This window comes from Tabrizicola sp. (assembly GCF_036781545.1).
Taxonomy (GTDB): domain Bacteria; phylum Pseudomonadota; class Alphaproteobacteria; order Rhodobacterales; family Rhodobacteraceae; genus Tabrizicola.
Genome location: NZ_DAIQAT010000003.1, coordinates 1 through 90,537, shown reverse-complemented (window position 1 = coordinate 90,537; position 90,537 = coordinate 1). Strand labels below are relative to the sequence as shown.

Below are 90,537 nucleotides of genomic sequence, written 5' to 3'. Positions count from 1 at the left end.
TCAGGTCGGGGTCGCTGCGGACCTTGTGCATGTAGCCGGCCCAGAGCACCACGGCACCGGCGTCCAGCACCGGCGGGCGCAGCGAGGCGGCGATGAAGGCGGCGAGGCGTTCCTCGGGCGCGGCGCCGACGCCCTCGATGGCGTCCGATCCCTTGGCGGTCATCCCGTCCATCAGCGCGCGGTAGGCGGCACGCGACAGTTCGTCCTTGGACTGGAAGTAGTGGCGGATGAGACCCGGCGTGACACCTGCCCGTTCGGCGATGGCACGCACCGTCGCGGCCTCGGGCCCGCCTTCGGCCACCAGGTCCTGCGTCGCGGCGATCAGCGCAGAGCGGCGGGTCTCTTCGCTCTCACGGCGGTAGAGGCGGCGGGCGGGTTGCATGGCGACCTACTGTTATACGCGCGTATAATCATTCGGAGATCCCGGGAAGTCAACCGCTACGTCTCGCGGTGGACATCCTTGTGGATGATCACGTCGGCCTGGGGATAGGCGGCAAGGATCGCCCGCCGCAGGCTGGCGCCGATGTCATGCGCCTGACGCAGGCTCTGGTCTCCGTCCAGCTCGATGTGGAGGTTGACGAAGACGCGGCTGCCCGCGGTGCGGGTCTTCAGGTCGTGGTAGCCGCGCACGCCGGGCCAGTCGGCGGCGATCCGGGCGATGCCGTCGATGATCGTCGGGTCGGCTGCCCGGTCCATCAGCGCGTCCCAGGCCGTCTTGCCGATGCGCAGTGCGCCGATGACCATGACGGCCGCGGCAGCGAGGGCGACCACGGCGTCGATCATCCCAATCCCGAAACGGCGCGAGGCCCAGAGCGCGACAAGCGCGCCGAAGCTGGGCAACAGGTCGCCAAGGTAGTGCAGGCGGTCGGCGGCGACGACCTTGCTGCCGGTGCGCTGCGCGACGCGGCCCTGCCACCAGACCAGCGCCAAGGTGATCAGGATCGATGCGAGCATCACCACCAGCCCGCGCCCCTCGGATGCCAGCTGATGCGGGGTATCGGCCATCAGGCGGCGGGCCGCGGCCCAGCCAATGACGCAGGACGAAACCAGGATGAAGGCGGATTGGGCGAGCGCGGCAAGGTCCTCGGCCGAACTGTGGCCGAAGGCGTGATCCTCGTCCGCCGGGCGGGCGGCATAGACGATGGCGACGGCGGCGCCGAGCGACATCATCAGGTCCAGCGCGGAATCGGCCAGCGAGGCGGCGATGGAAAGCGCGCCGGTCTCGGCTAGGGCCCAGAGCTTCAGCGCGACCAGGAGTCCAGCGACGAGGACCGAGGCGATGCCCGCCGAGATCGCCAGCCGGACATCGGGTCTTGCGGGATCATTCGACAATCTCGCCCTCCTTCACGCCCCAGACCGCGCGGGTGTTGATCCAGCCGCGGGTCCCGTCGAGCGAGACGCGGCACCAGTCGGGGATGCATTCCAGGATGCGCCCCACGACGCCCATCTCGGCCTGGGCGACCACGGTGGCGTTGTCGGCCGGGCTATCGCGCAGCTCGGCCATGTCGAGCGTGACGAGCACGGTGCGAACCCCGGAGAGGAGCGAGTAGTGCACCCAGCCGCCCGCGCCTTCGGAATCCTCGACGCGGCGCCAGTTCTCGTATTCGGCGGTGATCTTCAGCGGCATCCCGGCGCGGGTGAAGACCCAGTCGATCCGGTGGGTCAGGCCGGGCCCGCGCCGGGCGTTGCCCTCAGACCCTTTCAGCGAGACGAAGCGGGGCAGGGGCAGGTTGGTTACACAGCCGACGTCGGGCTGGCATTGCTTCTCGGGCGGCTTGTCGGTCTTGACCGGCGCATCGGTTTCCTGCGCTGCATCGGTTTCCTGCGCTGAAAGGCCGCCGCACCCAAGCGCGCCCAGAACCGCCAGCATCGCCAGAAACCGTCTCATGCCTTGCCTCACCGGATGCCGTTCCCGACGACACCGCCCGCCGTTACCGCTCACCGGGTCTTGTGCATCGCCCCGCTTGGCGGCACCTTGCCCGAAGGACGCCGGATTTGGAAGTGTCGGGGAGATCACGTATGCCTGCCAGCCACCTGACTGTGGTCGTGACGCGACGGCTGCCCGAGGCCGTGGAGACGCGGATGAAGGAGCTGTTCGACGTCGAGTTGCGCGACCCGGACGTGGCGATGACCCGCGAGGAGCTGGCCGAGGCGATGCGGCGGGCGGATGTTCTGGTGCCGACGATCACCGATGTGATCGACGCAGGGTTGCTGGCGCAGGCGGGCGAGAAGCTGAAGCTGATCGCGAATTATGGCGCCGGGGTGGACCATATCGACGTGGCGACGGCGCGGCAGCGGGGCATCCTGGTATCGAACACGCCGGGCGTCACCACCGAGGACACGGCGGATATGGTGATGGCGCTGATGCTGGCGGTGACGCGGCGGATTCCGGAAGGGCTGCAGGTGATGCAGTCGGGCAGCTGGACCGGCTGGTCGCCGATGGCAAATCTGGGCGGCCGGCTGGGCGGGCGGCGGCTGGGCATCCTGGGGATGGGGCGAATCGGTTCGGCGGTGGCGCGGCGGGCGAAGGCCTTCGGGCTGCAGGTCCATTACCACAACCGCAAGCGCCTGCGCCCGGAAGTCGAGGCCGAGCTGGAGGCGACGTACTGGGAAAGCCTGGACCAGATGCTGGCGCGGATGGACATCGTCTCGGTCAACTGCCCGCATACGCCCTCGACCTTCCATCTCCTGAACGCGCGGCGGCTGAAGCTGATGAAGCCTTCGGCCGTGGTGGTGAACACGTCGCGTGGCGAGGTGATCGACCAGAATGCGCTGACCCGCGCCTTGCGGGCCGGCGAGTTGGCGGGGGCGGGGCTGGACGTCTACGAGCAGGGCGCCGACATCAACCCGCGGCTTCTGGAACTGCCGAACGTGGTGATGCTGCCACATATGGGATCGGCGACCGTCGAGGGGCGCATCGAGATGGGCGAGAAGGTCATCATCAACATCAAGACCTTCGCGGATGGCCATCGCCCCCCCGATCAGGTGGTGCCGGGGATGTTCTGACCCCCCGGCTGTCCGGGGCCGATGACCACCACATCTAGGCGTTTCGCGTACCCGAACACGCAACCTGAAGGTGAAATTCGGAAGAATCCTGTGGAGAAACCGGCTTTGACCGCTTGGATCGGTTGCCGTGTGCAGTATCTGTCCCTATGCAAAAATGGTGGGCCTGCGGCAATCGATCCGCGGGTTCAACCTGTTAGAGGAGACGGAGAATGATGGATTTCCTGAAGCCGGTCGTGGTGGCCGCAACTGTTCTGTCGGCATCGGTCGCGCAGGCCGGTGGCCCGGTGATCATCGAGGAAGGCCAGGGCGAAGAGATCGCTGCGCGGCCCGCAAGCTCGGTCGGTATCCTGCCGATCCTCGGCGCGCTGGTGCTGATCTGCCTGGTAGCCTGTGGTGGCGGTGACGACGATCCGGCTCCTACTCCGACACCGCCGGTCGACCCAAAGTGACATTCGTGACGGGGGATCGGTCGGTGATCCGGCCGATCCCCCTTGTCGCGTTACAGGATCGGGTAGAGCCGGGACGTTTTCGGGCGCTGTTGCAAGAAAGCCCATGGAACCGATTCATTCTACCGGGGCCAAACGAATCCTTTCTGCCTTTCCCACCATGGGCATAGCCTTTGATCACAAGCTCCGGGCGTTCCGGATTGGAGAGAGGAATCTGCCATGAAAAAGATTGCTGCGCCGCTGCTGGCGCTTGCGATGACCGCATCGGCTGCCTTCGCGGGCGGCCCCGTCATTGTTGAGGAAGAGCCGGTCGTCGAGGCCGCTTCGCCCCGTTCGGGCTGGATCGTTCCGGTCATCATCGGCCTGATCGTCGTCTGTGCCATCGCCTGTGGCAATGACGACGACGAGCCTGTGACCACGGCACCTCCGGCCTGATCCGCAAAAGGGCCTTGGCTGGGTCTGGAATTCTCACGGCAGCGCAGAAATGCGCTGCCGTGTTGCTTTCGGAAGCTCGTGGCTGTGTGGCCAAAGAGAAATTCCATTCATCAGACCGACAGGTCCAGGATCTTGAGTTGGGCCGTCGGGGATGATGCATGTTTGGCACATGCAAAAACTTCCTTTCGATCCGCTGCCTGCGCGCGCTTGTCTGTCCGGCACACTATTGTCTATTGGCCCCGAGGCCCATTCGGCCCCTCATGAGACAAAGGAACCCAACCATGAAAAAAATCGCATCGACTGTCCTGGCGCTCTCGCTGGCGCTGAGCTCGACCACTGCCTTCGCTGGCGGCCCGGTCGTTGTTGTTGAAGAAGCCGCGCCGGCCGTCGAGGCTGCCTCGCCCCGTTCGGGCTGGATCGTTCCGGTCATCATCGGCCTGGTCGTGATCTGCGCGATCGCCTGCGGCAACGACGACGACGAGCCCGCCCCGGCTGTTGCCGGCTGATCCAGCGGCCAACCGTTCGTATCGGACAGCATTCAAGGTCTTGGCCATCTGGATGGATGGCCAAGACCTCTTTATTTCTGAGCCCTTGCTTCTTCAGATCCCGTTGATCGGCACCTTGAGGAAGCGTTTGCCGCTTTCGTCTGCCGGGGGCAGGTCCCCGCCGCGCATGTTCACCTGCAGCGAGGGGATGATCAGCTTCGGCATGGCCAGCGTGGCATCTCGCGCCGTACGGAGCGCGACGAACTCCTCCCGCGACTTGCCGACGATGTGGATGTTGTGGGCCTTCTCCTCGCCCACCGTGGTCTCCCAGCGGATATCGCGGCCGTTCGGGCCGTAGTCGTGGCACATGAAGAGCCGCGTGGCGTCAGGCAGGGACAGGACCTTCTGGATGCTGTCGTAAAGCTGGCCGGCATCGCCGCCGGGGAAATCGGCGCGGGCCGAGCCTCCGTCCGGCATGAAGAGCGTGTCCCCGACGAAGGCCGCATCGCCCATCACATGCGTCATGCAGGCGGGCGTATGGCCGGGGGTGTGCAGAGCAATGCAGGTCATCCCGCCCAGTTGGTAGGTATCGCCGTCATCGAACAGCCGGTCGAACTGCGACCCGTCGCGCTGGAACTCGGTCCCCTCGTTGAAGATCTTGCCGAACGTGTCCTGCACCATGGTGATGTTGCGCCCTATGCCGATCTTCCCGCCCAGCTGGCGCTGGATATAGGGCGCGGCGGACAGGTGGTCGGCGTGGACATGCGTCTCGATCAGCCAGTCCAGCCGAAGCCCGTGGGCGCGGACATGGGCGATGATCTCGTCGGCATGGGTATAGGTGATCCGTCCGGCGGCATAGTCGATGTCCATCACGGAATCGACGATGGCGCAGGCGGTGGACGCGGGATCCTTCACCACATAGCTGATGGTGTTGGTGGCGGGGTCGAAAAAGCCCGTCACCTCGGGCTTCACGGTCAGGTCGATGGCTGGGGTCATGGGAACCTCCGGATCACGCGGGCTTGCGGGTGGGAGCACGGAACTGCGGCGCCCGCGCGATGAAGAGGCCGCCGAACAGGGCGGCGCGGGGCAGGAAGGCCAAGGGATAGCCCGTGCCGATGGCCGGAAGCGCCCCGCCGGGGTAGAATCCGGCGATGCCTCGGCCCATGCCAAAGCTGGCCGTGCAGGGCGTCAGCAGAAGGGCGGCGAGGCCGGTCAGCGCGCCACCCCCCGGCGAGATCCATGGGGTGAAAACTGTCTCCAATGGCTCCTCGGATCCTGCAGGTGTCGATCCCCGCCACAAGACAGAGCGGGCAGAATGCCCCAGGCGGCGGTGCGTGGCATGATGACACCAACCAGCGCTGCTGCCCAGACCATCCAGCCGGGGGACCGGTCGGGGCGCGGCTGGAGGCAGCGGAGAATTTCAACCGGAAGGAGAGCTTGCACCACCTATGCCCGAAGTTGACCCAACTGCAGCCATATTCGGTGACGAGGAGGAGGCGCAGGGCATGAGGCCCTACCGACAGAATCGCAAGGGCGGGCCAGAAGACAGGGGATCGGCATGAGACAGGTTTGCACAAGGGGTTTCACTGTGGCCCGGGTCGGGTCGCGGGCGGCGGGGATGGCACTTGCCGTTTCGGCCGGGCTGGGCGTGGCGGCCTTTGGACAGACGGTCCGGATCGAGACCCGGTCGATGCTGGTGCAGGTCGAGGCGCAGGCATCGAGCCAGGAAACCGTGCGGCTTCTGGTCGGGCTGGGACGTATCCGGGCCGACCTGCAACTGGGGATGCTTGTCTTGGGCGAGCCGTCGGCGGCGGCGCATTTCGGCCATCCGCGGGCGGAGATATTGCCGGGGATCGCAGAGGGTCTTCAGGCAGCGGGCGTGGGGGATCTGGCGCCGGTGCTGCAAAAGCTGGAGGACGGTGGCGCCGAGGATGCGGTTCGGAAGGCCTATCTCGAGGCAGAGAAGGCGCTGCTGAAGGCGCGCAGCACGCTTGCCCCCTCGGGCGAGGATGCGGCGCTGGCGGTGCTGGAACTGGCCAGGTTGTCGGCGGGCGGGATCGCTGCCTCTGGTCCGACGGAGATGCGCGCCTATCAGGTCGCCTGGGCGCAGCTGATGGTGGCGCGGGGCGAGCTGGACCTGCTGGCGCGCAGCGCCGACCCGGGCCTGGCGCAGCTTGCGCTGTCCGAGGCGATGGCTCTGGACGAGATCATCCTGTCGATGCCCGATCCGGCGGGGTCCGGTCCTGTGGCCTTCGACCCGGCGCCGATCCTGGAACTGGTCAAGCGGCTGGAGAGACGGGACGAGGCAGCCTGACCGGGCTCCCGCCCGCATCAGGCCCTGAACCTGTCTCCTTTCGGGTCGTATAACAGTTCGAGGGCCAGGTAGGCGGGGGTTTCGTCCCCGGCGATGATCAGGCTGTAACGGCCCCTGGTCAGCCAGTCCTCCGTCACGCCGCCGGGGTTGCGGATATAGCCGTAGCCACCCGAGGTGAGGTAGCCCACCGGCTGTCCGTCGCGCAGGATCGTCTCGCGCCCGAGCAGGACGGCCGACAGGAAAGCTTGTGCCAGTGGCAGGCAGGTGGTCGGCGATCCAGCCGAAGTCATGGGTGCGAAAGCCGGTGCCGGTGACGATGTAGAACCGGTCTTCGGCCAGCCTTGCGACGGTAAGGTCGGCCTCGATCCCCCCGCGCGAGTTGAGAAGCTGGGTATAGGTCAGGCGGCCCGCGTCCCGCGCGACACGATTGGCGCAGATCGCCTCCAGCGCCTCGGCCGCCTTGGGGCCGGAGAGCTCGTATTTGGCGAAGGAGGACTGGTCGAACAGCCCGGCACAGGCGCGCACCTGACGGTGCTCCTCGCCCACCGCGTCGAACCAGTTCTGACGGCCCATGCCCTCTGTCTGTCCCGGCCTGCGGTTGCAGGCAGGTGACTGCCGCCGCTTCCGGAACAGACGCACGCTCTCCCGATCCTCTCCGCCGCCGCGCCGCCTTCCCTGTAAAGCGGCCGATCGGGGCCCGTCACCTTTCCCCTTGCTCCCGCCGTTTCGCCCCGATAAACGGGCAGGCGGAGATGTGGCCGAGTGGTCGAAGGCACGCCCCTGCTAAGGGCGCAGACCTCTAAAGGGTCTCGAGGGTTCGAATCCCTTCGTCTCCGCCATAATCCATTGGTATCACGTTATTTCTCGGCTCTTCTGGGAAAGACTCGGTGTTTCCGGGCGTTAAGTCGGTTTTGAATTTGCAGAGACGTTTCCGTGGGCCGGTTGAACCCGCATTTTTTGGGTGACCGCAGTCCTGGTGGCGCGAGGGATCGGGTTTACCTTCGTCTGACAGCACCGAGCGGCGGCCCCAGCATCGCCCCCAGCATCAAAGCTGCAGGCTGCGGGCCAGCAGCAGCGAATCCTCGGCCAGGACCTTGACGTGGTCGCGCATCGCGGCGCTGGCACGGGCGCCGTCTTCGGCGAACAGGGCCTCGGCAAGGATCTCATGCTCGCGCTCGGCGCTTTCGCGGCGGCCGGGCAGGAAGGTGATGAAGCGGCGGTAGGGGCCGAGGCGGCGGTTGATCTGGCCGATCTCGGACTTCAGCGCCCGGTTGTCGGCAGCGTCGTGGATCGCACAGTGGAAGGCATCGTTGGCAGACAGGTAGGCCTCGGCGGCGTCACTGGTCGCCTGCCGGCGGCAGGCCTGATAGGCGGCCTCGATCCGGGCGCGGTGGAATTCGGTCATCCGTTCGCAGGCCAGCCGGATCGCCACGCCCTCAAGTTCGCCGACCAGTTCGAACAGCTCCACCACGTTGCTGACCGTCGGGCGGGCGACGATGGCGCCGACCCGCGGCTCGTGGGTGACGAGGCCGCTGACCGCCAGCGCCCGCAGTGCTTCGCGCACCGGGGTGCGCGATGCGTTGTAGCGCTGCGCGATGGCTACCTCGTCCAGCTTCTGGCCCGGGGCGAGGTCGCCGCGAACGATCTCGGCCTCCATCTCGGCGGTGATTCGCTCGGCCTGGGTCCGGCTGCGGCCCGTCTCCTTGGCGGAAGGCTCGGGTGAACTGATCTGCGACATCGGTTCCTTTCTCCAGATTTGCCTATATAATAGGCAAATCCAGCCGGCTTTCGGTAAATAATGCACAAATATTATGCATACAGATACCGAGATGAAGTTTAATGTATACACGCGTTATGCGTCATGCTCACATTTGATAGCAGAATCAGAAAACGGTCGGAACGCTAATCCGGCGGCGGAAAAGGGAGCGAGACATGGACCTTGGTCTTCGGGGCCGGCGCGTATTGATCACCGGCGCATCGCAGGGCATCGGCGAGGGTATCGCCGAGGTCTTCGCCGAGGAAGGCGCCATCCTGCATCTGACCGCACGGTCGGCCGACAAGCTGGAAGCCATCGCCGACCGGTTGCGCAAGGCCCATGGTGCAACGGTCTCGGTCTGGCCGATGGACCTGAACGAGAAGGGCGCGCCCGAGCGGCTGGCCGGGGCGGTCGGCGACGTCGACGTGCTGATCAACAACGCCGGCGTGATCCCGGGCGGCAACCTGTTCTCTACCACCAGCGAGACCTGGCGTGCCAACTGGGAGCTGAAGGTCTATGGCTACATCAACATGTGCCGGATCTATTACAGCCGGATGAAGGCGGCTGGCGGCGGCGTCATCATCAACGACATCGGGAATGCCGGCGAACGCTACGACGCTGACTACATCGCCGGCACCACCGGCAACGCCAGCCTGATGGCCTTCACCCGAGCCCTGGGCGGCCGCAGCCTTGACGACAACATCCGCGTGGTCGGCGTCAACCCCGGCCCAGTGGACACCAGCCGGATCTACAAGTTGCTGAAACGCCGGGCCGTGGATTGGTACAGTGACGAATCCCGCTGGGAGGAACTGCTGGCGACCTATCCGCTGAGGCGCCCCGCCAAGGTGCGCGAGATCGCAGACCTGATGGCCTTCCTGGCTTCGGACCGCTCGGGCTATACTACCGGGGCGATCTTCACCGTCGATGGCGGCATCGCCTCGCGCTCCTCGATCATCTGAGGCGAGGCGATGGCGTTCTCTCCCGTCACCGACCCTGCGGTCCGCCAGGACTTCCCGCACCACATCGCGGGCGCATGGTCTGCCCCGGAAGGGGTGGAGCGGCGCGAGGTATTCGACCCGGCCACGGGTGCTGCGCGCTGGAGCGTGCCGGAAGGTTCTGCCGCGGATGTGGACCGGGCGGTGCGGGTGGCATCGGCGGCGGCGCCGGGATGGGCGGCGACCGACCCTGACGAGAGGGCGCGTCTGCTGCGGGCGCTGGCGGCGCTGCTGCGGGAGCGGATGGGGGAACTGGCGGCGCTGGAATCCGCGATCACCGGCCGGCCGATCCGGGAGATGCGGGCGCAGATGTCGCGCATTCCCGAATGGCTGGAGTATTTCGCGGGCATCGTCCTGGGGCTGGAGGGTGGCTCGAACCAGGTGAAGGGTGGCTTCCTGACCTGGACGCGCTATCGCCCGCATGGCGTCTGCGCCCTGCTGACACCCTGGAACCATCCGATCCTGATCCTGGTGAAGAAGCTGTCGGCGGCGCTGGCGGCCGGCAATACCGTGGTGGTGAAGCCGTCGGAGCTGGCCCCGGTGACGCCGCTGCTGCTGAGCGCATGGGCCGCCGAGGCAGGGATTCCCGCCGGCGTGATCAACGTTGTCACCGGCGGGGCCGAGGCGGGCGCGGCGCTGGTCGCCCACCCCGAGGTCGCCCATATCGATCTGACCGGCGGCACGGCCACCGGGCGGCGGGTCGCCGCGGCGGCGGCCGAGCGGCTGGTGCCCTGCACGCTGGAATTGGGTGGCAAGACCCCGCTGATCGTCTACGACAGCGCCGATCTGGACGAGGCCGTCGCCGGAACCCTGTTTGCCGGCTTCGTCGCCGCCGGGCAGACCTGCGTCTCCGGCAGCCGCATCCTGGTGCAGCGCGACATCTACGACGCCTTCTGCCGCAAGCTGGCAGAGCGGGTCGAACGCCTGACCCAGGGTGATCCCGCCGATCCGGCCACCGACATCGGCCCGGTGATCTCGGCCGCGTCGCGCGACCGCTGCCTGGGCCATATCGGCAAGGCCAAGGCCGAAGGCGCAAGGCTGATCGCCGGCGGCACCCCGCGCGCCCTGCCGCCGGAGCTGGCGAGCGGCTTCTTCGTGCCGCCGACTGTCTTTGCCGACGTGGCGCCGGAGATGGCATTGTTCCGCCAGGAAGTCTTCGGCCCGGTCATCAGCCTGACCCCCTTTGACACCGAAGACGAGGCGGTGACGCTGGCCAACGATGGGCCCTTCGCACTGGGCGCCTCGGTCTGGACCCGCGACATCCTGCTGGCGCACCGGACGGTGGCGCGGCTGAAGGCTGGTGTGGTCTGGATCAACGACCATCACAAGAACGACCCGCGCTCGATCTGGGGCGGCTCGGGCGACAGCGGCTACGGCCACGAGAACGGCTGGGACGCGCTGAAAAGCTATCTGATCAAGGGATCGGTCACCCTGCGCACCGCGCAGGACTTCGGCGACTGGTTCGCGGGGGGCAAGCGTTATGGGTGACAGGACGGCGGCCATGGTCGAGGTCTCGAACCTCTCGCTGGTCTATGGCAGGGGCGAGCGCCAGGTGCAGGCGCTGGATGCCATCGACCTGACCATCCCCGGCGGCAGCCTCGTCTCGCTGATCGGCCCTTCCGGCTGCGGCAAGAGCACGCTGCTGCGGGTGCTGGGCGATCTGCTGGAACCGACCTCCGGTAAGGTGGAGATCAACGGCCGCACCCCCCGTGCCGTGCGGCTGGAACGCAAGACCGGCTTCGTATTCCAGGAGCCTGCGCTGCTGGAGTGGCGCAACATCCTGCACAACATCGCCCTGCCGCTGGAACTGCGCGGGGTGGGCCGGGCGGAACGCGAGGCGAAGGCGCAGGACCTGATCCGCCTGGTCGGGTTAGAGGGGTTCGAAACTGCCCACCCCCGCCAGCTGTCGGGCGGGATGCGGCAGCGCGCCGCCATTGCGCGCGCGCTGTCGACCAGCCCCGACATCCTTCTGCTGGACGAGCCCTTCGGCGCGCTGGACCAGATCACCCGCGACCGGCTGAACATGGAGCTGGCCCGCATTCACGAGGTGACCGGGCTGACCGTGGTGCTGGTCACCCATTCGATCCGCGAGGCGGTGCTGCTGTCGGACCGGATCGTGGTGATGACCCCGCGCCCGGGGCGCATCTCCCGGGTGGTCGACAACGACCTGCCCCGCCCGCGCAGTCTGGACAGCCGCACCCATCCGGCGTTCGAGGCGCTGGTGCGGCTGGGCAACAGCGAGCTTGAGAAAGGCTATGCCAATGGCTGACTTGGCGGCGAACACCTTGTCGAAACGCGCCTTCGACCAGGCCTGGCCCCCGACCGCGCTGCTGATCGGGCTGCTGGTGGTCTGGGAATTGGCCTGCCGGGCGCTGGACATCGCACCCTACATCCTGCCCGCGCCCTCGGCGATCTGGCTGGCGGTGACCACCAATTCCGCCGCGCTGGCTTTCCACACCGGCATCACCATGTTCGAGGCGGTGACCGGCTTCGTCATCGGCTCGGCGCTTGGCGCGCTCCTCGGCACCGGCTTCGCCTATTCGCGCTTTCTGGAACGCGGCTTCCTTCCCTTCATCATTGCCGCCAACACGATCCCGGTGGTGGCCATCGCCCCAATCATCATCATCTGGTTCGGCCATGGCATGGCCTCGAAAGTGGCGGTGACGGCCTTCCTGTCGTTCTTTCCGCTGGCGCTGAACATGATGAAGGGACTGCAAAGCTATGACCGGGTGGTGATGGATGTGTTCCACATCGCTGCCGCCACGCCCTGGCAGAGGTTCTGGAAGATGCGGCTGCCGGGCGCGCTGCCCTACGTCTTCGTCGGGCTGAAGCTGAACGTCACCTTCTCGGTGATCGGAGCCATCGTCGCCGAATTCGTGCAGGCCGACCGGGGCCTCGGCTTCGTGGTGATGACCGCCTATCGCTCGATGGCGATGCCGCGGCTCTGGGCGGCGATGCTGATCTCGGCGCTGATGGGCATCCTGTTCTTCCTGGTGATCGCCGCGCTGGAACGGCTGTTCGTACGCTGGCACGCCTCGGTCGACGAGACGCGCTGAAAAGACCCCTAAAACGATCCGGGGCGAAAACCCGGGCCTCAACCCCAACAAGGAGTGAAAGATGACCAGGACTTTTCTGAAATCCGGTTTGGCAGCCTTGCTCTTGATGACCGCATCCGGCGCCGCCATGGCCGAATCCATGCGGCTGGAATGGGTGCTGCAGGGCCAGTTCGCCGGCCCCATCGTGGCACTGGAGAAGGGCTACTACAAGGAAGCGGGGGTCGAGGACTTCCTGCTGCAACCCGCCGGTCCCGACCTGAAGCCAACCGTCATGGTGGCGACCGGCGTCGACACCTTCGGCATCGGCCATCCCAACCAGGTGATCGCTGCCCGCGCCAACGGCGTGCCGCTGGTGATGGTCAGCCAGTGGGGCCAGAAATCCGCCACCACCTACATCGCCCGCAAGGACAGCGGCATCACCTCGGTCGCCGACATGGCCGGCCATTCGGTTGGCCTGTGGTTCGGCGGCGACGAGCATGAGTTCATGGCCATGCTGAAGAAGGCCGGCGTCGATCCGGCCGAGGTGACGACGATCAGCCAGGGCTACGACATCATCGCTTGGCTGAATGGCGAATACGAGGTGATGGAGGTCACCCGCTACAACGAGCTGCTTCTCGTCTACCAGAACGGCTTCAAGCCCGAGGATCTGGTCTATCTCGACCCGGCCGAAGCGGGGGCCGAGTTGATCTCGGGCGGGCTCTTCACCACCGAGGCGCAGATCGCCGAGCATCCCGAAACCGTTCAGGCGGTGGTGAACGCCAGCCTGCGCGGCTGGAAGGAAGCCTTCGCCGATCCCGAGGCCGCTGCCGAGATCGTGGTGAAATACAACTCCGAGCTCGACAAGGACTTCCAGGTCCAACAGATCAAGCAGATGCGCGACATCGCATGTGCCGGTCCGACCCTTGAGGGGAAATTCGGCGAGACCCGGCTGGCAAGCTGGGAACTGGCACAGGAGATCCTGCTGGGCGCCGGGCTTATCGACCAGCCCATCGACCTGACGGCAGGCTACACCAACAGCTTCGTCGATGCGGCCCCGGCCGACTATCGCACCATCCTCTGCGAGTGACGCAAAGAGCGCCGCGCGCCTGCTTCGGCGCGCGGCTTTCCAATCCCGGAGGCAGACATGACCCCCATCCGCATCCGACTCCTGTGGCACAAGCAGGCGCAGTTCGCCGGCTATCTTCTGGCCGAAGAGCTGGGGCTGGCCCGTAGCAAGGGGGTGGAAATCCGTTGCGAGGGGCTGGATTTCTCTTGCAAGCACGTCGCTTCGATCCTGACTGGCGTGTCCGAGATGGCGGTGGCAAGCCCGGCGCATATCCTGGAAAGCGCGGCGCCCGAACGGTTGCGCTGGCTGATGACGGTGCAGCAGGTCAGCCCGCTGGTCTATCCGGCGCGACGGTCCTCGGGCGTGAACGTACTGGCTGATCTGGCGGGGAAAAGCGTCGGCGTCTGGCCGGGCGGCGAGGACCTGGAGTTCCGTTGGCTGCTGGCCGGCGCGGGTGTCGCGCCGGGCGCGGTGGCGCGGGTGCAGATGCCCGACACCGTGGGGCCTTTCCTGCGGGGCGAGATCGCCTCGGGCCAGATGACCTCCTACCACGAATTGCATCAGGTCGAGGCGGAGGTGCCGCCCGACGATCTGGTGGTGTTCTCGGGGCGCGATACCGGGCGATCGGTGCTGAAGGACGGGCTGGTCGCGGATGCGGCGCTGGTGGCCGAAAAGCCTGAGGCGGTGCAGGCCGTGGTCGATGCCGTGCTGGAAGGCTGGACCATCGCCTTCGACGATCCCGACCGCGCCATCGCCGCCTGCCTGCGCGCCCGCCCCGACGTGTCGCGCGAGGAACATGCCCGGCAGCTGGCCGACATCCGCGCGCTGTCGCTGACTGGCGCGACGCTAGCCGAAGGGCTCGGCTGTCCCGATCTGGCGCATGTGGCCGCCGCCGCCCGCGCCATCCGCGAGGTGGAGGGGCATGACCCCGCCACCGAAAGCGTGCTGGACGACCGCTTCTGGAAGGCCGCCCCCGCCGCCTTCCGCCGCAGGGGCTGGGCTGTCTGATGACGGACCTGCCGCACAGCGCCGATGCTGTTGTGGTCGGCGGGGGTATCCTCGGCGCGGCGACGGCGCGGGCATTGGCGCTGGCGGGGATGAAGCCGCTGCTGCTGGAGGCCCGGGCTTTCGGCGGTGCGGTCACCGGGGCCAGCCTTGCGGCCATCGGCACCCATATGCACGGGATCGAGGAATATCCACTGCTGCGCCATGCCGGGCAGCTGTGGTCCGATCTGGCCGATGCGACCGGCAACCCCTTTGAATACAATCGGCAGGGCAAGCTTTGCTACATCCTGCACCCTGAGGACAGCGCGGTCGGTGCCGACTGGGTGGCGCGGGAACGCGCGCTCGGCGCCGAGGTGGCGCTGCTCACGCCGGAAGAGGCGCGCGAGCGCGAGCCGCTGATGACCGGCCCGCTCATCGGCGCCACCTGGGCGCCCGACACCGCCACGGTGAACCCCTTCCTCGGCCTGCGCACCGTGTTGCGCCTTGCGCGTGAGGCGGGGACGATCGCTTTGGCGAATACCCCGGTGACCGGCCTTCGTATCGACGGCGGTCGCATCGCCGGGGTGGAGACATCGCGCGGCCCGGTCTCCAGCCGCCATGTTGTGCTGACCGGCGGCCCCTGGACGGCGCGGCTGGCGGCGATGGCGGGGATCGCCCTGCCGATCCGGCCGCGGCAGGCGCAATGCCTGGCCTCGATGCGCCAGCCCGCGGGCACCATCCGCCGGGTGATCTCGGCCTGCGAGCGGGCGGGCGGCGTCGACAGCGGCTATACCCAGATCCAGCAGGCCGCCTCGGGCCAGGTGCTGTTCAACACTGTCACCGCCCCCTTCGACCCGCCCGAAGGCGCGCAGGACCATATCCACGAGGTCCCGCCCGGCTTCGTGCTGGAAAGCATCGAGACGCTGCTGATGCTGTTCCCCTCGCTGGCGGCACAGCCGCTGCTGCGGTCTTGGGTGCGGTTCGAGGGGGTGACACCGGATTCCCGCTTCCTGGCCGGAAGCTTGCCGCTGCCCGGCCTGCATGTCGCCGCTGGGGACAACGGCTCCGGCTATTGCCGGGCGCTGATGCTGGCCGAACATCTGGCCGCCGCCGTCACCGGCACCGGCGGATTGCCCGCCGATCTTGCCATCCGGGCCTCTCGCCTCTACGCGCCGATGCGCTTCGCGGAGAGGGAGGCGGCATGAGCGCGGAGACCGTCCTGATCCGGGTGAATGGCCGCGAGGTCAGCGTGCCCCTTGGCCAACCGCTGGCGCAGGTGCTGAGCGCGGCGGACCCCGCCATGCGGCTCAGCCCGAGGGACCGGGCGCCGCGGGGGATGTTCTGCGGCATGGGCCTGTGTTTCGAGTGCATGGTCGAGGTGGACGGCCTCCGCCGCCGCTCGTGCCTGACGCCAGTCAGCGCCGGGATGGTGGTGCGGACGAGGGAGGGTGCGGCATGACCATGGCGGCGCACCTGCTGTCCTGCGATGTCGCGGTGATCGGCTCGGGGCCCGCGGGCCTTGCGGCGGCGAAGGAGGCCGCGGCGGCTGGGGCAGACGTGCTGTGCCTCGACCTCTACGACCGGCCCGGCGGGCAATATGCCATGCAGCCCGGCGATCCTTCCGGCCCGCTGGCCGCCAGCGAGGCGGCGCGGCTGGGGCGCGACCTTGCCGATGCGGCAAAGGCTGCGGGTGTGCGCCTTGTCCCCCGTGCCGAGCTGTTCTGGGCTGCGCCGGAGGGCGAGGGTTTCCTGCTCTACGCCGCACTGGACGGCGGTACCGGGGCGCTGGCGATCCGGGCGCGGACCGTGGTGGTGGCCGCGGGGGCGATGGAACGGCCGCTGCCCTTCCCGGGCTGGACGCTGCCGGGGGTGATCGGTGCGGGCGCGGCGCAACGCCTGGTGAAAAGCGGCGGCGCGCTGCCCTTCGGCGGCAAGGTGGTGCTGGCGGGGACCGGAGCTTTCCTGATGGCTGTGGCCTCGACCTTCGCCAAGGCGGGCCGGCGCATCGACCATTTCGTTGAACGGCAGCCCCTGCGCCCGCTGTCCTCGCTGGCGGTGCTGGCCCCCTGGCCCTCACGCTGGAGTGCCACGGCGGGGCTGCTGGCTGACCTGCGCCGGACCGGCGCGCAACGGCACCACGGCCATGTCGTCACCCGCGCCCTTGGCCGCGAAAGGCTGGAGGCGGTGGAGATCGCCCCGGTCGATGCCCTCGGCCGGCCCGACCTGTCGCGCGCCAAGCGGATCGACGGCGTGGGCGCGTTGTGCATCGGCTACGGCTTCCAGCCGGTGATCGACGCGACCACCGCGCTTGGCGCCGACCATGCCCATGACCCGGCACTCGGCGGCTGGCATTGCCTCGCCCGGCCGGACAGCGGCGAGACCTCGCGCCCCGGGCTTTACGCGGCGGGCGAGACCTGCGGCCTCGGCGGGATGCGCCCGGCGTTGGTCTCCGGCCGCATCGCCGGGCTGTCGGCGGCGGCGCGGGTCGGTGGGTGGACACCGGACCCCGGCCTGATGCGCCGCCTTGCTACCGAACTGGCGAAGGCGCGGCGCTTCGCGGCGGCGCTGGCTGCGCATTGGCCCGCACCCGAGGCCCCGCCGGTGGCGCTGCCCGAAACGGAAGTGATCTGCCGCTGCGAGGATGTGCGGTTGTCCGACATCCGCGCAGCGGTTCAGGCAGGCGCAGCCGAGACTTTCGCGGTGAAGATGTGGACCCGTGCCGGCATGGGCCCCTGCCAGGGCCGGGTCTGCGGCGCGGCGCTGGTTGCGGCGTTGGCTGAGGCGGGCGTCCCGCCGGGGCAGGCAGGATACAACCGCGCCCACATGCCGCTGCGGCCGGTACCAATGAACGCCGTCCATGCGGCGCTGGCCCTGACCGCCCGTCCCGATATGCCCGGCACCGGCCCGGCCTGACCTTGCGAGGAGAACCCGATGTCGCAGCAAACCCTTTCCGGCCCCAACCTCCGCAACCGCTACTTCGACAGCCTCTGCGCCGAGAAGGGGCTGATCTGGATGGGCCAGAACACCAACCACATCCCCGCCCATCCAGCGGTGGAGGAGGCGATGGTCGCCTCGATCCGGGCGGGCGAGTTCAACGCCTATGCCCCGCCCCTGGGCTTCGAGAGCCTGCGCGCGGCCATCGTCGCCGACCTGGCTGTGCCGGGCGAGGCCATGGTGACCGAAGGCGGCGTCAACGCGCTGGCCATGGCGGTGCGCGCGCGCTGCAAGCCGGGTACCACCTTCGTCACCACCGATCCCACCTGGAAATGGCCGGGCCTGATGGCGGCGCAGATGGGGGCCGAGGTCATCGAAGTGCCGATCTGGGACCCCGCCACCCATTACCGGCTGACGCCCGACCAGCTGGCGGCCTCGGTCGATGATCGCACCGCGCTGATCTACATCGTCGACCCGAACAACCCGCTGGGCATCTCCTATACCCGCGACGAGATCGCCGCCTTCTGCGAGATCGCCCGCGGCGTGGGCGCGCTGCTGATCCACGACTGCACCTATCGCGACTTCGCCGAGGACCATACGCCTGCGCTGCGGATCGACCCGGAGAACGCGGTCTGCTCCACCAGCTTCTCGAAATGGCTGGGGCTTGCCGGGATGCGGATCGGCGCCTTGGTGGTGCCGCCGAAGCTGGTCGAGGAATTCGCTCCCTTCTCGGCCTCGATCCTCGGCGCCAGCGTGGTGGCGCAACGTGGGGCCGAGGCGGGGCTGCGGGTCAAGCCGGAATGGATGGCCGAGGTGCGCCGCATCAATCGCGCCAACCAGGAGATGATACGCCAGGCGGTCGAAGCCACGCCGGGCCTGTCGATGGTGGTCTGGCCGAGCCAGGCCAACTTCCTCTGCATCGACACCAGCGCCTCGGACATCCGCCCCGAGGCGCTGGTCGAGGCCTATCGCCTGCGCGGGGTGATGATCCGCCAAGGCACCTATCATACCAAACGCTTCGGCGACCGTTTCATCAAGGTCTCCACCACCGTGCCAGAGGACTGGGTCCGCCGCTTCGTCGCGCAGCTGCCCGAGGCGATGGAGGCCGCGCGCGGGCTGAACGACGTGGCGGCGCAGTTCTGAAAGGGGGCAGGGATGGCCGAGGGATATGTCACCGCGCAGGACGGAACGCGGCTCTGGTATGAGGAGGCGGGCGAGGGGCTGCCGATCCTGTTCCTCCACGAATTCGGCGGCAACCATGCTGCCTGGGAGCCGCAGATGCGCCGCTTCGCCCGGCGCTACCGCTGCATCACCTATGCCGCGCGAGGCTATGCGCCCTCGGACATCCCGGACGATGTGTCCGCCTATTCGCAGCGCAACGCGGTCGCGGATGCGCTGGCGGTGCTGGATGGGCTGGGGATCGGCAAGGCCCACATCGTCGGCCTGTCGATGGGCGGGTTCGCCGCCGCGCATTTCGGCCTGATCGCGCCGGAGCGGGCGCTGTCGCTGTGCATCGCCGGGGCGGGCTATGGCGCTGAAAAGGAATACGAGGACTATTTCCGCGGCGTCTCGCTGTCGGTGGCCGAGAATTTTGAGACGAAGGGGGCGAAGGAGTTCTCGAAGATCTACGCGCTCGGGGCCAGCCGGGTGCAGTTCCAGAACAAGGACCCCCGCGGTTGGGCGGAATTCGCCGCCCGGCTGGCCACCCATTCCGACCGCGGCGCGGCGCTGACCATGCGCGGGGTGCAGGCGATGCGCCCCTCGCTCTACGACCTGCGCGAGGACTTCGCGGCGATGCAGGTGCCGACGCTGGTGATGGTGGGCGACGAGGACGACCATTGCCTGCAACCCGGCATCTTCTTGAAGAAGACCATCCCGGCCTGCGGCCTGGCGGTGCTGCCGAAGACCGGCCACACGCTGAACCTGGAGGAGCCGGAGCTCTTCAACCAGCTCTTGGCCGAGTTCTTGGCCCAGGTCGAGGCCGGGGCCTGGCGCCCGCGCGACCCCCGCGCCAACCCGGGCCAGATCATGCGCACGGAATGAGCGGGACGGTCGGCATAGATGCAGGGCGGCTGTGGTCCCGGCTGATGGAGTTGGGAGAGGTCGGCGCGATCCCGGGCGGCGGGGTGGACCGTCAGGCGCTGAGTGAGGGCGAACATCTGGCCTGGGCCAAGATGATCGGCTGGGCTGAGGCCGCCGGGATGGAGGCCGCGACCGATGCCGCCGCCAACCTGTTCCTGACCCTGCCGGGCCGCGACCGCGGCCTTGCCCCAGTGCTGGCGGGCAGCCATCTGGACAGCCAGCCCACCGGCGGCCGCTTCGATGGCGCCTTCGGGGTGATGGCGGCTCTGGAGGTGGCGGCCAGCCTTGCCGCCAGCCCGCTGCCTCGGGCAAGGGACTTCACTGTCGTCGCCTGGATGAACGAGGAGGGCAGCCGGTTCGCGCCGGGCATGATGGGTTCCGCCGTGTTCGCCGGACAGCGCGACCTTGCCGAGGTCCGGGCCGCGCGGGATGCTGACGGGCGAACCGCCGGGGCCGAAATCGACCGCCTGCACCGTGCCTTTCCCGGGCTTCCCCTACGCCCGGCTTTCCGCCCTTGGGCCTGTTTAGAGCCGCATATCGAACAGGGGCCGCGGCTGGAGCGTGAGGGCGCTGTGATCGGTGTGGTCTCCGGTATCGACGGCAAGGTGACCTGCGAGGTCACGCTGACCGGCCAGCGCGACCATGCCGGGACCCAGCCGATGGCTGACCGCCGCGATGCGGTGATGGCCTTCGCCCGGGTGGCGCTGCACCTGCAGCAGGAGGTCGGACTGGCCGAGCCGGAGACCCGCTTCACCATCGGCCGGGTCGAGGTCAGCCCCAACGCGCCCTCGGTGATTGCCGGCGAGGTGCGCTTCCGCATCGACCTGAGGCATCCCGATGGAGCGGTGCTGCAAAGGCTGGCGGCGCAGATCGCCCCGCTGGCCGCCGAGGCCGCGCTGCCCTGCGCTGCCTCGGTGCAAGTGCTGGTCGATGCGCCGCCCAACGGTTTCGATCCGGCGCTGCGGCGGGCCATCGCGGCTTCTGCGGCGCGGCGTGGGTTGCTGGCGCTGGGGATGGCCTCGGCCGCCGGACATGACGCGCGGCATCTGGCACCGCTTTGCCCCACGGCGATGATCTTCATCCCCTGCCGCGGCGGCATCAGCCATGATCCGGCGGAATGGGCCGAGCCCGCCCATGTCGCCGCCGGAGCGCAGGTTCTGGCCGATGTGGTGGCACTGCTGCTGGCGGAGGAGGGGGCATGACTCGCGTTGCCCTGGTTTCGCATTGCCTGCTGAACCAGAACGCCAAGGTAGCCGAATATGCGATCTGCCCCGGCGCGGTACCCTGGGTGCTGGAGGAACTGAAGGCCGCGCACTACTTGCCCCAGCAGATGCCCTGCCCCGAGATGACCTTCCTCGGCGCCGGGCGCTGGTGGCAGGTGCGCGAGCAATACGATACCCCGGGCTATCGCCGCCATTGTCGCCATGTCGCCGCCAGCGTCGCGGCGGTTCTGAAGCACAACCTTCGGCAGGGCTGCGAGGATCTGGTGCTGCTCGGCGTCGACGGCAGCCCCTCCAGCGGCATCGGCATCACCGATTCAGGCCCGGCCTGGGGCGGCCGACCCGAGGCGCGCGAGATGGCGCTGGTCCATGGCAAGGGTGTCTGGATCGGCGTGCTGGAAGAGGTGCTGGCCGAGGAGGGCCTGCCCGCTCCGCGCAGCATCGGCATCGGCACCGAATTGCCCGACTACGACGAGGCCGCCGCGCGTGCTGCCTTCCGGCGCTTTCTGGCAGGGGGGCGGTGATGGAGCCCGGGGATTGCCGCAGCCGCCGCATCCTGGTGGTGGAGGATCTGGACGATCCCCGGCTGGTAGCCCTATCCGGGCCGGTGGGATATGGCCTGATCCAGACCCCGCCCGGCGACATGGCCCCGGATGCGGCAGTTGCGGCCCTGATCCTGGTCGCCGACCAGATCGAGGATTTCCACCACCACGGCTATATCGTCCAGTTGTTCGACAGCGCAGCCTGCTGGTCCGGTGCGCTCGCACAATTTCTTGCCAGGCGAGGCATCAAGCTTCCCGAAATTTTTCCTGAAACAGGGGATGTCAGAGGCCCCCTTTAAGCGGAAATGGCCACCGCAGCGGCTCGGATGCGGTCAGTCGGCCCCGAAGAGCGGCTGCTGCTCGGTCCAGCCCATAGGAAGATCGTTGCGGACGATCTGGGCCACTGAGAGGGTGGCAGGTCGACAGCCCTCGAGGATCGCGGCCTGGAGATCTGGGCAAGGAAGGCGAGCCCGATCTGGGTCCGGATATAGGGTTCCAACCGCCCCGTGCCGCGGGCGATGCTGGTGAGAGATGTCCCCGTTCGCAAGGCCTGCGCCCAGATATGCGCCTCGGCGAGGGGTGATCCGATCCGCCAGCGCCATCGCGACGATGAAGGCCTGCCGCCCCGCTCGCATCTCCGGTTCAGCCAAGATGGCATCCCCGGAAAGCCGTTCTGACGGCACTAAAATACGGCAGTCGCGGCAGGGCCGTATAGCTGCAGCGGTCAGCCGGAGCGATGCGAGGCCCTTGATCAGGATACTTCGCTGCTTCTGCCAAACCTTGGCCTGAGCACGCCCGATGCGATGTGCCAATGCGCGTGCTCACCTGGGCGCTTTCTGCAGCAAAAGATCAACAAGCGCCGCATTTCGCCGGACCAAAGCCTTTCCGCTCTGGGTGAAAATCTCGACGTTGGCAATCTGGTGTTCGATGCGGGATATGAGCGCGTCATCCACTTTGACCCGTTCGACCGTGTCCAGAATATCGTCTCGATAGCGGTGGTAACTCCGCAGCGCCGAGGCCAGTCCGCGGGTCCCGGCGCTGAACGCGGCCAGCGCGAAGGGGCCATAAATCGCCCATCGGAGGCCGAGTCCGTTCACCACGGCGGCGTCGACCTCCTCCACCGTTGCCACGCCGTTCTGGACGAGGCTCAGCGCCTCTTGCAGCACCAAGGCTTGGATCCGGTTGCAGATGAACCCCGGCACATCCCGGCGCAGCACGATGACCGTCTTGCCGAGCGCTTCATAAAACGCGGCCGCGGCGGCAACCGTTTCCGGCCGGGTCTGCGCGCCGGCCACGATCTCCACCAGCGGGATCAGATGCGCGGGCGCGAAAGGATGGCCAACCAGACAGCGGCCGGGATGTTGGCAGCCCGCCTGCAGATCGCTCATCCCCAGACCGGAGGTGCTGGAGGAGATGATCGCCGCTGCGGGCGCCATCGCATCAATCCGAAGGATCAGGGCCTGCTTCTCCTCAAAGGCCTCCGGCCCGTTTTCCTGAATGAAATCAGCATCCCGAACCGCAGCGGCCAGATCGGGCGACAGGTGCAGCCGCGCCCGCCAGTCGCCCGGATCATGGCCAAGCCGTGCCAGCTCGGCCAATTCCTCCTCGATGCCGGACAAGGCTTGTGAAAGAACGGCCGGATTGATGTCCGTCGCGTGGACTTCATGACCATGCGCCAGAAAGAGTGACGCCCAGTTCACCCCGATCTGGCCCAACCCGACACAGGCGATCTTTTTTCGGGTCACCTAAGCACCTTCTGGTCGTAAAGATCGAAGGTGCCGGTGAGGGTCAGGATGCTGGCGCCCAGCATCTCGACCATGGGCAGGTCCGCCAACCCGTTCACCACGCGGAACTGGGTCGGCATGTCTTCCCAGTGCGGACGGTGGAAGGCGAAGCCGCCCCGCGCCGTCGCTGCGGACTTCACACGAGCATCGGCAGCGGGCGGAGTCAGGGTGACGCAGGCCACATCCGCCTCGCCCCATTGGCCGGTGCGGGGAAAGTATTTGTAATGCAGCAGATTGCCACCTGTATCCGGCCCAGGGTCTGCCGGTTTCGTTGCAGGATCAACCTCCGTCACGTCCTCGAAGACCGCTTCAAGAAACCGGAAGCCGCCCCAGCTTGCCTCGCAATGCACCTTGCCGCCCGAGCGCCGGGGGGCGGCGATGTCGCAGAATATCTTCGACACCCCCAGTTCCTCGCGCCCTGTCAGGATCGGGTCGGCCATGTTTTCCCACAGTACCAGCGACAGCGAACCGACTGCGGTGTCTTTTGCCCCTCGGAACCGCACCGGAATCCGGGCGCCCAGAATGTTATAGCCCCGTCCCGCCAGCCAGGGCAGGTTGTGCAGATAGCCGAAGCTGAGCGTCACGACCGGATCGTCCAGCAGCGCGAAACCCGGCGGGACGATCTTGTCCAGCGCCGCCGCATCGGAACGGAAGAACAGATTGAAGGCCTCGAACTCATGGCTGGACCAGTCGAAGCGTTGGCCGTCAGGTCCCTGACGCGGGCTTTGCGACGGGCCGAAGTGGGTGGGCATCCGGTAGATGGCACCGGGCTGGAAGGTATAGGGCAAAGGCAGGCTCCTTTTAGTGTTTGCGCGACGTCAGGACACAAGCCGCGCGAGGGAGATGCGGCTGCGGCGCATCATCAGCAGGGCGGCGAAGGCCATGCCGACGGTCAGCAGGCTGAGCGAGGTGCTGAGCGCCGCGATTGTCGGCTTCAGCTCGTATTTCAGTTCCCCCATGATGGTCAGCGGCACCGTCCGCACTCCGCTGCCGACGAACAGGGCCAGCACCAGTTCGTCGAAACTGCTGACGAAGCAGAGCAGCGCCGAGGCGGTCATGCTGGGGAAGATGTTCGGGAACAGGATGGTGCGGAACACCGTTGCCCGGCTTGCGCCAAGGGAAAAGGCGGCGGCCTCGATCCTCGGATCGACCGAGGCGATGCCCAGCCCGCAGATCACGAAGACGAAGGGCATGACATAGATCACATGGGCGATGACCACGGCGGCCATGGTGCCGCTGAGATGCAGACGCGCCAGCAGCAGATACTGCGCCGCCGCCAGCGCCACGACCGGCAGCACCATAGGGCTGATGGCCAGTGCGCCGATGATGTTGCGACCGGGGAATTCCATCCGCTGCACGGCATAGGCGGCAGGCACACCCAGCGCCAAAGCTGCCATCGTGGAGATCAGCGCAATCGTCACCGAATTGCCGACCGCCGTGCGCCATTGGGGATCGCGCAGGATCTCGGCATACCAGCGCAGGGAAAGCCCACCGATCGGCATGCCAAAGCTCTCGCCCGCCGAGAGGGAGACGGCAAGCACCACGAACACGGGCGCCAGCACGAAGACCAGCATCACGAGGCCGATGGCCGTCAGTCCGGTATCGGCAAGCCAATCCTTCCTCATGCTGATTTCCTTCCGAAACGGGTTGACGAGAGGCTGCGCGCAAGCAGGATCGAAGCCATGAACACCACGAGCAGAATGACCGTCAGCGCAGCGCCGGTTCCCCATTCCCCGCGGCGGTGGATCAGTAGCTCGATCAGGTTCGGCGCCAGCAGCACCCGGCCGCCGCCAAGGATCGACGGGGTGATGTAGAACCCGGTCGCCACCGCGAAGATCATGACGGCGGTGGACAGCGTTGCCGGCATGACCAGCGGCAGGAAGACCTGCCGGAAGGCAGTGAAGCTCGTCGCCCCCAGACTGTGTGCCGCCTGGATCAACCTCTGGTCCACTTTGTGAAAGGCGGCCAGCAAAGGCAGGCAGGCCATCGGGAAAAGCGCGTTCGAGGTGCCGAGCACCACCGCAAAGGGGTTGTAGATCAGCGACAGCGGCGCCTCGGTCAGTCCCGCCGCCATGAGAAGGTTGTTCAGCAGGCCGTTGAATCCCAGAACCGGAATCCAGCTCAGCGCGCGCAGCAGGTAGGAGATGAAGAACGGCATCACGATGGCGGCCACCACGATGACCTTCACCTTCGCCGAAAGCCGCAGCACCCAGAGCGAGAAGAGAAAAGCCAGCAGTGTCGTCACGATGGCCACGATCAGCCCCAGAAGAAGCGTCCGGGCGATCACCATCAGAAAGACCGGCGTGGTCAGAACCGCGCCATAATTGGCCGTGGGCGTTTCGCCCCCGATAAAGCTGAAGGCAAGGATGCCGAGCATCGGCAGGACAAGCGCTATGAACAGGAACAGTGCAAGCGGGGCGGCAAGTGCGACGCCCACGCTGCTGTTCGCCATTGCGTCGCCCGCAGGAGACAGGCGTTGTGCCATGAAAGCGTCCCGATCAGAGGGCTGCGCGGAACGCGGTCCAGCGCGCGTCGATTTCGGCGCGATGCGCGGCCCACCATTGCGAATCGATCAGGACCTGCTTTTTCAGATTCTGCGCCGAGGAGGGCAGAAGCCGCCGCTGGTCATCGGTCAGGAGCGCATCCAGACCAAGGCTCGGTCCCGAATAGGCGACGGTCTCGATTGCCACCAGCTCGTTTTGCGGAACCGTCATCTCATGCAGGAAAGCCATGACGGCCGCCTTGGTTTCCGCGTCTATGCCTTTGGTGACGGCGAAGTAGTTCAGCACGGTCAGACCCTGATTGTAGGTCATGCCTACATCGGGAAGATAGGCGACGCGGCCGGAATAGATCAGCGCATACTCGACCTCGCCCGTGGTCAGAAGCTGCGCGGCCTGCGAACCGCTGTCCCACCAGATCTGCACCTTGCCCTTGTTCTTTTCGAGGAAGGCGAAGGCGCGGTCCACATCCAGAGGATAGAGCTGATCTTGCGGCACCCCATCGGCAAGCAGCGCGACTTCCAGTTGCGAATAGGCGTCATAGGCCATCATCGCTCGGCGGCCGGGGTACTTGTCGGTGTCGAAGAAGTCGGCCCAGGTCTCGATCGGTGTTGCGTCCTTGGCCCAGGCCATCACGAAGGAGAAGTAGTGGCGTCCGATGGCCTGCGGATGCCGGGCCGCGTCGGTGATCGGCTCGGGATTGATCGCGTCCCAGTCCAGTTCCTCGAAGAGTTCCGGGCTGGACAGCACATCGGCAAGTTCGACATCCCAGATATGCCGATCGATCTGCCCCGATTGCAGCATGGCACGCAGTTCCCCGGTCGAGGATTCCACACCCACCAGACGCACCGGCACGCCGGTCTTTTCGGTGAAGGGCCGCACATAGGCTTTTTCCAGGGCCTCGCCCGTCAGGCCGCCCGATTGGGCGATCACGATTTCGGCCACTCCGGCCAGTGCGGGCCGCACCAGCAGCGGGGAAACCGCTCCCGCCAGCGCGGTCGCCCCCACGGTCGTCAACAGTCGTCTGCGAGTGAGCATCATGGCAATCTCCTTGGTTGACTTATGATTGTGTAATTGTATACATTCACACAATACGGATCTGTCAAGCGGGTCCGTTGGCGGGCGGAGAAGAAAAAAACGGGAGGAAGAATGGCGGTGATCAGGGTTGAATCCTTGCGAGACCGGCCCGCATGGGTGCCGGTTCTGGCCCTGTGGGCCTATTACGAATGGTCGATCCCCATGCGGCGCGGATGGGAAGCGACGGTTGATCGCTATCGCCCAACTGATGACCTCCTGCCCGTGACTTTCGTGGCCAGCCTTGACGGCGCCCCGGCGGGCATGGCCTCGCTCCGCACCACCGACAGCCATGATTTCCTTCCGGGTGTCAGCCCGTGGATCTGCAATGTCTATGTGGCCCCCGGCGCGCGCGGACAGGGTGTGGCGGCACGCCTCTGTGAAAGCCTGATCGACGCGGCGCACCGCATGGGCTTTGCCGATCTGCATCTGGCCGCCGGCATGAAGAGCGGCTCGCTCTACCATCGCCTCGGCTTCACCAATGTGGCCGAGGTCGAATATTTCGGGCCCCGCCATGTGCTGCGTCTTGATCTGACGGCCCCGCAGGAAAGAAGCAAATGACCGGACACCTGCCCCATCTCATCGGCGGGCAGCCGGTCTTTCCCTCCGGCCTCGCCAGCAGACGCATCACCAACCCCGCCACCGAGGCACCGCTCGGGAGCTTCTACATCGCTACGCCCGCCGTGGTTGACGCCGCCGTCTCCGCCGCGCGGATGGCATTGCCATGCTGGATGGCCCTGTCGCCGGGCGATCGCGCCGGGATGCTGCGCGCCTGCGCCGAAAGCCTTGCCGCCAATGCCGAGGATCACGCCCACCGGATCACGCAAGAAAACGGCAAGCCACTGACCGAAGCGCGCGGCGAAGTGCAGGGCGCTCTGGAGGAAATCCATGGTCTCATCGGGCTTTCCCTGCATCTGCGAAGCGGCAAGCAGATGAGCCGCGCCGGCGATCTGTCCTTCCAGCAGGTCAGTCCGCGCGGCGTCGTCGCCTGTATCACGCCGTGGAACTATCCCTTCCTGACCCCGCTCGTTTCGGTTTTCGCAGCCCTTGTGACCGGCAATACGGTCGTGCTGAAACCATCCGAGAAATCGCCGAACAGTGTCTTGGCCCCGATCCTTTCCGTCGCGGGGCATCTCCCTGCGGGGGTGCTGAACGTGGTGCTCGGCGACGGAGGCATGACAGGCGCGGCCCTGGTCGAGGATGCGCGCGTCGATTTCGTCCTCTTCGTCGGCAGCACCCGTGCGGGCGCGCAGATCGCCCTTGCCAATGCCCGCAACCTGCGTCCCGCCGCGATGGAGCTTGGCGGTAAGGACTGTTTCATCGTCGACGCCGGTGCAGATCTGGATCAGGCCGTCGCGGCCGCCTGCCACAGCGCCTTCTACAACGCAGGACAGATCTGCACCTCGGCCGAAAGGTTCCTCGTCCATAGCGATATCCATGCGGAGTTCAGCCGCCGTCTGGCGGTGGCCGCCGCACAGATCGCGCTGGGGGACGGCATGGCCCTCGGCACCCGGATGGGACCGCTGATCGACCGGGGCCAGCGCGATCTTGTCGCCGCGCATGTCGAGGATGCGCTGCAGTCCGGCGCCCGCCTTCTGACCGGCGGGCAGATCCCGGACGGGCCGGGTTTCTTCTATCCGCCCACCGTTCTCACCGATGTTTCCGCGACAAGCCGTCTCTGGCGCGAGGAAACCTTCGGCCCCGTCGCCCCGATCCTCGAAGTCCCGGATTTCGAGACTGCGCTGCGGGTTGCCGATGACAGCGATTACGGGCTGGGCGCGGTTCTCTTCACCCAGAACGCCGCCCATGCCCTGCGCGCCATCGAAGTGCTCGATGTGGGCATCCTCAAGATCAACACGCCCATCGGCGTCGGCAGCGGCACCACATGGGAGCCCCGCCGCAAAAGCGGCTTTGGTCCCGGCAACGGGCAGGAATTGCTGCAAGCCCTGCTGCGCCAGAAGTCCGTCACCTGGAGAGCTCTGAATGACCACTAAACTGCTGATCGACTCGGTTTCCAAACTTTACGGCGCCCAATACGCGGTCCGCGATTTCTCGCTCTCCGTCGCGGAAGGGGAATTCGTCTCGCTCCTCGGACCCAGCGGTTCGGGCAAGTCCACGGTGCTGAGCATGATCGCCGGGCTGAACCGGCCGAGCGCGGGCCGCATCCTGATCGACGGAACCGATGTCACCAACCTGCCGGCCAACAGGCGCAACATCGGGCTGGTCTTCCAGAACTATGCCCTCTTTCCGCATCAGACCGTGGCGCGCAACGTGGCCTTCCCGCTGAAGGTCCGCAGCCTGCCGGAAGTCGAGATTGCGGAGCGGGTGGCCGAAGCCCTCCGCAAGGTGCGGCTCGAACCATTCGCCGAGCGCTATCCGGATGAGTTGTCCGGCGGCCAGCAACAGCGTGCCGCCCTTGCGCGGGCCATCGTCTTCGAACCCGATCTTCTGCTGCTGGACGAGCCTCTCGGCGCTCTGGACCGCCGCCTGCGCGAATCCCTGCGCCATGAGCTGCGGTCCCTGCAACGGCAGACCGGGATCACCACGATCATGGTGACGCATGATCAGGAAGAGGCGCTGAGCATGTCCGACACCATCGTCGTGATGTCCGGCGGGCGCGCCGAACAATGCGCCGCACCGGAAGAGCTTTACATGCGGCCGCAAAGCCGCTTCGTTGCCGAATTCATCGGATCTGCCAATGTCGTTCCGGGTGATGCCCTTGCGCCCGGCGATCCCGCGGCGCTCTTTGCCATCCGGCCCGAAGCCGTCCGCTTTCATTCGGCACCGGCGTCCGAAGGCGCCCTGACTGGCACCGTCAATGCCACCGAGTATTGCGGGAACTACTACCGTCTCTATCTCTCAGTCGATAAGGTCGGCGAGATGACAAGCCACTTGCAACTGGCACATCCGCCGTCGCTGGGGTCGCAAGGATATGTTTCCTGGTCACAGGCCGACATGCATCCCCTGCGCCATCCCGCCTGACGGCTGACGGGCTGCTGTTGATGGAAGAGAAGGTAGTTCGAACCTATGGCGAAGAAGCCAGCAGCCACCGCCAGAGTCGAGATGGCCGACCTGAAGGACGTGGCACCCTCCATCGACCAGAGCGTCGGCAGCGGCACCCTGTCCTCGCAACTGGTCGAAAGGATCAAGGATCTGATCTACGTCGGCAAGCTGCCGCCCGGCACTCAGGTCACCGAACAGGGCCTGAGCAGCCTTTTCGGCGTTTCACGCACCCCCATGCGCGAGGCTCTGCGCGCGCTCGAATCTGGGGGGTTCGTCGAGCTCATTCCCAATAAGGGCGCCCGCATCGGCTTCATAGACGAGGATGAATATCAGGCAGCTCTGCGCATCGTCTCCACCGTGGACGAGATCCTTGCCGAGCGGATTTGCAGCCGCGTCACCGACGACGATATCGCCGACCTCGAGTACCTCGAATCCATGCTGACCCATACCTACGAGAAGGGCGACAAGGAGCGTTACTTGAAAGCCAATTACCAGATCCATGACCGTCTTGAAGAGATCGCGGACAGTCAGTTTCTCCGCTCCATCCGTGCCTTCATCGCCGCTCGCATGGCCTCGCGGACCCGCATTCTGATCGGCGATCCCGCAATCTGGAAGCGGTTTTATCAGGACCACCTTGCGATGACGGTTGCCATCCGCGACCGGAACCCGGAAGCACTTCTCGCGGCGTTCCGGTCCCACAACCAGCCCATCTCCCATATTCCGGTGACAGGCGAATAGGGCTGTCTGTGTGGCCCGCCGTTCCCCGACATCGCCCATGCACGGCCAACGGCTGAAACTTGCTCTGCCATGAGTTCTTCCGAACGCTGCATGGAGTGATCAGTTACATGTCAAGAAGCCGAGCGGCTCTCCTCAGCCGCCGCTCAACAGCCCGAATCTGTTCACCATCTGGTCGAGGACGGCTGCCCGTGTGCCGATGCTATCCTTGAGCCGCTGTGCGACCGCATCCAGCAAGAGGTTCATCAGGCTGAGAAAGGCGGCCTGGCTGTCCCATAGCAGCCGGCTTTCGGTGCTGACCATCAGCGACACATCCGAGACCTCATGCGACCAGTCGCAATGCGGGTCCGAGACGATCACCACGAAATGGCCCAGCTCACGCGCCAGTTGCGCGATCTTTCGGCTCAGGGCGCTGTAGCGGCGCATCTCGAACAGGATGAGCATGCTGCCCGGCGGCGCATCGTGGATCTCGGCAAGGGTGCCGTTCCTCGTGTCGATCCGGCGGACGCCGCGGCGAAACAGCTGCAGCCGGATTTCGAAGATTGATGCGATCCCATCCATCATCTGGAAACCGGTGACCAAGATCTCGGGCACGCGGCTGATGGCCTCGACCACGCGCTCCCATTCCGGGGTTGAAACGGTTTCGTAGACCTTCACCAAGGCTTCGATTTCCAGCGTCAGCGCCTCGGAGAGCTTTTCGTTCTGCCCGCCGCCCTGCAGAAATCGCTCGACCCGGCTGCTGACCTGCAGGTCGCCGATGGTGAACTTGCGGCGCAGCTCCTGCCTTACCTCGGCCAGCCCTTGATAGCCGTTCTTGCGCAGGAAGCGGCTGACGGTCATTTTGCTGACCCCCACCGTGTCGGCAATGCTGGCGGCGGTGTCGAAGGGCAGGCGCTCGATATTCGACAGCATGTAATTGGCAAGCGCGCGCTCGCTTCGGGTGAAGCCGGGCGCGTTGCGGTGCAGGCGCAGCTCCAGCCCGCCTGCAGGGCCGGTCGAGGTTGGGGATGGGGGTTTCATATGCACCTGCTGCGAAAAGGACCCGGCTAACAAAATGGGATCACTATAACATAGACAGGAAAACGTCGCCTGCTGCACCATTTTCGTGACCAGTGCAGAGAGGATGACCGATGACAGGCACAACCGGCGACCCACGGCATGAAGATGCTGTTGCCCGCGAAGGGGCAGAGCCGGTGATCCGAACGGTTCTTGTGGGCTCTGCGCCGCGCATCGCGGTCGATTTGGCCGGGCAGGGCGAACCTGTGCTGTTTCTTCATGGCATTGGCGGCAATCGGACCAACTGGAGCGACAATCTGCGCGATCTGGCGGCGGATTTCCGGGTGATGGCCTGGGACGCGCGCGGCTATGGCGGGTCCGACGATTATGAGGGGCCGCTGCATTTCGACGACTTCGCGGCCGACATGCTGGGCATCCTTGACCATTTCGGCATCGGGCGGCTGCATGTCGTCGGCCTGTCGATGGGGGCAGCCATCGCCGCCTATTTCCACAAGCAGCATCCCGAGCGCGTCGCGACCCTGACCCTGTGCGACACCGACATGGGCTTCAACCGCTATTCGCAGGAGGAGCGCGCGCTGTTCGCACGGCTGCGCCGCGAGCCCCTGTCAAAGGGCGTGCCCCCCTCCGAGATCGCGGCGGATGTGGCCGACGCACTGATCGGCGATCCGACGCATGCCGAGGTCCTTGCGCGCCTGCGCGAGTCGATGAGCCTCGTGCGCCCGGCCTCTTACATCAAGGCCTTCGATGCACTGATCGCGCGGGAGGATGACACCGATCTCTACACCGATATCCGGGTGCCGCTGCTGCTGGTGGTCGGAGCGCTGGACAGGGTGACGCCGCCCGCCCTCGTGCGCGAAATCCATAACCATGCGCCACATGCCGATTTCCGCATGATCGAGGCGGCCGGTCACCTACCCAACATCGAGAACCCGCAGGCCTTCAATGCTGTGATCCGGGAGTTTCTTTTGAAGGCGGGCGCGGGGCGCCCGGAAGAGAAGAGCTAGAAGCTTCGGCAAAGCGGACAGGGTTGAGTCCGAAAAGAGAAGAAACGTTTTCCATCGTCCTGACAGGGAGGGGACATCAATGAGCCGGCAAGGAGCCAAGGGAGAAGAGGGCACTCTGAGCGGGGGGCTTGGAGTGACGACGGTGATTGTCATGGTCATCGCGGCGGCGGCACCGCTGACCACCGTGGGCGCGGTGGCGCCCAATGCCTTCATTGCCGGCAACGGTGCTGCCTACCCCATCATGTATGTGGTTGCCGCCCTGCTGCTGTTCCTCTTTGCGGTCGGGTTCAATGCGATGAACCGCTATGTGGCCGAGGCAGGGGCCTTCTATTCATATGTAACCCTTGGCCTTGGCCGGGGCGCCGGGATCAGCTCTGCCTATCTGGCGCTCCTGACCTATACCTGTGTCCAGATGGCGGTCTACGCCTTCATGGCCGGGATCCTCGCGGATTACGTGACCGGCCTGGGTGGGCCCGAACTGCCCTGGTGGGTCTGGATGGTCGGCATCGTGCTGGCCGTCACCTTCTTCGGATATCGCAACATCGACTTCTCGGGCAAGCTTCTGCTGGTTCTTGTCGCGCTGGAGATCTTGATCTGTCTCGTGCTGGTTGTCGCCATCGTCATCGAGGGCGGTGGCCCAGAGGGCCTTTCCACCGCCACCTTCACACCCTCCGCCTGGTTCCAGGGCGCACCGGCCCTGGGCCTCATGTTCGCGGTCTCCGGCTTTCTTGGTGTCGAGGGGGCGGCGATCTACCGTGACGAGGTCCGCGACCCCGACCGCACCATCCGCCGCGCCACCTATGGCGCCCTTGCGGTGATCGGCCTCTTCTATGCGGTCGTGGCCTGGGGTTTGGTCAGCGCGTGGGGCGACCAGAGCATCGTTGAGAAAGCGTCGCAGGACCCGGGCGGGCTGCTGGCCGAGACCTTCGGCATCTATCTCGGCCCGGTCAGTCAGGAAATCGTCCAGATCCTGTTGCTGACCAGCTTCTTTGCCTGTGTGCTTTCGTTCCACAACGTGATCAACCGCTATGTCTTCACGCTCGGCCTCGCCGGTCTGATGCCGCGGGCTCTGGGCAAGGCGCATCCGACCTACCATTCGCCGCATGTCGCCGCGCTGTTGCAATCCGGCTCGGTGCTCGTCCTCATGGCGGTTTTCGTGGCGATGGGGTTGGGGCCGTTCTCGCAGATATTTTCCTGGATGATCGGCACCTCGACGCTTGGCTTCCTTCTCTTGATGCTGTTGACCTGCATCGCGGTCATAGCCTTCTTCGGTCGGAACCCGCGTGGGCTGAGCCCATGGCGCACCCGCTGGATTCCGCTTCTGGGCGCTCTTGGTCTTTTCATCGCAGCAGGGACGACGATGGCCAATCTGCCGATTCTTGTCGGGACCTGGGGAATGGCGGCGGCGGTGATCGTGCCGATCCTGCTTATCCTGGTCGGTGGCCCAGCCTTCGCCATGCTCAACTCGAAGGCAAATGCGGAACATGCGGACGCCTTGCAGCGCGGTGCGAAATGAGCCGGGGATTGCCAACAGGGGCGGCGCAACGCGCCGCCCTCGCCGGTAGGAGGATGTGACGATGGTGAAGCGCACGAAGATGCTGATCGTGGGTTCCGGAGGGAACGGGATCTCCCTCGCGGTCCTGCTCGACAGGGCTGGCCATTCCGATTTCAGCATCATCACCAAGCACAGGGATTTCGGCGGCGCCTGGTTCCAGAACACCTATCCGGGATGCGAGGTGGATTGTGCCTCGTCCGTCTACCAGTTCGGCTTCCGGCCCAACCCGGACTGGTCTGCACTGTTCGTCCGCCAGCCCGAACTGATGGACTACATGCAAAGGGTCGCTGCCGAAAACCGCCTTTACGAGCGTACCTTGTTCGGTTGCGAAATGACCGGTGCGCGCTGGAACGAGGCGACGGCCTGCTGGCAGGTCGAGACCACGGCCGGACGGATCGAAGCGGAACATCTGATGCTTGCGACCGGCTTTCTGGAAGAAGCGGTGATCCCGAAGCTGCCTGGTCTCGACACATTCGCGGGGCCGGCGTTTCATTCCTCGGAATGGCCGGAGGATTTCAGCGGCGAAGGGCAACGTGTCGCGGTGATCGGCAGCGGTTCCTCCGCCATCCAGATCGTCCCGGCGCTGCAAGAACGCGCGGCACATGTCTGGCAGTTCCAGCGCACCCCGACTTGGCTGCTGCCCAAGAACAACCGCCTTCTCACCGAGGCGGAGCGGCAAGCGCTTGCGGCCTCCCCCGAGGAGATGGAACGACGGCGCGCCGAGGTCTTCGAGCAGGAGGAAACGCTCTGGCAAGACACGTTCGTCTCGATGAATGGCGCGGAATATGAACATCTTGCACGTATCCATCTGGAGAACCAGATTGCTGATCCGGAACTGCGCCGCCTGCTGACGCCAGGGCACGCCATGGGCTGCAAACGCCCCCTCGTCAGTGATAATTATTACACCTCCCTGACACAGGACAACGTAACCCTGGTGCCGGAGAGAGTCGCGGGCATCCGGGATGGCAGCCTCGTAACCGGGGGAGGCAAGTCTTTCGAGGTCGATGCAATCGTCTTCGCCACCGGTTTCTATTTTGGCGGCCATATCCTTAATCTTGTCGAACGCCGGGATGGCCAGACCGTCGGTGTCTGGCAGGCGGGGCATCCGCGCGCCTATAAATCGGTCTCCGTGGCAGGATGCCCGAACCTCTATCTCGTCGGTGGACCGGCTCCGAACGGGCAGATCTGGAACGGTCTCTATCCCGGCGAGGCGGTTGCGACCTATGTCCTGCGGATACTCGAGCATCTGCGCGACAAGGGGCTGCGCGCCATTGAGGTCCGCGAAGAGGCCGAACTGGAATGGAAGCGTGCGGCCGATGCCTTGCTTGACAAGGCTCCGGTCGTGGCCGGCGGATGCGCGAACTACTCCCTGGACGATACGGGCCATAACAAGGCCGCATGGCCGGGCACGCTGCGCTCGATGACGGCCGCCCTGTCCGAATTCGACGCCTCTAAATACGATCCCGTCTGAAGTGGGCCGGATCATCCAACGGGGCATGGCCGCCGGTTACAAGATCGCCCATGCCGCCGCTCTCGCAGGGAGGTGCGGTCTTGTAGAGATCAGCTCGAATTCGTCTGACAGCACTTCTGGCAGAGGCCGGCTTTCGTCAGCGTCACGAACGAGTTAAGCATAGTCACGGCGCACCGCATTTCGCTCTTTTGGGATTGAGCGCGTCGGAACAATTTTCCGCGACTCGCGGTTTCGTGGAAGATGCGCCTAACTTATGATCCAAACTTGGCTGGCCCGGCGTTGAATGTCTTGTCTGAAGAGCCCCTGCAGAGTTGATTGGCCCAACGCGCATAGACGACTGAAATGACCAGCCATTCGATCATCATACTGACGAAGGACCGTCCCGGGCTTCTGCCCCGAGCAGTCGCCTCGGCGATGCGGGCACTGGGTGATGATGGCGAAGTGCTTGTGGTTGACGACGCCAGCAAACGACCGGCGGAAGACGTGTTGCATGGGCCCGGCGACCAGAGGCTCCGGATTATGCGGCGTGAGTTCTCCGCAGGCATTTCTGCAGCGCGGAATGCGGGCATTGCGGCCAGTAGGGGTGCGGTGATCTTCTTTCTCGACGATGATGACGAGCTCTGGCCCGACTATATCGGGGATATCCTCCACGGCCCTGCGCCGCGCTTCGACTATGGTTTTTCGGCTTGTGTCGTGACCAGAGATGGGCGGCGAGAGCCACCCCGGCGACCGCGGTTTGCTACGGGTCCCGTCCCCAGGAATGCTCCACTCCGCAAGCAGCTTTGCGGAACAGGTATGGGGTTCTGGATTCACCGCCAGGTTGCTGACGCCGTTGGCCCTTTCACAACGGAAATCCCGATCAACGAGGATACGGACTACGTTTGTCGCCTGATCGAGCAAGGACGCCGGGCCTGGTATTCAGCGCGTCCCGGCGTCACGGTCCACAGTCACGCCAGCGCAAATGAAGCTGGCAACATTACCACACGCCTGGACGCGCTTCAGCGCGCGCAGGCGATGCTGCATGTTTGCGACCGGTTCCCCGCGATGGCGGGCCATCTGGGCCGGAGCTACCTGCGCCATTGCGCGCGGGCCGGTCTTTTCGAGGAAAGCGCACGCTACCTGAGCAGGCAGACCGACCGCAGGCTGCGCATCCAGCTTACGATGTATTTCCATCTGAAGTGTCTGGGTTATCGCGCGCGCGGCCTGGCGAGACGAAAGGCCTGACACGTTGCGCATCGTCCATATCGTGCCCGAGCGCCCCAGTGCCACGGGATCGGGTGCACAGTTGCGTGCCCATGCCCTTTCGCGTGCCTTGTCCCAAATCGGCGATGTTGAGACGCAGGTTGTCGCCGAACTGTTCGCGGCGGCAAATACCCGTCAGGTTCGCGCACCATCCTTCATCGAGGCAGAGATGCCGGCTGCCATACTGGACGCCATCGAGAAGCGCGCCCGCTTGGCTCCCGGCGATATTGCGATAGTCGAGGGGATTTATCTTTCGGCCGTGGCATACCGCCTGGTTGAACGGGGCGTGCGCGTGATCCTTGACGCCCACAACGTTGAAAGCGACTTGTTGCGCCAGACCGATCTGGCGCGCCACCCGATTCTTGCAAGATTGCAGCGACGTGGTCGCTGGCGCCGTGCGGCCGAGGCAGAACGCAGGCTCCTGCGGGCGGTGGCATCAGTCTGGGCCTGCTCGCAGGCTGATGCCGATCTGCTCCGGCACTTTGCTTCGGGTGCGTCTCCGGTTTGCGTTATACCCAACCCTGTGCCGGACTGGTGCATGTTGGTCCAGCCCATCAAACGCCCGGACGGGATCGATGCCGTCTTCGTGGGGCATCTCGGCTACCGACCCAACATTGCTGCAGCCATGCGCCTGGCCCGGGGCATCTTTCCCGCATTGCGTGCCGCTGACGCTTCCGCGCGCCTGACCTTGGCCGGACGCGCGCCGGCCGAGAGGCTGCGCCGGGACATGGCGCGTTATCCTGAGGTCGCACTTGTCTCGGATCCCATGGATCTTGCTCCGATCTATGCCGCATCGACCATGACGCTCATGCCCTTGAGAGAGGGTGGCGGTACGCGGATCAAGGCTCTGGAGGCGATGGCGGTTGGACTGCCGGTCATTGCAAGCACAAAGGCCGTCGAGGGTTTGGCGGTCGCGCCAGGTCGGCAATTCCTTTTGGCCGAAAGCGATGGTGAGTTCGTCGAGGCTGCTCTAAGGCTGGCCCGAGCCCCTGATCTAAGGGAGGATCTCGCGGCCGCAGCAAGGGATTTCGCGTTCCGCCATCACGGTCCGCGAGCGATAGAGACAGCGGTCGCGGCCGCTCTGCATGAGGGAAAGTCCGACAGATGAGCAACCAGCAATGCGAGCCAGGCGGACGCATCCCCAAGCTGATACACCAGACTTGGAAGTCTGCGGACCTTCCTGCCGATGCCAGCGACACCTGGCGTCGGCTTGGCGCCGGCTGGGAGTGGCGGCTTTGGACAGACGCCGATCTTCTGACTCTTGTGCGGGATCACTATCCGCATCTTGAACCGCTTTACCTGTCCTACCCGAACAATGTGCAGCGTGCCGATCTTGGGCGCTATATGGTATTGGACAGGTACGGAGGCATCTATGCCGATCTTGACACCGAATGTCTTACCCCGCCTGACGCGCTGACGCAGGAACGGCGTGTCGTCCTGAGCGAGGAGCCGATCGAGCATGTCCACCACGTGCTGGCCTACGGATTGGATCGGCTCTATTTCAACGGCGTCATGGCGGGGCCGGCCCGACATCCCTTCTGGGCGCACCTGATCGGCCTGGTCCAGCGCTGTGCCCATTCCCTTCACGACGTGCTGGAATCGACCGGGCCGGCCGTGCTGACCGGGGCAGTCCAAAGCTACCCGGATCCACAGGGGCTGGCGCTGCATTCCTGCCATCTTTTCACGCCGCTCACCTCGAAAGGGATCGAGACTGTCGGGTCGGAACATGGCCCCCTGGCGCCCCTGCGCATATCGAACCATCTGTGGCGCGGAAGCTGGATTCCCCCGCGTGCCCAACGCCCCGTGTCGCGTGCCGTCAAGACCGCCTGGCGCAAGGCAGCCTATTCCCTTTCCCGCGGGGCCTATCTGTCGCGAACCGCCGCTGCGGAAAGCATCGACCGTGCTCGGTTGCATCGGCCCGTCACCTCGGGCGATCAGGTGTCCGTCCTCATTCCGGTGCGGGATGCAGAGCCTTTCCTCGACCGCTGCATGGAACTCCTTCTGGCGCTGGATCACCCCGCCGAAAGGCTGTCGGTTACCTTCTGCGAAGGAGACAGCCGAGATGGAACTGTCTCGCGGCTGGCTGACCTCCGCGAGCGATACGCTGGACGCTTCCACGATTTTCGCGTGATCAGTTTCCCCGGGGGGCCGACATTGGAGCGCGAAAAGCGCTGGTTACCACGGTTGCAGCGTGCTCGCCGTTCGCATCTCGCGAGGGTCAGGAACCACCTGATCGACCAGGGGGTCAAACCTGGCGATGACTGGGTGCTCTGGCTGGATGCGGATGTCTGCGACTATCCGCCTGACATCCTGCGCCGGCTTCTCGCGGAGCGCCGCAAGGTGGTGACGCCAGACTGTCGGCTGTCGTGGAACGGGCCGAGTTATGATCTGAACAGCTTCACCGACCCGACCGAACGGCGCGATAGCCGCTATCTGAAACACGTGCAGGGTGGTCTTTACATGCCGCCGGCCAACCACGACCGCCGCCGTCACCTTAATCACCTGCGCTTTCTCGACAGGGTTCCGCTGACCTCGGTTGGCGGCACCATGCTTCTGGTTGCGGCCGAGGTCCATCGCGCAGGAATCCAGTTCCCGGACCAGCCCTACGATGACCTTCTGGAAACCGAGGGCTTCGGTCGCCTCTGCCACCATTTCGGCGTCACACCCTATGGATTGCCGAACCTGGCGATCCTGCACACCGCGTCCTAGCTTCCGCGGCTTCAGCGGAAAGCAGGGCGGTGGAAGTTGTCAGGGGAAGCCAGCACGCGGCGGCGCCCCGCCAGCTCTCTGCAGGGACCCTATGGCTTCACCCTTGCATCGCGGTCATTCCGCCGTCGATGGTCAGGACCGACCCGCTGCAATAGCTGGCATCGTCTGATGCCAGGAACAGGCATCCTTGTGCGATTTCCTCAGGGCGGCCTGCGCGGAGCATCGGGGACATGAATGGCGCCCTTGTCGGGTCTTTGAAGCCGTCGATCACGTCACCGATCATTCCGGTGGCGATATAGCCTGGCGCAATTACGTTCGACCGGATGCCCTCGGCCACATAGGCGCAGCTCATTGCGTTGGAAAGGTTGATCATTCCCGCCTTCGCTGCGCAATAGGCATGGGCTTTCGTCAGGCCGCGGAAGCCCGAGACGCTGGAGACATGGACAAGCGCCCCCCCGTCGCCCTGCTGACGCATCTGCTGTACCGCAAGGCGCGACATCAGATAGCAGGAGGTGAGATTGATCCGCATCACCTCGTCCCATTGGGCAAGTTCTGTGCCTGCCACGTCCTCCATCGTTCCGGGTGACTGGCGCTGCCAGCTGTAGCCGACCCCCGCAGCATTCACGAGAATGTCGATCCGCCCATAGGCCGCCAGCGTGGCGGAAAAAGCGGCCTTTGCGCCGGATTCGAGGCTGATGTCCTGCGCTTCGACAGCGCAATCCAGCCCTGCGGCCCTTAATGACTCCTGCGTTTCGATCAGTGCCGACGCGGTGCGCGATACGCCCAGAACGTGGGCGCCCTCCTGTGCGAACAACAACGTTGCGGCGCGGCCGACTCCCGATCCTGCCCCGGTGATCAGGGCAACCTTTCCCTTCAGTCGTTCCATTGCGATGATCCTCGCTTCACGGCCAAGAAGGTCAGGCCACGCGGCCAAGAGCGCGGCGATGGGCCTCGCGGCCGGACTTGACGAGCGCTTCCATGAAGGTGAACGAGTGTTCGGCAAGGTCCTTGCCGTCTTCCCATGTATCACGCCAGATGCCGAGGATGCCCAGAAGCGGCTGGTCGATCATGGTCGAAGAGAAACTTTCGAACGAGATCGGGCCCGTATAGCCCGCTTGGAACAGCGCGCGGATGAACGGGTTGAAGTCGATATTTCCCGCGCCCAGGTAGCCCCGGTTGGAATCGCCGATGTGGAAAAAGCCGATCCGGTCGCCCGCTTTCAGGATCGCCTGCTGGATATCAGTTTCCTCGATGTTCATGTGATAGCTGTCGAGATGGATTTTCACATTTTCCATCCCGGTTTCGTTGCAGAAGGCCAGCGCCTGCTCTGCCGTGTTCAGCAGATTGGTCTCATAGCGGTTCACGACCTCGAGCCCGATGGTGATGCCAAGAGACTTAGCATGTCTGGCCACACGTGCGATGGCGGCAATCGAGGCGGTGCGTCCATCGGCGGGGCAGGGCAGCATGTATTTCTGGAAGGCGGAATAGGTGATGCCGCTGACCAGAGAGCCGCCGATGCGCGCGCAGGTGTCGACGGCACCCATGAGGAACGCCTCGCCGCGTGCGCGGATCTCGGGATCGGGGCTGGTCAGGTCCTGATCGGCTGAAAGCCCCAAGCAGACTGCAGCGCCCATGCCCGTTTCGGCGAGAAGCTGGCGTGTCACCTCGGTCACCTCGTCCCCGACGGGGGTGGGCGGCGTTTCGATGAAGTCGTAGCCGATCCGTTTCGCCTCGCGGATGGCATGGCGAGCGCCGTCGCTGTCCCAGGTCTTGGTCAGCACCAGCCAGTGAACACCCAGCGGGTTGATCTTGTTCATGTCGTTTCTCCCTTTGCCGCGTCAGGCCCAGCCCACGACGCCCTTGATTTCGGTGACGTCATCCAGCGCGAAATCCGCATACTCGCGCCCGTTGCCCGACCGTTTGTAACCGCCGAAGGGAGCGGCCGAATCCCAGGCCGGATAATTCAGATAGACAGTGCCCGCGCGCATCTTTGCTGCCACCCGACGCGCCCGTTCGGGATCGGCCGACTGAACATAGGCGGCCAGTCCGTATTCGGTGCCATTGGCCATTGCGACGGCCTCGGCCTCGTCACGATAGGGCAGGATAGAAAGCACCGGGCCGAAGATCTCCTCGCGCGCCAGTGTCATTTCGGGCGTGATACGGCCAAAGACCGTGGGGCGGACGTAAAAGCCCTTGTTCAGCCCCTCGGGCCGCCCGGGTCCGCCTGCGGCAAGGGTCGCGCCCTCGTCGAGGCCGGTCACGATCAGGTGCTGGATCTTGTCGAACTGCGCGGCGCTGACCACCGGGCCAAGCTGGGTTTCCGACCGGGCCGGATCGCCGGTGCGGAAAGTCGCGGCGGCAGCGGAGGCGAGGTCCAGTGCTTCATCATGGCGGTCGGCAGGCACCAGCATCCGGGTCGGCGCATTGCAGGACTGGCCCGAATTGCCGAAGCAGCCGGCCACGCCTTTGGCGACTGCGGTGCTGAAATCGGCGTCCGCCAGAAGGATGTTGGCCGATTTGCCGCCCAGTTCCTGCGAGACTCGCTTGACCGTTGCCGCAGCGGTTTCGGCCACCATGATCCCGGCACGGGTCGAGCCGGTGAAGGACATCATGTCCACCCCCGGATGCCGTGACAGCGCCATGCCGACGCCAGGCCCATCGCCGTTCACCAGATTGAAGACGCCGGGCGGTGTGCCCGCCGCCTCCATGATCTCGGCAAAGATCAGGCCTGATAGCGGGGCGATTTCCGAAGGCTTCAAGACCATTGTGCAGCCCGCCGCGATGGCCGGGGCGACCTTGCAGACGATCTGGTTCATCGGCCAGTTCCAGGGCGTGATCATGCCGATCACCCCGATTGGTTCGCGCATGACGCGGGTACTGCCGCGCATATGCGACCATTCATAGGTTTCCAGCGTGGCCAGCATCTGCCGCAGATGGGCTAGGCCGATCCCGGCCTGCGACTCGCGCGCAAAGGCAAGGGGTGCGCCCATCTCGCGGCTCATCGCGCGGGCGAGATCTTCGATCCGCACCTCATAGGCAGCAAGGATGCGGGCCAGAAGGGCAGTGCGTTCAGCCTGCGGCAGGGCAGCAAAGGCCGGAAAGGCGGCTTGGGCGGCGCGCACCGCGCGGTCGGCATCGACGGCGTTGCCAAGGGCGATGGTGCAAAAAGCCTCTTCGCTGGCCGGGTCGATCACTGGCAGTCGGGGGGCATTGGCCCCATCGGCAGGGACGGTCCAGCGGCCGTTTATGTAGAAATGTTCAAGATGCGGGGTCATGTCGGTTCTCCGGTTCGGGAACGGGCGCCGGAAGCGGCGCGGGATCAAGCGCGGCGGCAAAGCGGGCAGCAGCCCGTTTCAGCAACTGCACCGCCGCCGGGCGATGCGTGGGCGCTAGCCGGTCGGCGAGGGCAATTATCCCCAGTGCATAGACCGGCCCAAGGCGTGGCAGCATCACCGGCACCGCCAGCGAAACCACCCCCTCGTTGATTTCACCATCGCAGACCGCATAGCCCTCGCGCCGGATGCGGGTGTATTCCGCGATCAGATCGTCGTCGCCGGTCAGTGTGCGGTGGGTGAAACTCTCGCGCGGGGCCGCCAGCATCGCCGCCCGCAGCGTCTCGGGCTGAAACGCCACCAGCGCCTTGGCGGAGGAGCAGGCATGAACTGGCCGCAAGCCGATGCCCGGAAAGACATGGCTGCGCATCGGATCATCCGGCGTGGCAGTGGCAAAGAGGTCCACCTGTCCCTGCGTCAGCCGCGCGGCAAAACTCGCCACGCCGCACGCCTGTGCCACCTCGGCCAGAATAGGTCTTGCCAATCCTGTCAGCTGATCGGCGTCGATATGGGCGTGCAGCAAGCCATAAAGCCGAGCGCCCAGCCGGTAGCCCCGCCCCGCCGGGCCAGGCTCCAGATAGCCAATCTCTGCCAGTTGTCCGATCATGCGGTGAGTGCTGGCGCGCGGCAGGCCGGTGCGCCGCACGATCTGCATGAAGCTGCATTCATGCGGCGGCGGCTCGAAACACGCCAGCACCCGCGCCAGCCGTTCGGTAAACCCGGCGGCCTCTGCCTGGGTTTCCATGGCGCTACCAGGCGGTGTAGCCGCCATCCGCCGACAGGATCGAGCCGGTGAAATAGCTTGATGCGTCGGAAGCCAGGAACAGGGCCGTAGCCGCGATCTCGCGCGGCTCACCAAAGCGGCCCATCGGCGTCATCTCGACGTTCTTGGCGTAGACGTCGGGCATGTTCTTCAGCTGCATGGTCATCTCGGTGCCGATATATCCGGGCGCAATGGCATTCACCCGCACGCCGCGCGTTGCCCATTCCACTGCCAGCGCCTTGGTGATGTGATGGGTCGCGGCCTTGCTGGCCATGTAATGCGCGGCAAACTGCGGGCGGTTGATGATCAGCCCCGACATCGAGCCGAGGTTGACAATGCTGCCCTTGCCCGCTGCCAGCATGTGGCGACCAAAGGCGCGGGCGCACCAGAACACCGCATTGGCATTCACATCCATCACCCAACGCCATTCTTCGTCGCTGATGTCCACGGCGGCGTTCAGACGCGACACGCCCGCATTGTTGACCAGAATGTCCACCCGCCCGAAGCGATCCATCACCGATTCGGCCAGTTCGCTGACGCTGGCGGTGTTGGTCACATCGACGGGCAGGGCGAGGGACTCGATTCCCTCGGCGCCAAGCTGCGCCGCCGCCTGTTCCCGCGTGCCGGAATCAATGTCGGCGACGACGATACGGGCGCCGGCCTCGCCCAAGGCGCGACCGATCTCGAGACCGATCCCCCGGCCGCCCCCAGTGACCACGGCCACGCGGTCTTTGAGATCAAAGAGTTGCAGATACATGTGTCCTCCCTTTGCCGGCTCTCCTCCGGCCACTTGCTGTTCCTTTGGCGCGGCGCAGCGGTTTTACCTCCGCTTTCCGGCGCGCAGACATAAATTATCAGTTCGTTTCCAATGGGTTGAAAGCCATCAGTCCGCTTGGTCGCTTCGTTCCGCATTTCCGTGGCTGCGGCGTGATTTGATGTTGACAGTTTGTCGATCTGGTTTTTAATCGCAACAGAAATCTGAGTATAACCAAAAATAACCCGATGAACGAATGACAGGCGGCGGCAGATGTTCCGTTCCGCCTGATGGGAGGATGATATGCTGAACGGAATCGATACCGAAGGACTGGCGGGGGCCAAGACGGCGATCCGCGCCGAACCGGCGGCGGGCCTTGCACGCTATGGCGTGCAGCTTGACTGGAAAGGCGGCACCAGGATCGAAGCCTCCACGCTGCCGATGTCCGTGGGCGGCGATGCGATTCCCCGTGCCTTCTCCTGGACAGTGGACGAGCCGCCGCAACTGCTGGGTCAGTCCAGCGGCCCTACCCCCCAAGAGTATCTTATGTCAGGTGTCGGTGCCTGCATCATGGTCGGCTTTGTGGTCAACGCCTCGGTCAAGGGCGTGGCTCTGCGCAGCCTGCGCATCACCATGGGCGGCGGGCTTGACCTTGCCGGGTTCCTTAACCTGCGCCCCGATGCCCAGATCAAGATGAGCGGCCTGACCTATGACATCGAGGTTGATGCCGATGCCGACGCGGCACTTTTGCAAGAGATTGCCGATCTGGCCTTCAACTTCAGCCCCAATGCGATGACCGCGGTTCACGGCGTGCCGGTGACGGGTTCTCTCAAGATCGCCGCAGCGGCCTGAGCCGCAGCGCGGGGCAGGGAGGCCCCGCGCCGTCGAAACAGATATGGCAGGGAGGAATGCCAGCATGTCCGAACGTGGATTTGGAAGCTGCGCGCGCTATGTCCAGCGCCGTGGTGAGATCGGCCGGGTCGGCCAGCACCTTGCGGCGCTGGGAAAAACCGCGCTGGTGATCGTCGATCCGTTTATCGAGAAAACCTATGGCGCGCAGATCGACGCCTCGATTGCCGAGACGGGCGTGACCGTGCAGAAGATCATCTTCGGCGGTGAATGCTGGGAAGGCGAGGTAAACCGGATCATTGCGGCGGCAGGCGACAGCCGCCCCGCCACGGTTGCGGGCATCGGCGGCGGCAAGACGCTTGATACCGCCAAGCTGGTTGCCGAGGATCTGGGTGCTCGAATTCTCTGCTTTGCGACGGTCGCCTCCACCGACGCGCCGACTTCGGGCCTTGCGATGCGCTATTTCGAAGACGGCTGCGCCGACCGCCCGATCTTCCTGCCGCGCAATCCCGATATGGTCATCGTCGATCCTGATCTGGTGGTGAAAGCGCCGGTGCGTTTCCTGATCGCAGGAATCGGCGATGCTTTGTCGACTTGGTACGAGGCGCGCTCGAACCGTGACAGCCGGTCAAAGAACTATGTCGCGGGGGGGCAGGGGATGCCCATCGCGGGCATGGCGATCGCCCGTGCCTGCCACGAGGTGCTGATGCGGGACGCCATGGGCGCAGTGGCTGCGGCGCGCGAAGGGATCGTTACCCCCGCGGTCGAGAACATCATCGAGGCCAACACGCTTCTCTCCGGGCTTGGTTTTGAGAACTGTGGCTGCTCGGCGGCTCATGGAATCCACAACGGGCTGTCGATTCTGCCCGGATGCCATTCAAAACTGCATGGTGAGAAGGTGGCCTTCGGTACGCTGTGCGTTCTGGTGCTGGAAGATCGTCCACAATCGGAGATCGACGAGGTCTTCGACTTCTGCGAAGCGCTGGATCTGCCGACGACGCTGGAAGGAATGGGCCTGGGCGATGCCTCGACCGAGGATCTGCGCCGAGGGGCGGCTGCTTCGCTCAACCCCGGCGAGGCGACCCATGCAACCTATGCCGAACTGACGACCGACACCGTTCTGGCCGCGATCCTTGCGGTCGATGCGATGGGCCGGGCACGGCGGAGCTGAGGGCAGGGAATGCGCAGCACGATGCAGGATGCCCGGCTGGGCGTGGCGCGGCTTTTGCGCCACGCCGCCCGGGTAACCGCTGCCGCGCAGGTGGTGGCGCAGGGGCCGGACGGTCGAAGCCGTGGCACTCTGGGGGTGCTGGCGGCCCGGGCGGGGCAACTGGCCGATGCACTGTCGCGGCGCGGCATCGGGACGGGCGAGGTCGTGGCAAGCTTTGCCTCGGCCTCGCCCGAGCATCTGGAGGCCTATCTCGCCGTTCCGGCGCTGGAGGCCGTGCTTCATACGCTGAACATCCGCCTGCATGACGATCAGCTTGCAGGCATGGCGGTCGAGGCCGGGGACCGTGCTGTCCTGGTGGATGGCGCACTGGCCCCGCGCTTTGCTACGCTTGCCCCCCGGCTTGCGGGCGGGCCGATCCGGCTGGTCATCGTGACCGGAACGACGGACCCGTCGCCTTTCCCTGGGCTCGATGTGGAAACCATCGGCTACGAGACTTTGCTGGCGGAAGGGGAGCCGCGGATCGACTGGCCCGACCCCGAGGAGAACGCGGCGGCGATCCTGTGCTATACTGGCGGCACCACCGGGTTGCCCAAGGGCGTGGCTTACAGCCACCGCTCACTTTGGTTGCAGGCCATGTCGCTTTGCACGGCGAATTCGCTGGGTATCGGGCAGCACGAGGTGATCCTGCCTGCGGTGCCGTTCTACCATGTCAACGGTTGGGGCATTCCCTATGCCGCGATGATGGCGGGGGCGACACTGGTTCTGCCCGGTACGCAGTTTCAGCCTGCGGTGCTGAACCCGCTGCTCGACGAGGAGGGCGTCACCCTCGCCGCCGGCGTGCCCACGATCTGGACCGATGTGCTGGCAGCGCGTGAGGCGGCGGGCCTGCCAGCCCCACCGCGCCTGCGCCGCCTGTCGATGGGCGGTGCCCCGGTGCCGGATACGCTGGTCGCTGCCTGGGGGCGGCTGGGGGTGGAAACCTCGACCGCCTGGGGCATGACCGAAACCTCGTCGATGTCGGTGATCGGCCGACCCTCGGCGCAAAGGGCAGAGCCGGGACGGCTGGTCTGCGGGCTGGAACTGCGCGTCGCCACATTGGACGGCGTGCCGCTGCCCGCGGATGGCGCGACGCCGGGAGAGGTGCAAATTCGTGGCCCCTGGGTGACGGGGGGCTATTTCCGCAGCGACTCCAGCGACGGCTTTCAGGATGGCTGGCTGCGTACCGGAGACATCGGCACGCTTGATGCCAGCGGGCGGTTGCGCCTGACCGATCGCGTCAAGGATGCAATCAAGTCGGGGGGCGAGTGGATCCCCTCGCTGCCGTTGGAGGAAGCGATCCGAGAACATCCCGCGGTGCGTGATGTGGCGGTGATCGCCGCGCCCGATCCGCGCTGGCAGGAACGACCGCTGGCGCTGATTGTGGCGGGCGACCGCTTCGATCCCGCTGAACTGATCCGGTTTCTGGAGGGGCGGGTGGCGAAATGGTGGGTGCCTGCCCATTGGGCCGAGGTGCCGGCCCTGCCGCGCACTTCGGTCGGCAAGGCCGACAAGGCGGCGATGCGGCGGATGCTGGCGAACGGAGAATTGACGATCAGGACGGCGGCCTCCCGGACGTCCGCTTGACCATGAAACCGGCCCCGACGGGGCCAGAACGCAGAAGGAATGACACCATGGCAGACGTGGGAACCGGAGCGCCGGTGGTGGATTGCGAAATCCGCGACGGTGTGGGTTGGCTGACGATCAACCGGCCCAAAAAGATCAACGCTCTGTCATCGACGGTGGTGCGGGAATTGACCGGCCATGTACGTGACATGCAGACCGACGATGGCGTGAAGGTCATCGTGCTGCGCGGGGCCGGTGCGAATTTTTCGGTCGGTTACGACATTGCGGAAGAGGTCGAGGTGGGCCTTGCCCGACCCGAAGACTGGCATGGTGCCCTGTCCAACAATGTGGGGCTGTCGATGGCGGTCTGGGCCTCTCAGAAGCCGACCATCGCGGCCGTCGACGGCTGGTGCCTTGCCGGAGCCTGCGAACTGGCCATGGCTTGCGACATGATCGTCGCCACTGACCGCGCCCAGTTCGGCGAGCCGGAAATCCGCTTTGGTTCAGGCCCTGTCACGCTGCTGATGCCCTTCGTTCTGGGGCAGAAGAAGACGATGGAGCTTCTGTTGACCGGCGACACCATAGGCGCAGCCGAGGCCGAGTGCCTGGGCATGATCAACCGTGTCGTGGCCCCTGATGCGCTTGAAGCTACGGTGGATCAGCTTGCCCGCAAGATCGCGCTGACGCCGCTGATCACCCTGCGACTGACCAAGATCGCCCTGACCCGAGCCTATGAGGCGATGGGCCTACGCAATGCAGTGAACGTCAACCTTGACCTTGCCGCCACGCTGAACGCGGCTCAGGCCCCCGAGAAGACCGAGTTCGTCACGCTGGTCCGCGAGCAGGGTCTGCGCAAGGCGCTGGACTACCGCGACAGCCGCTATGGCGCATTGACCTGAGGGGAACCGGCATGAAGGACCAGAATATGCCCGAGACCACAACCGCCCTGCATATGGGCGACATGCTGACGGAAATGCTGATCGCCTATGGCGTCGAGGTGGTGTTCGGGATGCCCGGTGGCCAGACCTGCGGCCTCTATGAAGGCATCGGAAATCGTCGGGACCGCATCAACCACGTTCTGGTGCGCGACGAACGCAACGGCGTCTATGCTGCCGACGCCTATGCCCGGCTGACCGGCAAGCCCGGGGTCTGCGATGTGACGGTCGGCCCCGGTGCGACCAAGCTGACCGATGGCTTTGTCGAGGCGATGAATGCCTCGATTCCGCTGATCGCCATCGTCGGCGAATTGCCGCGCGACTGGCTGCCTCTGAAGGCCAAGGGCGTCGCAAGCCAGGGCTTCGACCAGCTGTCCTATCTGAAGTCGATCTCGAAAGAGGCGTTCATGGTGCCGACGCCGGCCTCGTTCCCCGAGATCATCCGCACCGCCTGGCGGGTGGCGACTTCGCCCCGGCCCGGCCCGGTAGCGATCATCGTGCCGCATGACGTGATGGATCATCCCTGGGATCCGGAAACCCAGCCGATCATGATCGACGATCGCTATATCCGCGCGCCCGCCCATCGCGCCCGAGCGCTGGCCACCGATCTGGCGGCGGCGGCGGCGGAACTGGCGGCTGCAACACGGCCGCTGATCGTGGCGGGTGGCGGTGTTCACGCCTCGCTGGCCTATGAGGAGTTGCGCAAGCTGGCGGCCGTCACTGGCGCGCGGATCGTGACATCGTTGTCGGGCAAGGGAGTGATCGCGGAAACCGATCCCTTGGCCATGGGTGTGCTGAATCCGATGGGGTCCAAGGCCGCACTCGACATCGCGCCCGAGGCCGATCTGATCTTCTGGTGCGGGTCCAAGGCCAGCCAGAACACCGCGAACAACTGGACGCTGCCCACCGCCACGCAAGCGACCATCACGCTGGATGACGACCCGCAGGAACATGGTCGCACCTTCCGGCCTACGGTTGCGCTGTTCGGCGACATCCGCGAGACGCTGCGAGAACTGATCCCGCTGCTGACCCCGCGCGAGAACCCGGAATGGGCAGCGCGCTGCGACACGGTGCGTGATGCTCAACGCGACATCATCCGCGCCGATTGGGAGAACGAGGCGACGCCGATCCATCCGGGCCGGGTGCTGCGCACGGTGGCGGAACTGCTGAAACCCGAGGATATCGTGATCTCGGACGCCAGCTTTTCCTCGGGCTGGATCGGGCAGTATCTGCTGGCCAAGGATGCGGGACGGCATTTTCTCTATGCCCGCGGGCAGGGCAGCCTGGGCTATTCCGTTCCGGCCTCGTTGGGTGCTGCGATGACGCGGCCCGATGTGCGGGTGCTGACCGTGGCGGGCGACGGCGGTTCGTCCTTCTACATCGGCGAGATGGCGACGCAGGCGCAGCACAACATGCGTGTGGTGAACCTGATCTTCAACAACGGCATCATCGCCTGGCTTCAGATGTGGGAGCAAATCTATTACAACGGCACCCGCCTGTCGGTTGATCTTGAGTCCAACCATGCGAAGCCTTCCTATGCGGCCGCGGCGGCCGGTCTTGGGCTGAAAGGCTTCCTTGTCGAACGGCCAGACCAGATTGACGAGGTGCTTGCTGCGGCTTTTGCCCATGACGGCCCCTCGGTCGTCGAGGTGCGCAGTGATCCCAAGGCGACGCCGATCCACAGCCTGCGCCGGCGGCTGGAGAACCCGGCCAAGGAAATCAAGCGGCCCGGCACCGTCTATCAATTGCGCCAGTGGAAGGTTTCGCCTTCTCTGGTGAAGAAACAGGACTGAACGACCATGGTCATCAAGAAGGCAATCAACGATCCCGAAAACCTTGTGCGTGAAATCGCCGAGGGGGTGGTTTTCGCGTCGCATGGCAGAGTCAGGCTCTTGCCCGACCTGCCGGTACTGGTGCGCAGCGCGATCGAGCCGGGCAAGGTCGGCATCGTTGTCGGCGGTGGCTCGGGGCATGAACCGATGTATCAGGGGCTGATCGGGCCGGGTTTCGCCGATGCGGTGGCCTGCGGCAACATGTTTGCCGCCCCCACTCCGGATGTGATCCTTGCGGCCAGCCATGCGGCCAATCAAGGCAAGGGCGTGTTGTATTTGCAGGCCAACTACGCCGGCGACAACATGAATTATGAAATCGCCGCCGAACTGGCTGCCGATGACGGTATCGAAACCCGCACGGTGCGCACCGGCGAAGATGTTTCGATGGCGCCGGAACTCGGTCGCCGCGGGCTGGCTGGATCGTTCTTCACGCTGAAACTGGCCGGGGCGGCGGCAGGCACGGGCGCCGATCTCGACGCCACCGCCGCGCTGGCGCAGCGCGTGGCCGACAATCTGCGCTCGCTCTCGGTCGCCTTTGCACCCGGCTCGCTGCCCGATACGGGCGAGAAGACCTTCGAGATTGCCGATGACGAGGTCGAGGTCGGCATGGGGGTCCATGGCGAAAAGGGGGTGGCCACGCTGAAGATGGCCAAGGCCGATCCGCTGACCGATCTCATGATCGACAAGCTCGTGGAAGACTATCCCCTGACCGGTGGTGAACGGGTTGCACTTCTGGTCAATGACATGGGGGCCACGACGCTGATGGAGCTCTATGTCGTCACCCGACGCGCGCATCAGCGGCTGGCGGAAAAAGGGGTGACGGTGGCTGATACCTGGATCGGGCCCTATTGCACCACGCAGGAGATGGCAGGATTCTCGCTGACGCTGCTGAAGCTTGACGCCGATATGGAAGAGCTGCTGGCGCGCCCGGCGTCGAATGAAAGTTTCCTGCGGCCCTGAGGCGCGCAGAGGGAGGACAGAGATGGACACGACGCAGAAAGCCGGGTTCAAGGCGGCACTCGCGGTTGCCGCCGAGGCGGTGGTCGCGGCGAAGGACACGTTGACCAAAGCCGATCAGGCCATCGGTGACGGCGACCATGGCATCGGGATGGCACGCGGCTTCCGCGCTTTTGCCGACGCACTGGGCAAGATGGAGGGCGCCGATGCGGCGGCCAGCCTTCAGGCCGGGGGGCGTGCGTTGATGATGACCAGTGGCGGCGCTTCGGGCGCCATCTTCGGTACATTCTTTTCGGCGGCAGGCAAGGTTCTGCCCCCGGGCGATCTTCCCGAACCGGCTGCATTGGCGCAGGCGTTTGGGGCCGGACTGCAGGCGGTCAAGGACCGGGGCAAGGCCAAGGCCGGGGACAAGACGATGATTGATGCAGCCGAACCGGCGATCGCTGCACTGGCTGCAGCGCAGGGCGGTCTGGCTGCCGGGCTGGCAGCGATGGCCCAGGCCTCCCGCGCTGGCATGGAGGCGACACGCGATATGGTCGCGACCACGGGCAAGGCCCGGGCGCTGGGGGATCGCTCGCTTGGCTATCCCGATCCGGGGGCGATGACATTCACCTTCTGGTGCGAGGCGATGGCAGCGCAGATGGCCTGAGCCGCCGCGCCTCTCGCGGGGCGGAACTGCAGCTTTTGCTGCAGTTGCGCGCCATGCCATGGGCGGGCAGACGGTAAACTGCTACTGTGACCCCCGTATGAAGGAAGGGGCGCTTTGGTGGATGTAACGACTAAGCATGCGGAAGAAGCCAGGCCGTCGGCTGCGCGCGGCCGGGGCAGACCCAGCTACGACCTTGAGGACCAGCAGGCGGCCGAGAACTTTCGAACCCTCAGCGCGGGCTTCACCCTGGACCGAAGCTCTCCGGCTCCGCTTTGGGTCCAGCTCAAGAACCAGATCGGCGCTGCGATCCGCGAAGGTAATCTGCCACCGGAATCGCGCCTGCCGTCGGAGCAGGCAATCTGCAGCCTTCTCGACGTGTCGCGCCCTGTGGTGCGCGCGGCGATCAGGGCCCTTTCGGACGAGGGCAGCGTGGTCAAGATGCCGCGCAAGGGGATGTTCGTTTCGCCCGAGCGGCGGCAGACCGACTTTCTCAACGCAAATATCAGTGTTTTCGGCGACATGGCGGCCAAGGGGATCAGTGTTTCCACCGACACGCTCGAGTTTTTCCGCGCCCCTGCCAATGCGCGCGAGCGCCAGGTTTTCAATCTGCCCGAGGCAGGCACGGTGATCAGGCTGCGGCGGATGTATCGTATGGAGGACCATCCGATCACGCTCAGCTGGATCTCTCTGCCTGGACATCGTCTTCCCGACATGGAGAAGCTTGATATGACCAATCGCTCGCTCTACGAGACGCTGCGCATGGTCTATGGCATCGAGGTTCATCGCGCCGAACGCTGGTTCACTGCCGAGATGCCCTCCCCCGACGCTGTGAAGCTGATGCGCATCGATCCGCACCAGCCGATCATCGTGATCGAATCGATTGCCTATGATCAAGCGGGGGAACCGGTGGAATTTTACACCGCCTATTACGATTCGAACCACGCCAGGATCCACATTTCCGTCTGACGGAACTTTCCCGCCTCGCAGAACTTCAGCGCATCCGAAAGACCGGGATTTCTTCTTTTTCTGGTAATAACCAGATTGACAGAAATCCAGCTTCTCCCGTAGCCTGAACTTATCCGGCGTGAACCGGAACCGGCCCACGGGGCCTCCGCACCAGAGAAAATGGACGCGCGCAGTCAGGGAGGGGTGCTGCGATGCAGATTAAAAGAACGTCGCAGTCGCGGCGCGGCTTTTCATCGCCGGAAGACAGTATCATCGCGGCCTGCCGTGAGTTGAACGCCAGCGGCCTGAATCAGGGTACATCGGGCAATATCAGCCTGCGGCAGGGCGCCGGTTTGCTGATCACCCCGACCTCGCTGCCCTACGACGCGATGGAACCCGCCGATATCGTCGCCATCGGGGTGGATGGCCAGGCGTCGGGTGAGCGTCGACCCTCCAGCGAGTGGCGCTTCCACTATGACATCCTGCGCAACCGCCCGGATGTGAATGCGGTTGTCCATGCCCATCCGGTTCATGCCACGGCCCTCGCCATGCATGGCCGGCCGATCCCGGCGGTACACTACATGGTTGCTATCGCGGGCGGCGATGAAATCCGCTGTGCGCCCTATGCGCGTTTCGGCACGCAAGAGCTTTCCAACGCAGCGCTGAAGGCGCTGGACGGCCGGATGGCCTGCCTTCTGGCGCATCACGGCATCATCGCGCTTGGCCGCACGCTGTCCCAGGCGATGTGGATGGCGCAGGAGATTGAGGCGCTGGCCAGGATGTATCTGGTCAGCCTGCAACTGGGAGAGCCGCCGCGGCTGTCGCCCGAAGAGATCGAGGGGGTGCGCGCCGCCATGAAGGGCTACGCGCAGGTCTGAGAGAGGTCGGCTGCCCCGGCAGGGGTGGCGGGCTTGAACGCCGGGTCGGAGGAACCGGATCAGTCAAGGCGGCTACAAGGCCGCCACAAAGGGAGGAAATGAAATGACAGGACTGAAGACTTTTGCCTTCTGTGGCACGGCGCTGGCACTTTTGCTCTCGGCGTCGGGCGTCATGGCCGAGGAACACTCGCTGGAAGGCAAGGTGATCGGCATCACGGCGATCCGATCGGACAATCAGGCCGACCGGCTGTTCTACCAGAGCGCAATCGCCGAGGCCGAGAGGCTGGGAGCCGAGGTCATCGCGTTGGACGCCCAGTCCAACGACCAGACCCAGGTCAGCCAGATCCAGACGCTGATCGCCCAGAAGCCTGACGCGATCATCGAAATCCTGGGTAATATAGACGTGCTGAACCCGTGGCTTGCGCGGGTGGAAGAGGCGGGCATTCCGCTTTTCACCATCGACACCACCACTCCTTCGGCCACCAACGTGGTCGCGTCGGACAACTACGCCATCGGCTCGGCGCTTGCGCTGAAGATGGTGGCTGACATGAACGGCAAGGGAAACATCCTTGTCTTCAACGGCTTCTACAGCGTGCCGCCCTGCAAGATCCGCTACGATCAGATGAAGTATGTCATCTCGAACTTTCCTGATGTGAAGGTGATCGAGCCCGAGATGCGCGACGTGATCCCGAACACGGCGCAACGTGCCTATGCCGATACGGCCGACATGTTGACCAAGTATCCCAATGACGGCGACATCAATGCGGTCTGGGCCTGCTGGGATGTGCCGCTCATCGGGGTGACGCAGGCGATTGACGGCGCGGGCCGCACCGGCATCCGCACCTATGGCGTTGATGGTTCGGCCGATTTCCTTGCGATGATCCAGGACCCGGACAGCGCCGCCGGTGCGGTCGTGATTCAGGATCTCGTGGGGATGGGTAAGGCTTCGGTCCAGAATGTGGCCGCCCATCTTGCCGGCGAGAAAGTGCCGCCCTTCACCTTCGTTCCGCATATCATGGTGACCAAGGAGAATGCGGAAGAGGTTGTGCCGACCCTGCCTTCGACCGACTGACGAACAGCAATGGCCGGGCGGCCCATGGTGGCCGCCCGGCCTGATCTTACCGCAGGGCAGGGGAGAGAAGGATGCCGTTGGACACAACTTCCGCGGTGATCGAGATGCAGGCGATTTCCAAGCGTTTTGGCCCCGTTCGGGCGCTTGAAGGGGCCAATCTCACGATCCGCAGGGGAACCATTCATGGATTGGTCGGCGCAAACGGTGCCGGGAAATCCACAATTATCAAGGTTCTGGCCGGTATCCTGCGTCCCGATGCCGGAACGATCCGCATTGACGGTAACGAGATTGCCCGGCTGACCCCTGCGCTGGTCGAAAAGCTCGGGGTCCATTTCATCCACCAGGACCGACTGATGGTGCCGACCGCCACGGTGGCCGAGGCGATCTTTCTGCGGCACGAGCCGCGGATCGGTCCCTTCCTGAACCACAAGGCGATGCGCCGTCGTGCGGCCGATCTGCTCAAACGGTATTTCGATCTCGACCTGCCGGGTGATGCGCTGATTCAGGACCTGACCACCGCCCAGCAGAAGATCGTCCAGATCACCCGCGCGCTGGCGCAGGAAGCCAAGATTCTGGTGCTGGACGAGCCAACCGCCGCGCTGGTCAAGCGCGAAGTTGACAGCCTCTTCCGCGTGCTGCGCCGACTGCGTGACGACGGCATCGCGGTGATCTTCATTTCGCATTACATGCAGGAGATCGAGGAAATATGCGACGAGGTGACCGTGATGCGCAACGGCACCGATGTCGGCGTGGTCGATCCGCAGAGCGCCGGGATCCAGCAGATCGTGGCGATGATGATCAACCGCGACATGGGCGAGATGTATCCGCCGCGTCAGGCACAGATCGGCGCACCCGTACTTGAGGTGCAGGGCCTGTCGCTGGCGGGCAGCTTTCGCAATGTTTCTCTGACGATACGCGCGGGCGAGGTTGTGGGGCTGACGGGCCTGCTGGGCTCGGGCGTGAAAGAACTGATCCAGTGCCTCTTCGGTCTTGACCGGCCTGACGCCGGGCGGATCGCCATCGACGGGGTCGAGGTGACGGTGGCCAATCCGGTCCAGGCCGTGGGCCGCCGCATTGCCATGCTGCCCGAAGACCGCCGTGCCCATGGCATCGCGGCGGGATTGTCGATCGCCGACAACATCTCGCTGGCCTCTATGGGCCGCTATGCGAAGGGCGGCCTTGTCTCGTCGAAGAAGGAAGCCGAGATCGTCGATGGTCTGATCCGCGAGCTTTCGATCAAGACCCCGCACCGGCACAATCTGGTCAAGAACCTCTCGGGCGGCAACCAGCAGAAGGTCGCCATTGCGAAATGGCTGTCGTGCCAGTCGCGCATCTATGTGTTGGACGAGCCGACCGTAGCGGTGGACGTGGGTGCCAAGGTTGAAATCTACAACCTGATGAACCGGCTGGCGGCAGAAGGGGCGGCGATCTTGCTGATGTCTTCTGAACTCGAAGAACTGGTGGGCATGTGCGACCGCACGCTTGTCATCTACCGGGGCGAACTGATCGACGAATTCACCCGCGCCGAAGCCGATACCGACAGCCTGCTGGCCGCGGCTTCGGGCGCATCGCGTACGACCGCGAGGGAGACGACATGACAATGACCTCCACTGCAGAAACCGCCGGGTCAGGCGCCCGACCCGAAGGGACGGGACGCCGCAAGGGAACCCTGTTCCTGCGTCTGGGCGCACTGGCCATGTTCGTGCTGATCATGGCGTGGTTCGCCTTTACCACCCGGGGCTTCATCTCGCCCGCCAACATCTTCAACGTGATAGAGCAGACGGCCATCATGGGCGTTCTGTCCTTCGGCATGGCGGTGGTGCTGATCGGAGGGGGAACCGATGTTCAGACCGGTGGCATCGACCTGTCGATTGCCGCCAATACCGGACTTTGTGCTGCGGTCTATGCGACGATGCTGAACGGCGGCTGGGGTGATCTGGCTTCCGCCGCGGCGACCTTGGGAACCGGTATCGCGGTGGGGCTTCTGAACGCCGTTGCTGTGGTCCGGCTGGGCATCCTGCCCTTGTTGGCCACGCTGGCGGTGATGAACATCAGTGCCGGTCTGGAGCTGACTATCACCGAGAACCAGGTGATCGGGGTCAGTTCGCCGGTGACGATGGTCATTGCCACCGGGCGCTTCCTTGGACTGTCGATGCTGGCCTGGATCTTCATCCTCTTCTCGCTGGCAATGATCTGGGCCATTCACTATTCGCGCACTGGCCTGAGGCTCTATGCCGTGGGCGGTCACCCCGAGGCCGCCCGGGCGGCGGGCATCAACGTGGGTGCCTATGTTGCCGGCACCTATGCCTTTTCCGGCTTCTGTGCCGGGTTTGCCGCAATCCTGCTGGTGGCACGGCTTTCTGCCTCGACCACTGCGACCGGGCAACTTCTTCTGGCAATCCTTGCAGCGGCCCTTCTGGGCACGGTCTTTTCGCGCCGCTTTGTGCCGACGGCGGGCGGCACGATCCTGTCCACCCTGTTCATCGGCTTTCTTGCCAACGGGTTCCAGCTCTCGAACGTTTCCTACTACTGGGTCAACGGCGTGCAGGGCGTCCTGATCCTGATGGTCGTTGCCGTGACCACCTTCGCCAAGCCGCAGGGGAAATGAGATGATGAATCTTTCCAGAGCCATGCCCATCGAAGACCGGCTGCGCGCAGTTTCGAACTATGCGGTGATCGTCGCATTGCTTCTGATTGTCATCGGCTTCGCCATCGCGGCCCCCAGCTTCCTGACCACGGCGAATCTTTACAACCTGATCCTTAACAACGTCGTCATGCTGGCGATCGTCGCCATCGGCATGACGATCGTGGTAAGCTCGGGCGGGATCGACCTTTCCGTCGGCATCTCTGTCGATATGGCCTCGATGGCGTTCATCATGCTGCTGAAGGCCGGGGTCTTCGTCGGCGTGGCCATGGCGGCGGGGATCGGGGCGGCCTTGCTGGTCGGGTTGATCAACGCACTGCTGATCACCCGGCTGAAGATCAGCCCCTTCCTTGCCACGCTGGGCATCCTCTTCATCGGACAGTCGGTTCAGAAGATCGCCTCGGGCGGCGGTAAGCCGGTCTATCTGGCCAATGCCAAGTACGCCCCCACCTTCAACGCCATCGTCAAATCCGACGTGCTGGGCATTCCCACCCCGATGCTGATCCTTGCAGTGATTGCGGTCGCTGTCTTCGTCTTGCTGCACCGCTCGGTCTTCGGCCGTTATATCCGCGCGCTCGGGGCACAGCCGGGTGTTGCCTGGTACTCGGGCATCCGCGTTCAGTTCCATACCTCGCTGGTCTATATCATTGCGGCAGGGCTTTGCGGCGTGACCGGCATTCTGTTGTCCTCGACGGTGAAAAGCTATGTGCCGCTGTCGGGCGACGCCTATCTGCTGGATGCCATCGGGGCCTGCTTCATCGGCACCACAATCTCGGCCCAGCGTCGCCCCAGCGTCATCGGTACGCTGATCGGGGTGCTGCTGTTGGCCGTCACCCGCAACGGGCTGTTGTTGGTCGGCTGGAATTTCTACTGGCAGCAGGTCGGCATCGGGGTTCTGGTCTTTGCAGTTCTGGCGCTCAGCTTCGGTCTGCGGGGCAGGGGGCACTGATGCCGCAGTTCGACGTCTCCTGCGTCGGCTTCTATGTCGTCGATATCCTTGGCCGCCCCGTCACCCGCATTCCCGAGGGGGGGCGTGCCGACTATATCGAGGAAATCTGCATGACGGTGGCGGGCACCGCCGGAGCAACCGCGCTGGACTGCGCCATTCTGGGGCAGAAAGTGCGGGCCGTCTCGCTTGTGGGCAGCGATGCCTTGGGCGACTACATGGTTTCCACGCTGGAGGGGCACGGCGTGGATTGCAGCTGCATTGCCCGTACCGGCGCGACCCAGACTTCTGCCACCATCCTGCCCGTTCGCCCGAATGGCGAACGCCCGGCTCTGCATGTGCCGGGCAGCGCAGCCCTCTTCACCCTGGTGCCCGATCAGCATGAGGCTGCGCTTGATGCGCGTATCCTGCACCTCGGTGGCACCGGCTTGCTGCGCAGCTTTGACGGGGCACCTACGGTCTCGCTTATGCAGGCGGCCAAGAAAAAGGGGCTGACCACCACCTTCGACCTGATCCAGGCCACCCCAGCCGTTGCGGCTTTGGTCGCGCCAATGCTGCCGCTGACCGACTGGTTCATCCCCTCGATCGAGGAGGCGCGGGAACTGACCGGCCTTTCGGCGCCGCAGGAGGTTGCCAGCGCCTTGCGCGATCAAGGTGCGCGCAACGTGGTGCTGACGCTGGGAGGCGAGGGCGTCTTTGCCCTGGCTGAAGATGGCGCGACCTTGCGCCTGCCCGCGCATGACATCCCGGTGATCGACACCACCGGCTGCGGCGACTGCTTTACCGCAGGGGTGATTACCGGGCTATCGAAGAACTGGGATCTTGAACAGACCCTGCGCTTCGCCACTGCAGCCTCGGCCCGGGTGGCGATGGCACTTGGCTCGCAGGGGCTGCTCACTTCGTTCGAAGACACATGGGCCGCAATGGAGAAGCTCCCTCTCCGCACGCATTGATCCACGGTTTTCGAGGCGGCAGGGCGGGTCAAGCTGGCCCGCCCTTTCGCATTCACGAGGCCAGCGCAGCCCGGGTTTCGTCCAGAGCCGGGCCAAAGCGGCGGAACTGCGCACGGAACCGATCGGCCGCATCGGGCAGCGCATCGGGGCCGGTCATGCGGAACATGATCGCCGTCGTGGCCGAGGCTTCAAGCATCCGTTGCAACGCCGCATCGCCAACGCCCACGGGATCGGTGCCGCACAGCCGGGCAAAGCGCAACGCCATCTCGTTCTGATCGCGATAATCATCGAAATGCCCCTCGGCCTCGCAGGCGGCCAGACCCGCCGCAAGCTGAGTCCTGGTCGGCGCCGGAATCGTGCCCGACCAGGCATAGGCGATGTAGCGGGCCTGTTGTTCGAAGGGCACGGGGTAAGGGCCCTGCTGCGGCCAGAGCCCCATCAGGGCCAGCCCGGGCAGATCAGGATGGAAAGTGAAATCGGCCACCCGCATCCCCTTGGTATCTACGCGCAGCGTCGCCGCAATCGCATCGGACAGGAACGGCAGGTTCAGATCGAACCCGGTGCCAATGATGATGCCATCCGCCTCGACCGAACTGCCGTCGGTGAATGTCACCGTCTGGCCGTCGACCTGGGCGATCCATGGCCGCACCGAGAGGCGGTTTTCGGCGACAAGGTTCAGGTAGTGCTGACTGCCGGTGAAACCCGCCTTACGGATGTCAGTATGTGGTTTTGGCGCCCCATAGCGCGCCGGGTCGCCGCCATAGGTCAGCACGAATTCCTGCTGCGCCCGGTCCAGCTCGTCTGCGGTGGCGTGGTCGCGCATCAGCGCTCCGCCGCGGGTAAAGGCGTAGTATTCCAGTGGTACCCCGCGCACCATCTTGGGCATCACATAGCGCTGCCGCCGCTGCGACAGCCAGACTGCCCGGCTGCCCAGCATCGACAAGTCGGAGGCGATCTCCAGCGCTGAAATCGAGCCACCCGCGACGACCACGCGCTTGCCGCGAAACTCTTCCGGCGATTTGTAGTGGAAGGCATGGCGTGCCCCCAGTTCGCCCGAAAAGCTTTCCAGCCCGGCGATGGCCGGAATATTGGGCTTGTTGTAGCGCCCGGTGGCGATCACGATATTTGGCACGGTCATTTCCTCGACCATGCCATCCTTTTCGAGAAGCAGGCGATAGCCTCCTTCGACCTGCTCCAGCCGAGCCAGCCGGGTGCCCAGCCGGGCGTTCTCCAGCAGGCCGAACATCTCGGCATAGCGGCGCATATAGGCCAGCACTTCCTGATTGCGCGGGAAGACGGCCACTTCTGCCGGATAGTCGAGATCGGAAAAGGCGGTGGTGATCCGCGCCGTATTGGTTCGCATCTCGGGCCAGACGCCCGACATCGGGTTCGATCCGTTCCACTGCCCGCCGATCTCGCCATGCGCCTCGACCAGGATCGGGGCAAAGCCCCACGCCTTCAGCCAACGCGCGGCGGCAAGGCCCGCGGGGCCCCCGCCGATGATTGCGACTTGCCTTGTCATTCGTTCATTTCCTCCGTGTTGTTGCGGGCCGGGCCTCCTTTCCCGGTGACCGCTGAATCGTGTTTCACTCCGCAGCCGGATCGCGCTGCAGGGCAATCAGCCGTGTCATTGCCACCGCACCCAGAAGCGGGCCGGGAACCAGAACCAACAATGCTGCGCTCCAGCCCAGGGCGGCAGCGATCAACGGAAGAAGCTGCACACTCAGCGCGGCGAAGAGAAAGCCGATCGCGGTCTGCAGCGTCATCAGGCTGCCTGCCCGCGCGGCCGGAGCGGCATCGGCCACCAATGCCGAGAACTGCGCAGAATCGGGAATGACCGAGGCTCCCCACACCATTGCCGCAAGGATGGTCAGGGCGGCGGGTCCGCCAAGGCTTGCCGCAGTTGCCACGCCCGCCAGCGCTGAAATCAGCATCGCCGCGCGCGCGACCTGAGCCTTGCCGATCCGGTCGGCAAGGCCGCCTGCGGGCAGGCAGGCCAGCCCTCCCAAGGCGATGGCGGCAAAGGCGGTCAGCCGCGCGTGCCCTTCCGCAAGAGACAGCGCCAGAACGCTGCCGATCCAGGCCCAGAAGGCGTAGAGCTCCCACATATGGCCGAGATAACCGGCATAGGCCAGCCGCAGCCTCCGGTCGCGCCACGCCAGCGCAAGGACACCGAACGAAAACCCGGGCGCGCGCTGGTGGTGCGGTCCCAGCCGGACCGCCGCCATAAGCCCCGCTGCCATCACCGCCAATCCGCTCGCCATCAAAGTCGGGGTGCGCCAGCCGTGGCCCCCTCCGAAGGCGATCAGATGCGATGCGGCCGAGCCGACCGTCAGCGCCCCGATCAGCAGACCAACCATCGTTCCGCGTCGCGCCGTCGTCCAGCCAACTGCAATCTTCATCCCCACCGGGTAAACCCCGGCGAGCGCGGCACCCACCAGAGCCCGCAGCACGATCTGCCCGGAGTGATCCGCCGCCAGCAGAACCATCGCCGCATTGGCTGCCGCCGCAAGCAGTGCTGATCCGGCGAAAATCCGGCGCGGATCAAGGCGGTCGGCAAGTCCCAGCATCGCCAGCCCCAGCGCCCCAAGAACGAAACCCGCCTGTACCGATGTGGCAAGCGCCCCCGCTTGCCAGACTGAAAGCGGCGCCTCGGCCCGCATCTCGGGCAAGAGCACGCTGGCCATGAACCAAAGGCTCATGGCGAGGATCTCGGCCATGGCTAGGGCTGCGATGCTGATCACATCGACGGTGCGCGCAGGGCTTTGAGGGCGGGCAATCATGACGCGCAGCGGTTCCGTTCAGACCTTCGGCCGGATAGTCCTTGACAGGCCGGCCGCCGTCAACGAAATTCTGATCATAACCAGAAATTGCAGATGCTTGCGCCATAGGCGTGCACGAAACAGGAGACGAAATGATGAGCTTTCGCGCATTGGTGGTGACGAAGGGCGACGACGGGGCCACCTCGGCGGCCGTGCGCGAAGTTGACGATGCCGATCTGCCCGCAGGCGAGGTGACGGTCGCGGTCGAATATTCGACCCTGAACTACAAGGATGGGCTTTGCCTTGGTCCGGGCGGCGGGCTGGTGCGCAGCTATCCGCATGTGCCGGGCATCGATTTTGCCGGCACTGTCGAGAAAAGCGTCGATCCGCGTTTTGCTCCCGGCGACAAGGTGGTGCTGACCGGTTGGCGCGTGGGTGAGGCGCAATGGGGTGGCTATGCGACCCGGGCGCGAGTCAAGGCCGACTGGCTGGTCCCGCTGCCCGCGGGTCTGACCACGCGGCAGGCAATGGCCGTGGGCACCGCCGGCTTCACGGCCATGCTTGCGGTTATGGCTCTCGAGAATCACGGGCTGCAGCCCGGCAATGGCCCGGTGCTTGTGACCGGGGCGGCGGGGGGTGTCGGCTCGGTCGCGACCGCTATTCTTGCGCGTCTGGGTCATGAAGTGGCCGCCGTTACCGGGCGCCCTGAAAGTGCCGACTATCTGACCCGCCTTGGTGCCACGCGCATCGTGCCGCGTGCCGATCTGGCCGAAACGGTCAAGCGCCCGCTGGAAAGCGAGACCTGGGCCGGGTGTGTCGATGCCGTCGGCGGCGCAATGCTGGCGCGGGTGCTGGGTCAGATGCGCTATGGCGCCTCGGTCGCGGCGGTGGGGCTTGCGGGTGGGGCGGCGTTGCCTGCCACAGTTGTTCCCTTCCTCCTGCGCGGGGTCAACCTCCTGGGCATCGACAGCGTGATGTGTCCAACCGCCCGGCGCATTCAGGCCTGGGAACGGGTGGGACGTGACCTGCCGCTCGATCTTCTGGAGACCATGGTGCAACCCGCGGGCATGGCCGATCTGCCCGCACTTGGGGCTGCGATCCTGAAAGGCGGTGTGCAGGGCCGTGTCGTCGTCGATGTGAATGCCTGAGGGCGACGATGAAGCTCTACCTCTACTCCCATTGTCCCTACTGTGTTCGTGTACAGATGGGGTTTCATCTCAAGGCATTGCCTGTCGAAGAGATCTACTTGTCCTATGATGACGAGGAAACTCCAGGACGCCTGATCGGCCGCAAGATGCTGCCGATTCTCGAGGACGCCGATGGCATTATGGGAGAGAGCCTGGACATCCTGCAGAAGATCGACGGTTTGTCGGGGCACCGCAGTTTCGATCAGACGCCGCGTGAAGAAATCACCGAATGGCTCGCGCGGTGGAAAGCAACGATCTACGGGCTTGTCCTTCCCCGCGTCGCCAATCCGGGGCTCCCCGAATTCCGTACGGCCAGGGCGCGGGCGGCCTTTGTTGAAGCAAAGGAGAGGGCCTATGGGCCGTTCACGCGCCTTCTTGAACGCAGCGGAAAGCTGATGAGCGACATGGAACGTGGATTGCACGAATTGAGCACGATTCTTCCTCGGACGCATCAGGTGGGCATCGATGATATCCTGCTGTTTCCGATGCTCCGCTCGATCAATATCGTCAACGCAATGCCGGCCAATCGGGATGTTCAGGACTACTACGACAGAATCGCTTCATTGACTGGCTTCAGCCTCCATGACCTCGGGCAGCGTGAGGGTGCCGTCAGAGGAAACGGGCTTGCAGCGGGGTAGCGGCTTGTCGCCGGGCGTGCTCAAGAGGGGTACGCTGTGTCCAACGTCACTGGCTTCCGGGACTTTTGAGCGCGTCACGTGATGAAAACGCAGATCGCAATCGCGACCAGGGACTCTGGCCACGCCGTGGAAGACCAGCGCCAAGAGCATCACTGATGATCGGCCCGTAGATCGCCGATTACACGGCCGAGAGGGCACTGGACCTTCTGGGCCTCCATTCCCAAACCGTCCACTGATGGAAGGACGGTTGAACACCCAGAAGGTTCCGCCCAATGCTGCCGTGTGGGACGCTCAGCTTGTTTTGGGCGTGGGGTGCCGGGATCGTAGACTGTCCGACGCAAAGGCGAGACCTTCATCGCGGATCCTGGACCGAAAATCAGTCAAGGGCGTAGGCTGCTGGTGACGGAAATGTAGCGCGCACCTGGCGCGACGACGGTTTCTGGGCCATGCGGGACATCCGCGAAGAAGAACAGGCTATCGCCCGAACAAAGGTGAAAGACCTGCACGCCATAGCGGTAGATCACTTCCCCATCCAGCATGTAGATCAGCTTGACGCCGCTCTGGCATGTGTCGCGTTGAAGCACTGATGTTTCATCTAAAACAATAAGATAGGGCGCCACCAGCAACCCCGATTCAGATGAATCGAGGTCCTTGAGAAGAAGATGCCGCTGACCGTCGGCGTTGTGACTTGGCGCCGTCTCGACATCTTGACCCGCCTTTACGAATTGGACGTCGTGTTTCCTGTCATAGCTGCGGAAGAAAACAGAGGGCGGGGCGGAAAGAGCGCGGCTCAGCAGATGCAACGTAGCGATGGAGGGACAGGCACTCCCGTTCTCCATTCTGGAGAGCATGCTCGGGGATACGCCGGTTGCCTGGGCGAGATCGGAAATCGTCATGCGTCGACCGCGCCTCATCGCGCGAACTTCCTGACCAATGGCATTGCCGAGGCCGCGAGCGGAATCCGATCGGATCTGATGAGAATCCTGATTGAGATCCTTGTCGCTGCGAAAAGCCTCGCTTTCGCTGCTTGCGCGGAGAGCCCGGTCCGGCGATCCCGGCTGGAGCTTGACGTTGCGAGGCATGATCCAAACCTGTGATGTCGATTGAGCGCAGACCAATTGGCTGGCAGCGAAAAAAAGGACCGGCATCAATTCCAAGACGCCGGCCAGTACGCCCGCTCGGGAGAGTTGGGGACTTTACGGATACGTCAGATAAGACCGACGCCGGCAAGGGCACCCACCCCTGCAATAGTGAAGCCCGCCAACCGCCTGAAGGTCGCCGCGTTTTCGCGAGCGGCCAATGCACAACTGACACCGACAAGATGCAAGGCCGCCGTGGATGCAACAAATCCTAAGATGAAGGTTGCCCAAGTCGTGCCCTGAACCACCTCAGCTCCATGGGCGTGCCCATGAAACAGCGCGAACGCCCCAACGATACCCAGCGAGATCGCTGTCCTGGGCTGCAGGCTCAGCAGGATCATCGCTCCAAGAACGATCGACGACAGTACGATCGCGGGTTCCACAGCGAAGAGCGGGATATCGGAACCCGCCATAAGCGCACCGACAATCATCATGCTGATAAATGTCAGAGGAAACTGCCAGACAGCTGACCCGCCCCGCATCGCACCGAGGATGCCGACGGCCACCATCGCAGCGAGGTGGTCAACTCCAGTGACCGGGTGAAGGAGGCCAGCCGCCAAGCCGCCGATAGCGTGGTTGCCCGGATGTGCAAGCGCAACACTCGGAAGCAAAATCATGGCGGTCGTGAGACGTGCTGTTTTCATTGTACGCTCCTGTCATTTTGAGTAGCTTCGATTGCCGTAAGTGATTTCATTCGATCAGTTTTCGCGAGTTTCGAACGATCCAGAACCATCGCTATCCTTGAAAACCCGGTCCGTCATTTTCGACGCGGCTTGGGGGGATGCCCGGTTATCGCCATGCGCGCCAGGTTCCAAAGTGATAGGGTGGCTCTTTTCAATGGGATTGCGTCACGCGCGATAATCCGGGCCGAAAAGCCATTGGCCAGCGGGAGCTGTGAGATGCCGATCGCACCGTCCTCAAAGCCGACGAGCGACTCGCGGGCGTTCGCGATGCACCGCTCGATATCGACGCCCGGGGCAATCACGATGACACTGCCGTGGCAGGTGAACCCGCCCATCCGACCGATCCCGCTTCGCGCAAAATCCGCGCCCGTGACGCGAAACCGGTCGATGGCCAGGGGTTTGCCCTCGGGTGTGATTACGCGCAAGTCGTTCTCGAACAGGTCGAAGACCTGTCCTGAGTCCGAGGGGTCATGGGTGAGAAAACTGTCGAACAGGATTGCGCTAGCCGCGGCGTCGACCCGAAGCGTAGTCGCGGATTTCAGTCTGGCGCCGGGAAACAGGATTGCCGCTTCAGGAAGGTATTCGACCAGCGCTCCGGCGGCGGCGGAAATCTCGCAGAACTGTTCGGCGCCGCCATAGGTGGCGCGGTGGATAATCGTCGAGGCTTGCGAGGTCACCTGTGCCTGCGCGTTTGGGCCGACCTCGATCATCGTTGCCAGCCGGTCGAGCGAGTAGAGCCCACCAGAACAGGATTGGGTGTAGATCGTGGCCATGCCGCCCATAGACCCGTCGTCGAGATAGAGGGGGCGGCAGAGGTGGAAGGGATAGGACGAGAATTGCTTGCTCAGAAACGTCCGTCCTGCTGGCGCCCGTGTGAAGGACAGCTGCAACCTACCCCGCTTGGCGAGAGCAGGAGTCAAAGCTGTGTCCGAGACAGTTCCGTCAGGCATGGGTGAACAACACATCATGCAGAAGCCGTTCAACCAGCTCATCGAGCCCGGTCAGCCGTTTGCAATCAGTCAGGATCACGGGCTTGCCAGATCGGACTGCAAGGGCTTCCTGCAGCATCATCTCGACATTCACGCCGACATAGGGGGCGAGATCAATCTTGTTGATTACAAGGGTATCGCACCGGATGATTCCCGGGCCTTTCTTGCGCGGGATGTCGTCGCCGCCAGCCGTATCAATGACGAACAGCCAGTAATCGACCAGATCGAGCGAAAAGGTCGATGCCAGATTGTCTCCACCGCTTTCAATGAAGATCACATCCGCATTTGGAAACAGGACGTCCAGCCTGGCGGCGGCGGCGAGATTGAGCGAGGGATCCTCGCGGATCACGGTATGAGGGCAGGCCCCGGCCTCGACAGCCAGAACCCGGGCGGGGTCGATAAGCCCCGAGCGTTGCAGCCGCAGAGCATCTTCCTTGGTGACGAGGTCGTTCGTGACAACCGCCACTTCGACACCCCGCGTAGTCAGTGCAGGGATCAGGCGTTCGATCAGCGCGGTCTTGCCCGATCCAACCGGGCCACCGATACCTACCCGGGCCGCTGTCTTTCGGGCGGGTGTACCCTTTTGTGGTGTTGCTGCCTGGTTCATGTGACCCCCTATCTGAACATGTAAAGCTGGGCGAGTGGCAGTTTCTCGGCCGGTTCGCACCAAGCCTTTTCTCCGTCCACAAACACATCGAAGGTCTGTGGATCGACCCGGATGTTCGGGCAGAGGTCGTTGTGCAGCATGTCCCGTTTGGTCAGGCTGCGGGTGCCACGTGCCGGCAACAGCATCTTGTTGACGCGCAGCTTGCCGGCCAGATCATCCTCGATCGCAGAGGGATGCACGAAAACGGCCGATGTTTCCTTGCTGGCCATGCCGAAGGCGCCCCATTGCGGCCGCATCAGGACCGGCTCGCAGGTCATCAGCGACGCAGCGCTGTCGCCCATGGCACCCCATGCGATGAAACCGCCCTTGATGACGATTTCGGGCTTTATCCCAAAGAAGCCGGGTTTCCAGACCACCAAATCGGCCAGTTTCCCCGGCTCGATCGAGCCGACGTGCGCGTCGATGCCAAAGCTCTTGGCGGCATTGATGGTGTATTTGGCGATGTAGCGCTTGATGCGCTCGTTGTCGCCGCGCGCGGTCTTTTCCTGCGCTAGTCGCCCGCGCTGGGTCTTCATCTTCGACGCCAGCTGCCAGGTCCGCGCAATGACTTCGCCGATCCGGCCCATGCCCTGGCTGTCGGACCCCAGCATCGAAATGGCGCCGATGTCATGCAGGATGTCTTCAGCCGCGATGGTCTGGGCGCGGATGCGGCTTTCGGCAAAGGCCACATCCTCGGGGATCGAGGGGCTGAGGTGGTGACACACCATCGTCATGTCGAGGTGTTCGTCGAAGGTGTTGACCGTGAAGGGATTGGTCGGGTTGGTCGAGGACGGTAGGCAGTTCATCTCTCCCGCCACCCGGATGACATCCGGGGCATGGCCGCCACCGGCGCCCTCGGTATGATACATGTGGATCGTGCGGCCTTTGATCGCCGCCAGTGTGCTTTCCAGAAAGCCGCTTTCGTTCAGCGTGTCAGTGTGTATCTGAACCTGGAAATCCAGTTCGTCCGCGACCGTGAGGCAGGTGTCGATGGCGGCAGGCATCGATCCCCAGTCCTCGTGGATCTTCAGCCCGACCGCCCCACCAAGGATCTGATCGTAGATCGACCGTGGCTTGGAGGTATTGCCTCGGCCGAGGAAGCCGAAGTTTACCGGAAAGCTTTCCGCCGCCTGGATCATCTTGCCGACGTTGAAGGCGCCACCACAGTCGATGCCGACAGTGATCGGCCCAAGCGATCCCCCCATCAGCGTGGTGATCCCAGAGGCAATAGCATGGTCGCATAGCTGCGCGCTGTCGAAGTGCACGTGCACGTCGATGCCGCCCGGAGTCACGATCAACCCCTCGGCATCGCGCACCGTGGTTGCCGCACCACAGATCAACTTCGGGTGGACGCCGTCCATCACATCGGGATTGCCAGCCTTGCCGATGGCGACGATGCGACCGTCCTTGACGCCGATGTCGCCCTTCACAATGCCGACCACGGGATCGATCACTGTGGCATTGCACAAGAGCATGTCCAGCGCCCCCATCGCGCTGTCATACCCCGCCGTCAGGCCAAGCCCGTCGCGCAGCGTTTTGCCGCCGCCGTGCAGGCATTCATCTCCCGGCACCAGGAAATCGTGCTCGACCTCGGCAAAAAGCTCGGTGTCGCCCAGCCGCAGCGCATCGCCCTTGGTCGGGCCATACATCCGGGCATATTCCTTCCGCGTCATCCAAGCCATGACTCACGCTCCCTTAAAGCCGCCGTCGCGAGCCCGTTGCAGGGCAAGCTCCTTGTTCTCGGCACTTCTGGCCGACCCGTTGGTCAAGCCGTTCAGCCCGTAAAGCTCCTGATTGCCGCCGAATTCCGTCAGGGTTACCTCCTTCGCCTCCCCGGGTTCGAAGCGCACAGCCGTGCCGGCCGGAATGTCGAGGCGCAGCCCGTAGGCGGCAGCCCGGTCGAAATCCAGCGCCCGGTTGGTCTCGAAGAAATGGTAGTGCGAGCCGATCTGCACCGGACGGTCACCGGTGTTGCGCACCTTGATGCGGGTTGTGCGGCGGCCGCGGTTGATCTCGATCTCGCCCTCGTCCACCACCAACTCACCCGGCTCGACACCCTCCACGACATGCATGCCTGGGCGGATCGGGCCATGCACCGTCACTAGCTTCGTGCCGTCGGGAAACAGCGGCTCGACTTGAATGATCGAGATCAGGTCGGCCACGCCGGGCATCACGTCGTCGGTGCTGAGCAGCGTCGATCCGTAGGAAATCAGATCGGCCACGCTGCGCCCATCGCGCGCGCCTTCTAGTATCTCATCGGTGATATAGGCGACAGATTCCGGGTGATTGAGCTTAAGTCCTCGCGCCCTGCGGCGGCGCGCGATCTCGGCGACTGTGAAAATGGTCAGCCGTTCCATCTCGGTAGGTGTTAGAAGCATCCTGCCCTCCCTGCTTCTAGTTCACGAACAGACGCATTTCGTCGGTTTCGTGGTTCATCGATGCGATATCGATCTGTGGCGTGAAGCTGTGCAGTGCCTCGGGCGGGCAGATCGGTTGCCGCAGAACCGCCTCGATCAGCGGCAATAGACGGCCATGGATCGCCTGGGCGTCCATATGGCCGATGACCGACAGCCGGATCGCCGCGCCCAGAATTCCCGTGCATAGGCCATGTGCCGACATCAACTGCGCCTGCTCCGCGCTAAGCCCCAATCGGCCCCAGATCATCCCCTGCGCCACCGCGATATGGCCAAGGGCCTGGTCGGCTTGAATCAGCCCCAGATATTCCGCCGCCAGTGGCGTCCTCAGCCGTCGGTGTACGTTCAAGAGCGCATTGCCCATCCGGGTCGAGCCAAGGCGCAACTCGGCCGCCAGAGACTGCGCCTCGACGAGCCGGTCCAGATCGGCCAGCCTGACCAAATCCTCTCCAGCCGCTAGCGCATGGACCACGACGGGCCTGTCCAGATCGGCCCAGCGACCCTCGATATGCGCTGCCATGAACTCGGTCAGGTCTTCCTTCCCGGCCACGACGCCCCTATTGCACAGGGCCTCCAGTCCCCATGAAAAGCTGACCGCGCCATTGGGGAACATGCTGTCGGCATGTTGCAACACCGACAGCGTGGCAAGCAGGGGGTCAGGCATTCCCCTCTCCCCCGATCAGGACCTTGCCCTCAGCCCGCATTGCTTCCAGCCGCTCCAGATAGGTCTGGCGCGGCCCTTCCAACGCCACGAGGATTTGCCCCTCAGCAAAGCGCACCTTCCAGTGCAGGTTGCCGACAAAATAGCCCAACTCCAGCGCCGCACTCAGGTTAGGGGCCGCAAGCGTCAGCCATTCGCGCTCGCTCAGCCGCACGATGATGGCGCGTTCGTCCGACAGCGCAAGGATAGCGCCGTCCGACAACCCGACCTCGCGCGGCAGGTTGATAGCGCAATCGGTCCCACGGTCGGTTGTCAGACGGAACCGCCGCCGCGCGATATCATCCGGCGCAATAGTCAGCAGCTCGACGCGGTCGTGATGCTCAAGCCGGTGCAGCGCCTCGGAAAACTGCGGTTCCGAGGCGTATCCGAGTATCGTGTCAAGTATCTGAACCATTGTGCCTCCTCATACCGACAGGTGTTTGTGAACGACGTCCTCGGTCAGCCCATCAATGGATCCGCCGACCACAGGCCTGCCCTTTTCGAAGATGTGGAACCGTTGCGCCGCTTCGCGGCAGAAGCGGATATTCTGTTCGACCAGGATAATCGTCAGCCCGAACTCCGCGTTCAGACGCATGATCGTCCGTTCGATCTGTTCGACGATGTTGGGCTGGATGCCTTCGGTCGGCTCGTCCATGAGCAGGATCTTCGGCTCCGACGCCAGGGCTCGCGCGATTGCCAACTGCTGCTGCTGGCCGCCCGACAGCAACCCGCCTTGCCGGTCCATATTGTCGCGTAGGTAGGGGAAGAGTTCGGTGACAAGATCCGGCACCCTGCGCTTGCCCTGGGGATGCGCAAATCCGCCCATCAGGATATTGTCTCGGACACTGAAATCCGGGAAAATTTGCCGCCCCTGCGGCACGATCGCAATTCCGGACCTGGCCCGCTGGTGGGTCGGCAAATCGATGATCTCCAATCCATCGAGCTTTATCGATCCGCGAGAGCTATCTGTCAGGCCCATAATACAGCTCAGCAGGGTTGTTTTGCCCACACCATTGCGCCCAAGAACGGCGTGGATCGAGTTCCGCTGCACAACCATGTTCACGTCATGGAGGATATGGCTTTTCCCATAGAAGGAGTTGACCTGAGCAAGTTCAAGCATGCCCAATCCCTCCGCTGCCGAGATAAGCTGCCTTGACGGCTTCGCTGTTCTCTATCTCTTTCACCGTGCCTTCGGCGAGGTTGCGACCTTGGTGCATCACCGTGATTCTTTCGCAGATCGCACGGACAAATCCCATGTCATGCTCAACGACAAGGATCGTATGCTGCCCCTTAAGCCGTGTAATAATCTCCGCAGTCTTCTGGGTTTCCTGCGCCGTCATTCCCGCTGTAGGCTCATCCAAAAGAATAAGCTGGGGATTCTGGACAAGAAGCATGCCGATCTCGAGCCATTGCGTCTGCCCATGGCTCAGGATCGCTGCTTCACGGTCCAGCACGTCGCCGAGTTCCGTCAGTTCCACTGCATACTGAACATTTTCCGGCAGCGTCCGCCCGATACCTTTCAGCACGTTCGAAAAGACACCCGTCTGTCGGCAATCTGCTATCAGGAAGTTTTGGCGAACGGTAAGTTCTCTGAAAACATTGGGAATCTGGAACTTGCGCCCTATGCCTTCCCGGGCAATCAAATGCTCCTCCCAGTTTGTGATGTTTTTCCCGTTGAGAAGGACTTTCCCACCCGTCGACTTCGTCCGACCGCTGATCAAATCCATCAAAGTTGTCTTTCCGGCGCCATTCGCACCCAAAAGAACGCGGAGTTCACCATCGTAGATCTTCAGATTCATGCCGTCGACAGCCTTGAAGCCATTGAAGCTGACTTCCAGGTTCTCGACTACAAAGTTTGCGCTCGATTGTATCATGTTTACCCGCTCGACGAGTTTCAGATCATGGCCGGATAACATCATCAGGTCGCCGTGCCTTTGCGCCCGGAAAGCTTGCGCACCAGATCAGTCGCCAGTCCGGCCAAGCCATTGGGAAGCCACAGCACAATGGCAAGAAAGATTACACCGATGAGAAGTTGCCAAGCATAAAGCAGGCTCTCGGTTTCGCTGAGCGTCGCGCCCACATAGTTGAGCAGGATAGCGCCAATACAAGCACCGAGTAGCGAGGTCCTGCCGCCAACGGCCGCCCAGACAACCATAGTCACCGAGAAGGTGATATCGAGGAAGGTCGGCGACGCAAACTCGGACACGATCACGTAAAGCACTCCGGCCAGACCGGCGACGATTGCGGAGATGACGAAAAAGAACACCTGATAGGCCGAGACCGAATACCCAAGATATCGTGCCCTATTCTGGTTATCGCGAATGCCCTGCAGGATCAGACCTGCCTTAGTAGAAACCAGCCAGCGAAGACCTAACAAGACTACCGTCAGACAGATTGCGATGACGTAGTAGGTATTTTTAAAATAGGGATCGAGTTCTAGACCAAATAGGTCGAAGTATCCCATATTTGTGATTCCGTTGAAGCCGCCGGTGACCTGCTGTTGGTCCACTAACAGGAGCCTGCCCAGCAAGGTCAGGGATAGCGTAATAATCGCCACATAGACGCCGGACACCCGGCTTCGCCCTAGGATATAGGCAACCAAACCTGCGAAAACACCTGGCACGAGAAGCCCCATCGCAAAACCGAACCATTGCGATTGGAATGGAACCCAGATCCAAGATCCGGTAACGATCTGCCCCAACTCCGGGGGTGCGTTCGGTTCGGCGTTCAGCAGCATGAAATCCGGGATCGGCGTGGATCCTCCTGCCTTATCAGAGCCGGCAAGCTTGAGAGAAAAAGCGATTGAATAGGCCCCAATGCCGAAGAACATTCCCTGTCCCAAGTTCAGGATGCCGGCATACCCCCAGCTGAGGCTGATCGCGACGCCGCACATTCCGAAGACGAGATACTTCGCGAAGCGACTTAGCCAGAATTCATCCATGAACAGCGGCAAGATGAATATGAAGGCGATGAACGCGATATAGGAGAGCGCTTCCAGTTTCTTATCCGAGAACATATCGCGCCACCTCACCGGGATTTCGTGAAGAAAAGGCCTTGGGGCCGCAGAATGATGATGATGATCACCCCAAAGAATACTGCAGCCTGGGCGAGGACGTCGTTCCACAGGATCGCAAGCAGGGCTCGTACCTCGCCGAGAATGCCCGCAGAGAACAGGGTGCCGAGAAGGCTGTTGACTCCCCCAGTCACCACAACCAGGAAGCCATCAATGACGAACGATGAGCCCATGTCCGGTTTCACTGACTGAAATCCCGAAAGCAGCACGCCGGCAATCCCCGCGATGCCTGCTCCATATGAGAAGGCGAGCGTATTGACGCGCTTGACGTTGACACCGCAGGCTGCAGCCATTTTTGCGTTGCGTGTTACCGCGCGCAGCTGGGTTCCAAGCGATGTTTTGTAGATAATGGCCCAGGTTAGGCAGAAGGCTGCGAGCGACACAAAGATGACAAACGTACGGAAGATGGGGATATTTGCGCCGAGGAGGTGAAAGCTGCCCTGAAGGCCGGAGGGCATGCCGGAGTTCTGAAGGCCAGGTCCCAATCCCTCGACGTGAATTCCTAGGAATGGCAGGCCGAACTCCAGTCGTATCAGCTGCTGTAAGATGATTGCGATTCCCCATGTTGCCAGGAGCGTATCCATCAGGCGGCTGTACAATCTTCGGACGACAAAGTACTCTATGATGAAACCGACTGCGGCCGCGACGATGAACGCCACGGGAATGGCCATGTACATGTTGAAGCTCAGATGAATGCGCGTGAGCACCGCACAGTAGGCGCCAATCATCAGCAGTTCGCCATGGGCCATGTTGATGATGCCCATCGCCCCATATGTGATACTGAGGCCCAGGGCGATAAGTAGAAGAATCGAGCCTACGCTTAATCCAAGAAAGATGGATTCGATCATCTTTGTCTGGTCCTGTCGTCCGAAGTTCTGGTTCCGGGTCGGCGTTACTCACCCGACCACGTGCGCCATAAATCTCCGCCCAGCAAATCTTGATGCGCGGAGACACTGCTCAATTCGGCTGGGATATCAGAGCTTGCTAGAATCCAAGCCAGCTGCCGTGCAGTAAAGGTTGTCTTCCGTTTCACCGGAGATCGCATAGGGCAGCGGGCAGGTCAGATCCTCTTCATCGATGATCTTGCCTTGGCCATCGTCACCCCATTGCGCGATGCGTGGTCTCAGATAGGTATGCATGTTATCGGGGTGAATCTTCACGGTGCCGCCGGGAGCGTCGAATTCCTGTCCGCGCGTCGCTTCGCGAATAGCCATCGGTGTAAGATCTTCGCCGGCGTTCAGAACTGTCTCGACGGCCTGCTTCCAGATATAAACCTGGAAATAGGAGGACTCGAGCGGGTGGTGCGTTACCGCCGCCGGATCCTTGCTGAAGTCGCGCCACCTTTGAATGAAGTCATGGTTCTCTGGGCGATCTATTGCCTGGAAGTACGGGAAGGATGAATATGAGCCTGCTGCAAATTCGGCTCCCATCGCCGCAATCTCGATCTCTGAGGCGACCGTGGCGCAAATCGGCACCTCCTCCTGGGTCATGCCAGCGTTGCGGAATTCCCGATAGAAGGCCGAGATGGAGGGGCCGGAAACCACATTTGACAGAACCGCGTCACAGCCAGAGTTCTTGATCTTTGTGACCATGGCGCCCCATTCGGTGTCGCCCAGTTCCAGATACTCGTCCGCGACCCATTCGGCGTTATTCGCCTCAAGAAGTGACTTCGACACCTGAGCCATGCCTTTCGGATAGGCATAGTTCGACCCGACGATGAATATCTTTTTCTTGCCGAGCGTGTTCACCATCCAGGGCACGAGATTGTAGAGTTGCTGGTTCGGAACCGCCCCGGTGTAAACGATGTTCTGCGAGCATTCCGACCCTTCGTAGAACGTCGGATAGAAGTACAGATTTTTCCGTTTTTCGAACACGGGTCGAGCAGCGAGCCGTGAAGCGGTGGTATAGGAACCGAAAGTCGTGACAGTCTTGTCACTGATCACCAGCTTGCTGGCTTTCTCGCTGTAGATTTTTGGGTCCGAGGCACCATCTTCGACGATCGGATTGATCATGCGACCAGAGATGCCGCCCGCCGAGTTGATCTCATTGATCGCCATTCGCGTCACATCAGACAGCGAGCGCTCCGGCACTTCTAGCGGGCCCGTCAGGGAAAAGAGAACACCCACGTCGATCGTGTCGCCAGTAGCGGCATTTGCCATCAAGCTGTCGTCTTTGATCCAGATGTGTGGAATACCGCTCACCGCAGCGCCGGCAAACGCAGATGTCTTTAGAAACTTTCTCCGATTCCAGAAGTTAGGCATCAAGACCTCCCATCGGTCTAATGGGCACAATTGTTCCTCAGGCAAAAGCCAAGGCTTTGTGCGTTTGATTGTTTCTGTGATCAGGAGTGTCGGTCAGCACACAAAGAAGCTGTGAGGACACGTCGACGCATCGTTGCGCCCACTCCGTGAGAAAACGCTGCCCGATTCTTACTTTCTTGTCAACTGTCGCCTTCGGGCGTTGATGCCTCTTTGCTGGATTCGAATTTATCCAGCTTTTCCAATGCACTAAATACGTCATCGGCCCCGGCGATCGCCTTCGCGATTTCCAGCATGCTTACGCGCCGGTTCATTGCATGGGTCCTAAGGGCCTTGTGCGCCTCTTGTTCCGACATCCCGCGGGAGCTCATGAGGATTTGCTTCGCTTTGTTCAACGTCTTGTCGGACTCGACGCGAGTTTTCAGCCTTTGGGCCAGACTTGACAGATTTTTGTGCAGCTTGAAGTTGTTTTGAGCGACAAAGATATTCGCGACTACGCCGAAGCTTCTGACCGGCAGCCCGAGAACTGCATGGGCATTGAGCCGGATCGCTTCACGTACGATGGCCGGGTTCTCGAAATCCAGCAGGGCCAGCAAAGCCGCAGGCGGGTCATCGCGGTTCCAGCGCAGCTTTACATTCGCCTCGGCCACGGCACGGAAGGCCACGCAAACTACATCGGCCAGGTCGTAGAGGGGTGGTGACGGAGGCCAGCTTGTTTCCGTCAGAAAGCCCACGCGCTGGAGGTGCCTACGCAGGGTTTCGCGATCATGGCTGGGCGGTTGAACAAGCAGAACGCGAATGGATTTCGTATTCCGCATCACTTTGGTCAGTCCAATCCGAATGACAGTTTGCGAGAAGCCTGGGTCGGCGGGTGCTTGATGTCATGGTTGATAAGGTAGGGATCAGGGGGGACGCTGCGCGGCGAATTATAGACGATCTCGATCTTTCCTGCGGCGTCGACTACGCCGATGCGCGACCAGAGATAGGTGTGGTGATTTTCCGCGTCGACCCTGATGTCACCTTGCGGAGCGGCAAATTGGGTACCCAGGACAGCTTCTCGTAGCGCCGGTGTAGAGATGGTCCCGCACCTTTCAAGAGCGTCGGCGAAGACCATGACCTGGTTGTAGGCGGCCTCGGCGGAGGAGTTGGCGCGGAACGACTCTCCGAACCTCTGCTGGAAGTTATCGACAAAGCGTTTGCTTCCGCTCGACTCCACCGTGTCGAAAAAACTTGCGGCACAGTAGTGTCCAAGCGCGATGTCATGACCCATGCGATCGATTTCCGTCTCGGTCGTCACGATGCTGGCGATGGGAACACCGGCTTTGCGAAGGTCTGTCCTGTGAAATGCTGAGTAGAAGTCAAGGATCTGGTCGCCGACCAGGATCGAGAACACCACATCCGGCTTTGCTTTGACGATGTCCCTGACGACTGCTTCGGCCTGCTTCGCAGTGGAATCCAACGGAAGGTAGCGTTCGCCCAGAACTCTGCCACCGGCCTGGCTCAACAGCTCTTTAATAATCCGGTTGCTTTCACGTGGGAAGACGTAATTCGCGCCAACCAAAAAAAACGAGCCGCCGAACTTTTGTATCATATGATCGACAAGTTGCACGATATACTGATTTGGGCATGAGCCAAAATAGAAAACGTGATCCGAGTATTCGAATCCTTCGTAGAACGTCGGATAAAATAGAAGGCTATCGGTTCTTTCAATATTGGGTATCATCGCCTTGCGGCCGGCCGAGGTATATCCCCCAAAGACCACCGATATCCCCATTTCCTCGGTGATCACCCGCGAAAAATCGCGATAGCGGGCTTCGTCAGAAGCGGGGTCCATCTCAACCGCGATGATCGGCTTTCCCCGGACGCCGCCCGCCTTGTTTACTTCCTCAATTGCAAAGCGGGTGCCGTTCAGCAAAGCTCTCTCTGCCAAAGCCGTAGGCCCGGTCTGGGAGAACAGAACGCCGATGCGCCAGCAGTCATTTAAATCTGTCACGTCAGAGCACCCAACGCTCCCTCGCATGCAAGTTATGTGTATTTTTGCGCACAACCAGAATTCAACCCCGAATACAGGAGGTTGAATCACCTTGGCGCGCTCTGGCTCGACGCCATTGTCGAATGAACGCCAGATGCTAATAAAAGCTGCTAACACAGGCCGAGCTGCGTGCCAAGACAAGAAATTCTCCACGCCGTCCAGCTCCGCGGAGGCATGAACGCCCATGGCCTTCATGCCTCTGCCAGGTGCCGCAACGAAGCCCTGTTGCGCAAATCCTTTGAGGAATCCAGCGTGATAGTCGGTCTGCATGGGCAGACCGAACCAGGAGGAGCCGCTAGGTTCTAGAAGCCTTGCCCCTTAACTTTGAGGCTGGGGAACAGGGATGGGACGAAGCTACAAGAGGCTTTTCGCGGCACCTGCCCCTAAATAAAGCGTCTGCGATTGGCTACGAGGCGGAGACCCGGAGCTGACGCGGGATCTGGTGCGCTCCTAAAGAAAGGAACCTGCTGCGCGACGGCTGAACTGCCGCGCCATCCCTGCTTCAATGAGCGCTGGTGCCGATGTTTTCGACCTTGGCCAGCAGGAAGAACACCAGCACGGCCAGCGCTCCGATCAGCGCCGCAGAGGTCAGCAGCAACACCGAATGGGTCGAGCTAAACGCCACCTTGCCGGCCGCGATCACCGCGTCGCCTTTCTCGGGTATGCCCAGCTTCTCCGCAAGCTCGCGCGCGACCAGATAGCTGTCACCGATGGAGCGGGCGGCCCGCTCTGCCTGTTCCGCCGACAGCGCCGCCGGAGCATCGAAATGCCGCCCGTAGACCGCTGACATGAAGACCCCAAAGAAGGTGATTCCCAGCCCGGTGCCCAGTTCATAACCGGTCGCTTCCAGCGAGCCCGCCGCACCGCCCTTGCTGGCCTCGACAGAGCCCATGATCGCGATGGACGAGGCCGTCAGGCCGATGGAAAGCGCCAGCCCCAGCATCGCGAGCAGCATCGGCACAACCGCCCCGGGGGTGTGGAAATCGCTCAGCGCAAGCCAGCCCAGTGTAACGGAGGAGACCGCCAGCGACAGGCTGGCGACCGGGCGCAGACCATAGCGGCCCGAGAGCCAGCCAGCCACGGGCCCGCCAATCGCTGCCGCAGCCATGATCGGGACCATGAAGATCCCGGCCTGAAGCGGGGTCTTGTCCAGGACATATTGCAGTTCCTGCGCCAGCGTCAGTTCCACTCCGGCCAGCGACCCACTGGCGACCATCGCCATGATCATCCCGGCAAGGATGGCCGGATGCGAGAAAAGCGACAGATCCAGCATCGGCTCGGCCGCGCTCATCTGCTTGCGCACGAAGAGGGTCAGCAGGCCAAGCCCAAGCGCCAGCACCGCCAGCACGACATGCAGGGATTGCTTGGCGCCGAACCCGGCCTTGATCGCGTAAACCGTCGCGATCATGCCGAAGATCAGCAGGAATGCCTGGCCGATGGCCCAGTGGCCGGGGGTGGATTCTTCTCGCCGGGGCAGCAGGACCCAGCAGGCGGCAATGACAACCAGCATCACCGGAATGTTGATCAGGAAGACCGAACCCCACCAGAAATGCTCCAGCAGCGCGCCACCGATCAATGGGCCGACCGCGGCGCCCGCCGCGCCGACCGTACCCCAGAGGCCAAGCGCCAGGCCACGCTCTTTCTCATCCTCGAAGGTGCGACGGATGATGCCCAGCACACAGGGCATGATCATCGAGCCGCCAAGCGCCAGCAGCATCCGCGCGGTGATCAGCATGGGTGCATTCGGCGAGAATGCTGCCAGCGCCGAGGCGGTGCCAAAAATTGTCAGTCCGGTCAGCAGGATGCGCCGGTTGCCGATCCGGTCTGCCAGCGTCCCCATCGGCACCAGCAGCCCGGCCATCAGCAGCGGGTAGATGTCGATCACCCAAAGCACTTGCGTGCTCGTGGCCGCCAGCGCCTGGGTCACGCTTGGCACCGCCACATGAAGGATTGTCATGTCCAGCACGACCGGCAAGAACGCCAGCATCACGGCCAGCAGTACCAGCCAGCGTTTCGGATCGGGTTGACGGGCCGGCATGGAGTACCTTGGATTCTGTTGCCCGCCCCATATAAATACGATCGTATTCTTTTCAACGGAAAAACCTGCAGGTGGAGAAGACATGGGCAGAAGGCCGACCGTCACCCGGGAAAAGCTGCTGGATATTGCCGAAGAGCTTGTGCGCACCAGTGGCGGCGCGGCGCTGACCATCGGCGGGCTGGCGCAGGCGGCAGGGATATCAAAAGGCGGGGTGCAGTATTCCTTCGCCTCGAAGGATGACCTGGTCCGCAGCCTGATCGACCGCTGGACCAGCCAGTTCGAAGCCTTGCTGGGCGATGACCCCGCAGATGATCCTATCAACTTCGTCCGCCGCTATATCGCCGCGACCCGCACCTCACAGCAGGCCATGAACGCCAAGATGGCTGGGCTTCTGGTCAGCCAGCTGGAAAATCCGGTGGATCTGCAAGAGACGAGGGACTGGTATCACGGGATCTTCGACAGGCTGAGTGGCACCTCTCCCGAGGCGCGGGCCGCGCGCGTGGCCTTTCTGGCGGTGGAGGGGCTTTTCCTCATGAGAATCAATGGCATTGATGAGGAAGGGGCCTGGACCAAATTTCTGGACGATGTAGAGGCAGGTCTTGCCGCATTTTAGAAGGGCGTTTCTTCTGCGTTGGAACAGCGTGGCACGGCAGCTGCAGTCAGGCCCATGCGCGAACATAGGACGTCAGCGGGTGTCAGCCCGGTGGAAATCTTTCAAAGCGGCGGCCTTGCATGGGGAAACGGGGGGCCCTGTCTTCCGCAACAGCGCGCTAGACGGGCTCATATGCAGTGAAAGAGGCGATATATCCAAAGTCGGATTGATCATGGGAAAGCTCTGCGCCATCCGGCAGAAGTCTGACGATGAAATCTCTTTGGCCGTTGGCTTCCAGACTCAAGGCGCCCGCCCGGTGAAGGGCCTGAAGAATATCAATCAACCTGGGTCCGAGAGCGGGCGGCGTCCAGCCGAATTGGTGTGACAGGTACCTGGTCAGTGCGGAATCCGTCACCTCGCCGCCAAACCTCTCGACCAGGGCTCTCAGCACAAGCCGCTGCTGGACCTCGATGCCGGGCGGCATGACTTCCTGAAGACCATTTCCATCCATCGCGGCGCGCAAGGCCGGACGCAAAGGTGCCGAATCGACACGGTGGGGGCGAGGGGCGTTATCCCGATTTGCCTTTGCGGAAATCACGTTGGTTCTCCCCTCGCATACCACGGACGCGACGCTGGCAAATTGCCGGTCACTTCCGATCTTCAGGATCAATGTGGCTTCAATGCGTCGGCGATGGGGTGAGAACGCGGTGCGACGATCACTTGCTCTGGAATCGACCGGGCATCTGGGGGTCGGCAGTAGGCCGATCAGTTCGGGCGGAAGCGGTCGGGGGCAAGATGCTCGCGCGCGACGTCCAGCACCAGATTGCCGAGCCGGCTGAGGATTTCGCTCGATTGCATGCCGGCCTGCCAGTGCAGCGCGACGCTGACCTTCTTGCCCGGGCTCAACTCCACCAGTTCACCGCGCCTGATGTATGGGTTGCCCGCAATGCTGGGCACCAGGCCCCAGCCGGCGCCGTTCAGGCAGCAGGAAAGGTATCCCTCATAGGATGGAACATAGTGGATGGAGAGCGGAACCGTGGCGCCGAAGCAGAGCGCCATCCACTGGTCCTGAATCGTGTCCTTGCGATTGAAGGCCACGCAGACAGAGTTCCGCAGCGACGCGAGGGAAACGCCGGTTGCGAAGTGGTTCTGGTAAAATTCGGGTGAGGCGACAGCCAAGTAATCCATCGACCCCAGCGAGATGATCTTGCAACCCTGTACCGGGGTCTCCAGCGTCGTGATGACGGCAAGCGCATCCCCCGAGCGGAGGCTGGATTCCGTGTGCTCCTGATCATCCGGCAGAATGTCGAAGCGGATGCCAAGCTCCTGCGTTGCCACCTTGATCAGCTTCGGAAACCAGGTCGCCAGGCTGTCGTTGTTCACTCCGATGCGGACCGTGGCAGCGCCGGGCTCTCCGCCTTCGACGAGCGTTCGCATCCGCTCAGCCAGTTCCTGCTGCAGAAGGCCCACCTGCTCGACATGACGGCAAAACTGCAAGCCGGCTTCCGTCGGAAGGCAAGGGCGGCCGCGGGCAACCAGCACCACGCCGACCTTTTCCTCCAGCTGCTTGATTCGCTGACTCACCGCCGACTGGGTCACTTTCAGCGATTTCGCGGCGGCCTCGAAGCTGCCTTCGCGAATGACAGCGGCAAGGATCGTCAGTGAATCATAGTCAAAGCGTGACATTGCCGCCTCACAGTATAAGGATAGCTTATGTGCCTCAAGTAACCATATAGCGCATGTGTCAGCAAGGCAAAGACAAGCCTTGAATTTGCATTAGCTGTCCTGATGTGCGGCGGCGAGGCGGGTAAACAATCAACCAAAAGTATTTGGTTTGTTCAACGATCTGGATAAAATTGGAAAAGAACTCAGGGGGATGCATGTCTGGTCAAGTCTTGAGAAGAACGTACATTCGGCGCTTCATGGGCATGACGCGCTACACCCGGTTCGTGGCCTGGTCGATCGTTGCGACATATATCGGTCTTGTCCTCGGATCGATCCTGCTTGGCACCTATCTGCTGTCGCTCCCGCTTTCCGTCGCGACGGTGGTTGCCATGGCGGCCACGGCTGCGTTCATCGGAACGCGGCTGCGGGGCATCAACAACATCGTTCACGAATGCAGCCATGCGACCTTCGCAGAGCAGCGGCAGGACAATGTGATGATCGGACGGTTCTGCACCGCGATCCTGCTGAAGTCCTTCCGCAAGTATCGTGACGACCACCTGTCGCACCATGCCAACAACGGCGACTATGAACATGATGCGGAGTTCGCCCTCATCGAGAAGTTCGGGCTGCATGATCCGATCAGCCCGCGAACGATCCTGCGCCATGTTATCGTACCTCTGACCGGCCGACACCTGCCGCTCTATACGGGCATCAACCTCTCGGCCGAGGACGGCCGGTTTTTCCAGGGCCTGAAGCTCCTCCTCCTCGCGTTGATGGCAGTCTTCCTGTTTCTGAATCCGCTTGCCGCGCTGGTCTTCGTCATCCTGCCGGTTTTCTACATCTATCCGACGTTTAACTTCTGGACAGACTGCCTGGATCATGCCGGCCTGGTCGGAGCGGAAGACGAACTCGAAGCCTCGCGCAATGTGCTGGCGCCAGCGCCGGTGCGCCTGCTCTTCTTTCCGCGCAACGACTCCTATCACCTGGTCCATCATCTCTTCCCGCAGATCCCGGCCCGGCATCTGCATCTGGCGCATGAAGAGCTGAGCAGGGATCCGAGCTACCGCAGATTGCCCTCTGCCGTGCGTGCACATGATCGCTCGACCGTTGAACGGTCACTGGATGCATCCTCCTCCTAAGTGCGGACTGACGCGGCGGATCGAGCGCCGCTTCGTCTTTGGATGATGGTGCGCCTCGCGCCGCCGCCATGGAAACAGCGGGCGAGTCTTGCCGCCCCCGCAAGTCCCGGGCGATGCTGAAATAGAAACAATACGCCCCCGATGCGCCCGTAGAAGGCGAATGCAAGAATTGTCACTTGTGCCGCTGCGCGAACAGATCGTTTCCGGGCGCGAGCAATATAAGTGTTGCTAATTGTGCATTAGGCGAATAAATATATCCCTACGACGAATGAGTGCTGTGCAGTTTGTATCTGATCACCCAAGCGGGTTCTGGCCGCGTTATTCCCCTTCCGCGGCCTAGAATTCCCTCTTTGAGTGCAAGAGCAACGCGGTCCCGCACTTGCTCATGGAATACGGAAAAGTGTTTATTATCAGATAGTTGTCTTGTATCTTTTCACACAATCCAGTCTCGCCTAACCGCCGTTCGCGATCAGTGCTTGCGAACGGCAGGTTGGCGGGCGGGTGTGGCGGTTGGGCTTCCCGGGGCAGCTCCCCGAATCTGGCGTCAGGCCGCAACACGCTGCTGGGGCGCGACCAGATCAGAAGATGTTTCCCGATCGGCGATTCTGGAGCCGATCTTTCGGGCGCTTGCTGAGCTTTTATCGCCGCGATTTCGCCATCTTTGACGACAAAGAAAAAGAACCTCCGCTTCGAAGGTTCGTTCAAGATGCAAACACAGCTCCAAGAAATCGACATGCTGAAAACCTGGATATACCAGGACTTTCTGAGATCCATCGCCTCGGTCCGTGCCGGGTTGAGTTCAGAGATTGCATTTCAAGAGCACGAAAAACGTGTTCATGAGCTGAGACAGAAAGTCGCCGCTGCGGAAGCCCGGCCGGTGCGACTGAGACTGGTAAACTAGGCGCGAAAGCCACCGCCGGCCAATCCAGGACGTTGCGGTGGAAATCGCGAACCTACCAGAGGGTCAGCTCGCGGTGGGGCAGTACGGTCCAGAGGATTTGTCTGCCGACCAGACTCTTCCATCGGACTGCTGAGAGGAGATGGCCCGAAACCATCCGCCCCGGCGTAAGGTCGGCCCCTGACCCAGGATGTCCATAAGCCGCCGCGCATCGTCCGGTACAGGAGGCGTGTCGCGCCCTGGTGGCCCGACCGAATCCCCCAATCCGGCGCATCCATGCCGGTTCAGAAATCGAATCCCGCTTGTCGCCTGTCCTGCGGAAGCGGCCAGCGGCCGAGATGCACATGGCGGTTCTGGCCCCGGAGGCTGTCAATCAAGACGATCTCTTCGATCCTCCAGAGGATCGGCTCTGCGAGATATCGTATGTCGGCGAAACCGGTCCCGTAGGCGAGCGTCACATGCGGCGTGACCTTCACAGATCGCGATCCGGCGATGCTCATCGAGCGGCACGCCGCATGCAAATCGGCGGCGATCTCGCTGAGGTCCCCACTTGCCTTGTCCGTCGCCATGACAAGGGGCGCATTGCCAGGGCGGCCGTCATAACTCATCAACCGATCAAGACAGAGCGTGAACGGCGCGGTCCTCAGGGAAGTGACGGCCTGTCCGGCGCGCTTGACGAGAATCGGGTCCAGATCGTCCATGTCTCCGACCGCGTAGATGGACAGGTGGAGCGTATCGCGGCGAAAGGTCTCTCCGGTCCCCAGATCACGCCATGCCTCCGCCATGCGGGCGTTGATCTCGGGCGGGGGAACGGCGGCGAAGAACACCGCATGGGTTGACCGATCCCATTTGCCGGGGTTGGTCTTGTCCGGATCGCGCATGGTCTGCCTCCTTCTCCGTTGCGGGGAAGCGCTGCTTGAGCTTACTCGTTCGGTCTCGTCGATGTATGATTTCCGGACGGTTTCGGCAGCATGAAAGGAAGCGGAAACTTGGGACATGGGCTTTTCGACCTGACCGGACGCCGGGCGTTGATCACCGGGTCGTCGCAGGGCATCGGCCTGGCGCTGGCGCAGGGGCTTGCCGGGGCTGGGGCGCAGGTGGTGCTGAACGGTCGCGACGCCGCAAGGGTCGGGGCGGCGGCAGACAGCATCCCGGGGGCCGAGGCGCTGGTCTTCGATGCCACCGACCATGACGCCGTCCGTCACGCCATCGACGGTTTCGAGGCCTCGGGCAGGGCCATTGACATCCTGGTGAACAACGCCGGGATGCAGCACCGCGCGGCCCTGGAGGACTTTCCGCCCGAGGCCTTCGAGCGGCTCTTGCAGACCAACATCGCCAGCGTCTTCCATGTCGGCCAGGCGGTGGCACGCCACATGATCGCGCGTGGGCGGGGCAAGATCATCAACATCGCCAGCGTGCAGACCGCGCTCGCCCGCCGCTCCATCGCGCCCTATACCGCGACCAAGGGGGCGGTCGGCAATCTGACCAAGGGCATGGCGACCGATTGGGCGCGCTATGGGCTCACCTGCAACGCCATCGCGCCGGGCTATTTCGAAACGCCGCTCAATGCGGCGCTGGTCGCGGATCCGGCGTTCTCGGCCTGGCTGGAAAGCCGCACCCCGGCGGGGCGCTGGGGCCGGGTGGAGGAGCTGCAGGGCGCCTGCATCTTCCTCGCCTCCGAGGCGTCCAGTTTCGTGAACGGCCACATCCTCTATGTCGATGGCGGCATGACGGCGTCGCTGTGATCTGGCGCATCGTGATCATGGGCGTGGCGGGCTCTGGCAAGTCCAGCGTGGGCGAAGCCTTGTCGGCCCGGCTTGGCGTGCCCTACCGCGACGGCGACGATCTTCACACCCCTGTGGCGGTCGAGAAGATGCGGTCCGGCACGCCGCTCACCGATGCCGACCGCTGGCCCTGGCTGGACCGGGTGGCGGCGGTGCTGGCCCTGGAGGCGCCGGTGATCGTCGGCTGCTCGGCCCTGAAGCGGGCCTATCGCGACCGCATCCGCGCGGGGGCGGGCGGGCCGGTCTGCTTCGTCTACCTTGCCGGCAGCCGGGAGCTGATCGCCAGCCGGATGGCCGGGCGGACCGGGCATTACATGCCGACCACGCTTCTCGACAGCCAGTTCGCCGCGCTGGAAGCTCCGGGGCCGGAGGAGGCGGTGACGGTCGACATCGACCAGCCGCTTCCCTTACTGGTCGATGCCATCCAGTCGCAGCTGGACCGTTTCGACCGGTGAGCCGCTTTGCCGTGCGGACGTGGAAGCGGCTGGAAAGCGCGCCGTTGTCGGGGTATGCCCGATGGGGAGAGATGCAAGGGAGCAGCGCGGATGAAAGCTGAATACGTAGCCCTTGCCCGCCGGTCGCTGCTTCTGGCCTCGGCCCCCGAGGCGGTGGCGGCTGCGGTGCTGGAAAGCGCGCGAGTCCGCAGCTTCTCCCGCGCCGAGACGATCTTCCTGCAGGGCGAGCGGGCCAGCGCGATCTATATCGTGGCCGATGGCTGGGTGAAGCTCTACCGGATCGCGCCTTCGGGGACCGAGGCGGTGGTGGGGGTCTTCACCAAGGGCGCGAGCTTCGGCGAGGCGGTGGCCTTCCGGCACGACACCTACCCCGTGGCGGCGGAGGCGGTGACGGACTGCACGCTGATCCGGATCGAGGCGGATGCCTTCCTGCGGCAGATCAGGGAGAACCCGGAGGTGGCGATCTCGATCCTGTCGGCGACCTTCGTCCACCTGCATGGGCTGGTCGCGCAGGTCGAGGCCCTGAAGGCGCAGACCGGGGCGCAGCGGGTGGCGGAGTTCCTGCTGGAACTGGCGCCCTGTCCGGAGGGGGCCTGCGAGGTGACGCTGCCCTATGACAAGGTGCTGATCGCGGGGCGGCTGGGGATGAAGCCGGAGAGCCTGAGCCGGGCCTTCGCGCGGCTGAAGGAGCAGGGGGTCACGATCCGGCAGAACACGGCCCAGATCGAGGATGTGGGGGCCTTGCGGGAGTATGTGGAGGAGGACCCGGCGCTGGCCTGGTCGAAAGGGGGGTGACTCTGCCCGCACGTGGGCAGTTTTTGATTTCATTTTAAATCAATGGGTTGATTTTTTTGATACACCAAATCTTAACCCTTCACGCCGCCAAAGCGAGGCCGGCGAAGGCGAGGATCAGGAGCGTCAGGCCGAGGTCGAAGCCGCGCAGCCAGGCGGGTGCGACCGAGAGGCCGAGGTAGTCGCGCAGGATCACATGCGCCTTGAGGCCGGAGAGCGCCAGCACGGGCAGGACCAGCGCTGCGCCTGCAAGGCCCGAGGCCGCGAGCGCGGTCGAGGCGGCGGAAAGGGCGAGGAGCATCGCCCAGGCGCGGGTGACGCGGGTCACAGCAGATAGACCACGGGAAAGAGCAGGACCCAGACCAGGTCCACCATGTGCCAGAAGGCCGCCCCGGTCTCGACCGCTTTCGGCGTGCCCAGCCAGCCGACCAGCGCGAGGAGGACCATCCCGGCAAGGACGTGGGCAGCGTGGAAGCCGGTGAGGAGGAAGCTGAAGGTGTAGAAGGCATGGGTCTCGGTGCCGATGCCTTGGGCGAAGAGGTCGGCGTATTCGCTGGCCTTCAGGATCAGGAACACCGCGCCGAGCAGGATTGCCGGGGCAAGGAGCAGGCGCAGGCGGCGCCTCTGGCCTGCCTCGGCAGCGCGGGTGGCGATGGCGGCCAGCCAGCCGGAGGTGACGAGGACCAGGGTATTCGCGGCGGCGCCGGTGCGGTGCAGGTGGGACTGCGCCTCGGCAAAGCCTGTCGGGTCGGTCAGCCGGACGGCGAGGAAGGCGAGGAGGCCCGCACCGAAGACGGCGATTTCGGAGAGGATGAGGACCCACATCAAGAGTTCGCCGGGAAGCTGACCGGGTGGCTGCTCGTTGTGCGGTTTCGATTTCTCCTCGCGGCGGGGAGGCTCGTCGTGCGTCTTTGACTTCTCCTCGCGGGTGGCCAGCGATGAGGCAGGAAGTTGCCGAAGACCGTCTGGGGAAGCCGCGGTCATCCGGTCACCAACTGCCGGTAGATCTGCGGCAGGGCCTGAATCAGTTTCTCCGGTTGCGGGATTAGGGCGAAGGCGCCCTGGCCGAAGAGACGCGGGAACCACGACTTGCCGTCGCGGTCCACGGTGATGCCGAAGACCGAATGTCCGGCGCGGCGGGCTTCGAGAATTGCCATGCGGCTGTCCTCGATGCCGTGGCGGCCTTCGTAGTGGTCGAGATCGTTCGGCTTGCCGTCGGTGATGACCAGGAGCAGGCGGCGCTTGCGCGATTCCTTCGTCAAGAGCGCTGACATGTGGCGGATGGCGGCACCCAGCCGGGTGTAGTGACCGGGTGTCAGCGCGGCGATGCGGCCTTCCACCGTTTCGGCCATCGGTTCGGCGAAACCCTTCACCTCTTGCACGAAGACCCTCTGCCGCTTCAGCGAGGAAAAGGCGTGGATCGCAAAACTGTCGCCGCAGGCGTCGAGCCCCCAGGCCAGCGCCGCCAGCGCCTCGCGTTCGATGTCGATCACGCTGCGCCCGTCATGGCCGTGGCCGGGGATCGCGCTTTCGGTCGAGCGGCTGACATCCAGCAGGATCGACACGGCGAGGTCGCGGCGTTCGGGGCGGGTCTGGCGCCAGACGCGATCCGCCCCCTCGCCGGTGGAGAGAAAATCGACCCGCGCGCGCACCGCCCGTTCGGTGTCGAGCACATCGCCGTCCGGGTGGCCGGGGGTCGAGACCAGGCTGGGACGCAAGGCCTCGAACTGGCGGCGGACGGCGCGGATACGGGCGCTGGCGCGCGGGTCGGCCCGAAACGGGGGCGTCTGGTCGCTGGCTTCCGCACGGGAGTGAAGCACCCGGGCGTGAGAGAGGAGGTAGCTGGCGGTCCGGACGTCCCATTCGGGATAGGTGAAGGTGCCGGAAATCTGCTCGCGGTCGACATCTTCGGGGGCGAGGTCGAGGTGCAGTTTCAGACGGGTGGCGGGAGCCTTGGAGACCTGGGCGAGGCCGATCTCTTCCTGATCGTCGGCGGCCTTCTTCGCGGTGTCCTCGTCGTCATCCTCGACCCTGCGGTTGAGGTTGAGGAATTCGGTCATCGAGAGGATGGCCTCGAACTTGTGCAGGATGAAGCTGTCGTTGCGGTCGGCCTGGTCGGCCTTGCGGCGGCGGGCCTTTCTTGCGGTCTTCTCCTCGGATTCCTCGGGCGGGCCTTCGGTGGCGCGGGCCTCGACGGCGGTGTGTTCGCTGCGGGCGAGCGGGCGCAGGTCGGGCCAGAGCGCGACGGGCTTGAAGGGCCGATAGCCGCGGGGGGCTTTCGCGGGAAGGGGCGGGAGGGGAAGGCTTGCGCCAAGGGCAGCCCGGATGCGCGCCTCGACGGCGGCTTCCACGGGCGGCAGGGACGGCGTGCGGCGGAAGAGGAGGGTTGCTTCACAGAGGTCGGCGTGAAGCTTGCGGTAGCCGGGGGCGAGGCGGAGGGCCTCGGTGGTCATCTCCTGCGCCAGCGCAATGGCGGCGAGGTCGGCTTGCAGGGGGTCGCTGGTTTCGGTCGGGGTCCGATCCTTCAACGCCACGGCGGCAGCGGCGAGCCAGAGGTAGAGCGCGGCATTGGCGCGGGGGTCGGGGAAGGCGGTCAGACTTTCCGGCAGGCGCAGGGTCGCGCCGTCGAAGCTGGCGCGGGGCGCGGTTTCCGCCCAGGTGCCGAGACGGCGGAGGAGAGAGAGGCGGTGGTGCGATGTCTCCCCGGCCACCGGCTTGATGTCCACCGCCGGATCGCCGCCGAGGCCCCGGAAAAGGACTGCCAGCCGTCCGGCCACTTGGGAAAGCGACACACGGGCTCCGTCGTGGATGGGGTCCCCATCCAGACGGCTGGCAAAGGCGTGCCACAGTTTCCCGACAGATTCCTCGGGTTCCCATGGCTCGAAGTCGATCCGTGACATGGCCTGCCTCACCCGAAAACGGCCGTCACGAGATCGCGGAGCCCGGCCTTCACATCCGGGTCGTCGGTGAGGGGTTCGA

The 90,537-nt window shown here is 64.0% G+C and carries 92 protein-coding genes, 1 tRNA gene and 1 pseudogene; 51 read left to right on the top strand and 43 right to left on the bottom strand.

What is annotated here, in order from left to right; all coding sequences use genetic code 11:
* The 3 genes from V7Q39_RS01645 to V7Q39_RS01635 form a co-directional block, all read right to left on the bottom strand.
* The coding region (locus V7Q39_RS01645; RefSeq protein WP_333814503.1) for a TetR family transcriptional regulator at positions 1–382 on the bottom strand (382 nt) is incomplete at its 3' end.
* 56 nt (positions 383–438) lie between these two features.
* Positions 439–1,332 (bottom strand): cation diffusion facilitator family transporter, encoded by an 894-nt coding sequence (locus V7Q39_RS01640; protein ID WP_333814502.1) that lies wholly within the window; start codon positions 1,330–1,332, stop codon positions 439–441.
* Positions 1,322–1,888 (bottom strand): SH3 domain-containing protein, encoded by a 567-nt coding sequence (locus V7Q39_RS01635; RefSeq protein WP_333814501.1) that lies wholly within the window; start codon positions 1,886–1,888, stop codon positions 1,322–1,324. Before V7Q39_RS01635 ends, V7Q39_RS01640 begins: the two co-directional genes overlap by 11 nt.
* Before the next feature lie 131 nt (positions 1,889–2,019).
* On the opposite strand from V7Q39_RS01635, the gene V7Q39_RS01630 reads away from it, so the two are divergent.
* From V7Q39_RS01630 to V7Q39_RS01615, 4 genes are all read left to right on the top strand, one after another.
* On the top strand, positions 2,020–3,006 hold the full coding sequence (locus tag V7Q39_RS01630) for a 2-hydroxyacid dehydrogenase (RefSeq protein WP_333814500.1): 987 nt from the start codon (positions 2,020–2,022) through the stop codon (positions 3,004–3,006).
* Between the two features lie 209 nt (positions 3,007–3,215).
* A complete protein-coding gene (locus V7Q39_RS01625) occupies positions 3,216–3,455 on the top strand; it encodes a hypothetical protein (protein ID WP_333814499.1) in 240 nt (79 codons plus the stop codon).
* Positions 3,456–3,671: 216 nt separating this feature from the next.
* Entirely contained in the window at positions 3,672–3,887 is a 216-nt protein-coding gene (locus V7Q39_RS01620; RefSeq protein WP_333814498.1) for a hypothetical protein, read from the top strand.
* A gap of 281 nt (positions 3,888–4,168) precedes the next feature.
* Positions 4,169–4,393 (top strand): hypothetical protein, encoded by a 225-nt coding sequence (locus V7Q39_RS01615; RefSeq protein ID WP_333814497.1) that lies wholly within the window; start codon positions 4,169–4,171, stop codon positions 4,391–4,393.
* Between the two features lie 93 nt (positions 4,394–4,486).
* On the opposite strand, the gene V7Q39_RS01610 is transcribed toward V7Q39_RS01615, so the two are convergent.
* Positions 4,487–5,368, bottom strand: coding sequence for an MBL fold metallo-hydrolase (locus V7Q39_RS01610; RefSeq protein WP_333814496.1), 882 nt, complete (start codon positions 5,366–5,368; stop codon positions 4,487–4,489).
* A 13-nt stretch (positions 5,369–5,381) separates the two neighbouring features.
* Complete coding sequence (locus tag V7Q39_RS01605) at positions 5,382–5,633, bottom strand: hypothetical protein (protein WP_333814495.1); 252 nt, start codon at positions 5,631–5,633, stop codon at positions 5,382–5,384.
* Between the two features lie 357 nt (positions 5,634–5,990).
* On the opposite strand from V7Q39_RS01605, the gene V7Q39_RS01600 reads away from it, so the two are divergent.
* A complete protein-coding gene (locus V7Q39_RS01600; protein WP_333814494.1) occupies positions 5,991–6,686 on the top strand; it encodes a hypothetical protein in 696 nt (231 codons plus the stop codon).
* Positions 6,687–6,703: 17 nt separating this feature from the next.
* Here the strand turns inward: V7Q39_RS01600 and V7Q39_RS01595 are convergent, their stop codons facing one another.
* Both V7Q39_RS01595 and V7Q39_RS01590 read right to left on the bottom strand, forming a co-directional pair.
* Positions 6,704–6,976, bottom strand: a complete 273-nt coding sequence (locus V7Q39_RS01595; protein WP_333814493.1) for a hypothetical protein — start codon at positions 6,974–6,976, stop codon at positions 6,704–6,706.
* 25 nt (positions 6,977–7,001) lie between these two features.
* A pseudogene (locus tag V7Q39_RS01590) lies at positions 7,002–7,259 on the bottom strand (FAD-dependent oxidoreductase); the annotation flags it as partial.
* Between the two features lie 175 nt (positions 7,260–7,434).
* Between V7Q39_RS01590 and V7Q39_RS01585 the strand changes: the two are divergent.
* A tRNA-Ser gene (locus V7Q39_RS01585) sits at positions 7,435–7,525 on the top strand.
* A gap of 206 nt (positions 7,526–7,731) precedes the next feature.
* Here V7Q39_RS01585 and V7Q39_RS01580 read toward each other — a convergent pair.
* A complete protein-coding gene (locus V7Q39_RS01580; RefSeq protein WP_333814491.1) occupies positions 7,732–8,424 on the bottom strand; it encodes a GntR family transcriptional regulator in 693 nt (230 codons plus the stop codon).
* Positions 8,425–8,618: 194 nt separating this feature from the next.
* On the opposite strand from V7Q39_RS01580, the gene V7Q39_RS01575 reads away from it, so the two are divergent.
* From V7Q39_RS01575 to V7Q39_RS01510, 14 genes are all read left to right on the top strand, one after another.
* Positions 8,619–9,401 (top strand): SDR family oxidoreductase, encoded by a 783-nt coding sequence (locus V7Q39_RS01575; protein WP_333814490.1) that lies wholly within the window; start codon positions 8,619–8,621, stop codon positions 9,399–9,401.
* 9 nt (positions 9,402–9,410) lie between these two features.
* Complete coding sequence (locus V7Q39_RS01570; protein WP_333814489.1) at positions 9,411–10,925, top strand: aldehyde dehydrogenase family protein; 1,515 nt, start codon at positions 9,411–9,413, stop codon at positions 10,923–10,925.
* Positions 10,918–11,706, top strand: a complete 789-nt coding sequence (locus tag V7Q39_RS01565) for an ABC transporter ATP-binding protein (RefSeq protein WP_333814488.1) — start codon at positions 10,918–10,920, stop codon at positions 11,704–11,706. Before V7Q39_RS01570 ends, V7Q39_RS01565 begins: the two co-directional genes overlap by 8 nt.
* The gene (locus V7Q39_RS01560) at positions 11,699–12,493 is read left to right on the top strand and encodes an ABC transporter permease (protein ID WP_333814487.1); all 795 of its coding nucleotides are present in this window, start codon (positions 11,699–11,701) and stop codon (positions 12,491–12,493) included. The genes V7Q39_RS01565 and V7Q39_RS01560 overlap by 8 nt, the downstream gene beginning before the upstream one ends.
* A 61-nt stretch (positions 12,494–12,554) precedes the next feature.
* Positions 12,555–13,559 (top strand): ABC transporter substrate-binding protein, encoded by a 1,005-nt coding sequence (locus tag V7Q39_RS01555; protein ID WP_333814486.1) that lies wholly within the window; start codon positions 12,555–12,557, stop codon positions 13,557–13,559.
* Positions 13,560–13,616: 57 nt separating this feature from the next.
* Complete coding sequence (locus V7Q39_RS01550; RefSeq protein WP_333814485.1) at positions 13,617–14,546, top strand: ABC transporter substrate-binding protein; 930 nt, start codon at positions 13,617–13,619, stop codon at positions 14,544–14,546.
* Positions 14,546–15,727: an NAD(P)/FAD-dependent oxidoreductase gene (locus tag V7Q39_RS01545; protein ID WP_333814484.1), complete on the top strand. Its 1,182-nt coding sequence runs from the start codon at positions 14,546–14,548 to the stop codon at positions 15,725–15,727. The genes V7Q39_RS01550 and V7Q39_RS01545 overlap by 1 nt, the downstream gene beginning before the upstream one ends.
* Complete coding sequence (locus tag V7Q39_RS01540) at positions 15,724–15,981, top strand: (2Fe-2S)-binding protein (protein WP_333814483.1); 258 nt, start codon at positions 15,724–15,726, stop codon at positions 15,979–15,981. The genes V7Q39_RS01545 and V7Q39_RS01540 overlap by 4 nt, the downstream gene beginning before the upstream one ends.
* Entirely contained in the window at positions 15,978–17,435 is a 1,458-nt protein-coding gene (locus V7Q39_RS01535) for an NAD(P)/FAD-dependent oxidoreductase (RefSeq protein ID WP_333814481.1), read from the top strand. Before V7Q39_RS01540 ends, V7Q39_RS01535 begins: the two co-directional genes overlap by 4 nt.
* Before the next feature lie 18 nt (positions 17,436–17,453).
* A complete protein-coding gene (locus tag V7Q39_RS01530; RefSeq protein WP_333814480.1) occupies positions 17,454–18,599 on the top strand; it encodes a pyridoxal phosphate-dependent aminotransferase in 1,146 nt (381 codons plus the stop codon).
* Positions 18,600–18,611: 12 nt separating this feature from the next.
* Positions 18,612–19,499, top strand: coding sequence for an alpha/beta fold hydrolase (locus tag V7Q39_RS01525; protein WP_333814479.1), 888 nt, complete (start codon positions 18,612–18,614; stop codon positions 19,497–19,499).
* Positions 19,496–20,740 carry a hydantoinase/carbamoylase family amidase gene (locus V7Q39_RS01520; protein WP_333814478.1) on the top strand — a complete coding sequence of 415 codons (1,245 nt, stop codon included), beginning with the start codon at positions 19,496–19,498 and terminating at the stop codon, positions 20,738–20,740. The genes V7Q39_RS01525 and V7Q39_RS01520 overlap by 4 nt, the downstream gene beginning before the upstream one ends.
* On the top strand, positions 20,737–21,282 hold the full coding sequence (locus V7Q39_RS01515) for a hypothetical protein (RefSeq protein WP_333814476.1): 546 nt from the start codon (positions 20,737–20,739) through the stop codon (positions 21,280–21,282). Before V7Q39_RS01520 ends, V7Q39_RS01515 begins: the two co-directional genes overlap by 4 nt.
* Positions 21,282–21,599: a hypothetical protein gene (locus V7Q39_RS01510; protein ID WP_333814474.1), complete on the top strand. Its 318-nt coding sequence runs from the start codon at positions 21,282–21,284 to the stop codon at positions 21,597–21,599. The genes V7Q39_RS01515 and V7Q39_RS01510 overlap by 1 nt, the downstream gene beginning before the upstream one ends.
* 522 nt (positions 21,600–22,121) lie before the next feature.
* Here the strand turns inward: V7Q39_RS01510 and V7Q39_RS01505 are convergent.
* Genes V7Q39_RS01505 through V7Q39_RS01485 form a run of 5 tightly spaced genes read right to left on the bottom strand, consistent with a single transcriptional unit; the run spans position 22,122 to position 26,623 of the window.
* The gene (locus tag V7Q39_RS01505; RefSeq protein ID WP_333814473.1) at positions 22,122–23,045 is read right to left on the bottom strand and encodes a 3-hydroxyacyl-CoA dehydrogenase NAD-binding domain-containing protein; all 924 of its coding nucleotides are present in this window, start codon (positions 23,043–23,045) and stop codon (positions 22,122–22,124) included.
* Positions 23,042–23,872, bottom strand: coding sequence for an acetoacetate decarboxylase family protein (locus V7Q39_RS01500; protein ID WP_333814472.1), 831 nt, complete (start codon positions 23,870–23,872; stop codon positions 23,042–23,044). Before V7Q39_RS01500 ends, V7Q39_RS01505 begins: the two co-directional genes overlap by 4 nt.
* 30 nt (positions 23,873–23,902) lie before the next feature.
* Positions 23,903–24,709 carry an ABC transporter permease gene (locus V7Q39_RS01495; RefSeq protein ID WP_333814471.1) on the bottom strand — a complete coding sequence of 269 codons (807 nt, stop codon included), beginning with the start codon at positions 24,707–24,709 and terminating at the stop codon, positions 23,903–23,905.
* Positions 24,706–25,569, bottom strand: a complete 864-nt coding sequence (locus tag V7Q39_RS01490; protein ID WP_333814470.1) for an ABC transporter permease — start codon at positions 25,567–25,569, stop codon at positions 24,706–24,708. Before V7Q39_RS01490 ends, V7Q39_RS01495 begins: the two co-directional genes overlap by 4 nt.
* 13 nt (positions 25,570–25,582) lie before the next feature.
* Entirely contained in the window at positions 25,583–26,623 is a 1,041-nt protein-coding gene (locus tag V7Q39_RS01485; RefSeq protein ID WP_333814469.1) for an extracellular solute-binding protein, read from the bottom strand.
* A gap of 108 nt (positions 26,624–26,731) precedes the next feature.
* Between V7Q39_RS01485 and V7Q39_RS01480 the strand changes: the two genes are divergently transcribed.
* The 4 genes from V7Q39_RS01480 to V7Q39_RS01465 all read left to right on the top strand — a co-directional run bounded on the left by V7Q39_RS01480 (position 26,732) and on the right by V7Q39_RS01465 (position 30,397).
* Entirely contained in the window at positions 26,732–27,217 is a 486-nt protein-coding gene (locus tag V7Q39_RS01480) for a GNAT family N-acetyltransferase (RefSeq protein ID WP_333814467.1), read from the top strand.
* Positions 27,214–28,650 (top strand): aldehyde dehydrogenase family protein, encoded by a 1,437-nt coding sequence (locus V7Q39_RS01475; protein ID WP_333814465.1) that lies wholly within the window; start codon positions 27,214–27,216, stop codon positions 28,648–28,650. The genes V7Q39_RS01480 and V7Q39_RS01475 overlap by 4 nt, the downstream gene beginning before the upstream one ends.
* The gene (locus tag V7Q39_RS01470) at positions 28,640–29,638 is read left to right on the top strand and encodes an ABC transporter ATP-binding protein (RefSeq protein WP_333814464.1); all 999 of its coding nucleotides are present in this window, start codon (positions 28,640–28,642) and stop codon (positions 29,636–29,638) included. The genes V7Q39_RS01475 and V7Q39_RS01470 overlap by 11 nt, the downstream gene beginning before the upstream one ends.
* An 81-nt stretch (positions 29,639–29,719) precedes the next feature.
* Positions 29,720–30,397 carry a GntR family transcriptional regulator gene (locus V7Q39_RS01465; RefSeq protein ID WP_333814463.1) on the top strand — a complete coding sequence of 226 codons (678 nt, stop codon included), beginning with the start codon at positions 29,720–29,722 and terminating at the stop codon, positions 30,395–30,397.
* Positions 30,398–30,529: 132 nt separating this feature from the next.
* Here the strand turns inward: V7Q39_RS01465 and V7Q39_RS01460 are convergent, their stop codons facing one another.
* Positions 30,530–31,495 (bottom strand): MurR/RpiR family transcriptional regulator, encoded by a 966-nt coding sequence (locus V7Q39_RS01460; protein ID WP_333814462.1) that lies wholly within the window; start codon positions 31,493–31,495, stop codon positions 30,530–30,532.
* Between the two features lie 29 nt (positions 31,496–31,524).
* Between V7Q39_RS01460 and V7Q39_RS01455 the strand changes: the two genes are divergently transcribed.
* From V7Q39_RS01455 to V7Q39_RS01430, 6 genes are all read left to right on the top strand, one after another.
* Positions 31,525–32,415, top strand: coding sequence for an alpha/beta fold hydrolase (locus tag V7Q39_RS01455; RefSeq protein WP_333814461.1), 891 nt, complete (start codon positions 31,525–31,527; stop codon positions 32,413–32,415).
* Positions 32,416–32,494: 79 nt separating this feature from the next.
* On the top strand, positions 32,495–33,931 hold the full coding sequence (locus V7Q39_RS01450; RefSeq protein ID WP_333814459.1) for an APC family permease: 1,437 nt from the start codon (positions 32,495–32,497) through the stop codon (positions 33,929–33,931).
* A 61-nt stretch (positions 33,932–33,992) separates the two neighbouring features.
* The gene (locus tag V7Q39_RS01445) at positions 33,993–35,441 is read left to right on the top strand and encodes a flavin-containing monooxygenase (protein WP_333814457.1); all 1,449 of its coding nucleotides are present in this window, start codon (positions 33,993–33,995) and stop codon (positions 35,439–35,441) included.
* A gap of 342 nt (positions 35,442–35,783) precedes the next feature.
* Entirely contained in the window at positions 35,784–36,665 is an 882-nt protein-coding gene (locus tag V7Q39_RS01440; RefSeq protein ID WP_333814456.1) for a glycosyltransferase family 2 protein, read from the top strand.
* A gap of 4 nt (positions 36,666–36,669) precedes the next feature.
* Positions 36,670–37,791 carry a glycosyltransferase family 4 protein gene (locus V7Q39_RS01435; protein ID WP_333814454.1) on the top strand — a complete coding sequence of 374 codons (1,122 nt, stop codon included), beginning with the start codon at positions 36,670–36,672 and terminating at the stop codon, positions 37,789–37,791.
* Positions 37,788–39,392 carry a glycosyltransferase gene (locus tag V7Q39_RS01430; protein WP_333814453.1) on the top strand — a complete coding sequence of 535 codons (1,605 nt, stop codon included), beginning with the start codon at positions 37,788–37,790 and terminating at the stop codon, positions 39,390–39,392. The genes V7Q39_RS01435 and V7Q39_RS01430 overlap by 4 nt, the downstream gene beginning before the upstream one ends.
* A 97-nt stretch (positions 39,393–39,489) precedes the next feature.
* Here the strand turns inward: V7Q39_RS01430 and V7Q39_RS01425 are convergent, their stop codons facing one another.
* The 5 genes from V7Q39_RS01425 to V7Q39_RS01405 are packed head-to-tail and all read right to left on the bottom strand — an operon-like array spanning position 39,490 to position 44,244.
* The gene (locus tag V7Q39_RS01425; RefSeq protein WP_333814452.1) at positions 39,490–40,278 is read right to left on the bottom strand and encodes an SDR family NAD(P)-dependent oxidoreductase; all 789 of its coding nucleotides are present in this window, start codon (positions 40,276–40,278) and stop codon (positions 39,490–39,492) included.
* Between the two features lie 31 nt (positions 40,279–40,309).
* Positions 40,310–41,209 carry a sugar phosphate isomerase/epimerase family protein gene (locus tag V7Q39_RS01420; protein ID WP_333814450.1) on the bottom strand — a complete coding sequence of 300 codons (900 nt, stop codon included), beginning with the start codon at positions 41,207–41,209 and terminating at the stop codon, positions 40,310–40,312.
* A gap of 21 nt (positions 41,210–41,230) precedes the next feature.
* Positions 41,231–42,667 carry an aldehyde dehydrogenase family protein gene (locus V7Q39_RS01415; protein WP_333814449.1) on the bottom strand — a complete coding sequence of 479 codons (1,437 nt, stop codon included), beginning with the start codon at positions 42,665–42,667 and terminating at the stop codon, positions 41,231–41,233.
* Positions 42,651–43,469 carry an IclR family transcriptional regulator gene (locus V7Q39_RS01410; protein WP_333814448.1) on the bottom strand — a complete coding sequence of 273 codons (819 nt, stop codon included), beginning with the start codon at positions 43,467–43,469 and terminating at the stop codon, positions 42,651–42,653. The genes V7Q39_RS01415 and V7Q39_RS01410 overlap by 17 nt, the downstream gene beginning before the upstream one ends.
* A 4-nt stretch (positions 43,470–43,473) precedes the next feature.
* Positions 43,474–44,244: an SDR family NAD(P)-dependent oxidoreductase gene (locus V7Q39_RS01405; protein WP_333814447.1), complete on the bottom strand. Its 771-nt coding sequence runs from the start codon at positions 44,242–44,244 to the stop codon at positions 43,474–43,476.
* 300 nt (positions 44,245–44,544) lie between these two features.
* Between V7Q39_RS01405 and V7Q39_RS01400 the strand changes: the two genes are divergently transcribed.
* From V7Q39_RS01400 to V7Q39_RS01335, 14 genes are all read left to right on the top strand, one after another.
* Complete coding sequence (locus V7Q39_RS01400; protein ID WP_333814446.1) at positions 44,545–45,093, top strand: OsmC family protein; 549 nt, start codon at positions 44,545–44,547, stop codon at positions 45,091–45,093.
* Between the two features lie 64 nt (positions 45,094–45,157).
* Positions 45,158–46,261: a glycerol dehydrogenase gene (locus tag V7Q39_RS01395; protein WP_333814444.1), complete on the top strand. Its 1,104-nt coding sequence runs from the start codon at positions 45,158–45,160 to the stop codon at positions 46,259–46,261.
* 9 nt (positions 46,262–46,270) lie between these two features.
* Positions 46,271–47,884: a long-chain-fatty-acid--CoA ligase gene (locus V7Q39_RS01390; protein WP_333814443.1), complete on the top strand. Its 1,614-nt coding sequence runs from the start codon at positions 46,271–46,273 to the stop codon at positions 47,882–47,884.
* 47 nt (positions 47,885–47,931) lie between these two features.
* The gene (locus V7Q39_RS01385) at positions 47,932–48,762 is read left to right on the top strand and encodes an enoyl-CoA hydratase/isomerase family protein (protein ID WP_333814442.1); all 831 of its coding nucleotides are present in this window, start codon (positions 47,932–47,934) and stop codon (positions 48,760–48,762) included.
* A gap of 26 nt (positions 48,763–48,788) precedes the next feature.
* Complete coding sequence (locus V7Q39_RS01380) at positions 48,789–50,591, top strand: thiamine pyrophosphate-binding protein (protein WP_333814440.1); 1,803 nt, start codon at positions 48,789–48,791, stop codon at positions 50,589–50,591.
* A 6-nt stretch (positions 50,592–50,597) separates the two neighbouring features.
* Positions 50,598–51,590 carry a dihydroxyacetone kinase subunit DhaK gene (locus V7Q39_RS01375; RefSeq protein WP_333814439.1) on the top strand — a complete coding sequence of 331 codons (993 nt, stop codon included), beginning with the start codon at positions 50,598–50,600 and terminating at the stop codon, positions 51,588–51,590.
* 22 nt (positions 51,591–51,612) lie between these two features.
* Entirely contained in the window at positions 51,613–52,236 is a 624-nt protein-coding gene (gene dhaL, locus V7Q39_RS01370; RefSeq protein ID WP_333814438.1) for a dihydroxyacetone kinase subunit DhaL, read from the top strand.
* Positions 52,237–52,353: 117 nt separating this feature from the next.
* Positions 52,354–53,202: a GntR family transcriptional regulator gene (locus tag V7Q39_RS01365; protein WP_333814437.1), complete on the top strand. Its 849-nt coding sequence runs from the start codon at positions 52,354–52,356 to the stop codon at positions 53,200–53,202.
* Between the two features lie 191 nt (positions 53,203–53,393).
* Entirely contained in the window at positions 53,394–54,059 is a 666-nt protein-coding gene (locus tag V7Q39_RS01360; protein WP_333814436.1) for a class II aldolase/adducin family protein, read from the top strand.
* A gap of 103 nt (positions 54,060–54,162) precedes the next feature.
* Complete coding sequence (locus V7Q39_RS01355; RefSeq protein WP_333814435.1) at positions 54,163–55,131, top strand: sugar ABC transporter substrate-binding protein; 969 nt, start codon at positions 54,163–54,165, stop codon at positions 55,129–55,131.
* A gap of 71 nt (positions 55,132–55,202) precedes the next feature.
* A complete protein-coding gene (locus V7Q39_RS01350) occupies positions 55,203–56,729 on the top strand; it encodes a sugar ABC transporter ATP-binding protein (protein ID WP_333814434.1) in 1,527 nt (508 codons plus the stop codon).
* The gene (locus V7Q39_RS01345; protein ID WP_333814433.1) at positions 56,726–57,739 is read left to right on the top strand and encodes an ABC transporter permease; all 1,014 of its coding nucleotides are present in this window, start codon (positions 56,726–56,728) and stop codon (positions 57,737–57,739) included. The genes V7Q39_RS01350 and V7Q39_RS01345 overlap by 4 nt, the downstream gene beginning before the upstream one ends.
* Before the next feature lies 1 nt (position 57,740).
* Entirely contained in the window at positions 57,741–58,724 is a 984-nt protein-coding gene (locus tag V7Q39_RS01340) for an ABC transporter permease (RefSeq protein ID WP_333814432.1), read from the top strand.
* Positions 58,724–59,674, top strand: coding sequence for a carbohydrate kinase family protein (locus V7Q39_RS01335; protein WP_333814431.1), 951 nt, complete (start codon positions 58,724–58,726; stop codon positions 59,672–59,674). Before V7Q39_RS01340 ends, V7Q39_RS01335 begins: the two co-directional genes overlap by 1 nt.
* A 52-nt stretch (positions 59,675–59,726) precedes the next feature.
* Here the strand turns inward: V7Q39_RS01335 and V7Q39_RS01330 are convergent, their stop codons facing one another.
* Both V7Q39_RS01330 and V7Q39_RS01325 read right to left on the bottom strand, forming a co-directional pair.
* Positions 59,727–61,196: a flavin-containing monooxygenase gene (locus V7Q39_RS01330; protein ID WP_333814430.1), complete on the bottom strand. Its 1,470-nt coding sequence runs from the start codon at positions 61,194–61,196 to the stop codon at positions 59,727–59,729.
* A 64-nt stretch (positions 61,197–61,260) separates the two neighbouring features.
* Complete coding sequence (locus V7Q39_RS01325; protein ID WP_333814428.1) at positions 61,261–62,457, bottom strand: MFS transporter; 1,197 nt, start codon at positions 62,455–62,457, stop codon at positions 61,261–61,263.
* Positions 62,458–62,591: 134 nt separating this feature from the next.
* Between V7Q39_RS01325 and V7Q39_RS01320 the strand changes: the two genes are divergently transcribed.
* Entirely contained in the window at positions 62,592–63,584 is a 993-nt protein-coding gene (locus V7Q39_RS01320; protein ID WP_333814427.1) for an MDR family oxidoreductase, read from the top strand.
* An 8-nt stretch (positions 63,585–63,592) separates the two neighbouring features.
* Complete coding sequence (grxB, locus tag V7Q39_RS01315) at positions 63,593–64,261, top strand: glutaredoxin 2 (protein ID WP_333814425.1); 669 nt, start codon at positions 63,593–63,595, stop codon at positions 64,259–64,261.
* A 380-nt stretch (positions 64,262–64,641) separates the two neighbouring features.
* Here the strand turns inward: grxB and V7Q39_RS01310 are convergent, their stop codons facing one another.
* From V7Q39_RS01310 to V7Q39_RS01235, 16 genes are all read right to left on the bottom strand, one after another.
* On the bottom strand, positions 64,642–65,343 hold the full coding sequence (locus tag V7Q39_RS01310; protein WP_333814424.1) for a helix-turn-helix domain-containing protein: 702 nt from the start codon (positions 65,341–65,343) through the stop codon (positions 64,642–64,644).
* Positions 65,344–65,468: 125 nt separating this feature from the next.
* A complete protein-coding gene (locus V7Q39_RS01305) occupies positions 65,469–66,044 on the bottom strand; it encodes a HupE/UreJ family protein (protein ID WP_333814423.1) in 576 nt (191 codons plus the stop codon).
* A gap of 113 nt (positions 66,045–66,157) precedes the next feature.
* A complete protein-coding gene (locus V7Q39_RS01300) occupies positions 66,158–66,856 on the bottom strand; it encodes an urease accessory protein UreD (RefSeq protein WP_333814421.1) in 699 nt (232 codons plus the stop codon).
* Between the two features lie 169 nt (positions 66,857–67,025).
* Complete coding sequence (gene ureG / locus V7Q39_RS01295; protein ID WP_333814420.1) at positions 67,026–67,679, bottom strand: urease accessory protein UreG; 654 nt, start codon at positions 67,677–67,679, stop codon at positions 67,026–67,028.
* Positions 67,680–67,687: 8 nt separating this feature from the next.
* Complete coding sequence (gene ureC / locus V7Q39_RS01290) at positions 67,688–69,400, bottom strand: urease subunit alpha (RefSeq protein WP_333814419.1); 1,713 nt, start codon at positions 69,398–69,400, stop codon at positions 67,688–67,690.
* Between the two features lie 3 nt (positions 69,401–69,403).
* Positions 69,404–70,096, bottom strand: a complete 693-nt coding sequence (gene ureB, locus V7Q39_RS01285; protein WP_333814418.1) for an urease subunit beta — start codon at positions 70,094–70,096, stop codon at positions 69,404–69,406.
* 16 nt (positions 70,097–70,112) lie between these two features.
* A complete protein-coding gene (locus V7Q39_RS01280; RefSeq protein WP_333814417.1) occupies positions 70,113–70,796 on the bottom strand; it encodes an urease accessory protein UreF in 684 nt (227 codons plus the stop codon).
* Positions 70,789–71,247: an urease accessory protein UreE gene (ureE, locus tag V7Q39_RS01275; RefSeq protein WP_333814416.1), complete on the bottom strand. Its 459-nt coding sequence runs from the start codon at positions 71,245–71,247 to the stop codon at positions 70,789–70,791. Before ureE ends, V7Q39_RS01280 begins: the two co-directional genes overlap by 8 nt.
* A 9-nt stretch (positions 71,248–71,256) precedes the next feature.
* A complete protein-coding gene (gene urtE, locus V7Q39_RS01270) occupies positions 71,257–71,952 on the bottom strand; it encodes an urea ABC transporter ATP-binding subunit UrtE (protein ID WP_333814415.1) in 696 nt (231 codons plus the stop codon).
* A complete protein-coding gene (urtD, locus tag V7Q39_RS01265; protein ID WP_333814414.1) occupies positions 71,945–72,751 on the bottom strand; it encodes an urea ABC transporter ATP-binding protein UrtD in 807 nt (268 codons plus the stop codon). Before urtD ends, urtE begins: the two co-directional genes overlap by 8 nt.
* Complete coding sequence (urtC, locus tag V7Q39_RS01260; protein ID WP_333814413.1) at positions 72,751–73,848, bottom strand: urea ABC transporter permease subunit UrtC; 1,098 nt, start codon at positions 73,846–73,848, stop codon at positions 72,751–72,753. The genes urtD and urtC overlap by 1 nt, the downstream gene beginning before the upstream one ends.
* 11 nt (positions 73,849–73,859) lie before the next feature.
* Entirely contained in the window at positions 73,860–74,753 is an 894-nt protein-coding gene (urtB, locus tag V7Q39_RS01255; protein ID WP_333814412.1) for an urea ABC transporter permease subunit UrtB, read from the bottom strand.
* Positions 74,754–74,879: 126 nt separating this feature from the next.
* Positions 74,880–76,166, bottom strand: a complete 1,287-nt coding sequence (locus tag V7Q39_RS01250) for a transporter substrate-binding domain-containing protein (protein WP_333814410.1) — start codon at positions 76,164–76,166, stop codon at positions 74,880–74,882.
* Positions 76,167–76,345: 179 nt separating this feature from the next.
* On the bottom strand, positions 76,346–76,981 hold the full coding sequence (locus V7Q39_RS01245; protein ID WP_333814408.1) for an ANTAR domain-containing response regulator: 636 nt from the start codon (positions 76,979–76,981) through the stop codon (positions 76,346–76,348).
* Positions 76,982–76,989: 8 nt separating this feature from the next.
* Positions 76,990–78,465, bottom strand: coding sequence for a transporter substrate-binding domain-containing protein (locus tag V7Q39_RS01240; RefSeq protein ID WP_333814406.1), 1,476 nt, complete (start codon positions 78,463–78,465; stop codon positions 76,990–76,992).
* 232 nt (positions 78,466–78,697) lie between these two features.
* Positions 78,698–80,233, bottom strand: coding sequence for an MFS transporter (locus V7Q39_RS01235; protein ID WP_333814405.1), 1,536 nt, complete (start codon positions 80,231–80,233; stop codon positions 78,698–78,700).
* A gap of 82 nt (positions 80,234–80,315) precedes the next feature.
* On the opposite strand from V7Q39_RS01235, the gene V7Q39_RS01230 reads away from it, so the two are divergent.
* Complete coding sequence (locus V7Q39_RS01230) at positions 80,316–80,846, top strand: TetR/AcrR family transcriptional regulator (RefSeq protein WP_333814403.1); 531 nt, start codon at positions 80,316–80,318, stop codon at positions 80,844–80,846.
* Positions 80,847–81,003: 157 nt separating this feature from the next.
* Here V7Q39_RS01230 and V7Q39_RS01225 read toward each other — a convergent pair whose 3' ends face one another.
* Together V7Q39_RS01225 and V7Q39_RS01220 are read right to left on the bottom strand one after the other, a co-directional pair.
* On the bottom strand, positions 81,004–81,495 hold the full coding sequence (locus V7Q39_RS01225) for a hypothetical protein (RefSeq protein WP_333814401.1): 492 nt from the start codon (positions 81,493–81,495) through the stop codon (positions 81,004–81,006).
* 95 nt (positions 81,496–81,590) lie between these two features.
* Positions 81,591–82,511, bottom strand: a complete 921-nt coding sequence (locus V7Q39_RS01220) for a LysR family transcriptional regulator ArgP (RefSeq protein WP_333814399.1) — start codon at positions 82,509–82,511, stop codon at positions 81,591–81,593.
* A gap of 242 nt (positions 82,512–82,753) precedes the next feature.
* Between V7Q39_RS01220 and V7Q39_RS01215 the strand changes: the two genes are divergently transcribed.
* Positions 82,754–83,629 carry a fatty acid desaturase family protein gene (locus V7Q39_RS01215; protein ID WP_333814397.1) on the top strand — a complete coding sequence of 292 codons (876 nt, stop codon included), beginning with the start codon at positions 82,754–82,756 and terminating at the stop codon, positions 83,627–83,629.
* Between the two features lie 1,182 nt (positions 83,630–84,811).
* On the opposite strand, the gene V7Q39_RS01210 is transcribed toward V7Q39_RS01215, so the two are convergent.
* Positions 84,812–85,408, bottom strand: a complete 597-nt coding sequence (locus V7Q39_RS01210) for a 2'-5' RNA ligase family protein (protein ID WP_333814395.1) — start codon at positions 85,406–85,408, stop codon at positions 84,812–84,814.
* Between the two features lie 90 nt (positions 85,409–85,498).
* On the opposite strand from V7Q39_RS01210, the gene V7Q39_RS01205 reads away from it, so the two are divergent.
* From V7Q39_RS01205 to V7Q39_RS01195, 3 genes are all read left to right on the top strand, one after another.
* Entirely contained in the window at positions 85,499–86,272 is a 774-nt protein-coding gene (locus V7Q39_RS01205) for an SDR family oxidoreductase (RefSeq protein ID WP_443082479.1), read from the top strand.
* Positions 86,269–86,766, top strand: coding sequence for a gluconokinase (locus V7Q39_RS01200; RefSeq protein WP_333814392.1), 498 nt, complete (start codon positions 86,269–86,271; stop codon positions 86,764–86,766). Before V7Q39_RS01205 ends, V7Q39_RS01200 begins: the two co-directional genes overlap by 4 nt.
* A gap of 90 nt (positions 86,767–86,856) precedes the next feature.
* The gene (locus tag V7Q39_RS01195) at positions 86,857–87,561 is read left to right on the top strand and encodes a Crp/Fnr family transcriptional regulator (RefSeq protein WP_333814390.1); all 705 of its coding nucleotides are present in this window, start codon (positions 86,857–86,859) and stop codon (positions 87,559–87,561) included.
* 79 nt (positions 87,562–87,640) lie between these two features.
* Here the strand turns inward: V7Q39_RS01195 and V7Q39_RS01190 are convergent, their stop codons facing one another.
* The 3 genes from V7Q39_RS01190 to V7Q39_RS01180 all read right to left on the bottom strand — a co-directional run bounded on the left by V7Q39_RS01190 (position 87,641) and on the right by V7Q39_RS01180 (position 90,458).
* Positions 87,641–87,886, bottom strand: a complete 246-nt coding sequence (locus V7Q39_RS01190) for a cytochrome C oxidase subunit IV family protein (protein ID WP_333814389.1) — start codon at positions 87,884–87,886, stop codon at positions 87,641–87,643.
* The gene (locus tag V7Q39_RS01185) at positions 87,883–88,383 is read right to left on the bottom strand and encodes a cytochrome c oxidase subunit 3 (protein WP_333814388.1); all 501 of its coding nucleotides are present in this window, start codon (positions 88,381–88,383) and stop codon (positions 87,883–87,885) included. The genes V7Q39_RS01190 and V7Q39_RS01185 overlap by 4 nt, the downstream gene beginning before the upstream one ends.
* A 155-nt stretch (positions 88,384–88,538) precedes the next feature.
* Positions 88,539–90,458, bottom strand: coding sequence for a nitric oxide reductase activation protein NorD (locus V7Q39_RS01180; protein WP_333814387.1), 1,920 nt, complete (start codon positions 90,456–90,458; stop codon positions 88,539–88,541).
* Positions 90,459–90,537: the final 79 nt, after the last annotated feature.

Coding starts and splice junctions, on each gene's coding strand:
- V7Q39_RS01635 (WP_333814501.1), bottom strand. CDS start 1,888: ATGAGACGGTTTCTGGCGATGCTGGCGGTTCTGGGCGCGCTTGGGTGC.
- V7Q39_RS01630 (WP_333814500.1), top strand. CDS start 2,020: ATGCCTGCCAGCCACCTGACTGTGGTCGTGACGCGACGGCTGCCCGAG.
- V7Q39_RS01625 (WP_333814499.1), top strand. CDS start 3,216: ATGATGGATTTCCTGAAGCCGGTCGTGGTGGCCGCAACTGTTCTGTCG.
- V7Q39_RS01620 (WP_333814498.1), top strand. CDS start 3,672: ATGAAAAAGATTGCTGCGCCGCTGCTGGCGCTTGCGATGACCGCATCG.
- V7Q39_RS01615 (WP_333814497.1), top strand. CDS start 4,169: ATGAAAAAAATCGCATCGACTGTCCTGGCGCTCTCGCTGGCGCTGAGC.
- V7Q39_RS01610 (WP_333814496.1), bottom strand. CDS start 5,368: ATGACCCCAGCCATCGACCTGACCGTGAAGCCCGAGGTGACGGGCTTT.
- V7Q39_RS01600 (WP_333814494.1), top strand. CDS start 5,991: ATGGCACTTGCCGTTTCGGCCGGGCTGGGCGTGGCGGCCTTTGGACAG.
- V7Q39_RS01595 (WP_333814493.1), bottom strand. CDS start 6,976: ATGACTTCGGCTGGATCGCCGACCACCTGCCTGCCACTGGCACAAGCT.
- V7Q39_RS01580 (WP_333814491.1), bottom strand. CDS start 8,424: ATGTCGCAGATCAGTTCACCCGAGCCTTCCGCCAAGGAGACGGGCCGC.
- V7Q39_RS01575 (WP_333814490.1), top strand. CDS start 8,619: ATGGACCTTGGTCTTCGGGGCCGGCGCGTATTGATCACCGGCGCATCG.
- V7Q39_RS01570 (WP_333814489.1), top strand. CDS start 9,411: ATGGCGTTCTCTCCCGTCACCGACCCTGCGGTCCGCCAGGACTTCCCG.
- V7Q39_RS01565 (WP_333814488.1), top strand. CDS start 10,918: ATGGGTGACAGGACGGCGGCCATGGTCGAGGTCTCGAACCTCTCGCTG.
- V7Q39_RS01560 (WP_333814487.1), top strand. CDS start 11,699: ATGGCTGACTTGGCGGCGAACACCTTGTCGAAACGCGCCTTCGACCAG.
- V7Q39_RS01555 (WP_333814486.1), top strand. CDS start 12,555: ATGACCAGGACTTTTCTGAAATCCGGTTTGGCAGCCTTGCTCTTGATG.
- V7Q39_RS01550 (WP_333814485.1), top strand. CDS start 13,617: ATGACCCCCATCCGCATCCGACTCCTGTGGCACAAGCAGGCGCAGTTC.
- V7Q39_RS01545 (WP_333814484.1), top strand. CDS start 14,546: ATGACGGACCTGCCGCACAGCGCCGATGCTGTTGTGGTCGGCGGGGGT.
- V7Q39_RS01540 (WP_333814483.1), top strand. CDS start 15,724: ATGAGCGCGGAGACCGTCCTGATCCGGGTGAATGGCCGCGAGGTCAGC.
- V7Q39_RS01535 (WP_333814481.1), top strand. CDS start 15,978: ATGACCATGGCGGCGCACCTGCTGTCCTGCGATGTCGCGGTGATCGGC.
- V7Q39_RS01530 (WP_333814480.1), top strand. CDS start 17,454: ATGTCGCAGCAAACCCTTTCCGGCCCCAACCTCCGCAACCGCTACTTC.
- V7Q39_RS01525 (WP_333814479.1), top strand. CDS start 18,612: ATGGCCGAGGGATATGTCACCGCGCAGGACGGAACGCGGCTCTGGTAT.
- V7Q39_RS01520 (WP_333814478.1), top strand. CDS start 19,496: ATGAGCGGGACGGTCGGCATAGATGCAGGGCGGCTGTGGTCCCGGCTG.
- V7Q39_RS01515 (WP_333814476.1), top strand. CDS start 20,737: ATGACTCGCGTTGCCCTGGTTTCGCATTGCCTGCTGAACCAGAACGCC.
- V7Q39_RS01510 (WP_333814474.1), top strand. CDS start 21,282: ATGGAGCCCGGGGATTGCCGCAGCCGCCGCATCCTGGTGGTGGAGGAT.
- V7Q39_RS01495 (WP_333814471.1), bottom strand. CDS start 24,709: ATGAGGAAGGATTGGCTTGCCGATACCGGACTGACGGCCATCGGCCTC.
- V7Q39_RS01490 (WP_333814470.1), bottom strand. CDS start 25,569: ATGGCACAACGCCTGTCTCCTGCGGGCGACGCAATGGCGAACAGCAGC.
- V7Q39_RS01485 (WP_333814469.1), bottom strand. CDS start 26,623: ATGATGCTCACTCGCAGACGACTGTTGACGACCGTGGGGGCGACCGCG.
- V7Q39_RS01480 (WP_333814467.1), top strand. CDS start 26,732: ATGGCGGTGATCAGGGTTGAATCCTTGCGAGACCGGCCCGCATGGGTG.
- V7Q39_RS01475 (WP_333814465.1), top strand. CDS start 27,214: ATGACCGGACACCTGCCCCATCTCATCGGCGGGCAGCCGGTCTTTCCC.
- V7Q39_RS01470 (WP_333814464.1), top strand. CDS start 28,640: ATGACCACTAAACTGCTGATCGACTCGGTTTCCAAACTTTACGGCGCC.
- V7Q39_RS01465 (WP_333814463.1), top strand. CDS start 29,720: ATGGCCGACCTGAAGGACGTGGCACCCTCCATCGACCAGAGCGTCGGC.
- V7Q39_RS01460 (WP_333814462.1), bottom strand. CDS start 31,495: ATGGTGCAGCAGGCGACGTTTTCCTGTCTATGTTATAGTGATCCCATT.
- V7Q39_RS01455 (WP_333814461.1), top strand. CDS start 31,525: ATGACAGGCACAACCGGCGACCCACGGCATGAAGATGCTGTTGCCCGC.
- V7Q39_RS01450 (WP_333814459.1), top strand. CDS start 32,495: ATGAGCCGGCAAGGAGCCAAGGGAGAAGAGGGCACTCTGAGCGGGGGG.
- V7Q39_RS01445 (WP_333814457.1), top strand. CDS start 33,993: ATGGTGAAGCGCACGAAGATGCTGATCGTGGGTTCCGGAGGGAACGGG.
- V7Q39_RS01440 (WP_333814456.1), top strand. CDS start 35,784: ATGACCAGCCATTCGATCATCATACTGACGAAGGACCGTCCCGGGCTT.
- V7Q39_RS01430 (WP_333814453.1), top strand. CDS start 37,788: ATGAGCAACCAGCAATGCGAGCCAGGCGGACGCATCCCCAAGCTGATA.
- V7Q39_RS01425 (WP_333814452.1), bottom strand. CDS start 40,278: ATGGAACGACTGAAGGGAAAGGTTGCCCTGATCACCGGGGCAGGATCG.
- V7Q39_RS01420 (WP_333814450.1), bottom strand. CDS start 41,209: ATGAACAAGATCAACCCGCTGGGTGTTCACTGGCTGGTGCTGACCAAG.
- V7Q39_RS01415 (WP_333814449.1), bottom strand. CDS start 42,667: ATGACCCCGCATCTTGAACATTTCTACATAAACGGCCGCTGGACCGTC.
- V7Q39_RS01410 (WP_333814448.1), bottom strand. CDS start 43,469: ATGGAAACCCAGGCAGAGGCCGCCGGGTTTACCGAACGGCTGGCGCGG.
- V7Q39_RS01405 (WP_333814447.1), bottom strand. CDS start 44,244: ATGTATCTGCAACTCTTTGATCTCAAAGACCGCGTGGCCGTGGTCACT.
- V7Q39_RS01400 (WP_333814446.1), top strand. CDS start 44,545: ATGCTGAACGGAATCGATACCGAAGGACTGGCGGGGGCCAAGACGGCG.
- V7Q39_RS01395 (WP_333814444.1), top strand. CDS start 45,158: ATGTCCGAACGTGGATTTGGAAGCTGCGCGCGCTATGTCCAGCGCCGT.
- V7Q39_RS01390 (WP_333814443.1), top strand. CDS start 46,271: ATGCGCAGCACGATGCAGGATGCCCGGCTGGGCGTGGCGCGGCTTTTG.
- V7Q39_RS01385 (WP_333814442.1), top strand. CDS start 47,932: ATGGCAGACGTGGGAACCGGAGCGCCGGTGGTGGATTGCGAAATCCGC.
- V7Q39_RS01380 (WP_333814440.1), top strand. CDS start 48,789: ATGCCCGAGACCACAACCGCCCTGCATATGGGCGACATGCTGACGGAA.
- V7Q39_RS01375 (WP_333814439.1), top strand. CDS start 50,598: ATGGTCATCAAGAAGGCAATCAACGATCCCGAAAACCTTGTGCGTGAA.
- dhaL (WP_333814438.1), top strand. CDS start 51,613: ATGGACACGACGCAGAAAGCCGGGTTCAAGGCGGCACTCGCGGTTGCC.
- V7Q39_RS01360 (WP_333814436.1), top strand. CDS start 53,394: ATGCAGATTAAAAGAACGTCGCAGTCGCGGCGCGGCTTTTCATCGCCG.
- V7Q39_RS01355 (WP_333814435.1), top strand. CDS start 54,163: ATGACAGGACTGAAGACTTTTGCCTTCTGTGGCACGGCGCTGGCACTT.
- V7Q39_RS01350 (WP_333814434.1), top strand. CDS start 55,203: ATGCCGTTGGACACAACTTCCGCGGTGATCGAGATGCAGGCGATTTCC.
- V7Q39_RS01345 (WP_333814433.1), top strand. CDS start 56,726: ATGACAATGACCTCCACTGCAGAAACCGCCGGGTCAGGCGCCCGACCC.
- V7Q39_RS01340 (WP_333814432.1), top strand. CDS start 57,741: ATGATGAATCTTTCCAGAGCCATGCCCATCGAAGACCGGCTGCGCGCA.
- V7Q39_RS01335 (WP_333814431.1), top strand. CDS start 58,724: ATGCCGCAGTTCGACGTCTCCTGCGTCGGCTTCTATGTCGTCGATATC.
- V7Q39_RS01330 (WP_333814430.1), bottom strand. CDS start 61,196: ATGACAAGGCAAGTCGCAATCATCGGCGGGGGCCCCGCGGGCCTTGCC.
- V7Q39_RS01325 (WP_333814428.1), bottom strand. CDS start 62,457: ATGATTGCCCGCCCTCAAAGCCCTGCGCGCACCGTCGATGTGATCAGC.
- V7Q39_RS01320 (WP_333814427.1), top strand. CDS start 62,592: ATGAGCTTTCGCGCATTGGTGGTGACGAAGGGCGACGACGGGGCCACC.
- grxB (WP_333814425.1), top strand. CDS start 63,593: ATGAAGCTCTACCTCTACTCCCATTGTCCCTACTGTGTTCGTGTACAG.
- V7Q39_RS01310 (WP_333814424.1), bottom strand. CDS start 65,343: ATGCCTCGCAACGTCAAGCTCCAGCCGGGATCGCCGGACCGGGCTCTC.
- V7Q39_RS01305 (WP_333814423.1), bottom strand. CDS start 66,044: ATGAAAACAGCACGTCTCACGACCGCCATGATTTTGCTTCCGAGTGTT.
- V7Q39_RS01300 (WP_333814421.1), bottom strand. CDS start 66,856: ATGGCCACGATCTACACCCAATCCTGTTCTGGTGGGCTCTACTCGCTC.
- ureG (WP_333814420.1), bottom strand. CDS start 67,679: ATGAACCAGGCAGCAACACCACAAAAGGGTACACCCGCCCGAAAGACA.
- ureC (WP_333814419.1), bottom strand. CDS start 69,400: ATGGCTTGGATGACGCGGAAGGAATATGCCCGGATGTATGGCCCGACC.
- ureB (WP_333814418.1), bottom strand. CDS start 70,096: ATGCTTCTAACACCTACCGAGATGGAACGGCTGACCATTTTCACAGTC.
- V7Q39_RS01280 (WP_333814417.1), bottom strand. CDS start 70,796: ATGCCTGACCCCCTGCTTGCCACGCTGTCGGTGTTGCAACATGCCGAC.
- ureE (WP_333814416.1), bottom strand. CDS start 71,247: ATGGTTCAGATACTTGACACGATACTCGGATACGCCTCGGAACCGCAG.
- urtE (WP_333814415.1), bottom strand. CDS start 71,952: ATGCTTGAACTTGCTCAGGTCAACTCCTTCTATGGGAAAAGCCATATC.
- urtD (WP_333814414.1), bottom strand. CDS start 72,751: ATGATGTTATCCGGCCATGATCTGAAACTCGTCGAGCGGGTAAACATG.
- urtC (WP_333814413.1), bottom strand. CDS start 73,848: ATGTTCTCGGATAAGAAACTGGAAGCGCTCTCCTATATCGCGTTCATC.
- urtB (WP_333814412.1), bottom strand. CDS start 74,753: ATGATCGAATCCATCTTTCTTGGATTAAGCGTAGGCTCGATTCTTCTA.
- V7Q39_RS01250 (WP_333814410.1), bottom strand. CDS start 76,166: ATGCCTAACTTCTGGAATCGGAGAAAGTTTCTAAAGACATCTGCGTTT.
- V7Q39_RS01245 (WP_333814408.1), bottom strand. CDS start 76,981: ATGCGGAATACGAAATCCATTCGCGTTCTGCTTGTTCAACCGCCCAGC.
- V7Q39_RS01240 (WP_333814406.1), bottom strand. CDS start 78,465: ATGCAGACCGACTATCACGCTGGATTCCTCAAAGGATTTGCGCAACAG.
- V7Q39_RS01235 (WP_333814405.1), bottom strand. CDS start 80,233: ATGCCGGCCCGTCAACCCGATCCGAAACGCTGGCTGGTACTGCTGGCC.
- V7Q39_RS01230 (WP_333814403.1), top strand. CDS start 80,316: ATGGGCAGAAGGCCGACCGTCACCCGGGAAAAGCTGCTGGATATTGCC.
- V7Q39_RS01220 (WP_333814399.1), bottom strand. CDS start 82,511: ATGTCACGCTTTGACTATGATTCACTGACGATCCTTGCCGCTGTCATT.
- V7Q39_RS01215 (WP_333814397.1), top strand. CDS start 82,754: ATGACGCGCTACACCCGGTTCGTGGCCTGGTCGATCGTTGCGACATAT.
- V7Q39_RS01210 (WP_333814395.1), bottom strand. CDS start 85,408: ATGCGCGATCCGGACAAGACCAACCCCGGCAAATGGGATCGGTCAACC.
- V7Q39_RS01205 (WP_443082479.1), top strand. CDS start 85,499: ATGAAAGGAAGCGGAAACTTGGGACATGGGCTTTTCGACCTGACCGGA.
- V7Q39_RS01195 (WP_333814390.1), top strand. CDS start 86,857: ATGAAAGCTGAATACGTAGCCCTTGCCCGCCGGTCGCTGCTTCTGGCC.
- V7Q39_RS01185 (WP_333814388.1), bottom strand. CDS start 88,383: ATGTGGGTCCTCATCCTCTCCGAAATCGCCGTCTTCGGTGCGGGCCTC.
- V7Q39_RS01180 (WP_333814387.1), bottom strand. CDS start 90,458: ATGTCACGGATCGACTTCGAGCCATGGGAACCCGAGGAATCTGTCGGG.